The 115,343-nt window shown below is 66.1% G+C and carries 109 protein-coding genes, 2 tRNA genes and 1 other RNA gene (2 of these 112 only partly in view); 44 read left to right on the forward strand and 68 right to left on the reverse strand.

The window, feature by feature from the left end; translation table 11 throughout:
• The 3 genes from WEA80_01280 to WEA80_01290 all read right to left on the reverse strand — a co-directional run.
• Positions 1-211: the beginning of a DUF4198 domain-containing protein gene (locus WEA80_01280; protein MEX1185206.1), read on the reverse strand. 686 nt of this gene lie to the left of the window's left edge; 211 of the gene's 897 nt are visible here — the first part of the coding sequence; the start codon lies at positions 209-211; its stop codon lies beyond the left edge, outside the window.
• 92 nt (positions 212-303) lie between these two features.
• Positions 304-1,911, reverse strand: a complete 1,608-nt coding sequence (locus tag WEA80_01285; protein ID MEX1185207.1) for a hypothetical protein — start codon at positions 1,909-1,911, stop codon at positions 304-306.
• Between the two features lie 4 nt (positions 1,912-1,915).
• Positions 1,916-2,740, reverse strand: coding sequence for a hypothetical protein (locus WEA80_01290; protein MEX1185208.1), 825 nt, complete (start codon positions 2,738-2,740; stop codon positions 1,916-1,918).
• A gap of 218 nt (positions 2,741-2,958) precedes the next feature.
• On the opposite strand from WEA80_01290, the gene WEA80_01295 reads away from it, so the two are divergent.
• A complete protein-coding gene (locus WEA80_01295; GenBank protein ID MEX1185209.1) occupies positions 2,959-3,633 on the forward strand; it encodes a DUF6629 family protein in 675 nt (224 codons plus the stop codon).
• Here WEA80_01295 and WEA80_01300 read toward each other — a convergent pair.
• The 30 genes from WEA80_01300 to WEA80_01445 form a co-directional block, all read right to left on the reverse strand.
• Positions 3,618-4,916: a cyclopropane-fatty-acyl-phospholipid synthase family protein gene (locus tag WEA80_01300; GenBank protein ID MEX1185210.1), complete on the reverse strand. Its 1,299-nt coding sequence runs from the start codon at positions 4,914-4,916 to the stop codon at positions 3,618-3,620. The genes WEA80_01295 and WEA80_01300 overlap by 16 nt on opposite strands.
• Positions 4,917-5,090: 174 nt before the next feature.
• Positions 5,091-6,017: a ribose-phosphate pyrophosphokinase gene (locus WEA80_01305; protein MEX1185211.1), complete on the reverse strand. Its 927-nt coding sequence runs from the start codon at positions 6,015-6,017 to the stop codon at positions 5,091-5,093.
• Entirely contained in the window at positions 6,014-7,543 is a 1,530-nt protein-coding gene (locus WEA80_01310; GenBank protein ID MEX1185212.1) for a thymidine phosphorylase family protein, read from the reverse strand. The genes WEA80_01305 and WEA80_01310 overlap by 4 nt, the downstream gene beginning before the upstream one ends.
• Complete coding sequence (locus tag WEA80_01315; GenBank protein MEX1185213.1) at positions 7,540-8,169, reverse strand: hypothetical protein; 630 nt, start codon at positions 8,167-8,169, stop codon at positions 7,540-7,542. The genes WEA80_01310 and WEA80_01315 overlap by 4 nt, the downstream gene beginning before the upstream one ends.
• A 51-nt stretch (positions 8,170-8,220) precedes the next feature.
• A complete protein-coding gene (locus WEA80_01320) occupies positions 8,221-9,147 on the reverse strand; it encodes a universal stress protein (protein ID MEX1185214.1) in 927 nt (308 codons plus the stop codon).
• A gap of 260 nt (positions 9,148-9,407) precedes the next feature.
• Positions 9,408-9,614, reverse strand: coding sequence for a heavy metal-associated domain-containing protein (locus tag WEA80_01325; GenBank protein MEX1185215.1), 207 nt, complete (start codon positions 9,612-9,614; stop codon positions 9,408-9,410).
• Between the two features lie 129 nt (positions 9,615-9,743).
• The gene (locus WEA80_01330; GenBank protein MEX1185216.1) at positions 9,744-11,105 is read right to left on the reverse strand and encodes a glucoamylase family protein; all 1,362 of its coding nucleotides are present in this window, start codon (positions 11,103-11,105) and stop codon (positions 9,744-9,746) included.
• A 7-nt stretch (positions 11,106-11,112) separates the two neighbouring features.
• Positions 11,113-12,693: a glucose-6-phosphate dehydrogenase gene (zwf, locus tag WEA80_01335; protein MEX1185217.1), complete on the reverse strand. Its 1,581-nt coding sequence runs from the start codon at positions 12,691-12,693 to the stop codon at positions 11,113-11,115.
• A complete protein-coding gene (gene gndA / locus WEA80_01340) occupies positions 12,690-14,165 on the reverse strand; it encodes an NADP-dependent phosphogluconate dehydrogenase (GenBank protein ID MEX1185218.1) in 1,476 nt (491 codons plus the stop codon). Before gndA ends, zwf begins: the two co-directional genes overlap by 4 nt.
• A 192-nt stretch (positions 14,166-14,357) precedes the next feature.
• On the reverse strand, positions 14,358-18,014 hold the full coding sequence (gene nifJ / locus WEA80_01345; protein MEX1185219.1) for a pyruvate:ferredoxin (flavodoxin) oxidoreductase: 3,657 nt from the start codon (positions 18,012-18,014) through the stop codon (positions 14,358-14,360).
• Between the two features lie 13 nt (positions 18,015-18,027).
• A complete protein-coding gene (locus WEA80_01350; protein MEX1185220.1) occupies positions 18,028-19,659 on the reverse strand; it encodes an NAD(P)-binding protein in 1,632 nt (543 codons plus the stop codon).
• A gap of 299 nt (positions 19,660-19,958) precedes the next feature.
• A complete protein-coding gene (locus tag WEA80_01355) occupies positions 19,959-21,050 on the reverse strand; it encodes an ROK family protein (GenBank protein MEX1185221.1) in 1,092 nt (363 codons plus the stop codon).
• A complete protein-coding gene (locus tag WEA80_01360; GenBank protein ID MEX1185222.1) occupies positions 20,977-21,513 on the reverse strand; it encodes a hypothetical protein in 537 nt (178 codons plus the stop codon). Before WEA80_01360 ends, WEA80_01355 begins: the two co-directional genes overlap by 74 nt.
• Before the next feature lie 28 nt (positions 21,514-21,541).
• Positions 21,542-23,929, reverse strand: a complete 2,388-nt coding sequence (locus WEA80_01365; protein ID MEX1185223.1) for a phosphoketolase family protein — start codon at positions 23,927-23,929, stop codon at positions 21,542-21,544.
• Between the two features lie 3 nt (positions 23,930-23,932).
• The gene (locus tag WEA80_01370) at positions 23,933-25,135 is read right to left on the reverse strand and encodes an acetate/propionate family kinase (GenBank protein ID MEX1185224.1); all 1,203 of its coding nucleotides are present in this window, start codon (positions 25,133-25,135) and stop codon (positions 23,933-23,935) included.
• Between the two features lie 225 nt (positions 25,136-25,360).
• The gene (locus WEA80_01375) at positions 25,361-26,677 is read right to left on the reverse strand and encodes an NAD(P)/FAD-dependent oxidoreductase (protein MEX1185225.1); all 1,317 of its coding nucleotides are present in this window, start codon (positions 26,675-26,677) and stop codon (positions 25,361-25,363) included.
• A gap of 106 nt (positions 26,678-26,783) precedes the next feature.
• A complete protein-coding gene (locus tag WEA80_01380; GenBank protein ID MEX1185226.1) occupies positions 26,784-27,383 on the reverse strand; it encodes a Spy/CpxP family protein refolding chaperone in 600 nt (199 codons plus the stop codon).
• A gap of 62 nt (positions 27,384-27,445) precedes the next feature.
• Complete coding sequence (locus tag WEA80_01385) at positions 27,446-27,742, reverse strand: SHOCT domain-containing protein (GenBank protein MEX1185227.1); 297 nt, start codon at positions 27,740-27,742, stop codon at positions 27,446-27,448.
• A gap of 61 nt (positions 27,743-27,803) precedes the next feature.
• On the reverse strand, positions 27,804-28,139 hold the full coding sequence (locus WEA80_01390; protein MEX1185228.1) for a P-II family nitrogen regulator: 336 nt from the start codon (positions 28,137-28,139) through the stop codon (positions 27,804-27,806).
• 154 nt (positions 28,140-28,293) lie between these two features.
• Entirely contained in the window at positions 28,294-29,958 is a 1,665-nt protein-coding gene (gene pgm / locus WEA80_01395) for a phosphoglucomutase (alpha-D-glucose-1,6-bisphosphate-dependent) (protein MEX1185229.1), read from the reverse strand.
• A complete protein-coding gene (locus tag WEA80_01400; protein ID MEX1185230.1) occupies positions 29,955-30,974 on the reverse strand; it encodes a class I fructose-bisphosphate aldolase in 1,020 nt (339 codons plus the stop codon). Before WEA80_01400 ends, pgm begins: the two co-directional genes overlap by 4 nt.
• Positions 30,971-31,639 (reverse strand): HAD family hydrolase, encoded by a 669-nt coding sequence (locus WEA80_01405; protein ID MEX1185231.1) that lies wholly within the window; start codon positions 31,637-31,639, stop codon positions 30,971-30,973. Before WEA80_01405 ends, WEA80_01400 begins: the two co-directional genes overlap by 4 nt.
• Positions 31,640-31,799: 160 nt before the next feature.
• Positions 31,800-34,415 (reverse strand): vitamin K epoxide reductase family protein, encoded by a 2,616-nt coding sequence (locus WEA80_01410; GenBank protein MEX1185232.1) that lies wholly within the window; start codon positions 34,413-34,415, stop codon positions 31,800-31,802.
• Positions 34,412-35,077 carry an isoprenylcysteine carboxylmethyltransferase family protein gene (locus WEA80_01415; GenBank protein MEX1185233.1) on the reverse strand — a complete coding sequence of 222 codons (666 nt, stop codon included), beginning with the start codon at positions 35,075-35,077 and terminating at the stop codon, positions 34,412-34,414. The genes WEA80_01410 and WEA80_01415 overlap by 4 nt, the downstream gene beginning before the upstream one ends.
• Positions 35,074-35,358, reverse strand: coding sequence for a DUF2933 domain-containing protein (locus WEA80_01420; GenBank protein MEX1185234.1), 285 nt, complete (start codon positions 35,356-35,358; stop codon positions 35,074-35,076). Before WEA80_01420 ends, WEA80_01415 begins: the two co-directional genes overlap by 4 nt.
• Before the next feature lie 38 nt (positions 35,359-35,396).
• On the reverse strand, positions 35,397-35,627 hold the full coding sequence (locus WEA80_01425; protein ID MEX1185235.1) for a heavy metal-associated domain-containing protein: 231 nt from the start codon (positions 35,625-35,627) through the stop codon (positions 35,397-35,399).
• A 26-nt stretch (positions 35,628-35,653) separates the two neighbouring features.
• Positions 35,654-36,007, reverse strand: coding sequence for a DUF5676 family membrane protein (locus tag WEA80_01430; GenBank protein ID MEX1185236.1), 354 nt, complete (start codon positions 36,005-36,007; stop codon positions 35,654-35,656).
• Between the two features lie 222 nt (positions 36,008-36,229).
• On the reverse strand, positions 36,230-37,651 hold the full coding sequence (locus WEA80_01435; protein ID MEX1185237.1) for an ATP-binding protein: 1,422 nt from the start codon (positions 37,649-37,651) through the stop codon (positions 36,230-36,232).
• Between the two features lie 20 nt (positions 37,652-37,671).
• Complete coding sequence (locus tag WEA80_01440; GenBank protein ID MEX1185238.1) at positions 37,672-38,346, reverse strand: response regulator transcription factor; 675 nt, start codon at positions 38,344-38,346, stop codon at positions 37,672-37,674.
• 15 nt (positions 38,347-38,361) lie between these two features.
• Positions 38,362-39,657 (reverse strand): universal stress protein, encoded by a 1,296-nt coding sequence (locus WEA80_01445; GenBank protein ID MEX1185239.1) that lies wholly within the window; start codon positions 39,655-39,657, stop codon positions 38,362-38,364.
• A gap of 178 nt (positions 39,658-39,835) precedes the next feature.
• Here WEA80_01445 and WEA80_01450 point away from each other — a divergent pair, with 178 nt between their 5' ends.
• On the forward strand, positions 39,836-42,637 hold the full coding sequence (locus tag WEA80_01450; GenBank protein MEX1185240.1) for a UPF0182 family protein: 2,802 nt from the start codon (positions 39,836-39,838) through the stop codon (positions 42,635-42,637).
• Positions 42,638-42,786: 149 nt separating this feature from the next.
• On the opposite strand, the gene WEA80_01455 is transcribed toward WEA80_01450, so the two are convergent.
• A complete protein-coding gene (locus WEA80_01455; GenBank protein ID MEX1185241.1) occupies positions 42,787-43,569 on the reverse strand; it encodes a Crp/Fnr family transcriptional regulator in 783 nt (260 codons plus the stop codon).
• 369 nt (positions 43,570-43,938) lie between these two features.
• Between WEA80_01455 and WEA80_01460 the strand changes: the two genes are divergently transcribed.
• The 4 genes from WEA80_01460 to WEA80_01475 all read left to right on the forward strand — a co-directional run bounded on the left by WEA80_01460 (position 43,939) and on the right by WEA80_01475 (position 48,405).
• Positions 43,939-44,775 (forward strand): sugar phosphate isomerase/epimerase, encoded by an 837-nt coding sequence (locus WEA80_01460; GenBank protein ID MEX1185242.1) that lies wholly within the window; start codon positions 43,939-43,941, stop codon positions 44,773-44,775.
• Positions 44,776-44,858: 83 nt separating this feature from the next.
• Positions 44,859-46,544 carry a GMC family oxidoreductase gene (locus WEA80_01465; GenBank protein MEX1185243.1) on the forward strand — a complete coding sequence of 562 codons (1,686 nt, stop codon included), beginning with the start codon at positions 44,859-44,861 and terminating at the stop codon, positions 46,542-46,544.
• Positions 46,541-47,164, forward strand: coding sequence for a gluconate 2-dehydrogenase subunit 3 family protein (locus WEA80_01470; protein MEX1185244.1), 624 nt, complete (start codon positions 46,541-46,543; stop codon positions 47,162-47,164). Before WEA80_01465 ends, WEA80_01470 begins: the two co-directional genes overlap by 4 nt.
• On the forward strand, positions 47,161-48,405 hold the full coding sequence (locus WEA80_01475) for a Gfo/Idh/MocA family oxidoreductase (GenBank protein ID MEX1185245.1): 1,245 nt from the start codon (positions 47,161-47,163) through the stop codon (positions 48,403-48,405). The genes WEA80_01470 and WEA80_01475 overlap by 4 nt, the downstream gene beginning before the upstream one ends.
• Before the next feature lie 125 nt (positions 48,406-48,530).
• Here WEA80_01475 and WEA80_01480 read toward each other — a convergent pair whose 3' ends face one another.
• From WEA80_01480 to WEA80_01490, 3 genes are all read right to left on the reverse strand, one after another.
• Positions 48,531-48,974 carry a four helix bundle protein gene (locus tag WEA80_01480; GenBank protein ID MEX1185246.1) on the reverse strand — a complete coding sequence of 148 codons (444 nt, stop codon included), beginning with the start codon at positions 48,972-48,974 and terminating at the stop codon, positions 48,531-48,533.
• Positions 48,975-49,096: 122 nt separating this feature from the next.
• Complete coding sequence (locus WEA80_01485; protein MEX1185247.1) at positions 49,097-50,287, reverse strand: nucleoside permease; 1,191 nt, start codon at positions 50,285-50,287, stop codon at positions 49,097-49,099.
• Positions 50,284-51,015 (reverse strand): DUF1080 domain-containing protein, encoded by a 732-nt coding sequence (locus WEA80_01490; GenBank protein MEX1185248.1) that lies wholly within the window; start codon positions 51,013-51,015, stop codon positions 50,284-50,286. The genes WEA80_01485 and WEA80_01490 overlap by 4 nt, the downstream gene beginning before the upstream one ends.
• A gap of 156 nt (positions 51,016-51,171) precedes the next feature.
• Here WEA80_01490 and WEA80_01495 point away from each other — a divergent pair, with 156 nt between their 5' ends.
• From WEA80_01495 to WEA80_01505, 3 genes are read left to right on the forward strand one after another with little or no spacing between them, the layout of a single operon-like run.
• Positions 51,172-52,131 (forward strand): hypothetical protein, encoded by a 960-nt coding sequence (locus WEA80_01495; GenBank protein MEX1185249.1) that lies wholly within the window; start codon positions 51,172-51,174, stop codon positions 52,129-52,131.
• A gap of 51 nt (positions 52,132-52,182) precedes the next feature.
• Entirely contained in the window at positions 52,183-53,016 is an 834-nt protein-coding gene (locus WEA80_01500; GenBank protein ID MEX1185250.1) for a neutral zinc metallopeptidase, read from the forward strand.
• Positions 53,013-53,375 (forward strand): hypothetical protein, encoded by a 363-nt coding sequence (locus tag WEA80_01505; protein MEX1185251.1) that lies wholly within the window; start codon positions 53,013-53,015, stop codon positions 53,373-53,375. The genes WEA80_01500 and WEA80_01505 overlap by 4 nt, the downstream gene beginning before the upstream one ends.
• A 38-nt stretch (positions 53,376-53,413) precedes the next feature.
• On the opposite strand, the gene WEA80_01510 is transcribed toward WEA80_01505, so the two are convergent.
• The 3 genes from WEA80_01510 to WEA80_01520 are packed head-to-tail and all read right to left on the reverse strand — an operon-like array spanning position 53,414 to position 58,199.
• Complete coding sequence (locus WEA80_01510) at positions 53,414-54,496, reverse strand: 2-oxoacid:ferredoxin oxidoreductase subunit beta (GenBank protein MEX1185252.1); 1,083 nt, start codon at positions 54,494-54,496, stop codon at positions 53,414-53,416.
• Entirely contained in the window at positions 54,493-56,361 is a 1,869-nt protein-coding gene (locus tag WEA80_01515) for a 2-oxoacid:acceptor oxidoreductase subunit alpha (protein ID MEX1185253.1), read from the reverse strand. Before WEA80_01515 ends, WEA80_01510 begins: the two co-directional genes overlap by 4 nt.
• Positions 56,358-58,199, reverse strand: a complete 1,842-nt coding sequence (locus WEA80_01520) for an FAD-dependent oxidoreductase (GenBank protein MEX1185254.1) — start codon at positions 58,197-58,199, stop codon at positions 56,358-56,360. The genes WEA80_01515 and WEA80_01520 overlap by 4 nt, the downstream gene beginning before the upstream one ends.
• A gap of 134 nt (positions 58,200-58,333) precedes the next feature.
• Here WEA80_01520 and WEA80_01525 point away from each other — a divergent pair, with 134 nt between their 5' ends.
• Positions 58,334-58,795 (forward strand): peptidylprolyl isomerase, encoded by a 462-nt coding sequence (locus tag WEA80_01525; protein MEX1185255.1) that lies wholly within the window; start codon positions 58,334-58,336, stop codon positions 58,793-58,795.
• A 126-nt stretch (positions 58,796-58,921) separates the two neighbouring features.
• On the opposite strand, the gene WEA80_01530 is transcribed toward WEA80_01525, so the two are convergent.
• Positions 58,922-59,392 carry a hypothetical protein gene (locus WEA80_01530; GenBank protein ID MEX1185256.1) on the reverse strand — a complete coding sequence of 157 codons (471 nt, stop codon included), beginning with the start codon at positions 59,390-59,392 and terminating at the stop codon, positions 58,922-58,924.
• Positions 59,393-59,674: 282 nt separating this feature from the next.
• On the opposite strand from WEA80_01530, the gene WEA80_01535 reads away from it, so the two are divergent.
• Positions 59,675-60,064 carry a four helix bundle protein gene (locus WEA80_01535; GenBank protein ID MEX1185257.1) on the forward strand — a complete coding sequence of 130 codons (390 nt, stop codon included), beginning with the start codon at positions 59,675-59,677 and terminating at the stop codon, positions 60,062-60,064.
• A 61-nt stretch (positions 60,065-60,125) separates the two neighbouring features.
• On the opposite strand, the gene WEA80_01540 is transcribed toward WEA80_01535, so the two are convergent.
• Positions 60,126-61,853: a L,D-transpeptidase family protein gene (locus WEA80_01540; protein MEX1185258.1), complete on the reverse strand. Its 1,728-nt coding sequence runs from the start codon at positions 61,851-61,853 to the stop codon at positions 60,126-60,128.
• Positions 61,854-61,893: 40 nt separating this feature from the next.
• On the reverse strand, positions 61,894-62,130 hold the full coding sequence (locus WEA80_01545) for a hypothetical protein (protein MEX1185259.1): 237 nt from the start codon (positions 62,128-62,130) through the stop codon (positions 61,894-61,896).
• 175 nt (positions 62,131-62,305) lie between these two features.
• Between WEA80_01545 and WEA80_01550 the strand changes: the two genes are divergently transcribed.
• The 5 genes from WEA80_01550 to WEA80_01570 are packed head-to-tail and all read left to right on the forward strand — an operon-like array spanning position 62,306 to position 66,135.
• Positions 62,306-62,854, forward strand: coding sequence for a hypothetical protein (locus WEA80_01550; protein ID MEX1185260.1), 549 nt, complete (start codon positions 62,306-62,308; stop codon positions 62,852-62,854).
• 8 nt (positions 62,855-62,862) lie between these two features.
• Entirely contained in the window at positions 62,863-63,261 is a 399-nt protein-coding gene (locus tag WEA80_01555) for a response regulator (protein MEX1185261.1), read from the forward strand.
• 28 nt (positions 63,262-63,289) lie between these two features.
• The gene (locus WEA80_01560; protein ID MEX1185262.1) at positions 63,290-63,739 is read left to right on the forward strand and encodes a hypothetical protein; all 450 of its coding nucleotides are present in this window, start codon (positions 63,290-63,292) and stop codon (positions 63,737-63,739) included.
• Positions 63,740-63,741: 2 nt separating this feature from the next.
• A complete protein-coding gene (locus WEA80_01565; GenBank protein ID MEX1185263.1) occupies positions 63,742-65,256 on the forward strand; it encodes a hypothetical protein in 1,515 nt (504 codons plus the stop codon).
• 57 nt (positions 65,257-65,313) lie between these two features.
• Complete coding sequence (locus tag WEA80_01570; protein ID MEX1185264.1) at positions 65,314-66,135, forward strand: methyltransferase domain-containing protein; 822 nt, start codon at positions 65,314-65,316, stop codon at positions 66,133-66,135.
• 54 nt (positions 66,136-66,189) lie between these two features.
• On the opposite strand, the gene WEA80_01575 is transcribed toward WEA80_01570, so the two are convergent.
• The 4 genes from WEA80_01575 to WEA80_01590 form a co-directional block, all read right to left on the reverse strand.
• Positions 66,190-66,263 (reverse strand) — tRNA-Pro (locus WEA80_01575).
• A gap of 241 nt (positions 66,264-66,504) precedes the next feature.
• Positions 66,505-66,981, reverse strand: a complete 477-nt coding sequence (locus WEA80_01580; protein MEX1185265.1) for a hypothetical protein — start codon at positions 66,979-66,981, stop codon at positions 66,505-66,507.
• Positions 66,982-67,003: 22 nt separating this feature from the next.
• Positions 67,004-67,792, reverse strand: a complete 789-nt coding sequence (locus WEA80_01585) for a sulfite exporter TauE/SafE family protein (GenBank protein MEX1185266.1) — start codon at positions 67,790-67,792, stop codon at positions 67,004-67,006.
• 37 nt (positions 67,793-67,829) lie between these two features.
• Positions 67,830-68,339, reverse strand: coding sequence for a ferritin (locus WEA80_01590; GenBank protein ID MEX1185267.1), 510 nt, complete (start codon positions 68,337-68,339; stop codon positions 67,830-67,832).
• 1 nt (position 68,340) lies between these two features.
• Between WEA80_01590 and WEA80_01595 the strand changes: the two genes are divergently transcribed.
• Entirely contained in the window at positions 68,341-69,303 is a 963-nt protein-coding gene (locus WEA80_01595) for a metallophosphoesterase (protein ID MEX1185268.1), read from the forward strand.
• A 90-nt stretch (positions 69,304-69,393) separates the two neighbouring features.
• Here WEA80_01595 and WEA80_01600 read toward each other — a convergent pair whose 3' ends face one another.
• The 4 genes from WEA80_01600 to WEA80_01615 form a co-directional block, all read right to left on the reverse strand.
• Positions 69,394-70,263, reverse strand: a complete 870-nt coding sequence (locus tag WEA80_01600) for a cation diffusion facilitator family transporter (GenBank protein ID MEX1185269.1) — start codon at positions 70,261-70,263, stop codon at positions 69,394-69,396.
• Between the two features lie 25 nt (positions 70,264-70,288).
• Positions 70,289-71,017, reverse strand: coding sequence for a metallophosphoesterase family protein (locus WEA80_01605; GenBank protein ID MEX1185270.1), 729 nt, complete (start codon positions 71,015-71,017; stop codon positions 70,289-70,291).
• A gap of 28 nt (positions 71,018-71,045) precedes the next feature.
• Entirely contained in the window at positions 71,046-71,900 is an 855-nt protein-coding gene (locus WEA80_01610) for an arsenite methyltransferase (protein MEX1185271.1), read from the reverse strand.
• A 73-nt stretch (positions 71,901-71,973) separates the two neighbouring features.
• Positions 71,974-72,318, reverse strand: a complete 345-nt coding sequence (locus tag WEA80_01615) for a metalloregulator ArsR/SmtB family transcription factor (protein MEX1185272.1) — start codon at positions 72,316-72,318, stop codon at positions 71,974-71,976.
• Between the two features lie 173 nt (positions 72,319-72,491).
• Here WEA80_01615 and WEA80_01620 point away from each other — a divergent pair, with 173 nt between their 5' ends.
• Together WEA80_01620 and WEA80_01625 are read left to right on the forward strand one after the other, a co-directional pair.
• Positions 72,492-75,623 carry a SusC/RagA family TonB-linked outer membrane protein gene (locus tag WEA80_01620; protein ID MEX1185273.1) on the forward strand — a complete coding sequence of 1,044 codons (3,132 nt, stop codon included), beginning with the start codon at positions 72,492-72,494 and terminating at the stop codon, positions 75,621-75,623.
• A gap of 13 nt (positions 75,624-75,636) precedes the next feature.
• Positions 75,637-77,214, forward strand: a complete 1,578-nt coding sequence (locus WEA80_01625; GenBank protein ID MEX1185274.1) for a hypothetical protein — start codon at positions 75,637-75,639, stop codon at positions 77,212-77,214.
• Between the two features lie 168 nt (positions 77,215-77,382).
• Here the strand turns inward: WEA80_01625 and WEA80_01630 are convergent, their stop codons facing one another.
• A complete protein-coding gene (locus tag WEA80_01630; protein MEX1185275.1) occupies positions 77,383-80,133 on the reverse strand; it encodes a hypothetical protein in 2,751 nt (916 codons plus the stop codon).
• A 120-nt stretch (positions 80,134-80,253) separates the two neighbouring features.
• On the opposite strand from WEA80_01630, the gene WEA80_01635 reads away from it, so the two are divergent.
• Positions 80,254-80,919, forward strand: a complete 666-nt coding sequence (locus WEA80_01635) for a triacylglycerol lipase (protein ID MEX1185276.1) — start codon at positions 80,254-80,256, stop codon at positions 80,917-80,919.
• Positions 80,920-81,039: 120 nt separating this feature from the next.
• Here WEA80_01635 and WEA80_01640 read toward each other — a convergent pair whose 3' ends face one another.
• On the reverse strand, positions 81,040-81,252 hold the full coding sequence (locus WEA80_01640) for a cold-shock protein (GenBank protein ID MEX1185277.1): 213 nt from the start codon (positions 81,250-81,252) through the stop codon (positions 81,040-81,042).
• A 418-nt stretch (positions 81,253-81,670) separates the two neighbouring features.
• On the opposite strand from WEA80_01640, the gene WEA80_01645 reads away from it, so the two are divergent.
• Entirely contained in the window at positions 81,671-82,768 is a 1,098-nt protein-coding gene (locus tag WEA80_01645) for a site-2 protease family protein (GenBank protein ID MEX1185278.1), read from the forward strand.
• Between the two features lie 19 nt (positions 82,769-82,787).
• Here the strand turns inward: WEA80_01645 and WEA80_01650 are convergent, their stop codons facing one another.
• The 3 genes from WEA80_01650 to WEA80_01660 are packed head-to-tail and all read right to left on the reverse strand — an operon-like array spanning position 82,788 to position 86,539.
• Positions 82,788-84,224 (reverse strand): coniferyl aldehyde dehydrogenase, encoded by a 1,437-nt coding sequence (locus WEA80_01650; GenBank protein MEX1185279.1) that lies wholly within the window; start codon positions 84,222-84,224, stop codon positions 82,788-82,790.
• Complete coding sequence (locus tag WEA80_01655; GenBank protein ID MEX1185280.1) at positions 84,221-85,033, reverse strand: SDR family oxidoreductase; 813 nt, start codon at positions 85,031-85,033, stop codon at positions 84,221-84,223. The genes WEA80_01650 and WEA80_01655 overlap by 4 nt, the downstream gene beginning before the upstream one ends.
• A gap of 42 nt (positions 85,034-85,075) precedes the next feature.
• Positions 85,076-86,539 (reverse strand): MATE family efflux transporter, encoded by a 1,464-nt coding sequence (locus WEA80_01660; GenBank protein ID MEX1185281.1) that lies wholly within the window; start codon positions 86,537-86,539, stop codon positions 85,076-85,078.
• A 95-nt stretch (positions 86,540-86,634) separates the two neighbouring features.
• On the opposite strand from WEA80_01660, the gene egtB reads away from it, so the two are divergent.
• Positions 86,635-87,879 (forward strand): ergothioneine biosynthesis protein EgtB, encoded by a 1,245-nt coding sequence (gene egtB / locus WEA80_01665; protein MEX1185282.1) that lies wholly within the window; start codon positions 86,635-86,637, stop codon positions 87,877-87,879.
• A gap of 12 nt (positions 87,880-87,891) precedes the next feature.
• Positions 87,892-88,701 carry a DUF2231 domain-containing protein gene (locus tag WEA80_01670; GenBank protein MEX1185283.1) on the forward strand — a complete coding sequence of 270 codons (810 nt, stop codon included), beginning with the start codon at positions 87,892-87,894 and terminating at the stop codon, positions 88,699-88,701.
• Between the two features lie 145 nt (positions 88,702-88,846).
• Here the strand turns inward: WEA80_01670 and WEA80_01675 are convergent, their stop codons facing one another.
• The 6 genes from WEA80_01675 to WEA80_01700 form a co-directional block, all read right to left on the reverse strand.
• A complete protein-coding gene (locus tag WEA80_01675) occupies positions 88,847-90,148 on the reverse strand; it encodes a glucoamylase family protein (protein MEX1185284.1) in 1,302 nt (433 codons plus the stop codon).
• Between the two features lie 56 nt (positions 90,149-90,204).
• Positions 90,205-90,672 carry a DUF6789 family protein gene (locus tag WEA80_01680; protein ID MEX1185285.1) on the reverse strand — a complete coding sequence of 156 codons (468 nt, stop codon included), beginning with the start codon at positions 90,670-90,672 and terminating at the stop codon, positions 90,205-90,207.
• Between the two features lie 16 nt (positions 90,673-90,688).
• On the reverse strand, positions 90,689-91,480 hold the full coding sequence (locus WEA80_01685; protein ID MEX1185286.1) for a hypothetical protein: 792 nt from the start codon (positions 91,478-91,480) through the stop codon (positions 90,689-90,691).
• Positions 91,477-92,067, reverse strand: a complete 591-nt coding sequence (locus WEA80_01690) for an RNA polymerase sigma factor (protein MEX1185287.1) — start codon at positions 92,065-92,067, stop codon at positions 91,477-91,479. The genes WEA80_01685 and WEA80_01690 overlap by 4 nt, the downstream gene beginning before the upstream one ends.
• 78 nt (positions 92,068-92,145) lie before the next feature.
• Positions 92,146-93,510: an NAD(P)/FAD-dependent oxidoreductase gene (locus tag WEA80_01695; protein MEX1185288.1), complete on the reverse strand. Its 1,365-nt coding sequence runs from the start codon at positions 93,508-93,510 to the stop codon at positions 92,146-92,148.
• A 12-nt stretch (positions 93,511-93,522) separates the two neighbouring features.
• Complete coding sequence (locus WEA80_01700) at positions 93,523-93,654, reverse strand: hypothetical protein (protein ID MEX1185289.1); 132 nt, start codon at positions 93,652-93,654, stop codon at positions 93,523-93,525.
• Between the two features lie 222 nt (positions 93,655-93,876).
• Between WEA80_01700 and egtD the strand changes: the two genes are divergently transcribed.
• On the forward strand, positions 93,877-94,848 hold the full coding sequence (gene egtD / locus WEA80_01705) for an L-histidine N(alpha)-methyltransferase (protein MEX1185290.1): 972 nt from the start codon (positions 93,877-93,879) through the stop codon (positions 94,846-94,848).
• Between the two features lie 171 nt (positions 94,849-95,019).
• Here egtD and WEA80_01710 read toward each other — a convergent pair whose 3' ends face one another.
• The 4 genes from WEA80_01710 to WEA80_01725 all read right to left on the reverse strand — a co-directional run bounded on the left by WEA80_01710 (position 95,020) and on the right by WEA80_01725 (position 98,402).
• Positions 95,020-95,412 carry a DUF2283 domain-containing protein gene (locus WEA80_01710; protein ID MEX1185291.1) on the reverse strand — a complete coding sequence of 131 codons (393 nt, stop codon included), beginning with the start codon at positions 95,410-95,412 and terminating at the stop codon, positions 95,020-95,022.
• Between the two features lie 142 nt (positions 95,413-95,554).
• A tRNA-Gly gene (locus WEA80_01715) sits at positions 95,555-95,627 on the reverse strand.
• Between the two features lie 58 nt (positions 95,628-95,685).
• Positions 95,686-96,534 carry a YdcF family protein gene (locus tag WEA80_01720; protein ID MEX1185292.1) on the reverse strand — a complete coding sequence of 283 codons (849 nt, stop codon included), beginning with the start codon at positions 96,532-96,534 and terminating at the stop codon, positions 95,686-95,688.
• A gap of 194 nt (positions 96,535-96,728) precedes the next feature.
• The gene (locus WEA80_01725) at positions 96,729-98,402 is read right to left on the reverse strand and encodes a M20/M25/M40 family metallo-hydrolase (GenBank protein MEX1185293.1); all 1,674 of its coding nucleotides are present in this window, start codon (positions 98,400-98,402) and stop codon (positions 96,729-96,731) included.
• 359 nt (positions 98,403-98,761) lie between these two features.
• On the opposite strand from WEA80_01725, the gene WEA80_01730 reads away from it, so the two are divergent.
• From WEA80_01730 to WEA80_01750, 5 genes are all read left to right on the forward strand, one after another.
• Entirely contained in the window at positions 98,762-99,100 is a 339-nt protein-coding gene (locus tag WEA80_01730) for a hypothetical protein (GenBank protein ID MEX1185294.1), read from the forward strand.
• A 25-nt stretch (positions 99,101-99,125) separates the two neighbouring features.
• Complete coding sequence (locus tag WEA80_01735; GenBank protein MEX1185295.1) at positions 99,126-99,290, forward strand: hypothetical protein; 165 nt, start codon at positions 99,126-99,128, stop codon at positions 99,288-99,290.
• 322 nt (positions 99,291-99,612) lie between these two features.
• Complete coding sequence (locus WEA80_01740; protein MEX1185296.1) at positions 99,613-100,380, forward strand: hypothetical protein; 768 nt, start codon at positions 99,613-99,615, stop codon at positions 100,378-100,380.
• Complete coding sequence (locus tag WEA80_01745) at positions 100,381-100,755, forward strand: hypothetical protein (GenBank protein MEX1185297.1); 375 nt, start codon at positions 100,381-100,383, stop codon at positions 100,753-100,755.
• An 87-nt stretch (positions 100,756-100,842) separates the two neighbouring features.
• Entirely contained in the window at positions 100,843-101,178 is a 336-nt protein-coding gene (locus WEA80_01750) for a hypothetical protein (GenBank protein MEX1185298.1), read from the forward strand.
• Between the two features lie 26 nt (positions 101,179-101,204).
• On the opposite strand, the gene WEA80_01755 is transcribed toward WEA80_01750, so the two are convergent.
• Entirely contained in the window at positions 101,205-101,606 is a 402-nt protein-coding gene (locus tag WEA80_01755) for a hypothetical protein (protein MEX1185299.1), read from the reverse strand.
• A gap of 119 nt (positions 101,607-101,725) precedes the next feature.
• Here WEA80_01755 and WEA80_01760 point away from each other — a divergent pair, with 119 nt between their 5' ends.
• Together WEA80_01760 and WEA80_01765 are read left to right on the forward strand one after the other, a co-directional pair.
• The gene (locus tag WEA80_01760) at positions 101,726-102,595 is read left to right on the forward strand and encodes a hypothetical protein (protein MEX1185300.1); all 870 of its coding nucleotides are present in this window, start codon (positions 101,726-101,728) and stop codon (positions 102,593-102,595) included.
• Positions 102,592-102,897 (forward strand): hypothetical protein, encoded by a 306-nt coding sequence (locus WEA80_01765; GenBank protein ID MEX1185301.1) that lies wholly within the window; start codon positions 102,592-102,594, stop codon positions 102,895-102,897. The genes WEA80_01760 and WEA80_01765 overlap by 4 nt, the downstream gene beginning before the upstream one ends.
• Positions 102,898-102,932: 35 nt before the next feature.
• Here WEA80_01765 and WEA80_01770 read toward each other — a convergent pair whose 3' ends face one another.
• Positions 102,933-103,628 carry a DUF559 domain-containing protein gene (locus WEA80_01770; GenBank protein ID MEX1185302.1) on the reverse strand — a complete coding sequence of 232 codons (696 nt, stop codon included), beginning with the start codon at positions 103,626-103,628 and terminating at the stop codon, positions 102,933-102,935.
• Positions 103,629-103,698: 70 nt separating this feature from the next.
• Here WEA80_01770 and WEA80_01775 point away from each other — a divergent pair, with 70 nt between their 5' ends.
• The 13 genes from WEA80_01775 to WEA80_01835 form a co-directional block, all read left to right on the forward strand.
• Entirely contained in the window at positions 103,699-104,532 is an 834-nt protein-coding gene (locus WEA80_01775) for a DNA adenine methylase (protein ID MEX1185303.1), read from the forward strand.
• A gap of 14 nt (positions 104,533-104,546) precedes the next feature.
• The gene (locus WEA80_01780; GenBank protein ID MEX1185304.1) at positions 104,547-104,858 is read left to right on the forward strand and encodes a hypothetical protein; all 312 of its coding nucleotides are present in this window, start codon (positions 104,547-104,549) and stop codon (positions 104,856-104,858) included.
• 54 nt (positions 104,859-104,912) lie between these two features.
• Positions 104,913-105,280, forward strand: a transfer-messenger RNA (tmRNA) gene (ssrA, locus tag WEA80_01785).
• Positions 105,281-105,890: 610 nt separating this feature from the next.
• Positions 105,891-106,352, forward strand: coding sequence for a hypothetical protein (locus WEA80_01790; protein ID MEX1185305.1), 462 nt, complete (start codon positions 105,891-105,893; stop codon positions 106,350-106,352).
• Between the two features lie 2 nt (positions 106,353-106,354).
• The gene (locus tag WEA80_01795) at positions 106,355-107,131 is read left to right on the forward strand and encodes a hypothetical protein (GenBank protein MEX1185306.1); all 777 of its coding nucleotides are present in this window, start codon (positions 106,355-106,357) and stop codon (positions 107,129-107,131) included.
• Positions 107,132-107,328: 197 nt separating this feature from the next.
• Entirely contained in the window at positions 107,329-107,919 is a 591-nt protein-coding gene (locus tag WEA80_01800; GenBank protein ID MEX1185307.1) for a hypothetical protein, read from the forward strand.
• Entirely contained in the window at positions 107,897-109,801 is a 1,905-nt protein-coding gene (locus tag WEA80_01805) for a phage terminase large subunit family protein (protein MEX1185308.1), read from the forward strand. The genes WEA80_01800 and WEA80_01805 overlap by 23 nt, the downstream gene beginning before the upstream one ends.
• Positions 109,802-109,943: 142 nt before the next feature.
• The gene (locus WEA80_01810) at positions 109,944-110,153 is read left to right on the forward strand and encodes a hypothetical protein (protein MEX1185309.1); all 210 of its coding nucleotides are present in this window, start codon (positions 109,944-109,946) and stop codon (positions 110,151-110,153) included.
• Positions 110,150-111,988 (forward strand): phage portal protein, encoded by a 1,839-nt coding sequence (locus WEA80_01815; GenBank protein ID MEX1185310.1) that lies wholly within the window; start codon positions 110,150-110,152, stop codon positions 111,986-111,988. Before WEA80_01810 ends, WEA80_01815 begins: the two co-directional genes overlap by 4 nt.
• 3 nt (positions 111,989-111,991) lie before the next feature.
• Positions 111,992-112,402 (forward strand): hypothetical protein, encoded by a 411-nt coding sequence (locus WEA80_01820; GenBank protein ID MEX1185311.1) that lies wholly within the window; start codon positions 111,992-111,994, stop codon positions 112,400-112,402.
• A 21-nt stretch (positions 112,403-112,423) separates the two neighbouring features.
• A complete protein-coding gene (locus tag WEA80_01825; protein MEX1185312.1) occupies positions 112,424-112,822 on the forward strand; it encodes a hypothetical protein in 399 nt (132 codons plus the stop codon).
• A 21-nt stretch (positions 112,823-112,843) separates the two neighbouring features.
• Positions 112,844-114,724, forward strand: a complete 1,881-nt coding sequence (locus WEA80_01830; protein MEX1185313.1) for a hypothetical protein — start codon at positions 112,844-112,846, stop codon at positions 114,722-114,724.
• A gap of 112 nt (positions 114,725-114,836) precedes the next feature.
• Positions 114,837-115,343: the 5' end (the start) of a S49 family peptidase gene (locus tag WEA80_01835; GenBank protein MEX1185314.1), read on the forward strand. It continues 942 nt past the right edge of the window; only the first 507 of its 1,449 coding nucleotides appear in the window; it begins with the start codon at positions 114,837-114,839; its stop codon lies beyond the right edge, outside the window.

Below are 115,343 nucleotides of genomic sequence, written 5' to 3' on the forward strand. Positions count from 1 at the left end.
CGCTCGTTGGAAAGCGGCTGCTGGTCTGGCCCCGAACCTCTACCATCCCGCCCTGCCTCGCGTGGAACGCGTTGGGGACGAGCCAGAAATCGTGCGCCCACGAAACGGTGCCAACCGTCATCGCCAACGTCAACACCACGAACACCGCGCGCACCGGGTACCACCCGATCTTTGCTGTCGTTCGCGTCAGCCCGCGTGACAATAGTCGCATGGATCAAATCCCTGGATAAAAGGACAAGGCAGCTGGAATTACATGCCCGGGTGGCTTGCAGCGGCACCGGTCATGGTCGAGACGCGCGAGCGCTAGGGTTTCTTGGGCGGCGGCGGCATCGGCATCTTGCTGTGATCCATCCCCTCCATCGGATCGGGCTTCGGCGCCGGACGCGCAGCAGCCGGCCGTGCCGCCGGTTTCCGCGCGGGCGTGCCGGTCCGCCGTGCAGGAGTCGAACGCGCGGGCGTCGCACGCCGGGGTGCTGTCCGCGCGCGCGGAGCGGGGAGTGGCGCTGCCATCAGCGCCTCCAAGTGGGCTCTGTGCTCGGCGGGCATGTCCGCGATCATCTCGCGCATCATCCGGCTCAGCGTAGTGTCCGAGCGAATGTGGCGGCGCATCCCGGTGTCGGCCAGCATGCGCATGTGCAGCGCCATCACGTTTTCCGCGTGCCCGCCGGAATCGTGGCCCATCGCCGCGTGATCCATTCCGGCCATCCCCCCGGCACGGGAGCTATCAACGCCCGTCCGCGAGTGATCCATCCCCGCCATCGACGGAGTGGCGCCGGCGCGAGACGAGTCGTGTGCCATCCCCTGCATTCCGGCCATCCCCGGCATCGCGCCCATGGTGGAGTGATCCATTCCCGCCATCACTGCGCCACGCTCGACGGTCGGCGTGGGAAAGGCGGCGAGAAAGCCCAGGACGGGTCCACCCATGTTCTGGATTCCCATCATTCGCGCCATCGCCAGCCATTCGTCGCGCGTCTGAACGAAAGAGCTGTCGTCGCGATACCGGCGAGCCGCGAGCAGGATTTCGGCCCGCTTCCGCTCCCGAGGGACCGCGGGATTCGCGAGTATGTCGGAAACCACGTCGTGCATCGAGTGAAGGTTGTCGAAAATGATCGCGGCTTCGGGATAGCGAGCTGTGAACAGCGGCGCGACCTCGGGGGTCATCGGCATGACGCGCGGCATCCATGTCGGCGGGTCCTCGATCATTTGCCGGAAGCGCGTCACGGTGGCGAGTACGCCCGTCTGCCGCTCGTCCTTGTTCTTCCCCGCCAGTAGCGGCTCGTATAGTCCTATCTGCAGCCAGTGGTAGGCCCAGATCAATCCGTTGAACTTGGGATAATTCTTTCGGAACGCCGTGGAGTACGGCTGGCCCTCCATTAGCTCCATCGTCTTCGGCATGGAGCTGAAAGCGAGATCGGGGCGGGACTTGTAGTACGCCACCATCTCTGCGACGAGCGCATCCTTTCGCTCGACAGGAATGCGCTCGTCCGCCCAGACGTCATATATCTGGCGGTGAAGCAGGTGCGCCCAATCGAACATCAGCTTGGCCTCTGGCGCCAGCTTCGCGTACTGGATCTCAATGGCCGATTCCTCCAATGGTACGTGCGGAGGATGGACGAGTATTTCCTTGGTGAGGCGATCGTACCATCTCACCTCTAGCTCGCTCACCGGAGCATTGGGCTTGGTCCAAAGCGACTCATATAGTATGGCGTGTCCGAAATCGAATGCGTTGAACAGCTTCGCGCCGGCCGGATAGTTGTGCAGGAACTGCCAGTTGAACTCCCCCGGCAGATAAAACTGCTCGTACGTGCGCGACCACTGTGCCCCGGCGGGAACGCTGAACGCCGCCGCGGCGAGCACTCCGAAAATCGCGGTCCGGAGCCGGAGTGGCGCGGCTCCAAATTGAATACGCATAGTCCTACCTCACCGCGCGACCGATCGGGAACAACGATCTGATCCCGAACGCACGCGCCAATCCGAATGTGATGTGCCAAGCCTGCTCGTCGCCCGTAATCGCCTTTCCGACCCCGCCGTCTATGGAGATCGTCGGTGATACCTGATACCTGACACCGGCGCCAATGCTCCACTCCGTGTCCTCGGCCTCGACGATCGGCTGCCGCGCGACCGTCTCCGCAGTGATCAACAGGGCCTTGAGCGGGAAAGTGCGATCGACGGCGACGCCGGCCATCCAGCGCGACAGGTCCGGCGCGCCGAGCCGAACGGAGCCGGGGGCCGGCTCACTGCCGAAGGTGTATGCTCCGTTCAGGTGGAAGCGAGCCCATGACAGCGAACGCGTCGCAATCCCCTTCACGGTCCCATACGTGTCCTCGTGCGCCAGCGACCCGACGGGGAAAAGGACTTCAGCCGCCACGCCGAGGGCAGGAATGGAAGTTTCCGCATTGAGATTATGCAGCGCGGAAAAGGTAATGCCGCTCAAGCCGGCGTTGCGCGCGCCGCCGCCGGCATCCGCATAGGCGATCGGGAAGCCAAGCTCGACATGAGTACGGGGAAATATCCCGTACGCGATCTCAGGCTCCACCTCCCAGCTGTACAATCCCCCGCGCGCGCGCTCGAGCCGCAGGGGCGCTAACTGCAGTTCAAAGGCGTAGCGCTCCGTCGCATAGGCGTCCTCGACCGTGATCGGACGACCCGCATCGGTGTTGTAATAGTCGGTTTGTGCTGCGGCCGGGACCGCGGCGAGGCAGGACGTCATGGCAATCAGGCAAGAAACGCGGAGACTCATGGCATTTGGAAAGGGTAGACCAGCCCGGTACGCACCTTTTATGCCGGATAAAGCTAACCCTCGCAGTGAGCTATTTGGAACCCCTGAGCCCGCCGGCGACGCTCGCTCTCACAGTCACCACGGTGATACTTTTTCTCCGTGACCAACCCCGCGCACGAGTCTGCCTGCGCTCCGCGGAGCACCGCCGGAGCGAGGCGCCCTCTAGCCGAAAACTCGCCATGTGCTTCTCCGCCACCGCGAGTTTCGTAGCCGGCGCGTCGTTGTCCGCCGTTGGCGTGGTGACCATCGCGAAAGCGGAGCGCCGATCCGAGCTCCCTTTCGCTGCGATCCCCCTGCTGTTCGGAATCCAGCAGCTCGTCGAGGGAGTCATCTGGCTCACCTTTAGGCACGACGCGCCGCTGCTCAAGCAGATGATGACCAATACCTATTCGGTCTTCTCGCACGTGCTATGGCCCATCTACGTCCCGTTCGCGATCGGCTTCCTCGACGCTACGCCGTGGCGCAAGAAGACGCTGCTTGCGTTCCAGGCCGCGGGAATCGTGGTGGGACTCTATCTGCTGTATTCGCTCGCGGCCCGACCGATCGACGCGCAGGTCATCGGCAAGCACATCGTATACGTATCGCCGCACTTCTACCTCCCGGCAGTGATGGTGCTCTACCTCGCGGCAACCTGCGTCAGCTGCTTCTTCTCTAGCCATCGCTTCGTGAACCTCTTCGGAGCCCTCGCGCTGATCTCCTTTATCGCGGCCTACTTCTTTCACGCGAGCGCCCTGGTGTCGATCTGGTGTTTCTTTGCGGCGATCCTGAGCGTGCTCATCTATCTCCACCTGCGGTATCGGCACCTCGGGGGCTTTCCGCCGCCTCACCCGGCGCAACCTCACCCGGGCACATAGAGATCCGCCCGGGTCGGCGGCAGGTTGCAGGAGCCGTCCGGAGTCGCGCGCGAGAACAGGAGCTGCACGACGCCGATGCGCGCTGTCGCGAACGCGCGCGCGGATGCCGCCATGTACAAGCGCCAGATCCGGTATCGCTCCGCTCCGACCAGCGCGACGGCACTCGATGAATGCTCCTCGAGCCGGGCGACCCAGTGGCGCAGCGTGCGCGCGTAATGCTCGCGCAGGCTCTCCACGTCACGCGTCTCGAACCCGGCCGCTTCGGCGGCCGCCACCGCCTGGCTCAACGTAGAGAGGGAGCCGTCGGGGAAGACGTACCGATCCATGAACCTCCCGCCACGCCACGCGAGGTGGGCGACCCGCTTCGCGAGCGTGCGCGGCACGGCGCGTTCGAGCGTGACGATACCGTGGTTCAGGAACAGCCCGCCCGGCCGCGTGAGGCGGCGGGCGGCGGCGAAATATGTCGGGAGCTGCGCTGCGCCGACGTGCTCGAACATGCCCACGCTCACGACTTTGTCATAAGCGGCAGCAAGCGGCAGACTCCGATAGTCAGCCACGTCTACGCGGCAGCGGTTTGACAATCCATCCGCGGTGATACGTTCGCGCGCGAATGCCGCCTGGGCGTGGCTGAGCGTGATCCCGTGAGCCTCGACTCCGTAGTTGCGAACGGCGTGGCGGATCAATCCGCCCCACCCGCAGCCGATGTCGAGGAGCGACTCACCCGGCCGGAGGCGCAGTTTCCGGCAGACGAGGTCGAGCTTGTGCCGTTGCGCGTCATCCAGATCGTCCACACCGTCCGCGAAGTAACCGCAGGAGTAGACGAAATCCGCGTCGAGCCAGAGGGAGTAGAACTCGTTGCCGACATCGTAGTGATGTTCGATCGCGGCTGCGTCGCGCCGCCGAGTGTGACGCCGCCCGAGCAGCGAGCGCCGCTGGCTGGCGCCGGCCGATGTCTCCGCCGCCGCGGCGGGCTTCGCGCGCGGAAGACGGAGCAGGAGCCCTGCGAGCCGCGCGAGTCGTCGCGCGGAGCGGAGCCGCTCCGCGACCGCTCCGGTTAGTACCGCGGCGGCTTCGACGTTCCCCTCGACACTCACGTCGCCGCGAACGAACGCCTCTCCGAGCGCGAGCTCCGAGGGCGGCCAGAACATGCGGCGCAGCGTCGCGGCGTGGTGCAGCACCAGCGTAAACGGCTCGCGCCCGGCTGTCATTCCGTGCTCGGTCTCCCCCGTCCAGTAGCGAACCGCGAACGCGCGGGCGCCTGGCGGGCCAAAAAGCTCTTCCATGACGGCGCGGCTGAGCAACACATGCCGGTCGGTCGAAAAAAGAGGTCGTGCCTGTTCCGTCGCGTCCGCGCGTAAAGCATCTGCGTGTTCGACCAGTGACTGATTGAATGCGCCCGTTCCGTTCATATGCCCTTGCTCCGAGTGTTGGGTCACGCAGACGCGCCCGGGGGCGCCCTATCCGGGTCGCCCGTCGGAGACGGCGTACCGGGCGTCAACCGCGCCCGCAAGCTCCGAGGAAAGATCGATGGCGTTGGATGGGTGCGGGATCGTATTACAGCTGACGATCCGTGCCGCGCCCGCCCGCCGCAGCTCGTCGTAGGCGCCGGCGACGAACACCGGATGAACCGCGACGCACACGGGCGCAGCCACGCCCTCGCGCTGAAGATGGTGCACGGTCTCGATCATCGTTCGCGCCGTCGAGACGATGTCGTCGACGAGGACCGGCGTATGATCGCGCCATCGGCTCAGGTCTGGAACTGTGACCGAGACGTCACGATCGCCGCGCCGAACCTTCTGCAGCACAACCGAGGGCGCGCCTGCCGCCTCGGCTACCGCGGCCACCCACTGCGCGCTCTCCTCATCGGGACCGATCAACAGCGGGCGCTGGACATTGGACCGAATCCACCCGGCTACGTGCGGCGCCGCGCGAACGACTTCGGCGGGAATGCTGTAGATCTCGGACAGCGAGGCCCGCCGGTGAAGATGCGGATCCACGGTGACAAGCCAGTCGACGGCCCGGGATAGCAGCGCGGCGAAGTACGCCGACGTCACTCCTTCCCCGTCGATGAAGCGCCGGTCCTGCCGCATGTAGGCCAGGTACGGCGCGATGAGGCCGACGCTGGCCGCGCCAAGGTCCCGCGCCGTCTCCACCAGAAATAGCAGCGGCAAGACCTTATCGTCGGGGCGATCGAGCGTACAGACGATCGCCACGGCACGGCCGGCGATGGGCGTGTTGATGCGCACGTAACTCTCGCCGTCGGGGAAACGGCGGAAAGCGACAGTCTCGCGCCCAGGCGGATCCGGAACAAAGTGGCCGAGCGCCGCCTCCAGCGCATCACACATTTTCTCGTTGCCCGGAAGCGGGAGCAGCAGAAGCCTCATGTGTCTTGGGCTCCGATGACAAGGATGTCGCTGTTACCGGCCACATAGGCTAGCGCGTATTCGAGCTCGCCCGGCGACTCCGCGTGCAGCGTGAAGAGGGGTTGCCCGGCCGCGACCGAATCACTGAGCCGCACGTGGAGCTCCATGCCGGCCGACTTGGCGGCCGGCGCGCCGGCCAGCTTCGCGGCGAGCGCGAGCCGGCGATTGTCGATCGAGGTGAGGACACCGTCGCGAGCAGCCTCCACCGCATGACGGTACGCGGCGACCGGCGGCTCACGCATTCCACCCTGCGCCTCGCAGATCGCCTCGAATTTCCGTAGCGCGCGCCCGGAATGGAGTAGCTCCCCCGCAATCGGCTCCCCCGCCCCCGGCACCAGGCCGCGGCCGACCTCGATGATGCGGCCGGCGAGCACGAGCGCGCGGTCGCGGAGGTCGGCCGGAGCGGCGGGTTCGCCGCGCAGCACCGTGAGCACGTCCCGGGCTTCGAGCGCGGGGCCGATCCCCCGACCCACCGGCTGCGACCCATCGCCTTCGCACACTTCCACCGTCAACCCGATTTCCCGTCCCACTGCAGTCAGGATCGCGCCGAGCGTCCTGGCTGCGTCGCTGCTTCGCACCTTTGCCGTCGGGCCGACGGGCATGTCGATCACGACGTGCGTCGAGCCGGCCGCCGCCTTCTTCGATAGCACCGACGCGACCAGCTGGCCGTCGCTGTCGAGGTTGAGCGGCCGCTCGATGCGAATGATCGCGTCGTCCGCCGGGCTCAATCGCACCGCGCCACTCCAGACTATGCAGCCGCCCTCCCGCTCGACCACGCGCCGCATTCCCGCAATGTCGAGCGCGACCGGCGCAACGGTCTCCATCGCATCCGCGGTCCCGGCAGGTGACGTAATCGCGCGGGACGACGTCTTGGGCATGACCAGTCCCGCCGCGGTCACGATGGGCACGACGAGCATCGTCGTCCGATTGCCCGGAAGTCCTCCCACGGAGTGCTTGTCCACCACGACCGGATGCGTCCAGGTGAGCCGGTCGCCGACCTCGATCATCGCCCTGGTAAGCGCGACCGTTTCGCCGAAGTCCAACCGGCCGCCGGCGCAGGCAGCGACGAACGCGGTGAGCTCGATGGCCGAGTACCGCCCGGCGACTATGTCGCGTATGATGGGCGCGAAATCACCCGCTGCGAGTCGCTCGCCATACAGCTTTCTGCGCACGAGCGCGAGCGACGTAACCGGCCGCGGGTGGGAAGCGGCGACATTATCCCCCTCCTCGACGCCGAGAATCGCCCACGCGGCGTCGGAGAGGCTCACTTCGTCGGGCGCCAGCAGCGATCCGGTGACAACGTTGAGTGTGGCGATCACCGACCGGCCGCCGAACGAGACCAGCACGCGAGCCTGCGCGGACCATCCCTCGGAGCGGCACACCGGACAGTCCGCGGCCATGTACACGACCGGCTCCTGGTATGTATCGATGCCGAGCCGCCGCAATCGCAGTGAGCTGGCCGTATGCTCCCGCGCCACTGCTGTCACGGCCGGGTACGCGCACCCGGCGCGCCTCGCTCCGCTTTGGCCAGCGTGATCAGGAAGCCGAACGCCGGATCCTTGGAATCGGAGTGGCGGAGCACTTCCCAGTGCTCGTCCAGGTAGGCACGCAGAAATCGCGTGACGTGGCCGAGCGAAATGACGAGATGGCGGCCCGTGTCGGCGCCGTCGATCGTCGAAGCGAATATCGCGGTGCGCACTCGGTGCCCATTGGGCAGCAGCGCGTGTCCATCACGAACGAGCGCTGCGGCGACGCGCGGAGCTATGTCGTGTGGCGAGCATCCGAAGCCGGCCAGGACCGCTCGCAGCACGACCGGATCGTTCGCGGCCCGGTTGAGCTGCGCGCGCCCCTCCTTGACCTCGCCGATGAGCATGTCCGGCAGTTCGGCTTGGACGCCGAGGGCTTCGTCGACCGCGAGATGATCTTCGTCTCCGCCCGGGCGACGCCCCGGAACGAGACGGCCGGCGTTCGGAAAGCGAACCGCGAGGATGTCGAGGTCCGTCGCGGTGCGATATGCGCCGTCCCGCCTCGCCGCGATGACCGGGTATTCCGTCACCGTGAAATATCCATTGACCCGGAGGTACGCCTGCACCAGCGCGATGGCGTTGTCCATCATGCGGCCGTGGTCACAGAACGCTCGCGATGACGCCGGCCGCGCGCTCGATTAGCCTAGCTGGTCAGGGTCGTGCGCGGGGCGGCGAACCAGAACGGGCACGGCGGCACCGCGCACTACCTTGTCGGCGACGCTGCCGAGGAAAAACCGCGATAAGGCGCCGCGCCCGTGTGCGGACAGCGCGATCAAGTCAATGTCCTGCTGCTCCGCATACTCGAGAATGCAAGCTGCCGGCCGCTGATGCACCACTACCCTTGTCTCCACCAGGGCACCGCTCTCGCGCAGCTCTTCGGCCGTCCGGTTCAGGTATGCCAGTTCCTCGGCGACGCGAGGCTCGACATCGGATGCCAGGGTAAAGGGTTCGGAGCCCGGATACGATTGAGCTAGCAGCGGCGGTGGCACCACGACGGTCAGCAGCGTGTACACGGTAACGTCCGGTGTCCCAAGCGACAGTACGATATCCAGCACCTCCTCGGCCATCGCGGAGCCGTCGAGCGGAATCAGAACGCGGCGAAAGAGCGGCTCGAGAAGATCGCCCGGCCATTCCGCCCCGGATCGCACCAGCAGCAGCGGCACCGGCGTGCCGCGCAGGAGTCCGTCCGCAACGCTGCCCAGCCAGGCGCGGCTCAGTCCGCCCCGTCCGTGCGTCATCATCACCACCAGATCGTGGGAGCGCCCGGCGAGATATCGCTGGAGCGTGGGAACTACCGGCCCGTCCAGGAATTCCGCTTTCACCGGTAGCGACGTTTCCCGTGTGAGCTGCTCCGCGAGAGCGCTCAGGTCCGTCCGCATCTCCCGCCGCAGCTCACTGTCAAGCCGCGTTTCGTGCATCGATGCGCTGCCGGAGTACACGACCGGTTCGTGCACGTGCACGAGGTGCACTGCCGCATCGCTGCGGCGAGCCAGCGCGAGCGCGGCTGGCAGCGCACGCCTTCCGAATGCGGAGCCGTCGAGCGGAACAGCGATCGAAGTGTACATGTTAGTGCGGGTGTCCCGTGCGCCCGAAGGGACGCTCGTCCCGCGGTGAGACGTCTCGGTTCTTCTCGTCGTCGCGCCGCGGCCGGCGGCGGCCGCCGTGGCGCCCGTGGCCTCCGTGGCCTCCGTGGCCTCCGTGGCCTCCGTGGCCTCCGTGGCCTCCGTGGCCGAGATGCATTACTACGAACAACACGGCCACGACAAGCCAGAGCCAGTTCTGCGCAAGCCACCTCATGATTTACTCCATTAGTCAGCGGTGCGCCTCACGCCTCCTGCGGCGTATAGCCGGCGAACGCGATCGCAGCGGCGATGACGGCACCGTTGGCGATCGCCGGATCGTACGCAACAGTCGCAGACCCGATGCTGACGTCCGCGCTCAGCACGCCGGGAACGCGGCGGATTGCCTCCCCGACTTCGCGCACGCAGTTGTCGCAGCTCATGCCGCGGATGGGTATGGTAAGCGGATCCATGGCTCCTCCTCGAGGACGATTGGTAACGCCTGTAATGTCGAGCCCGCGCCTGAAGCCAGCCTGAGGGGCAGATGAGCACTGCGCGCCCGCTGACATTCTGAACGCGCCGGCACGGCGGAAGTCAGGACTCTATACCCAACTCCCGGAAAATCCCGCACGCCGCAAGCCGCTGATCAGATACGGGCACCCTCGCATCAACCGCCATAACAAGCCCGTGCGATAATTCTCGATCATCAGAACGATCGGGCCCTGGTTCAGCCCGAAATGCCACGGCGATACCCAGCCGAGCGGAGTGTCTCCTTCTCCGGGGAAGGTCTGGTTGAACGACGCTTTGAAGCCGTATGGATTCGGCTGTGTCAGCTTCGCCTCGTGAATGCAATAGCCGAGCATCGGCAGCGCGATCTCGGGCGCAAACGGCAACGACGCCACCACGGCCCACGGCGCAATGGTCCCGTCGTCCGGTCCGTACGGTACGCCGCGCGCCACGTAATCGAAGAACTCCCGCTCGATGCCATTGACCCTCATGCTGCCTGGACCGGGACCTTCGCTGGCGGTGATACCCCAGCAATCGGCAGCATAGCCCTCGAACTCCAGCGGGTTCTCGATCGCGTACTGTTGCTGCACGTACGTAGCGCGGCGGCTGTTCTCGAAATAGTCAATGCCTTTATCACGCATGAAGGCATCCTGGATGCCGCGAAAGTCGATCCAGACATGCGAGAGCTGGTGGGTGAACAACGACCCGGCGTAGAGATACTCCTGGCCGTAAATCCGTTTCCACTCGTAGGTGGAACACCACGCCGGGTAGCTCGCCTCCGGCAAGGGATGCGTGGGCGAGCCTAGTCCAAGGACATAGAGCAGCAACGCCTCGTCGTAGCCTTCCCATCGATATTCGAGAAAGCCGCTCTCGGGCCTCCAGCCGTGAGTTACGGTCGAGCCTCCATCCAGCGCCCATTGCCAATCCGCGCGGCGATACAGCGCGTCGGCCAGGGAGCGGATCTCCCGCTCGTCGGACGTATCCGCGTCAAAATAAAGTCGCGCCGCCAATGCGCCGGCCAACAGAAACGTGCTGTCCACCGTTGACAGCTCGCATTGCCGGGCGCGCCGGCCGGTATGCATATCGAGAAAGTGGTAATAGAACCCTTTATAGCCGGTGGCATCCAGCTCCGGACCTTGCGAGCTGTTCCAGAAGAAGCGCAGCGTGGTGAGCGTTCGTTCTACTGCCGCGGCACGCGACATGTAACCCCGCTCGACCCCGACGGGATATGCCGCGAGCGCCAGGCCGGTGGCGGCGATGCTCGCGGGCCAGTCCGGCGCTGTCTTGTCGATCACCAGCCCGTTGCTGGCGTTCGCCTCATACAGGAAGTAGTTGAACGATTCGTGCTGGAGCTGGTCCAGATCGGCATCGGTGGTTGGCTTTCGGTGGTTCACATGGCCTTCACCGTGGTCTGCACGCGCCTTGTCGCCAGCGCGGAAAAAGTCGGCAGCGGTCACTTGCGGCTCATTCTTCGGGCGAATGCCAGCGCCGCCCGTCGAGGGCGAGCAGCTTGTCAGCCGCCAGGGGACCCGCGGAGCCAGCCGCGTAATTCGGGAAGTTCGTCGCTCTTTCCGCTTCCCACTTGGCGAGCACCGGCTGCACGATCTCCCACGCGGCTTCGACTTCATCTGCGCGGGCAAAGAACGTTGGATCGCCGCGCAGCGCGTCGAGGAGAAGATGCTCGTAAGCGGACGGCGACTCCGCCGCCTTCGGGTCGCGCGTATAGCAGTAGTCGAGGTCGATGCGCCGGAGCTGCATGTCCTGTCCCGGCAGTTTCCCCTCCACCTGCAGGACAACCCCCTCGTGCGGAGAGATGCTGGCGACGAGCTTGTTCGGGCGCACTCCTGAGCCGCCGGCTCCGCCGGGAAGGAACGGAGTGTGGGGCGCAGGCCTGAACTCAACCACGATCTCGGTCGCGCGCTTCGGCAGGCGTTTACCGGACCGCAGGTAGAAGGGCACTCCCGCCCAGCGCATGTTATCAATGTGGAGCCTGAGCGCAGCGTAGGTCTCCACGTAGGAGGCCGCTGATACTTTCTCCTCCTCGCGATAGGCTGACACCGGCTCGCCTGCGATGAAGCCCGCGCCGTACTGCCCGCGCACGGCGGAGCTGCCGACATCGTCCGGCGGGATTGTCCGGACGGCGCGCAACACTTTCACTTTTTCATCGCGTACGGCGCGCGGGTTCCATTCGGCGGGGGGCTCGATGGCCACGAGGGCGCAGAGTTGCATTAGGTGGTTCTGCACCATGTCGCGCAGAGCGCCGGCCGTTTCGTAGTAACCTCCCCGCCCCTCAACGCCAAGCGTCTCTCCCGCCGTGATCTGAACGTGATCTATGTAATTGCGATTCCAGACGGGCTCGAAGATGGCGTTGGCGAAACGGAGCGCGAAGAGGTTTTGCACGATTTCCTTGCCGAGGTAATGATCGATGCGATAGACATCGTTCTCATCGTAGTTGCGGGCAAGCTCGGCATTGAGCGAACGGGCCGACGCCAGCTCGTGCCCGAATGGTTTTTCGACGACGACGCGAGCCCAGCCTCCGGCGGCGGGCTGGTATGCAGTGCCGGCGAGCTTTGCATCGCTCAGGTGGTTCATGATCGGCGCAAACAGCGCGGGCGGCGTGGCGAGATAGAAGAGCCGCCGCGCCCCCGCCCCCGCTCCCGCTCCGCTGCCATGCTGCTCCAGCCGCCGCGCGAGCTCCATGTAGCCTTGCAAGTCGCCGCGGTCGTACTCGGCAGCGATATAGGACAGTCGGCCGGCAAAATCACTCCACGCCGCCTCGTCCCCTTCCCGCGGCTCGCGCAGCGCAGCCTTTCGCACCAGCGCACGGAACTCGTCGTCCGTCAGCCTGGTGCGCGCATAGCCAATCAGGCGAAACTCGGGGGCTAAGAGACCGCGCCGCGCGAGTCGAAAGATGGCAGGCATCACCATTCGTCGCGTCAGGTCCCCGGAAGCGCCGAAGACGACGATCGTGCAGGACTCGGTTACGCCATTGCCGCGGCCAGGGTCGCCGGTGTCGGGAGTCGCCGGTGGCACCGGGGAGCTCATTCCGGTCGGCCCCGCGCGGACTGCCCGATCAAGCCGGGCCAGTCGGTGTGGACGAACCCGTCCTCCGGCCGATCGACGCGCTGATAAGTGTGCGCGCCGAAGAAGTCGCGCTGAGCCTGGGTCAGGTTTTGCGGCAACCGCGCGGTGCGATAGCCGTCGAAATACGAGAGGGCCGCCGTCATCGCCGGCAAGGGAATGCCTGCCGCGACTCCAGCCGACACTGTGCGCCGCCACCCTGGCTCGGCTTCCGCCAGCCACGGACGGACGTCGGCATCGAGCAGCAGGTTTGGTAGATCTGGCGCTCGCTCGAACGCGTGCATGAGCGTATCGAGCAGCCGCGCGCGGATGATGCACCCGCCTTTCCAGATACGCGCGATCTCCCGCAGGTCCACGCCCCAGCCGTACTCCCCGGATGCCACGCGCAGCAGGCTCATCCCCTGCGCGTACGCGCAGACAGTCGCACCGCGGAGGGCGTCGCGGACGGCGCGGACCATTTCGCGCGAGTCCTCCGTGATGCGGCCCATTGCCGCGCTCGTGAGCAACGTGCTGGCGATCAGGCGTTCGGCCTTCATGCTGGACAGGATGCGCGCATCAATCGCCGCCGCGATTGTGGGAATCGGTACGCCGAGGTCGAGCGCGGACTGCGCGGTCCATTTGCCGGTCCCTTTCTGTCCGGCCTGGTCCAGGATCATCTCGACAAGCGGATTCCCGGTCTCAGGATCGCGAGCAGCGAGCACCTTCGCCGCGACGTCGATGAGATATGACTCGAGCGGTCCGTTGTTCCACTCGGCGAAGATGTCAGCCATTTCATTCGCCGGCAGTGCGACGCCGCGGCGGAGCACGTCGTACGCCTCGGCGATCAGCTGCATGACGCCGTACTCTATGCCGTTGTGGACCATCTTCACGTAGTGGCCGGCGCCGTCCGGTCCGACGTAGGTCACGCTGGGGCCGGAATCCGTCTTCGCGGAAATCGATTCGAGGATCGGCCGCAGGAGGTCATACGCGGCGCGCGCGCCACCCGGCATCAGCGACGGACCGAAGCGCGCCCCCTCCTCGCCGCCGGAAACGCCCATCCCGACGAAACTGACGCCCCGGACGCGCATAGCGGCTTCGCGCCGCTGGGTGTCACGGAAAAACGAGTTGCCGCCGTCGATCACGACATCGCCGGGCGACAGGTACGGGGTCAGTTTGTCGAGCATCTGGTCCACGGGCTCGCCGGCCGTCACCATCAGCAGGATGCGGTGCGGTGGCGCCAGTGCCGCGACAAACTCCCCGAGCGTCCGCGTGCCGACCAGTTGCTTGTTCGCACCGCTCCTCTCGATAAAGCCTTGCACCTTCCCGTCGGTGCGGGTCCAGAGCGCGACCTTGTAGCCGTGATCCTCGATGTTGAGCGCGAGGTTCTCGCCCATGACACCGAGGCCGACGACTCCTATCTCCGCGGACGGCGATGCCACCGCCGTCAACGCTGCCACCCGAAATCCGGTCCGGCCGCGACCTGACGCGTCATTGCCGCACGTCGGATTTCCCTGACTTCGCGGCTCACCTTCGCCGCTTTCATGGCCTGCATCACAATGTCCTCGCGTTGAGGCTGATAATGCTTCGACAAGCTGAACGGCTGCTGAACGGCAACTGAGAACCAGCGCAACCGACCGGGCGCCAGCCGCTCATCTTGCCAACGAGCCGGTGTCCATGGCGGTCCCTGCGACCGGCGCTGCTCGTCCGGCCAACGGCTCGGCACCGCCATGGTCGCAGTTGGGATGGAAGCACTCGCCACCGCGGCTCGCTAATTCCTCGTACTGCCGGTATTTCTCCGCCACGACCTGCTGTGCCTTCGCCAACAGTTCTTCGGCCGCCTTCGGATCGCTGGAGGCGAGCGCGCGATAACGCAGCTCGTTATAGGCGTAGTCCTTGAACGGGATCGTCGGCCGCGGCGAGTCGAGCCGGAACGGTCGCTCGCCGACCGTGCGCATCGCCGGATTGAAACGGAACAGCGGCCAGTAGCCGCTCGCCGTCGCCAGATCCTGCTGCTTCATACCGTAGCGCAGGTCGAAGCCGTGCGCGATGCATTGGCTGTACGCGATGATCAGCGAGGGGCCCGCATAAGCCTCCGCCTCGCGGAAGGCGAGCAGCATCTGCTGCGGGTTGGCACCCATCGCCACTTGCGCGACATACACGTTGCCGTATGCGATGGCCTGCAACGCCAGATCCTTGCGCGCCACGCGTTTGCCAGCAGCGGCGAATTTGGCGACCGCGCCCAGAGGCGTTGCCTTCGAGGCCTGACCGCCGGTGTTGGAGTAGACCTCGGTGTCGAGCACCAGCAGGTTGACGTCGCGGCCGGTCGCCAGCACGTGGTCGAGCCCGCCGTAGCCAATGTCGTAGGCCCACCCGTCGCCACCAACGATCCAGATGCTGCGCCGAACCAGGTGGTCGACCACGGACAGCAGGTCGCGCGCGGTCTCGTCGTCCATCGTCGCGAGCTTCTGCTTCAGCGCGTCGACGCGAGCCCGCTGGGCGCGGAGCTCGGACTCGCGCTCCTGCGGTGCGTCGAGGATGGCACGAGCGAGATCCTCGCCGACACCCGGCGCGAGCCGGCGTACGAGTGCGGTTGCCAGCTCGTGGTGTTTGTCGGCGGCAAGCCGGAAGCCCAGGCCGAACTCCGCATTGTCTTCGAACAGGGAATTCGACCACGCCGGCCCGCGCCCGGCGGCGTCCTTGGTCCAGGGCGTGACCGGAAGGTTGCCGCCGTAGATCGATGAGCAGCCCGTCGCGTTGGCGATTTGCAGCCGATCGCCGAACAACTGCGACAGCAGCTTGAGGTACGGCGTCTCACCACAGCCACCGCAGGCCCCGGAGAACTCGAACAGCGGCTCCAGGAACTGCACGCCGCGCACCGTGGCAAAATCGACACGCGCCCGATCGTTTACCGGCAGCGTCTCGAAGAATTGGATGTTGGCGCGTGCGGATTCGAGAAGCGGCGCCTTCGGCCCGAGGTTGATCGCCTTCACGGCCGGGTCGCGCGGACTGTGCACCGGGCAAACCTCGACGCAGACGCCGCAGCCGGTGCAGTCCTCCACATAGAGCTCGAGCGAGAAGCGCACTCCGGGGTAACCGCGGGCGTTGACCGGCGCCGAGTTGAAGGTCGCCGGCGCGCCACCAAGCGCGTCCGCGTCGTAGTACCTGGCCCGGATGACGCTGTGCGGGCAAGCGAAGCCGCACTGACCGCATTGCACGCAGAGATCCGGGTCCCAGATGGCCACGATGTCGGAGATGTTGCGCTTCTCGAACGCCGCGGTGCCCGACGGCCAGGTGCCATCGACCGGGAACTGGCTGACACGAAGCTCGTCGCCGCGGCCCTGCATCATCCTCGCGGTGACCAGTTGCACGAACTCCGGCGCCTGGACCGGGACGATCGGCGGCCGATCGAACGCACTCGTCGCCACAGCCGGCACTTTCACCTCGAACAGGTTGCCTAACGCGCGATCGACCGCGTCGAAGTTCTGGCGCACCACGTCCGCGCCTTTCCCGCCGTACGTCTTCTCGATCGACGCCTTGATTCGCCGGATCGCCTCGTCGCGGGGCAGCACGCCGGAGATCGCGAAGAAGCACGTCTGCAACACCGTGTTGATCCGCCCGCCCAGGCCGGCGGCCTGCGCGACCTTGGATGCGTCGATCACGAAAAAACGGAGCTTCTTCTCGATGATCCGCGTTTGAAGGGAATGCGGCAGCCGGTCCCACACGGCCTCGTGTCCGTGCGGCGTGTTAAGCAGGAACGTCCCTCCTTCGACCGCGAGACGCAGCACATCGATCCGGTCGAGAAAGCTCGCTTGATGGCAGGCGATGAAATTGGCCGACTCCAGCAGGTAGGGCGCGCGGATTGGCCGCCGCCCGAAGCGCAGATGCGAGATCGTCTGCGCGCCCGACTTGTGCGAGTCGTAGACGAAGTAGCCCTGCGCGTGCATCGCCGGATCCTCGGCGATGATCTTGACGCTGTTCTTGTTCGCGCCAACCGTACCGTCGGCGCCGAGACCGAAGAACAACGCGCGGACGATATCATCGGGCTCGATCGAGAAGTCCGGATCGACCGGCAGACTCGTTTGAGACACGTCGTCATCGATTCCGACGGTGAAACCATGCTTCGGCTGCGCCTTCTGCAGCTCGTCGAACACCGCCTTCGCCTGCGCGGGGTTGAAGTTCTTCGAGCCAAGTCCATACCGACCACCGACAACGCGCGGCATCGTCTCGCGCTGGCCGCCAGCAACGGCCTGGGCCAGCGTCGTTACAACATCGATGTAGAGCGGCTCACCCGGCGCGCCAGGCTCCTTGGCCTGCTCCAGCACCGCGATCGCGCGGCAAGACTCCGGAAGCGCCGCGAGGAAATGCCCGGCCGAAAACGGCCGATAGAGCCGCACCTGCAGCACGCCGACCCGCTCGCCAGCCTGCAGCAGAAACGCCGCGGTCTCGCGGGTAGTCTCCGCCCCCGAGCCCATCAGGACGACCACACGTTCGGCGTCAGCCGGACCTTCGTAGTCGAACAGCTTATACGCGCGGCCGGTGAGCGCGGCGAACCTGTCCATTGCGGCCTGCACGATCGCGGGCACCCGCGCGTAGTACGGGTTCGCCGTCTCACGCGCCTGGAAGAACGTGTCCGCGTTGTGCGCGGTGCCACGTACAACTGGATGCTCCGGCGTCAGCGCGCGCGCCCGGTGCGCGCGGACGAGATCGTCGCGGATCATGGCGCGGATCTGGGCATCGGACAGCACCACGATCTTGTCGAGCTGATGCGACGTGCGAAAACCATCGAAGAAGTGCAGGAACGGGATCCGCGACTCCAGCGTCGCCGCCTGCGCGATCAGCGCCGCATCGTGCGCCTCCTGCACCGTGCCCGACGATAGCAGCGCGAAGCCGGTCGGACGCGCCGCCATCACGTCGGAATGGTCGCCGAAAATCGACAGCGCCTGGGTCGCAAGCGCTCGCGCCGCCACGTGGAACACGGTGGAGGTGAGTTCGCCCGCGATCTTGTACATGTTCGGCAGCATCAACATCAGTCCTTGCGATGCCGTGAACGTCGTCGTCAGCGCGCCCGACTGGAGCGCGCCGTGGACCGTGCCAGCGGCCCCCCCCTCGCTCTGCATCTCCTGGACGACGGGGACATTCCCCCAGATGTTGGTGAGGCCCTGCGTCGACCATTCGTCGGCGAGCTCCGCCATCGTCGAGGAGGGAGTGATCGGGTAGATCGCGCACACCTCATTGACTCGATACGCAACGTGCGCAACCGCGGTGTTGCCGTCGAGAGTGTCGGTCAGCGTCCCATCGATCTGCATCGGTTCTCTCCGCTCAGCCCTGCTCTCGCACCATGTCGATGGCGTGGCAGGGACACGTCTCAAAGCAGATCGCGCATCCCGTACAGCGGTCGTAGATGTAGCGGTACCGCCGCCCGGGCCCGAGCTTCTCGATCGCCTGCTCGGGGCACGCGGCGTAACACTGGTCGCATTCGAAGCAGTTGCCGCACGACAGGCAACGTTGTGCTTCGTACCGCGCTTCATCTTCGTTCAGCCCGGCGAGTACTTCAGCGAAGCTGGTCGTGCGCGCGGCGACCGGCAGCACGGGTTGCGCGGCCTGGTCGGCGTCGCTGTAGATCGGCAGCTGCAGCATCTCGAACGACACGACCGGATGCTTTGGTGGCGACCGGTACGCGCCGCCACGCAGCCAGGCATCGATGTGCCGTGCGGCCTTCTTCCCATGTCCGACCGCGGTCGTTACGGTGCGCTCGCTCGGCACCATGTCGCCGCCGGCGAAGATCCCTGGATGACCGGTCATCATGTTCGGCGCGACCGTGACCGTACCATCAGCTTGGAATTCGATCCCAGGGACAATCCTCAGGAAGGCGCTGTCCGTCTGTTGCCCGAGCGCCAGCACGACGGCGTCCGCCTCCAGCATTTCGAATTGACCCGTCGGTCGCGGCCGGCCGTCGTGATCGAGCTCCATGACCTCGACCGTCAACGTCGACCCCGCGATCTCCCTGATGCTCGTCAGCCACTTGATCTTGATGCCCTCTTCGAGCGCCTCATCGGCCTCGAAGGCGTGCGCTGGCATATGAGCACGGTCGCGGTGATAGATGATCAACGCCTCTTCGGCGCCGAGGCGCTTCGCCGTCCGCGCGGCATCCATCGCCGTGTTGCCGCCACCGTAAATCACGACCCGACGCCCGAGACGCGGTGCTTCGCCCGAGCCGACGCGTCGCAGAAAGCTCACGGCATCGAGCACCCTGGCGGCGTCGCGCGCCGGGATGTCGATGTGCTTCGAGGCGTGTGCTCCGATCGCGGTGAACACCGCGTCGAAGCGCCCGCCTTCCTTCTCGGCGAGGAGGTCGTCGACCCGGTGGTTCAGCACGAGCGTGACACCCATCGCCTCAATCCGCCGCACCTCCCTCATGAGTTCCTCGCGCGGCAGTCGATAGGCGGGGATGCCGAAGTGCATCATCCCGCCTGGCAGCGGGCCGGCATCGCGGATCTCGACGGCGTGGCCCAGCCGCGCGAGGTGGTAGGCGGCCGACAGACCGCTCGGTCCCGCGCCAACGATGAGCACCCGCTTGCCGCTCGGTGGAGCATCGATCGGCAGCGGCCACCCCTCGTGCGTCGCCAAGTCGCCGAGGAAGCGTTCGACTGCGTGGATGGAGACTGCGCTGTCGACCCACTGCCGATTGCAGCTCGTTTCGCACGGATGATAACAGACCCGCCCGTGCACAGCTGGCAGCGGGTTGTCTCTGACCAGAGTGAGCCAAGCCTCGCGGTAGCGGCCAGCCTGCGCGAGCGCGAGCCAAGCCTGAATGTCCTCGCCGGCCGGACAAGCGTTGTTGCAGGGCGGCAGGAGATCGACGTACACCGGACGTCGCGTGCGCACCGGTCCGGTGCCCGGCTGGGCGACCATGTCGATGATGGGAGTGAAGTCCGACTGCCCAGTGGTCATGGCGGCGCAGTTCGGATCGCTAGCATGCGAGCGCCAATGCCACGACCGCTGCGCCCCAGAACGTCTCACGCATCTGTTGCCTCCCAAGTCAGCGCCAGGCACGCACGCCGACGACGAGTGTCCCTGATGTTGTGCGCGGAAGCTGAGGGACAGGTGAGGGGGCGGTGAGCATCGCGGTTCGCGGAGCCCGGAGCCCCGCCGTGAGCGACCTTCCGTTCTTTCGGCCGACGCTCGGATACGAGCCGAGGACTGGTGCCGCGCTCGCTCAACTCGTAAGGCGGAAGCCGGGCACGGACATCCTAGTCGGAGCCAGGCGTTCGGCGGGCCCACTCGGCCGCGCCGATGCCTCCGGCGTCGCGGTCCAGAGCTGCCTTGACCACGCGGACCGCAGCGCCAGGCCAGGCGAGCGCGCGCTGGGCGATGCCCGCGCGCATGGCCGCGATGAGTTGCGGGAATCCTTCGATTACCCCTCCTCCGAGGATCAGCGCGCAGGGATTGAACGCGTTCACGATCGAGGCAGCGCCGATGCCGAGCGCTTCCCCGGCTTCGCCGGCGATCTGCTGGGCCAGCGGGTCGCCTCGGCGGGCGGCCTCTGCCACGGTTTCCGCGGTGATGCGCTCCAAATCGCCCCCGGCCAGTGCTTGGAGTGTGGCACCCGCCACCCCGTCCGCGGTGGCTGCCTCACGGGCCCGCGCCGCGATAGCCCAGCCGCCGGCGAACGCCTCGAGGCAGCCGCGGTTACCGCAGCGGCAAAGGGGCCCGTCTCTGTCGATCGTCACGTGGCCCAGTTCGCCGGCAGACCCCGTGCAGCCCTGGAGCAACTCGCCGCGGGCGACGACGCCCCCGCCAACGCCGGTGCCGATGAAGAGACAGACGAGGTCACCGACGCCGCGCCCGGCGCCGAACCGGTGCTCTCCGTACGCGGCGGCTTGCACATCGTTTAGTACTGAGACCGGCAGCGCCAGCCGCACACCGAGGAGGCTGGCAAGCGGGATGTCACGCCACCCCAGGTTGGGCGCATAGCGCACCGCGCCGGTTGTCCCGTCGACCTGCCCGGCGACGCCGACGCCCACCGCCACGACGGATCCCTCCAGGTCGGGGAGACAGGCGTCGCGGATGCAGGCGACGATGTCGCCGATCACCGCGTCCGCTCCACGCGAGGCGTCCGTGGGACGCCGGTGCCGCCGTACTACGCCACCCGCGCCATCGACGACTACAGCCTGGATCTTGGTGCCCCCGAGATCCACGCCGACCGCCAGCGTACCATCTGCTGTCATCACGTCACCGAAAAACGGCGTTCGATGTGGCGGATCACGGTCATGCCTGCCGCTCCGCATCGGGCTGGAAGACGAACTCGACCGGGATGCTCGCCAGCCGTTCGAGCATGGCATGATCCAGATGACTCTCCCAGTGCTCCCAGAGCAGGATTTCCACCGGACGCCACATTACCACCCAACCGAGAATCAGCAGACCCTCACCGAGCCCTTGAACGAGTGTCGACGCCTCGACGGCGCTCAGCAGACTGCGCAGCCAGAAGCTGCCGGCGAGTACGCCCAGGGCAACCGCGAGTGCAAGGCCGCCAATCCGCATCCGCCGTCGAAAGTTGCGCTCGCCCTGCGCGTGGGTCCGGCGAAAGTGTTGGTGAATGGCGTCGGCCGCCTCGGCCGTGTGAGCTCGCAGCGACTGGGGAAGGTGAACGAGCAGGCTCAGCGGCTCTGTCGCCCGGTGCTTCCCGGCACAGGCGAGGATATAGCCCTCGGCGTTGCGATCCAGCACTCTCTCCCGCAATGGCGCGGGATCCAGCACGTCCAGCAATTGCGTGAGACTGCGGATGCGGATCTCGATCGTGGCCATGGGTATCGCGCTCGTGATGATTGTCAGGTCAGAGCGAGCGTGTGTCAGGACCGCGCTCACTCCACTGCCAATCACGGATCTCCGGCATGTCCTCACCGTATTGCCGGATGTAGCGGTTGTGCTCGATGAGCGTGTCTCGGATGATCTCCGTGAGATATGCGGCGCGGGGCGCCAGACCTGGGACCCGACGCACGGCATCATTGACCAGATGAAAGCGATCCAGGTCGTTCCGCACCGCCATGTCGAACGGGGTCGTGGTGGTCCCTTCCTCCTTGTAGCCGCGGACGTGAAGGTTCGGGTGGTTGGTCCGGCGGTAGGTCAGCCGGTGGATGAGCCAGGGGTAGCCGTGAAAGGCGAAGATGATGGGCCTGTCGGTCGTGAAGAGCGCGTCGAAGTCGCCATGCGAGAGGCCGTGGGGATGCTCCTCCGCCGGCTGGAGCCGCATGAGATCGACCACGTTGATCACCCGGACCTTCAGCTCGGGGGCATGCTGGCGCAGGAGGCTGACGGCCGCCAGCGTCTCCAGGGTCGGCACGTCGCCGGCACAGGCCATGACGAGATCCGGCTCGGCACCGCCATCGCTACTCGCCCACTCCCAGACCCCTATGCCGGCCTCGGAGTGCTTCGCCGCCGCATCCATATCGAGGTACTGGAGCGCCGGCTGCTTGCCAGCCACCACGACGTTGACGTAGTTGCGGCTCCGGAGGCAGTGGTCGGCGACGCAGAGCAGCGTGTTGGCGTCGGGCGGCAGGTACACACGGATCACGTCCGCCTTCTTGTTGACGACCTGATCGATAAAGCCCGGGTCCTGATGCGAGAACCCGTTCTGGTCTTGCCGCCAAACGTGGGACGTCAACAGATAGGTCAAGGACGCGATGGGCCGCCGCCAGGGGATCTGCCGCGTCACCTTCAGCCACTTCGCGTGCTGGTTGAACATCGAGTCCACGATGTGGACGAACGCCTCGTAGCAGGAGAACAAGCCGTGTCGGCCGGTGAGGAGGTACCCTTCCAGCCATCCCTGGCAGGTGTGCTCGCTCAGGATCTCCATCACCCGCCCGTCGGGGCTTAGCTGCTCATCGTCCGGGCTCCGGTCGGCCATCCAGGTCCTGTCGGTCACCTCGAACAGTGCGCCCAGCCGGTTGGACGCGGTCTCGTCCGGGCCGAACACCCGGAAGTTGCGCTGGTCCATATTCCGCTGCATCACGTCCCGCAGGAAACGGCCGAGGACCCGGGTGGCCTCGGCCAGCACGGTCCCGGGGCTGGGGACAGCGACCGCATGGACCCGGAAGTCGGGCATCTCGAGGTCCTGGAGCAGCAGCCCGCCGTTGGCGTGCGGATTGGCCCCCATCCGCCGGTCGCCCGTGGGTGCCAGGCCGGCCAACTCGGGAATGAGGGTCCCGGCCTCGTCGAAGAGCTCCTCGGGCCGGTAGCTCTTCATCCACGCCTCCAGCTGGCGCACGTGTTCCGGCCTGGAGGCCATCTCGGCGAGTGGCACCTGGTGCGAGCGCCAGGATCCCTCGGTCTTCTTCCCGTCTACTGTCGCTGGACCGGTCCACCCCTTGGGGGTGCGCAGGATGATCATTGGCCAGCGAGGACGCTCGGCCCGACCGTTCGTCCGCGCGCTCGCCTGGATCGCGCGGATCTCAGCGACGACGGTGTCGAGCGTCGCGGCCATCGCCTGATGCGCTGCCTCGGGTTCTGAGCCTTCGACCAGGTAAGGACGATACCCGTAGCCGAGGAACAGGCTTTTCAGCTCGTCATCGCCGATCCGGGCGAGCACCGTGGGGCTGGCGATCTTGTACCCATTGAGGTGCAGGATCGGCAGCACCGCTCCGTCGGTGACGGGATTGAGGAACTTGTTCGAGTGCCACGCGGCCGCCAGGGGGGCAGTCTCGGCCTCCCCGTCGCCAACGACGCACGCCACGATCAGGCCAGGGTTGTCGAAGGCCGCCCCGAATGCATGAGCCAGCGAGTAACCGAGCTCGCCACCTTCATTGATTGAGCCCGGCGTCTCCGGGGAAGCATGGCTCGGAATTCCTCCTGGGAAGGAGAACTGCTTGAACAGCCGCTGCATTCCCGCGGCGTCCCGCGACACTTCGGGATACAGCTCGCTGTAGGTGCCCTCCAGATAGGTGTTCGCCACTACGGCAGGTCCGCCGTGTCCGGGGCCCGCAATGTAGATCATGTCGAGGTCGTGGCGCTTGATGGCGCGATTGAGGTGCGCGTAGATGAAGTTCAGCCCCGGGGTCGTCCCCCAGTGGCCGAGCAGGCGCGACTTGATGTGATCCAGCGTCAGCGGCTCGCGGAGCAGCGGGTTGGCCAGCAGGTAAATCTGGCCGACCGACAGGTAGTTGGCGGCGCGCCAGTACGCGTCGATCGTGCGGAGCAGTTCCGGAGTGAGCGGGTTGGTTTGCATTGTCTACACGTCCCTTAATGAGGCGAGATTGAGGACTTGGCTTGCCGACCTGGCGATCATGAGCTCCTCGTCGGTGCGGATGACCCGCACGTTGACCCGACCGCCGTCGCGTGAAATCAACGGCGCATTCCTGGCATTGCGCTTCGAGTCTAGCACGATGCCGAGAAACTCGAGTCCGTCGCAGATCCGCTTCCGGATCACCGGTGCGTTTTCGCCGATGCCTCCGGCGAAAACGACCGTGTCCACTCCTCCGAGCGTAGCAGCGAAGGCGCCGATCCACTTTCTGACCTGATAACAGAACAGCGCCACGGCCTCAGCCGCCCGCGCGTCCGCGGCCTCCCGGGCCAGCAAGTCTCGCAGGTCGGCACTGATCGCCGATACGCCGAGCAGACCGGATTCCTGGTTTACCATCTGCTGAAAGCGCGCCGCCGTCATGCGTTCCGTGCGCGCGAGGTAGTAGATCAGGCCGGGATCCAGATCTCCGGAGCGAGTGCTCATCACCAATCCCGCTGTGGGTGTGAAGCCCATGCTGGTATCGATACTCTTGCCGTGCCGCACGGCGGCCAGGCTGGCGCCATTGCCGAGATGCGCGAGGATCACGCGGCCCTTCGTGGCTGCGGAATCGAGGCGACCGAGTTCCTCCATCAAGTAGGCGTAGGACAGGCCATGGAAGCCGTAGCGCTCGACGCCCTTCGCAGCATAGCGCCGCGGGATCGGCAGGAGCCTGGCAACCCGCGGCATTGTGCGGTGAAACGCTGTGTCAAAGCACACCACCTGTGGCAGCGTTGGATACCGCTTGCGGAGCGCCTCGATCAGGCCAATCTCGCGCGGCAGGTGATCGGGGGCGTACGGCGTGATGCGGTGCAGTTCCGCGAGCAGCTTCGGCGTGACCCGCTCCGGGTCCGAATGCTTCATGCCGTGCACTACTCGGTGTCCCGCAGCTTTGACCGACGCGAACACCGGGTGCGCCTCGAGCCAGTCCAGCAGAAAACCGACCGCCGTGCGGTGATCGGCAGCGGCAAGACGACGGGGAACCTGCGGTGTTCCGGCCGGATCGTTGACCATCAAATTCGTGCCGCTCACGCCGATGCGATCGATCTTCCCATCGAGCCGCCGCCCCGGGGTGTCGGCTACCTCGTACACCGCGAATCGGATGCTCGACGAGCCGGCGTTCAGCGTGAGGACACAGGGCAAGCCGGATTTCATGCGCCAACTCCCGGGAGAAAACCACCCGTCCGTGGTTGCTGCTGGGAAAGGGTGTTCACGCTTTCGCGGAACTCCTCCTCGGAGAGCGCGGGGATGAGCTTACGTCGCGTCAGGTCGCCCGTCGCGCCGAACCACCACGTCCGCATGAGGCTCCGGTATTCCGTCTCCTGCTCGAGCTGCTGCGTGTCGGCCGCCTTCTCGCCATCCGGTCCTGCTCCTGCACGATCATCGTTCAGCTAGACTTCTCGGGACTGGATTCAACGAGCGCATCGGACGCACGTCGCGCTCTCCGCTCGTGGCCGCGCTGGCGGAGCCGGACCCGCAGGATGCACAATCTGCCGCAGTACTGTGCGACGGGACGTGGGCAGTTACCGGCTCCGGGCGACACGCCAGCGTCACTGGGGTGCGGACCGATCCGGCCGCTTCAGCGCAAGGGCCGCGGACGCGGCGCAGCTCGCGCCACCAGCTCCTCCAGAGCCGCGGATCATGCTCGTTGCCGCCATACACTATGGCAGCGAGCAGCGCGTGAAGGATCGCGTGGCGCCGAGCCGCTTCGATCAACCGGACGGGAAGGTCCCAGGCGTAAAGTACGCGCCGCATCCTGCGCGCGATGCGAAACTCCGGCTCAAGCGCGGCGAAGGCGAGACGTGGATAGTTGGAGAACGAGCCATCCTGCGCGTAAGCCTCCGCCAACATCTGTCCCGAACGCAGCGCGTTACGAATGCCCTCACCCGTGACCGGGTCCGCGAAGCCTGCCGCGTCGCCCAGCAGCGCGAAATCCGAACCACCGATTTCCGGATATGATGCTCTCATGGCGTGGAATGCCGTGCCGATCACTGCACCCGCCCGCACCGCCGGTACGCACTCGCAGCGGCCCCAGGTATTCCAGTAGCTCTCGAGATCCGCATCGAGCCGCGAGCGTGACCACTCGCCCGGTTCCAGGCCCAGGCCGATCGAGCGGTGATCGGGCCGCGGGAAGTTCCACGCGTAGCCCGGGATGGCCCGGAAAAACCGCATCACGATCGCATCCGGCGTCATTCCCGGACCGTGCGCGAAAATGACGCGTGTCGGAGAGAGCTCGACGCGCAGGCCCGGGGCGACCGCCTTCCGCACCGTGCTCGCGGCACCATCCGCCCCGATCACCCGCCGCACCCGCCGGGCGCTACCGCTCGCGAGTTGCAGCGTCCAGCCGCCGCCGGCGCGCTCCACTCGCTTCACAGCGGTCTGCTCGAACGAGGCGCCTGCCCGCACTGCGCGCTCCAGCTGCCAGCGCGAAAGTGTGAGCCGCGCGGTGACGTACAGGGGATCGTCGAGCGCCACGTCCAGGAAGACATCGGCAGATGCTTCGAGGCGGACACGGTCGATGCGCCTGGCAAGCGGCTGGATACTGACCAGCTGGGGGAAGTCGTGGAAAGCGGATGCTGTGAGCCCGCCGCCGCACGGCTTCTCCCATGGCGCCCTCGGGTCGAGGAGCAGTACATCGGCGCCCTCGCGCGCAAGCAACTCTGCGGCGCGTGCACCTGCAGGCCCGGCTCCCACCACACCGATCTCCGCGTCGTATTTCAGTCGCTCCTCCCGTTTACTCTACCACACCGGCGCGAATGACCGACCGCGCCGGACCTTGTGTCCGGAGCGCTGGCTGGGTCGTTCAGCGATTGTTCTGCGGACGCATGCCCCCTGACTGCATCCCGCGGCCTTGCTGCATCATCATGCCACCCGATCCTCCGCCCATCATGCGGCGCATCATTGTCATGGTGCGCGTGAGCCTGGCACGCTGATCCGTCGTCAGAACCGCGCGCGCTTCAACGCCGGCCCGGGCTGCCGCTACGTGCATGAGGACCATGTGGTTCGCGGCCTCCCTCACTGCCGACTCGTATGCGCTTAGATCTGGCGAATCGCCCTGGAGCGCTTGCAGTGCCCTCTGGTGTGCGGTCATTGCCTGCTGCATGTGCGGGTGGATTGCTTCGGTGGACTGCGTCCGCATTGCTTCGAGGCGTGCAATCTGCTCGGCCGTGAGCGCCAACTCATTAGAGGCGCGCAGGATCACCGCAGGCGAGGGCGCTCCGCTCATCATGGTCATGCCCATCTCCATCTCGCCGGCCCCCATCATCCCCATCATCATGCCGTGACCCATCATGCCGGTCGAGTCCTGCGCCTGCTGATCGTGCTGGTGGCCTGCCTGCGCCTCGACAGCCTGCGTGGATACCAGAAGCGCAAGTCCCAGCGTTGTCATCGCTCTGCTGATCATCGTATCCCTCCTATTGTTGTGAACCATCTCTTCGCCGCCCCTTCAAGAAGCGCGCGACTGCTTCATTCCGCTGTTTCGACGGGTGCGTCTTCCGCGAGCACACGCAGTCTGGCAGCGTATTCTTCCTCGCTGATTTCGCCTTTCGCAAATCGGTGGCGCAGCACCTCCTCGGCGGACAGCCGGCGCACAGCGTCACGCTGCGCCTCAACACGGTCGGAATGCATGCGCCAGATCGCCCAGAGCAGTACCACAGCCGTTGCGATCCAAATGCCCCACCACACCCAGTGCATTCCGAAGAACATCCCCTGACGATGCCATGAGCCCTGTGTCGCAACAACCTGCTGGAGCGTGATCATCATCGTGCCCTCCTGATCATCGTCATCGTGCCACCTCGTGCCACCTCGTGCCACCTCGTGCCACCTATAGCAGAGCTACGAGGTCCTCTTCCCCCGTGCGGATCTTCACGACGCGCTCGACGTCGGAGATGATGATGACGCCATCACCGCGCTGGCCGGTATTGGCTTTCTCGCGGACGGCCGCGATCTGCCCTGCTATATCCTCCGATCGGCAGACCACCTCGATTTTGGCTTTCCTGGTGTAGGGCCCACCATCCGCGAGCTGATAGTTCTCGGCATCGACCCCACTGCCGATCGAGTGCACGTGCGTTACGAAGAGGCGGGGCGCTCCCAACGCACGTAACGCGGTGACGACCGCATCGACGCGTTCCTCGCGGCAAATGATTCTGAGCAGCTTCATTCAGCTCTCCTTTCTCCTGTTTGCGGTGTCCTTCGAGCATGCTGTCTCTGTCGTCGATAGCCGCACACGTTGGTTAGCGAATGATATGGGGCTCAAGTGAAGCGGACCTGAATCTCACGTGAAGGTTCCTTCTTGCAACGCATGCCGACGCGCTTCAGCGTGAAGCTTCCGTCGCGAAGGCTTGCTGGATGATGGCATGGGCTTCTTCCTGAATTCGGTGCAGGTGCGTGCGGTCTCTGAAGCTTTCCGCATAGAGCTTGAGTACCGGTTCGGTCCCGGACGGCCGCGCGGCAAACCAGCCGTGATCGGTGACGACCTTGACGCCGCCGATCGGCCGGTGGTCTCCGGGCGCAGTAGTGAGCACCTCCCGGATCGTGTCTCCCGCGAGCGCGGTGCCCCGGATGTCGCCCGGCTGCATCCGCGCCAGCGCGGCCTTTTGTTCAGTCGTAGCCGGGAAGTCCACACGCGCGTAGAACGGCTCGCCCAGCATGCTCACCAGGGCACCGTACTGCTCGGCCGGATCTCGCCCAGTCCGAACCATCATCTCCATGGCGAGGAGTCCCATGATGAGGCCGTCCTTGTCGGTGGTCCACACGGCGCCGTCGCGGCGGAGGAACGACGCGCCGGCACTCTCCTCCCCCGCCACGGCGAGGGAGCCGTCGAGCAAGCCATCGACGAAGTACTTGAACCCCACCGGCACCTCAAGCAGCTGCCGGCCGAGGCGCGCGGCCACGCGGTCGATGAGGCTGCTCGTCACCACGGTCTTGCCCACCGCCGCGGTGTTCTTCCAGTCCGGCCGGTGTCGGAAGAGGTACCCGACCGACGCCGCCAGGTAGTGGTTGGGGTCGAGGAGGCCACCCCCGCGAGTCACGATCCCGAAGCGGTCCGCGTCCGGGTCGTTGGCGACCGCGAGGTCGTACCGCTCGCGGAGCTCGATTAGCCTCGCCATGGCATAAGGCGACGACGGGTCCATGCGGATCGCGCCGTCCCGGTCGACGGTCATGAAACGGAACCTTGAATCCACCGCGCGGTTCACGATGCTCAGCTGCAGGCCGTATTGCTGGCCGACCGCGTCCCAGTACCGCAGGCTCGCGCCCCCTAGTGGATCGATCCCGACGTTGAGTCTCGAACCCTGGAGTACATCCATGTCGATCACGCGCGGGAGATCGCCGACGTAGGAATTCAGGTAGTCAACGCGGTGGACGGTCGCCGCCCCTCGCGCCCGCTCCCAAGGGATCCGGGCCACGTCCCGCACCCCGTCCTCGAGGAGTCCGTTGGCTTTGTCCTGGATCCAGTCGGCGACGGGAGTATCGGCCGGACCGCCGGTGGGTGGGTTGTACTTGATGCCGCCGTATTCAGGCGGGTTGTGGGACGGGCTGATCACGATGCCGTCGGCTCGTCCCTGAGTGCGGCCACGGTTATGCGCGAGGATCGCATGCGAGATCACCGGCGTTGGTGTGACGTCGTCCTGGACGTCCACCATCGTCTCGACTCCATTGGCCGCGAGCACTTCGAGCGCGCTCACCCGGGCGGGGTCCGACAGGGCGTGCGTGTCCCAGCCCAGGAAAAGCGGGCCCTCGATCCCGTGCGTGCGGCGGTAGAGACAAATCGCTTGGGTGATCGCCAGTACGTGCGCCTCGTTGAAGCCGACCTGGAGCGACGAGCCTCGGTGCCCGGAGGTGCCGAATGCCACACGCTGCGCTGCCTCGGCGGGATCCGGGCGCTCCGCGTAATACGCCGTCACGAGCTTCGGGACGTTCACCAGGAGCGAGTCCGGAGCCGGCTTACCCGCGAGCGGATGGATCTCCCCCGCACTCATGCGCCGACCGACTCGTGGTCGGGTGTGTAGAGTCCCATGCGCGCCGCGGCGTTGCAGCGGGCGCGATGGGAGAACGCCCGTTGACCCGCAGGGACGTTGCTGAGTTCCCCCCGCCAAGCTTCCATCGCCGGCGACTGCAGCGCCCGCGCAAACGAAAAGCTGAGCGGCCATGGATGGGCCACTGGCATCGCGTTCATGGCATTCAGGTGCGCGGTAGCGGCCAACGGCTCCTGCCCGCCGGAGAGGAAGACCACGCCCGGCACCGCCGCGGGTACTGCCCGGCGCAGGCACCGCACCGTTGCGTCCGCGACTTCTCGAATACTGGACTGCTGCGTGGAGCTTGCTCCCGGCAGCACCATGTTGGGCTTGAGCAGGATCTGCTCGAGGATGACTCTGTGGGCTCGGAGCGCGATGAAGACGCGATCGAGCGTCTCCTCCGTTACCTCGAAGCCGCGCTCGAGGGAATGCGCCCCGTCCATGAGAACCTCTGGCTCCACGATCGGGACCAGTCCCGCCTCCTGGCACAGCGCCGCGTAACGCGCGAGTGCATGGGCGTTGGCGTCGAGGCAGTAGGTGCTTGGTATTCCATCGCCGATTGCGATCACGGCGCGCCACTTGGCGAAGCGGGCGCCCAGCATCCGGTACTCCGCCAGCCGCTCACGCAGGCCATCCAGGCCTTCGGTGACCCGCTCGCCCGGCGCTCCCGCCAACGGCTTGGCGCCCCGGTCGACCTTGATGCCGGGGACGATTCCGCCATCGACCAGGATCTCCACGAACCGCTTTCCATTGTCGGCGACTTGCCGCAGGGTCTCGTCGAACAGGATCACGCCGCTGATGTACTCCTGCAGGTTTGGCGTCGTGAACAACATCTGCCGGTAGCGGCGCCGGTTCTCCTCGCTGGGGTCGATCCCCAGGGCCTCGAATCGCCGGGAGATCGTCCCGTGGCTCTCGTCGGCAGCCAGGATCCCCTTGCCGGGCGCCATGAGCAACGCGATGGTGCTCTCCAGGTCTCTCATGGTCGTTCAGCTGACCGGTCGAGCAGCGCCGCCAGATCGTAATCAAGCAGATCACCTATGCCGCTGATGGCGAGGTCGGCCGGCGGATTGCCGGCCAGAATCTCGGGATCGTGGGCGTAATGGCCCTGTTGGGGGAAGACGGTGGTGACGCGCGAGCCCCAGATCCGCTTCACGGCGGCCAGAATCCGGAGCTTGTCGTCGATCAGGACGTAGTGGGCTGCCGGGTAGAGGCGCTCGACGCACTCCAACTCCCGCTCCTTGTGGATATGGACCAGCACCCGATTCTCGACCGCCCGGCGGATGCCGGAGCGTTCAATCTTGCGGGGCTGGAAGACCACGTCGCCGTCGGAGAAGACCACAGTAGGCCCGAGGCGGCCGAATCGGGCGAGCACGTCGAGCGCGCCCGGGTACAGCCGCTCCGCGAAGGGATAGTCGAGGAGGTACGAGGACGCCAGGAGCAGGTGGGGGTCGTGCAGGCGCTCGAGACGGTACCGCTGGAGGGCGCCCAGGTAGTCGGCGTAACCGAGCTCGCTGCGGAGCTCCTCGAAGATAGCCCAGTACCGCTCTCCGGCGTCGGGGCCGTACTCTCCGACGAGGTGGGCCCGGTAGCCCTCCACGACCGCGTCGTTGTCGAGGAGCGTGTTGTCCACGTCGAAGAGGAACACGACGTCTTCTCGCCCTTGCCGCCGAGGCCGATCACCCCGAACTGTGCCGTGTGAGGCGTTGCGTTCGTGGCTTTCATGCTCTGCCCGTTCTTCTGGTGCTGCACGGCGGTCGCCGGCTATCGCATCCACTCGACATCTCCGGGCAGCGTGAGCACGGGCTTCACCGGATGTACCGCCGCCAGCTGCCGTAGCGCTCGCCCACCGGGCCGCGCGGCAGGCTGAGCAGGATCACCAGCGTCCCCGCGGCCAGATCGCTCCACCTTGACGCGCTCGTCGCTTCACTCAGGATCCACGGGGCCGCGATCACCCAGGCCCCGAAGACGACGTTGACGAAGCGAGTCGCGCGGCCCACGTCGGCCAGCGCGATCACTGCAACGGTCGCGATCAGGGCGCCGAAAAGGTGTTGGCTGTGCGCAGCCGTGCCCGTGCTTCCAAGTATCGATGGCGTGAACATGAGCCATACGCCCAAGCCCGCGCTCACGAGCAGGTTCCAGGGCAGTGCCACTCCCCAGACCATGGCCCTGGTGCTCACCACGTCGGGATGAACGGGACCTGTTTCCGGTGTCTCGCGCAGCGTACCGCCCAGCCAGAATACGCGCCAGAACGGCTGGCCCTCACGCCGTGCCTGCACGAGGAACTGACCCATGGCCACGACCTCGTCGAGGGTCAGCGCGATCATGGTCACCATGGCGACAGCGGCGATGAGACATGGCGTGCACCAGGCCCCCACCGCCAGCGGCTGCAGAATAATGAGCACGATACTGACAACGCCGAGCGGGACTACCAGAATCCCGAAGAAAGTCACCATCCACGGCATCGTCCTCCACCGCCGCTTATCGCCCATGAATCCCATGAGGAACTCGACCATGTACGCGACGGCGCCGAGCCCGGCGTCGGGAATGGGGAAGGCGCGGGAGACGTCCGACGTCAGCACGCGCTCTGTACCGAGGCCGAAGAACGGGTCGGTGAGCGTCGCTATGTGCTCGAGTTGGAACGACGCCATCTGCCGCGAGAGGAAGAACCCGAGGAGGGCAAGCGCGATGATCGGTGCCCGCTGCGGCCAGCTCGACGGGTTGTAGGACCAGCCTGACGGCACGTCCGGGCCCGGCTCCATACTCATCCCCGGTGCCATCGGCATTCCCGGCGCCAGGATGGCGAACACGACGACCAGCGCGCCGGCGAGCGTGTCGTTGGCGTAGCCGGCGGCCGTGGGCGCCCAGAAGACGAGCGGAGCGAAGAGCAGCCACAGGCCGACGAGCGAATTCGCCCACGGCGCCCAGAGCCGCCAGAACGGGCGGTGCGACAGCGACAGCGCGGCGAACAGGATGACGAGCGCCCCGCTCGCGACATCGCTCACCTGGAGCGGGCGGCTCAGGCCGAGCGCGAACGCGCTGGTGATGAGCCACAAGCCCAGCGACATGTTCGCGAAATGCGGCCAGACCGGCGCACTCACGTGCGCCATCGTCATCGCCGCGCCACCAGGAGCTGCCGTCGCTGCCGCGTGCGGTTGCATCGCGGCGCGAGGCGGCGTCGCAGTCGCATGGTGATGGTGCGACGGCGCGTGGCCAGCGTGATCCGGTGCCGCAGAGTTTGCGACGCTCGCCGCGATGGGTGACGCGAGGCCGCGCCCGACCGATGATGCCTCCGCCGGCGGTTCTTGCGCTGCCGCCGCCTGTGTCCTGACCTTACCGGCCCGCTTCTCGAGCTTCCCCGGAAGCTTGAGGTCGTTCTCGCCGTACCAGCCGGGCGGGTCCGCCTTGAGCGCCTCGATCATCTTCGGCAGCGTCTGGCGCAGCGAGCGCTTCGGCTCCCAGCCGAGTGTGGTTCGCGCGCGCGTGATGTCGAGCGCGTAATGATCGTTCGCGCGGTCGATCATCCACGGCTTGACGAATCCCTCCTGTCCGGGCACATGGCCCAGCACCCACGCGCCCGCTTTCGCGAGGGGCGCCATCACGCTGGGGAGGGCGACGGTTTCCTTGCTCGATCCGCGGATGAGGCGCGCGATGCTGTGCTGCAGCTCATCGTAGCTGAGCGCTTCCGGCTCCCCGAGCAGGAGCGCCAGCTCCGGCGGCAGTGCGGCTCGGCGGTCCACAACCCGCTCGATCGCGTCCACAAGGTCGTCCATGTGCATGAACGCCTGCCCGTGCGCGGTCGAACCGGAATAGAACCGGCCGGTGAGGTCGCGTTCGTGGATGCGCTGAATTTGGTGGGCCAGCGGGATCGAGTTGCAGCGATCGTCGTATACGCCCGAGATCCGCAGGAGAACCGCCGGGATTTCGCCGCGCTCGTCGCGAATGAGTTGTTCGGTGCGGACTTTCGACTCCGGGTATGCCCAGGTGGGCTCGACCGGCCAGTCTTCGGTGATGAACTCGCCGGGCTCCGCCGGCTTGTGTACGAGCATGGTGCTGGAAAACACGAACTGCTCGACGTGAAAGTCGAGCTCGCGAAGTCCGCGTACCAGGCGGCCCGTGCCGCGTACCGTGATCTCGTCGTACTTCGTGCTTGGCTCGCCGAAGAAGTCGTAGTAGGCGGCGAGATGGATGACCGATGCGACGTGTGTCCCGTGATGGTCCCGGATGACGCGGAGTCCATCGCGCACGCTCTCGTCTGAGGTGATGTCGACAGGGACGGCCACGCACCCCGGCGGTGGAGGCGAGGACGCCTTGCGGTCGAACCCAATGACATCCTGGAAGCGCCCCACGAACCGCCGCATCACGGCGGTGCCGATCGCTCCGTTGGAGCCGGTGACGATGATGATCCCGCTGTCTGAGCTCATGAGACTTCCCGCTGTCGCGGAAAGAACAGGCTGGCCGGGCGTGGAAAGTACCGCGGCGTCCGCGCGGCGTAGCGGTCCCAGTGTTCGCCGAAAGTGCGGCGCGCCTCCGCCTCTTCCCGCAGCGCCAGGCGCACGTACATCGCCACGAGTATGGGGAACATCACAAGCGTCACCAGAGTGGGCCACTGCAGCAGAAACCCGAACATGATCACCACGAAGGCCGCATACTGCGGGTGCCGCACGCGGGCGTATGGGCCGTCGGTCGCGAGCTGGCCGGCGCGCTGTGCCTTATACAGCACCCGCCATGCGGCAGCGAGCAGGAGGAAGCCCGCCGCGATCAGCAAGTTGCTGAGCACGTGCAGGGGATTCAAGTGCGCGCCGCCGGGCAGGCCGAAGATCGTGCTCCACAGATGGCCGGCGTCGTGGGACATCAGGTCCAGCCCGGGATATCGGCGGCCGAGCCAGCCCGACAGCAGGTAGATGGTCAAGGGAAAGCCGTACATCTCGGCGAATAGCGCTACGATGAACGCCGAGAAGGCACTGAAGGAACGCCAGTCACGCTTCGTCTTTGGCTTGGTGAAGCTGAAGGCGAAGATCAGGAAGATCGCCGAGTTGAGCACGACCAGCGTCCAAAGTCCGTAGGCGGGCATATCGGCGCTCATGGCTCGCTCCTCGAATCATCACGCGTTGCGCGAAACGAATGCTGGTGGTCGCCATTCCTGACGCCGGAAGGCGGACTGCGATTGTCGTTTTCCTGTTGACTGCCGTGAGCTCCGTGACCGCCGTGCCCGAACATGTGCAGAAAGGGACAAGCGAGCAGAAAGAGAAACGGCAGCCAGCCGAACAAGTGAGCCCGGTGCTCCGTGAACAGGAAGAACGCGGCGATCAGGCTGAGACCGATGAACGCCAGCCAGCTTCTGGATCCGGTGTCGGTGCCATGCATTGAAAGCCTCTTTGGTAAAGGTGGCCTGGCGCCGCTGGTTAACGGCCCGGAGACAGCACCGCCCGAAGGCCGAGCGATTCCAGTGCGCGGACGAGGTCGGCTTCCTTGCACCGCTCGGCGTCATACTCGACGTATGCCGCCTCCGTGGCCGGATTGGCGTACGCCCGAAGCACTCCCGGCACGTTACGAAGGACCTTTTCGACCGTCTGCGTCGAGCCTGCAACGCGGCCGGCGTCCTCAAGCATGACGGTCGTGGCCTTGCGCGTCATGATGCCGCTCCTCGATTCGGCTTCGCTCAAGCAAAGCCGCGCGCTGATCGCTCCGCGCCTTCGGCCCCGGCCCCGGCGAGTCGATTGTAGAGTGCGGCGGCTCCGAAAAACGTTATCCCGGTGATAAGGGCCCAACCGACCACACTAATGATGAAGCTCCCCCACGTGAGCGTGGGCACGAGACTGCCTAAGTCGGAATGGAACAGATAACCGAACAGCGTCATGGTTCCGCCTGGCGCGATGGCGATAGCAGCGGCGCAGACGGCGGACAGCACCGCAGCCGCGGTGCCCGCCGCGAGCCCGAAAGCGCGCGCATCGAGCGGGGAGGCATCGGATCGCATGAAGACACTCCTTGTGAAGAAGTAGCGGCGGCGAATCACCGCCTCGCGCTAACCATGCATGCCCCTGCTGATGCCAACCTGAGGGCCGCGTGAAGCGACCGGGCCGCGCTTTGTTACGCTTTCACCGGCTCCCGCGGAGCCGCGGGAGCGCCGCGGGTGCGTTCGACTGCAACCACCGCGATTCCGAACGCCGGCTGAATCCCGCGTGAGATCGTGCGCGGCAGGTTCGACGCGGATGGTTGCGGGCGGTACCCGGCAGGGCTATGCGAGCTGCAGAAAAGCGGTCGCCGTGGTGCCCCGACCTACAGTACTCTCGATCTCGACCGAGCCGCCGTGCTGGGCGGCGATCCAACTTGCAATCGGAAGCCCGAGGCCCGTGCCGCCCGGGTCGCCGGAACGGGCCGCGTCCGCCCGATAGAAGCGCTCGAAGACGTGGGGTAACGCGTCGGGCGGAATCCCGGCCCCCGTATCCTCCACGACGAACACGGCCACGCCCTCCTCGCGACGCAGGCTCAGCCGTACGCGGCCACCCGGCGGCGTGTATTTGATGGAATTATCTACAAGAATCAGAAAGAGCTGCTTCAGACGGTCCCGGTCGCCTTCGATCGTTGACGGTTCGAGCTGGCGAATTTCCAGGAGCTGCCCGTGTGCAAGGAAGCGCGCCTCACCGATGACCTCCATGACCAGCCGGTCGAGCTCGACCGGCTCGCGCCGGAGCGGCACGCCTGCGTCAGCCCGCGCAAGCGCCAGCAGGTCGGCCACCAGACGCGCCATTCGGCCGGCCTCCAGGGCAGCCTCACGGGTAGCCCACTCCCGCTCCTCAGCCGGCATGTCCCTTCGGTCGCGCAGCAGCTCCAAATTCGCCTGGATCGCGGTCAGCGGCGCGCGCAGCTCGTGCGACGCGTCGGATACAAAGCGCTGCTGCATTCTATACGCCTGATCGAGACTTCCCAGCATCTCGTTGAATGTCGCCGCAAGCCGCCCAAGCTCGTCCCCGGCGGGCTTGACCGCCTCAGCCGGTACCCGCCGCGAAAACTCGCGTGAGCGTGCTATGGCGGCTGCGGTTTCCGTCAGCAAGCCGACAGGGCGCAACGCATGCGCCGCGAGAAGCCAGCCGAGGAAAAAGGCCAGCGCGGTCCCGACGCCGGCCATCAGCAACATGATCTGCCCGAACCGTCCGACCGCGCTGTCGATCATGCCGAGCCGCGCGACCGCGACGAGGTATTCGGACTCGCCCGGGAGCGCCAGGGCGTACAGTCGCCACCTTACGTTGCCCGGAACCAACCCGAACGCGCCAGAGGGCCTGCGGTCTCTATGTAATGGAGGCGCCAACCGCGCGATGGCCGCGTACGGCGGGGGCGCGGTGGCGGCGAGCAGGTCTCGAAGATCCACCGCGGGAGCCAGGGCTCCGCTCTCGGTTTGCAGGCGCACCACGCCGTCCCGGCCGTAGATTCGCATGGCCGAGCCCAGGAGCTGTGACGCATGCAGGACCTCACCGCGCGCGGCGGCTGTCGAGGTGAGGGCCAGTTCCTCGGCTACATGCTGCGCGGAACCGGCGAGCGACCCATCCATCTCGTCATAGTGCGCCCGGCTGTGCACCGCATAGCTGTAGGCACACACCAGGAGGATGAGCAGGCCGGTGAGCCCGCCGTACCAGACCGCCAGCCGGAGCCGCAGCGACATCCTCGGCCTTGGCTCGCGGCCTACGGCTCGCGCAAGGCGTAACCGGTGCCGCGGAAGGTGTGGATCAGCCTGTGTTCACCAGCCGTCTCGAGTTTCCTGCGAAGCTGCTTGACGTAGACCTCGAGCACGTTGGAGCTGCCCTCGACGTCGTACCCCCACACACGGTCCATGAGAAAATGCTTGGGAAGCACGCGACGCGGATGCAGCAGAAACTGCCGCAGGACCTCGTACTCGGTGGACGTGAGATCAATGTCGCGGTTGCCGCGATGCGCCCGACGCGTGCCCGTGTCGAGCGACAAGTCCGCAAAGCGAAGAACCTCGGGGTGGTCAATCTCGCCGCGCCGGAGAAGCGCTTTTACGTGCGCGGCAAGCACGGCGAAGGTGAACGGCTTTACGATATAGTCGTCCGCGCCGCTTTCGAGCCCCTTCACCTGATCCGTCGGCGCATCGCGCGCCGTCAGCATGAGCACCGGCAGCTTCTCGTCCGCACTGCGCAGTCTCTTGAGCACCTCAAATCCATCGATGCCGGGCATCATGACATCGAGGATCACCAGATCGGGCGCGCGGTCGCGCGCGATGGTAAGGCCCTTTGCGCCCGCTTCCGCGGTGTCGACCGTGTACCCCTCATATGCGAGCCCGCGCTTCAGCACGCTCGTAACGGTGGGATCGTCGTCTATGACCAGAACGCGTTGCATGGTGGCTGGCCCCGGTCAGCTCAAGAAGGTGATGAGCATCTGGCCGGCCCTGTCGGTGACGCGCAGTACCTGGTCGAGCCCGTCGGTCCCCCGAAGTGCGTCCACGTTCTCTGGCTCCCCGATAGTGTGAGTGAGGTGCCGTCCGTCATTGCCGTCCGCTCCGCCAAGAAAAACCTGCAGCCGGCCGTCCCGTGGATCGTAGTCGAGCCCCTGCAGCGTATAGTCAACCGCCAGGGCCTGCGCTCCTATCTCCGGGTTGTCGATCTCTACAAGAACGCGCCTTCCAGCGTTGCGCGCGCTGAGCTCGCGAACGCGCTCCGCCATGGCCTCCCGTGAAAAGCCGGCGGAAGATCGAGTGTCCCGGAAATCTGCGCCCGGCGACGGCGGAACTACAAGAACCGGGCACTCGGCTCCACGCAGCACGCGGGTTGCCATGGTGCCGGCGACCAACCGCTTGAACAGGCCCCGCGGGTGGCTTCCGACCACCAGAAGATCGGCGTGGACGTCGCCCGCGACAGCGACGAGCTCGGAGGCCGGTTTCCCCGTGCGTTCGACTGGGATGATCCGCCTGTCGGGGCCCCCGGCCAGAATCTTCCCGAGCTGCGCGAACGTATCGCGCACGGCAGCGAAATACTCTACACGATCCTCGGCGCACTCAAACTCTGCGTCCGGCTCCGTCACGTGCACGAGATACACCGTGGTCACAGTTGGAAAGATCGCGAGCGCTTCGCGCGCGGCGGAAGCGCTCCACGGTAAGAGGTCCACGCCGATAACCGCGGTTCGTGGCATGCCGTCCATGGCGCGCGGCACTACCAGAATCGGAGTGTCGCCGAGACGAACGACGTCAAAAACGGTGTCGCCGCCGAACCATCGGTCCGCCGCAGTATGACGGTGCATTCCCATGACTAGGAGGCGTGCCTGCCGCTGTCGAGCGAGCCGCGCAATGATCGGGGCGCGGTCGCCCAGCTTGACGTCGATGGTCCAGTCGTCCGTGCCGCCGGCAATCCGGCTCTGGTTCCGCACCGCGGCAAGCCTTCCTTCAATACGCGCGGCATCCCAGCGAGGACGAATCGGGCGGACGTTGGCCGCCGGAACATACGCGGAGATCGGCTCCATGACGGAGATCACCTGGGCAGGCGCGTCCACCGCCCGAGCCACAACGGCTGCGGCGGAAAGCGCGTGAGTCGAGGCAGGAGTGCCGTCGGAAGCGACCAGGATCGGTCCCGCGTGGACATCGGGCGCCGTGGACGACCCGCGCCGGGCGCGCTCGGTGAAGGAGTTTGTCGCTTGGGGCGAAATGGTCGCGGGCATACCGGCCTCCAGAGCTCTCGGGTGATCCTCGAGGTCCGAAGAGAAGATATGATTGTCGGGCCACCAGCGATGTCGGCGTATCGCTGCATTTGGTCCCGCCATTCCCTTACGCGAGCGCGGGGAGAATCCCCTACTCCGCGGTGTCCGCGACCCCGCCTGCGTGATTAGTTTCTTTACCATGACCACCCCCCCGCACGAGCCCCCGATCGACCTCGGCTCCTTCCGCCAGCTCCCCGCGCGTCCGAGGCGGAGATTCGCAAAGTGGATCGTTCTGTTCATCGTGCTCTTCTTCGGGCTCATCCCGTGGCTCGTAGGCGCGATCACTGATTGGCTCTGGTTCAGGGAGATCGGGTACGCGACGGTCTTCTGGACCGACCTCAACGCCCGCGCGGCGCTCTTCGGAATCGGCGGGCTGCTCACGTTCGCGTTCCTGTACGGCAATCTGCGCCTGGCTCAGCGTGGTCCCGTCACGCAGCCGATCCTCCTCGCCAACCCGACCGGGCCGCCGGTGGATCTCGTAGCGATCATCGGGAAGCTGGCGCTCCCGCTCGCCGCGGTGCTCGCCTTTCTGTTCGGCATCTCGCTCTCAGCCCTCTGGCTCACCGTGCTGCAGGGGATGAACGGCGTCGCCGTGGGAGCCGCGGACCCGATCTTCGGCCGCGACGTCGGCTACTACCTGTTCACCCTGCCGCTCGCGGCCGCGGCGCTCAACGTGCTGGTGTCGCTGACCGTGCTCTCGCTGCTGGTGACGACCGCGATGTACTGGGTCCGCGGCGATCTCATTCTGCCTCCCCGGCGCACTTCAGTGGAGCGCAACGCCGCGTTTCACCTGGGCGGATTGCTGGCTTTTCTGTTCCTGCTGATCGCGATTCGCCTCTGGGCGGTCCGCGTACCGGGACTGCTGTACTCGACGACCGGGCCGCTGTTCGGCGCGAGCTACACGGACACGCACGCGACCCGGCCCGCGCTCAACGTCTCCGCCGCGGTCGCGCTGCTGTCGGCCGCGCTCGTCCTCTGGGGAGTCGTGCGGGGCAAGCTCGTCTGGTTCGGCACCCTCGCGATCGCGCTGTACCTGGCGGTCGCCATCGTGGGGCGCGGGATCTTCCCGTTCGCGATGCAGAAGCTGCTGGTGGCGCCGAATGAGCTCAATCGCGAGACCGCGTACCTCGGGCATCACATCAAGGCCACGCGCGAGGCGTGGGGACTCGACAAGGTGGTAACGCGCGACCTGAGCGGGGAGGATCGGCTGAGCATGGCGGACATCACCGCCAATCCCGGGACGATCGAGAACGTGCGGCTCTGGGAGCGCGACCTGCTCAGCCAGACGTTCGGGTCGCTGCAGGAGATCCGGACGTACTACGACTTCATAAACGTGGACGACGACCGGTACATGATCGACGGCCGCTACCGCCAGGTCCACCTGTCGGCGAGAGAGCTCAACACGCGCTCGCTGCCGACGAAGACCTTCATCAACGAGCGGCTGACGTTCACGCACGGGATGGGCCTCACGATGGCTCCGGTGAACCAGGTCACGCAGGAAGGGCTCCCGGTGCTCTTCATCAAGGACCTGCCGCCCGTCTCCGTCATCTCGCTCAAAGTGACCCGTCCGCAGATCTACTTCGGGGAGCTGACCGACAGCTACGTCTTCGTCAACACGGGCCAGCCGGAGTTCGACTACCCCTCCGGCGAGGACAACATCTTCACCAGCTACAAGGGGACCGGCGGCGTCCCGATTTCGTCCTTCGCGAAGAAGCTCCTGTTCGCGTGGCACTTCCAGTCGCTCAAGCTGCTGCTGTCGAACGACGTCACGCCGCAGAGCCGCGTCATGTACAACCGCGACATTCCGAGCCGGGTGCGCAAGGCGCTGCCGTTTCTCTCGTTCGACGGAGATCCGTATCTGGTCCTGAACGACGCCGGCGAGCTGAAGTGGTTCGTGGACGCCTACACGACGAGCAGCAACTACCCGTACTCGCAGCCGCGGGCCGACGGCGTGAACTACATGCGCAACAGCGTCAAGGTCGTGATCGACGCGTTCGACGGGAAAGTCACCGCGTACGTGGTCGATCCGGCGGACCCGCTGATCCGGACGTATGGCCGCATCTTCGGCGGGATCTTCCAGCCGCTGTCGGCGATGCCCGACGACCTGCGGCGGCACATCCGCTACCCGACGGACCTCTTCGACGCGCAGACGGCGATGTACACGACCTATCACATGATGGACGCGCACACGTTCTACCACCGCGAGGACCAATGGCAGATGCCGCGCGTCGTGACGGCGGAGCGCGCGAACCCGTTCATGCGGCACGTGATCATGCGGCTGCCCGAGGAGCAGGCCGCCGAGTACATCTACATGAGCCCGTTCACGCCCCGCGGCAAGGACAACCTCGCGTCGTGGATGGTCGCGCGGAACGACGGCGAGCGGTACGGCGAGCTGCTGGTGTACCGGTTCCCGAAGCAGTCGCTGGTGTTCGGGCCGCGCCAGATCATGAACCGCATCAATCAGGACACCGAGATCTCACGGCAAGTGACGCTGTGGGATCAGAGCGGCTCGGAAGTCATCAAGGGAGAGCTGCTCGTCATCCCGATCGAGGAGTCGCTCATCTACGTGCAGCCGCTGTACACGCGCGCCCGCGGCGGCACGATCCCGGAGATGAAGCGCGTGATCGTCGCGTACCAGAACCACGTGGTGATGGAGGAGACTCTGGACCAGGGGCTCGCGCGCCTGTTCGGCGCGGAGGGTGACGCGCGCGCCGCGAGAGCGGACCGAGAAGTCTCCGGCGCGGACGCGCCCATATCCGGAGCTCCGCCCGCTCCGACTCCGACGGCCCCCGCTCCCGTTTCAGGCGCGGCTGCTACGCTGACGCAGCGGGCGCAACAGCACTACGATCGGGCGCTCGCCGCGCAGCGCAATGGGGACTGGGCTACGTACGGGGAGGAGATTCGCCGCCTCGGCGAGGTTCTGCGTCAGATGAGGCAATGAGAACAACTGCCACTTAGAACTGCCAAGCTGCGAGCTTTCAGCTGGAAGCTTCCAGCTGCGAGCGAAGACTAGACTGCTCGTAGCTGGCAGCTACCAGCTGGCCGCTCGCCGCTTATCCGTTCTATGTGGCAGTTTGCTGTCTGCCGGATCTACGCCACTCGCAGCGGTTGTCCTTCCAGGGCAAGCGCCGGTGGGATCATGAAATCGCCGAGCAGCTCCTCGTAATCCTCGCGGATTCGTCCGTAGCACTCACACGCGATCTGCTCGAGCCCGGAGCGGTCGGTGATCGTGATGCGGCCCCGCCGGTACTTGATCAGACCCGCGTCCTGGAGCGACTGAGCCGCCACCGTGACCCCGGGACGCCTCACGCCGAGCATGATTGCGAGAAACTCCTGGGTGAGCGGCAGCTCCTGCGCGTCCATGTGATCGTGCGTCGTCAGCAGCCACTTCGCGCAGCGTTGCTCCAGGGAATGCAGCCGGTTGCAGGCTACCTGCTGCCCCGCCTGATTCAGCACCGCGAGCGTATAGCGGTGAAGGACGTCTCTGAGCGTCGGGGCGTGCCGGATGACCGCCTTGAAGGCGTCCGCCGGGATGCGCTTCGCCTCGCCGGCCACCTGCACCAGGATCCGCAGGGGCTGAGTCTTACGCCCGTGAAAGAGGGCCAGACCCGCGACTCCCTCGCGCCCGATCACGCCTACCTCGATGCTGGTCTTCCCGTCGTTCATGTCGTTGACGATGGACAGCATTCCGCTCTGCGGGAACCACGCGTATCGCATCGCCTCGCCCGGCTCGACGAGATCCTGCCGCAGGCGGAGCGGAACGGTTGTCGCGTGCTCCATTACCTTCGCGTAATCTTCCGGCGACAGCGCGCGCAGCAGCGAGTTTCTCTCGAGCGGGGCCTCGGAATGATCCAACTTCGGACGGGTCTCCATCGTCAACTCCTGCGCGCCGGTACAGAGCGCTTGGGGAACCACCCAGGAGGACGGCAAAGGTGACCAGTGGTACCTTGTCCGATGTCGATTCTGAATGCTCGGCCGGGGAGCCCGACGTGGGCACGGTCCGATACATGACAGTGTAGCGGTTTTACAGTCGAAATGCGACCGTAATCGGGTGGAACCTTTCCCGCATCCGCGCACGGTGACCGTAGAGGCCATCCCGGCGAGGAATCCATCGGTTTCGTACGATGAGATTGTACCAATGTTACCACGCGCCTCGGAAGTGAAAAACCGCCTCGTCGCACTCCTCGCGGCTGCGCATGCCGCTCGCCGGGTTCCCGGCTGTCGTGGAAGGGCGGACGTGTGATGGGCGGGGCGATCGGCCGGCGGGCATTCGTCAACGCGCTGCTTTCGGCCGGCGCCGCCATCGCCTTGCGGCCGGCGGCGGTCGAAGCCGCGCCGAAGAGAGCGCGATTCGGCTTCCAGCTTTACACCGCGCGGCGGGAGCTGGCACGGGACTTTTCGGGCACGCTCGCCCGCATCGCCGCGATCGGATACGACGAGGTGGAATTTGCCGGGTACCACGGCAACTCCCCCGCCGCTGCGCGCTCGGCGCTGCGAGCCGCGGGGCTGGCGGCGCCGTCCTCGCACATCGGGATGCCGGAGCTCGAGGGCGATTGGGCTCGAACGGTCGCGAATGCGGCCGCGATGGGGCACGATTATTTGATCTTCGCCTGGGTGCCGGACGCGCACCGCACGCCCGACGGCTACAAGCGACTCGCCGACCGCTTCAACCGCGCGGGTGAGGCGGCGCTGGCCTCTGGCGTCCGCTTCGGCTACCACAATTACACCTACGATTTCACGAGAGCGGGCGACGGCTTTCTCTATGACGTGCTACTGTCCGAGACCGACCCACGGTATGTGACGATGCAGCTGGATGTGTACTGGCTGGTCGATGCGGGCCAGGATCCGCTGGCGTATCTCGCTCGGCATCCCGCGCGATACAGCTCGCTACACCTGAAGGACCGGACCGCCAGCGGGCGCATGGCGGACGTGGGAGGCGGCACGATAGACTGGTCGCGCATCATCCCCGCCGCGCGGTCCGCCGGCGCCCGCCACTTCTTCGTCGAGCACGACGACCCCGCCGACGCGTTTGTCAGCGCGCGAACGAGCCTGAGCCACCTCCGCTCGCTCGGGATCTGACGGCGCCGCGAGCGGCGGTTCTAGTCATCCCGCGGAGCCGTTCGTAGTTTCTGACGGGGACAACCCGAACCCGAGCCGCAGAGATGACTCAGAACACGATGTATGACGTGGTGATCGTCGGGTCCGGCGCGGGCGGAGGGATGGCGGCCTACGCGTTGACGAAAGCCGGCGCCAACGTGCTGTTGCTCGAGGCCGGAGGCCCGTGGTACGCCTCGAAAGACTCGCCGATGCTCGTGCCGAATTACGCTTCGCCCCGCCGCGGCGCGGCCACCCGGCTCCGCCCCTTCGGCGAGTTCGACGCCTGCGACGGCGGCTGGGAGATCGAGGGTGAGCCGTACACCACCGCGCCCGGCTCGCGCTTCCTCTGGTGGCGCGCGCGCATGCTCGGCGGCCGCACCAACCACTGGGGCCGCATCTCCCTCCGCTTCGGCCCCGACGATTTCAGGCGCAAGACCCTCGACGGGCTCGGCGACGACTGGCCCATCTCGTACGACGACGTCGCCCCGTACTTCGACGAAGTGGACAAAATCGTCGGCATCTACGGCAGCCGCGAAGGAATCCCCAACGAGCCCGACGGGATCTTTCACCCGCCGCCGGCGCCGCGCTGCTACGAGTTGCTCGTCAAGAAATCGTGCGACAACCTCAACATCACCTGCATCCCCGCGCGCCGCTCCGTCATCACGCAGCCGCTCAACGGGCGGCCCGCATGTCATTACTGCGGCCAGTGCAGCCGCGGCTGCACGACAAGATCGAACTTCTCCAGCCCCGACGTCTTCATCGCTCCGGCGCTGGCCACGGGCAAGCTCACGTTGCTCACCAACGCCATGGTGCGCGAGGTGACGACCGCGCCGAACGGCCTCGCGACCGGGGTGTCGTACGTCAACAAGCTCACCGGCGAGGAGCTGCAGGCGCGCGGCCGCGTCGTCGTGCTCGCCGCGAGCGCGCTCGAGTCGGCGCGGATCCTCCTGAACTCGAAGTCGCCGCTGTTCCCGCAGGGCCTGGCCAACGGCAGCGGCACCCTCGGCAAGTACATCACGGACACCACCGGCAGCGACGTGGCCGGCTACATACCGGCGATGGAGAATCACGTCACGCACAACGAGGACGGCGCCGGCGGGATGCACGTGTACATGCCGTGGTGGCTGGACAACAGCAAGCTCGATTTCGCCCGCGGCTACCACATCGAGGTGTGGGGCGGGGTCCGCGCGCCGGGCGCGGGCTTCATGGGCGGCATCCACCGCTATCCGGGCGGCGGCGGCTACGGCAAGCAGCTCAAGGACGACTACCGCAAGTATTACGGCGCGACGATCGGCTTCTCCGGCCGCGGCGAGATGATTCCGAACGACGACTCCTACTGCGAGATCGACCCGAACGTCGTGGACCGCTTCGGGATTCCGGTGCTGCGCTTCCACTGGAAGTGGAGCGAGCACGAGATCAACCAGGTGCGGCACATGCAGGAGACGTTCCGCGCCCTCGTGGCCGACATGGGCGGGCAAGTCTTCTCCCCGATGCCCACGAAGGAGCAGGACTACAACATCGCGACCGGCGGGCAGATCATCCACGAGCTCGGCGGGACGCGCATGGGACACGACCCGAGGACGTCAGTGCTCAACTCGAACTGCCAGGCGCACGACTGCAGGAACCTCTTCGTCGCCGACGGCGGTCCGTTCGTGTCGCAGGCGGACAAGAACCCGACGTGGACAATCATGGCGCTGGCATGGCGCACGTCGGACTACATCCGCGACCAGATCAAGGCGAAGGCGCTATGACCGACGTGACCCGCCGCGACGCGGTCAAGGCGATGGCCGCGCTCCCCTTCGCTCTCGCGTGGGACCTCACGCCGCCGCAGCTCGAGCGCGCGGGGCGCGCGTTCGCGACCGATGCACAGAATTACGCTCCCACGTTCTTCACCAGCAGTGAATGGGAGACCGTGCGGATGCTGGTGGACTACATCATCCCGCGCGACGAGCGGTCGGGCAGCGCGACCGAGGCGAAAGTCCCGGAGTACATGGACTTTCTGTTCTCCGACAAGGACGCGTCCGAATCGAGCAAAGTCGCCATGCGCGGCGGGCTCGGCTGGCTCGACTTCGAGTGCCGCGAGCGGTTCGGCGCGACCTTCGCGCGCTGCACCGACGAGCAGCGGCGCGCCGTGCTCGACGACGTCGCCTGGCCCGCGCGCGCGAAGCCGGAGCACAGCCACGGCGTCTCGTTCTTCACCCGCTTCCGCGATCTCACCGCCGGCGGATTCTTCTCCAGCGCGATGGGCTGGCAGGACGTGCGCTACGCGGGCAACGTGTTCAACCCGAACTGGCAGGGGTGCTCCGCCGAGGCGATGGCGAAGCTCGGCGTGTCGCAGGATCTCATGAACACGCGCATCCCGGTTCAGTGAGCGGTGGGCGGCTCGGCATAGGGCTGGTCGGGAGCGGCTTCAACGCCCGCTTCCACATCCAGGCGTTCGCGGCCGTGCGCGACGCCGACGTGGTCGGGGTGTGGAGCCCGAACAGGAAGAACGCGGCCGCCACGGCGGCGTACGCCCGCGCGCTGGAGGTGGGCGACACGAAGCCGTTCCGGTCGATCCGTGAGATGGTCGCCGACCCGGCGGTGGACGCGATCTGGCTGTGCGGCCCCAACCACGCGCGCATCGCCAACGTCGAGGAGATCGTCTCGACGATCGAGCGCGGAGAGGGCGAGCTGCGCGGGCTCGCCTGCGAGAAGCCGCTGGCGCGCAACGTCGCCGAGGCGAAGAAGGTCGCCCGGCTCGCCGCGAGCGTCGGCCTGAATACGGGCTACCTGGAGAACCAGTTGTTCGCGCCGGACATCACGCGCGGGCGCGATCTGATCTGGGCGCGCGGCGCCGCCCTCACCGGCCGCCCGTACCTCGCGCGTGCCGCGGAGGAGCACAGCGGTCCGCACATGCCCTGGTTCTGGCAGGGGACGCTGCAGGGCGGCGGAGTGCTGAACGACATGATGTGCCACTCGGTCGAGGTCGTGCGCCATCTGCTGACCGAGCCCGGCGCGCCTCGCTCGTCCATTCGGCCGGTACGCGTCACGGGTCATGTCGCTTCACTCAAGTGGACGCGGCCGCAGTACGCCAGGCGTCTGCGGGCCACGATGGGCAAGGACGTAGACTACCGCCGCCGACCCGCAGAGGATTTCGCGCGGGCGACGATCGAATACGAGGCATCCACCGGCGAAACTCTCATCGGCGAAGTCACGACGTCCTGGAGCTTCGTCGGCGCGGGGCTGCGCCTGTCGGCGGAGCTGCTCGGTCCCGAGTACTCGATGTCGTGGAACACGCTCGACAGCTGGCTCAAGCTGTTCTTCAGCCGCGAAGTGCGCGGAAAGGCGGGTGAAGATCTGGTGGAAAAGCAGAACGCCGAGATGGGATTGATGCCCGTCGTCGCCGACGAAGCTGCGGCGTACGGCTACGCCGCGGAGAACAGGCATTTCGTGCGGACGTTTCTGCGGGGGGAGAAGCCGATGCTGACGTTCGAGGACGGGGTTGAAGTCATGCAGATTTTGATGACAGCGTACATGAGTGCGGCGAAAGGAAGGACGTTGGAGTTTCCGCCGAAGGGGCTGGATTCTTTCGTGCCCGAAGTCGCTCGCGGCAAGTGGAGACCGCGGTGAACTGCGCTGCGTGCTAACTGCGCTGCGTGCTGCGTGCTACCGGCGCTACATGCTGCGTGCTGCGTGCTGCGGCCTGCGCCCTCGCTGCGGCGTGGGTCCTCGCAGGCTCCGTGCGCGATCCATGTTCACTGTTCCTCACCACCGTTTGGATCCGGGCGAATGTCGCGGTCGCGCTCCTTGGGAATGGCCTTGAGAAGGATCTGGCAGATGCGTGTCAGTAGAGAAGTGCGCTTCTCATAGTCAGCTCGCTCGAGGACGTGCCTGGCAGCGTGGTACCAAAACCGACATTCCCGGGCGGAGCTGAGCGCGTACTCGAAGAACCGCACTCGATCTTTTCCGGAGCTGCGACTGTATCCGTCGCAGATGTTCGCCCCGATCGAGCTCGCTGACCGGTACAGCTGCGACGCTATGAATGCTGTCGTCGGATGCGTCCTGACCGTCGCGGCATCTGCCCACGCAAAATCCAGTACTTCAAGCGCCAATCTGTACGCCGCCATCCGCCTGATCGGATCGCCAGCGTGCACCGGACCCGGCTCCCCTTCCCTGAATTCGGCAGGCTCGCTCTCCACCCCGAATCCTGTATGGAGAGGCCCGAATTCCCCGAATCGTTTTGCCAGTGGTGCAACACAATCATTTCCGGTGCAACGGACCCTGCGAGGGCGCAGGCCGCAGCACGCAGCACGCAGCGTAGTTAAGCCGCTTGCTGGGTCTGAGCCGGACGGAACAGCAGTGCGAAAACGACGAGGATTACCGCGGCACCAACAGCGGGTACCATCCAAATCGCATTCCAGTCATGCCCTCCCGGCACCGCGTACCGCTCCACAATCCGCCCCGATGCCCACGCCCCGATGAAGTTTCCAACCCCCATCGTCACGAATGCGATGAACCCCTGCGCGGCCGCCCGTATCCGCACCCCCGCCTGCTGATCCACGTAGATCTGCCCCGTCACGAAAAAGAAATCGTAGCACACGCCGTGCAGCAGGATGCCGAGATACAGCATCCACACGTTCGCGCCCAGCCCGCCGTTGGCGAACAGGAAATACCGCGCCGCCCACGCGGCCATCCCGATCAGCATGATCTTCTTCACGCCCAGCCGCACCAGGAACCACGGCAGCAGGATCATGAACGCGATCTCCGACATCTGGCCGAGCGTCATCTTGCTCGCCGGCTCCGGCAGGCCGATCTCGTTCAGGAACAGGTTCGTGAACGCGTAGTAGAACTGCAGCGGGATGCACAGCAGGAACGACCCCACCACGAACACGGCGAACGATCGGTCGCGCATCAGCGACAGCGCATCCAGCCCCAGCACGTCCCGCACCGACAAGGGGCGGCCCGCAGAGCTCGGCGGCGTGTGTGGCAATAGAAGAGCGAAAGCCGCGAGTACCAGCGACGCGCCGGCCGCGATCCGCATCGGCACCGCGGTCGCCTCCAGTCCGAGCTGGCCGACGAGAATTCCCGCGACGATCCACCCGATCGTCCCCAGCACGCGGATCCGCGGAAATTCTTTCGCCGAGCTCGCCACGTTCGCGAACGAGATGGCGTTGGACAGCGCGAGCGTCGGCATGTAAAACAGCGCGTACAGGATCAATACGGGATAGAACGTTCCGAAGTCGCCGATCGTCGATGCGTACCACAGCAGCACCGCCCCGCCGACGTGCAGCGCGACCAGCATCTTCTCGGTCGCGAAGAACCGGTCGGCGACCATTCCCACGAAAAACGGCGAGACCATCGCCGCGATCGCCAGACTGCCGTACGCGAGGCCGATCTGCGTGCCGTCGAAGGCGAGCGTGGTCCCGAGATACGTGCCCAGCGTGACGAACCATGCCCCCCAGATGAAGTACTGCAGGAACATCATGATCGACAGCCGCGCGCGCACGCTCACGGCAGCACCCTTATGCGGATGTTGCGGAACTCGACCCGATCACCGTGGTCCTGCAACCCGATGTGCCCCCGCGGCGCCCTTCCGTACAGCGGCATCGACGCGAACTTGCTCGCCCGCACCCGCGCCTCCCACTCGGGGGAGCCGAGCTCGTATTCCACCACCTTCACGCCGTTGAGCCAGTGCTCCACGTGGCTTCCGTTCACGAGCAGCCGCACGGCATTCCATTCGCCGGCCGGGCGCGACACGCCGCGCCTGGCCGGATACAGCGCGAAGTTCGATCCGGCCGAGGTCAGCTCCGACTTCCCGTCCGCGTGGCGCTCGTCGTCCAGCACCTGCATCTCGCTCGCGCTCTGCCAGATGTAGTTCCCTTCCTCGGTCGCCCGGTAGAAGATCCCGCTGTTGCCGCCGGGAGCGACTTTCCACTCGAGCCGCAGGTCGAAGGTGCGGAACTGCTCCCGGGTGATGATGTCGCCGGCGCCCGCGGTCACGAGCGTGAGCGATCCGTCGACCACCCGCCAGCCGTCGGGCAGCCCCGGCTTGCGGTACCCGCGCCATGCGGCGAGATCGCTCCCGTCGAAGAGACTCCGCCAGCCCGCGGCGCGCTCGGCGGCAGTCAAGACGGTCCCGGCATCATCGCCGGAAGAAGCGGGGGCCGTCGTGCAGGCTGAGAGGACGGCACCGGCAGCTCCCAGAAGGATCACGGCCGACTGCATAATTTTGCGATTCATGGTTATCGGGTAGGAGGCGCGGCCAAGTTACGACTCCGAAGGGAGCGACGTAAGCAGGCGGCAGTGGGACCAGCCGAAGGCTGCTACGTACTCCTACGTATGTTGGACCCGCCCCGGGCGGGACGAGCTTCACTTCGTCCCACACTGGAGCGCCCGATGAGAAACGCGCACGTCCTCGCAACGGACGTACTTGTTCGGCCACGCCACCGCCCGGCCGCAGGTATCGGAGACTCGCTGGCCGGCGGAGTGTTCGCCGCCGCGACGTTTCTCGCGCCAGGGCTGGCGAGTCTCGACGGGATGCTGCGCTCGAAGCGGACGGCCCGTGCACGCGCCGCTCTCTCCCGCGCGCACGCCGGCCGGACCACCGGCTCCGCCGAGCTGGAGGCGATCTGGTTCGCGCGAATCGCGCGCGAGGGACTGCGGCTGCTGCTCGTTCTGGGATTTGCCGACGCCGTGCTCCGCCGCGTCGAGGTCAGCGGAATATCCCGCGCGTCGGAGCGGAGCTGTGTATACGCCATTTACCACACGCCCTGGGGCCGCGTGCTCGCGCTCTGGATGGAGCGACAGTCCTCTGGCGTGCTGCTCTCGGCGCCGCGCTGGCTGAAGCGCGCGGGAAGAGCGCACGTGCCCTGCACGTGGCGCGGGCTCCGCGAGCTGGTGGATCGAATCAGCCACGGCGGCTTGGCGGCTGTCACGACGGACCATTTTGGCCCGGCAGGGGCTCACACTACTCCCGCGATTCTCCTCGGGCGCGCGGTCCACGTGTGGACGGGAGCCGCGCGGATCGCCGCCGCCGCGGGCGTGCCGATCGTCCCCGTGCTCACCCGATATCGCGCGGGCAGGATCCAGATCACCTTCGATGCGGCCATCGCCGTCGATGAGGTCGGCGCCGCGGCCGCCACCAGACGCGTGATCGCCGCATTCGACGCCGAGCTGCGCAGGGATCCTTCAGGGTGGGAACACGCGCACCGGTTTCTGTCGATGTCGCCGGCGCGAGTACCGACGGATCGCGTCGCGGAACGGCCTGCCGCTCCGGAGCATACCCCGGATGAAGCAGCGATTCCAGCAAGGTACGGACCCTTCTCCGCCCGACCCTGCCGCCCTTTCACGTCCTAGTACGGCTGTTGCTGTTAGCGGGTACACCACTTCGGACTCGACGGAGGCTGCGTGCGGCTGGGAAGACGGAGCACCAACATCGAAGACAGGCGGGGAATGCGGATGGGCCCGGCGGTGGGCGGGATCGGGGGGATCGCAGTCCTGCTCATCGCGCTCTTCCTCGGCGTGGACCCTGGAGCGCTGCTGAACTCCGCGCCCGAAGCGGGTCCCTTATCGCCGGCCGACTCGGCGGCGCTGGCGAACGATCCCAATCGGGACCGCGTGGCCGCCGTTCTGGGCGACACCGAGGACACCTGGAACGCGATCTTCCAGGCCAACGGCCGGGATTACGAGGAGCCCAAGGTCGTGATCTACTCGGGCATGACTCAGTCGGCCTGCGGGATGGGGCAGGCCGCGATGGGCCCGTTTTATTGCCAGCTCGATCGCGACATCTACATCGACCTGAGCTTCTTCGAGGATCTGCGTACGCGGTTCGGCGCGGACGGGGATTTCGCGCAGGCGTACGTGATCGCGCACGAGGTCGGCCATCACGTGCAGAACCAGCTCGGCATCTCGGAGCGCACGGCCGCCCAGCGGCAGCGCAGCGGCGAGGCGGAATCGAACCTGTTGTCCGTGATGCAGGAGCTGCAGGCCGATTGCTTCGCGGGGATCTGGGCCAATCACGCCAATCGCTCGCGGCAGATACTGGAAGCGGGAGACATCGAGGAAGGGTTGAACGCCGCCGCCGCGATCGGCGACGACCGCATTCAGCGGCAGACGCAGGGGACGGTCGTGCCGGAGAGCTTCACTCACGGCAGCTCCGTGCAGCGCGTCCGCTGGTTCAGGCGCGGGATCGAGAGCGGCGACGTCGAGGCCTGCGACACCTTCAACGCGCGGGCGTTGTGACATACTCGGCGCGGAACCTGGCGCGAACCGGGGTCTGCTTCTCGCTGGTGGCGGCGGCTGCATGCGCGCCTCGCGTCGCCCGGGAGACAATACCACCGGGAACCGCCGCGACGCTTCGCGTGGAGAATCAGGCCTTCATGGACGTGAACGTGTACGTGCTGCGGTCCGGACAGAGAACGCGCCTGGGGACTGTCACCGCTCTCACCACGCGCACGTTCGTGCTGCCGAGAACCATGGTCGGCACCGCGGTCTCCGTGCGTTTTCTGGCTGATTTCATCGGGAGCAACCGCGCGCCGGTTAGCGAGGAAGTGGTCGTATGGGAGGGTGACGAGATCGAGCTCAGAGTCCCTCCGGGATGAGCTTCTGCAGCTCGCGGCTTGGCTTATCTATGCGGCAGTCAAACGAAACCCCGCTGAATCTCCTCCAGCGCCTTTGCGCCGGGACACAGCTCCTCGAACGGTATCTCCGACAGCGGACGCTCGACCGTCTGCATGGTCGCATGCATGTCGGCTGACGCGGGATCGACGTACAGCAGTCCGGTGACCACCTCGCCCGAATGCTCGCGCTCGCGCAGGTACGAGTACACTGAGTCCCGGTCGGTCGGATCGTAGTTCTCCGGGATCTTGCGGAAGCGCACCGTGCTCCCGTCGTGCAGCGTCACCGTGTTCACCGAGCCCGGCTCGTACGACGTCGTGATCTCGCGCTGAATCGGGACGAAATCGGTCGCGACCGGCGCCGGCACGAAGTCCGCTTCCAACAGCGGCAGGGCGTGCTCGCGCGTGTACATGTAGCTCTTCGTCGATCCTTCGTGATCGTTGAACGCGACGCACGGCGAGATGACGTCCACCAGCGCGAAACCGCGGTGCTGGATCCCCGCCTTCAGGATCGGCACGAGCTGCGCCTTGTCGCCCGAGAAGCTGCGCGCCACGAATGTGGCGCCGAGCGTGAGCGCGAGAAACACCGGATCGATCGGCGGGCTCACGTTCTCGACCCCGCGCTTCGACTTGGTGCCCACATCGGCTGACGCGGAGAACTGTCCCTTGGTCAGCCCGTACACGCCGTTGTTCTCGATGACGTACAGCATGTCCACGTTGCGGCGGATCGCGTGGCACAGCTGCCCCAGTCCGATCGACAGCGAGTCGCCGTCTCCCGACACTCCGATGCAGATGAGCTCGCGATTGCCGGCGTTAGCGCCGGTGGCGATCGCGGGCATGCGGCCGTGCACCGAGTTGAACCCGTGTGCCTGGCCCATAAAATAAGTCGGCGTCTTGGACGAGCAGCCGATCCCGCTCATCTTCGCCACCCGGTGCGGGTCGATGCTCAGATCGAACGCCGCCTGGATGATCGCGGCGGTGATCGAGTCGTGACCGCACCCGGCGCAGAGCGTGGACATCGCGCCCTCGTAATCGCGGGTGGTGAGCCCGAGCCGGTTCTTCGGCAGCGACGGGTGGCGGACCTTGGGCTTGGTGATGTACGTCATTCCGTCACCGGCGTGTCGCCGGCCGCCTGTGGCAGCCTGGCCTCATGCTCCGGCTCCGCCGCGCCGCGCAACGCGGCCACGATGTGCTCGACGACGTCGCCCGCGCTCAACGGCAATCCGCCAAAGGTCCCCACGTGCTCCAGCTTGTCGCGGCAGAAGCCGGTCTCGATGCTCAGCAGCGAAGCGAGCTGCCCGTCGCGGTTCTGCTCGACCACGAATATCCGGCGGTGCTCACGCAGAAATGCGCCGACCTCCGGCACGAACGGGAACCCCCGGAGGCGCATGTAGTCGACGGGGATCCCCCGCTCTCCGAGCAGCGCGACGGCTTCGACGATCGCGCGGTGGCATCCGCCGAGCGACACGATCCCCGCGATCGCGCCCGGTGTCGTGCTGACCTCCGGTGCGGGAAGGCTGAGAGCCGCGGTCTCCAGCTTCTTCGTGAGCCGGTGCATCACGTCCGAGTACTCGGCCGCGTCTTCGGTATAGTCACCGTTCCGGTTGTGGCCCGAGCCGCGCGTGAAGAACGCGCCCTTGGGGTGCACGCCCGGTAGCGTGCGGGCCGCGACGCCGTCGCCGTCGACGTCCACGTACCGGTGAAACTGCGTGATGTGCTCGAGCTCCTCCGCGCGGAGGACCTTCCCTCGATCCGGCCGGTACGCGTCGTCCCACTGCAGCCGCGGCACCATCCAGTCGTTCATTCCGATGTCGAGATCCGAGAGCACGAACACGGGGGTCTGGAACCGCTCGGCGATATCGAAGGCGAGCACGGCGAAGTGGAAGCACTCACCGGGGTCGGCCGGGAAGAGCAGGATGTGCTTGGTGTCGCCGTGCGACGCGTAGGCGCACAGGAGCAGATCGCCCTGCTGCGTGCGCGTCGGCATTCCGGTGGACGGTCCCGTCCGCTGGATGTCGAAGAACACCGCCGGGACTTCGGCGTAGTACGCGAGCCCGATGAACTCGCTCATCAGCGAGATGCCCGGGCCGCTGGTGGCGGTGAACGCGCGCGCACCGACCCAGTTGGCTCCGATGACCATTCCCGCGGCGGCGAGCTCGTCTTCCGCCTGGATGATCGCGACACGCGCGCGGCCCGTCTCCGGATCGCGCCGCAGCTTCAGCACGAACGCCTGGAACGCGTCGAGCAGCGACGTCGAAGGCGTGATCGGATACCAGGCGGCTACCGTGGCGCCGGCGTAGATGCAGCCGAGCGCGGCGGCGGTATTCCCGTCGATGAGGATCGAGTCGCGCGTCGCGTCCATCTTCTCGAGGCGCATCGGCAGCGGACAGTCGAAGCTCTCGCGCGCCCGGTCGTACCCGAGCCGCAGCGCGAGAAAATTGGAGTCGAGCAGCGCTTTCTTTTTCGAGAACGTCTGGGAGAGCAGCTCCTCGATGACGGCCATGTCGATGCCGAGCAGAGCCGCGAGCGCGCCGGCGTACGCGATGTTCTTCATGAGGATCCGCTCGCGCGCTCCGGCGAAATTCTCGTTGCACAGCCGCGCCAGCGGCACGCCGAGCATGTTCACGTCGTCGCGCATGAGCGCGTCCGGCCGCGGCCAGGTGGAGTCGTGCATCAGCCAGCCGCCCGGGCGCACTTCGGCGATGTCGCGGGCATACGTCGCCGGATTCATCGCGATCATCAGGTCGAACTCCGGCGTGCGCGCGGTGTGGCCCGCGCCGTTCACCCGGATCTCGTACCACGTGGGCAGCCCCTGAATGTTCGACGGAAAGATGTTCTTCCCCGACGCGGGCACGCCCATGCGGAAGATCGTCTTCCGGATGAGATCGTTCGCGCTCGACGATCCCGTCCCGTTGACGGTCGCGATCTTGAAAGCGAAGTCGTTCACCTGCTGCCGCGCCAGCGTGGTCATGCGCCTCCGACGGCGGCGAGCACCGGCAGCGGCCCGCGCGGCGGATGCGCGCCGCCGGCCGGCAGACCGGCGTACGGGATCAGCAGATCAAACTTCCGCATGTCCCACGCCGCCGTCGGGCAGCGCTCGGCGCACAGGCCGCAGTGAATGCAGATGTCCTCGTCCTTCAGCATCAGCCGCTTGGTCTGCGGCAGCGGCCCAGACGCGAACAACGGCTGCGACGGATTGAGCGCGGGGGCCGTGAGCCGCTGCAGGATCTCGCTCTCGTCGGAGCTGCCGTTCGCCGCGATGGTGAGACAGCTCACCGGGCATACATCAACGCACGCGTCGCATTCGATGCACAGGCTGTCGGTGAAGTGCGTCTCGACGTCGCAGTTGAGGCAGCGCTCCGATTCGCGCAGCGTCTGCTCCAGATCGAACCCGACTTCGACCTCCTCCTCCAGATTCCGCAATCGCTCGGCGAGCGCGACGTGCCGCATCCGCGCGCGCTGCGCCTCGTCGTAGTCGTTGCTGTAGCTCCACTCGTGCATGCCCATCTTCTGGCTGACGAGGTTCATCCCCCACGGCAGCCGGTCCGTGAGCGACCCGCCCAGGCAGTGCTGGTGGATGGAGATCGCCGCCTCGTGTCCGTGCGCCACGGCCCAGATGATGTTCTCCGGTCCCCACGCCGCGTCGCCGCCGACGAAGACGCCCGGGCGCGTCGTCTGGAACGTCTTCTTGTCCACGAGCGGCGCGCCCCACTCATCCACCTCGATCCCGATGTCGTGCTCGAGCCACGGGAAGGCCGCTTCCTGGCCGATCGCGAGGATCACCGCGTCGCACGGGATCACGACCGTGCTCAGCGTCCTGCTCACCGCGCGGCCTTTCTCGTCCTCGCCCCATTCGACGACGTCGAACTCCATCCCGGCGAGCACGCCGTTCTCGACGATGAACCGCTTGGGCGCGTGATTCTCCACGATCTCAACGCCTTCTTCCAGCGCGTCGTTCAGCTCCCACGGCGAGGCCTTGAAGTGCTTGCGCGAGCGGCGCGCCATGACCTTCACGTCGGTTCCGCCGAGCCGCTTGGCGGAGCGGCAGCAGTCCATCGCCGTGTTGCCGACGCCGATGACGAGCACCCGCGGCTCGATGGACTTGATGTGGCCGAACGCGATCGACTGCAGCCAGTCGATGCCGATGTGGATCCTGTCGGTGTCGCGCCTGCCCGGCAGCTCCAGCTCCTTGCCCCGCGGCGCGCCGGTGCCGATGAACACCGCGTCCCATCCTTCTTCGAGCACGGCCTTGAGGCTCGTGACCGGGTGATTCGTGCGGAGGTCCACGCCCATGTCGAGGATGATGCCGATCTCTTCGTCGAGTACGCGCGGCGGCAGGCGGAACCGCGGGATGTTGTTCCACATCAGCCCGCCGGCACGGTCGTACTTCTCGTACATGGTCACGTGGTAGCCGAGCGGCAGTAGATCGTTGGCGACCGTCAGCGACGCCGGTCCCGCCCCAATGCACAGAACTCTCTTGCCGTTCTTCTCTGCCGGGATGACCGGCAGGTTCGCGCGCATCTCGTCGTCGTCGCGGTAGTCCGACGCGACGCGCTTGAGGCGGCAGATCGCGACCGGCTCGCCGTCTATGCGCGTACGGCGGCACGCGGGCTCGCACGGACGGTCGCAGGTGCGGCCCAGTATTCCCGGAAAGACGTTGGACTGCCGGTTGAGCAGATAGGCTTCCGTGTAGCGCCCCTGCGCCACCATGCGGATGTACTCCGGCACGTTGGTGTGCGCAGGGCACGCCCATTGGCAATCCACGACCCGGTGATAGTACGCCGGATCGGAAACGTCGGTCGGTCGCATCTTTCTCCGAGAAACCCGGGATTCAGCCCCCGACTTGAATAGTACAGGTCGTGCAACCGGTCGTCACCAGCGGGTTTTACGGGTAGCGATTACCCCTGTTATCCTACGATTACCACATTCGTCCGGAGATTCCCGTGAACCGCACCGCCCAATTCGACACCAATCTCGGCACCTTCAAGGTCGAGCTCTTCGAGGACCGCGCCCCGAAGACGACCCAGAACTTCATTGATCTCGCCGAAAAGGGGTTCTACAACGGCGTGATCTTCCACCGCGTCATCAAGGGCTTCATGATCCAGGGGGGCGATCCCAAGGGGACCGGGACCGGCGGGCCGGGCTACACTATTCCCGACGAGTTCCACGCCGAGCTGAAGCACGACGATCCGGGCGTGCTCTCGATGGCGAACGCGGGGCCGAACTCGGGCGGATCGCAGTTCTTCATCACGCTGGCTGCGACACCCTGGCTAGACGGCAAGCACGCGGTGTTCGGCAAGGTCGTGGAGGGGATGGACGTGATCGAGGCGATCGGCACGACACCCACGGCGGCCGGGGATCGGCCGAAGACCAACGTCGTTATGGAGAAGGTTACGGTCAGCTAACTGCCAAATAGAACTGCCAAGCGGCGCGCGGCCAGCTAGGAGCCGCCAGCTACGAGCGGCTTTGTCTTCGCTCGCAGCTGGAAGCTTCCAGCTGGCCGCTCGCAGCTTGGCTGTTCTAGGTGGTAGTTACTCCGACCAGTCCGACTTGGACGTCCGCTCGAACCCGGAACGCACGTACGGTCGCATCGAGTCGAAGTCGCGGTCACGATCCTTCCAGCCCTTGCGCAGATCGGTCTCGACCTCGTCGTAGCTGCGGCCGCGGTAGCTCGGGTTGCGCCCGGCCACGTGCCCCAGGCCGTAGCCCGTGCGCGCGGTGTTCCAGTCGGCGTCGCTCAGGCTATTCTCGTCGAAGTGCGAGCGATAGTACGGCTCGTGATCGCCGAAGTCCTCGGCCGCGCGTCCCACCTTCTCGCCGGCCCACCAGCCGCCCAGCGCACCGGCGACACCGCCGATGATCGTTCCGATCGGGCCCGCGACCGAGCCGATTCCGGCCCCTGCAAGCGCTCCGCCGATTCCGCCTACGCCTTCACCGGCCTGCTCCCCGATGCCGGGGTTCTTGTCGCGCGCGTCATTTGAGATGTCTGTGCGGTCTGCCACGATAGCCTCCGTGTTTTGTGAATGAGAATTACTGCTGATCTCATTTGCATAGACCGTTCCGGCGTGCGGTGATTCGCACGATTGGTTGAACTGCCAAATAGAACTGCCAGGCTGCGAGCTGCCAGCGGGTAGCTGCCAGCTTCGAGCTTTAGAACTGCCACATAGAAATGCCAAGCGGCGAGCTGCCAGCGGGAAGCTGCCAGCTTCGAGCCAGGCTGGAAACGATTATGGGGCTCGAGAATTGATCGGGCAGTCGGCGCGTAGCGCGGCGAAGCTCCGACGATGGCGGATTACCGGAAGCTCAAAGTCTGGCAGAAGGCGCACTCGCTTTCGCTCCACGCGCATCGGGCAGCTACGCGCATTCGCGGCCAACACTATGCCGCGTTGCGAAGCCAGATCATCCGCTCGGCGAGCTCAATGCCGACGAACATCGTCGAGGGCCGCGAGCAGAAGACGGATCCCGCTTTCGCCCGATACCTTCGGTTTTCGATCTCATCGGTTTCGGAGCTGGAATACCATCTCTTGGAGGCGAAAGACATCGAGGTCATCAGCGCCAGCGAGCACCACTCGCTATCGAGCGAGGTCGTGGAGGTCCGGATGATGTTGCACGGGCTCATTCGCCGCCTGGAAGGTGGCGAGGAAGATGACGCGCCAAAACCTGAGTCGCCCTAAGCTCGCAGCTGGCAGCTACCCGCTGGCCGCTCGCAGCTTGGCAGTTCTCTGTGGCAGTCAACTACCGATCGGCTATCCGCCTGAGCGCCTGAACCGCGGCCACCGCCTGCGGCGTCGGCATCGCCGCCGGGCCGACGACGTCCATCAACCGGTCGTCGCGCGCGTACAGGTCATTGCCGAAATACAATTGCCCACCGCGCATGTACGTCGTGATGTATGCGATGTAGACCGGGATCTTCCGCGGCAGCTTTACCGTGCGGTCGTCTGGCCCGCGGTTCATCGCTTCATCTATCCTGTCCTGCTCCCAGCCGAGGACGAAGTTGGCCAGCCGGTTCGGCCGCTCGACCCGGATGCAGCCGTGGCTGAAGGCGCGCACGTCTTCCTTGAACAGCTCGCGGTTCGGCGTATCGTGCAGATAAATGGCGAAATCGTTCGGGAACATGAACTTGATCTGGCCGAGCGCGTTGTCGTCGCCCGGGCGCTGCCGGACGCGCGTCTCCCCGCCCGCGGTGTACACCTCCATGTTGTTGGCCGCGAGGTAGCCGGGCCCCTTCGGGAAGATTTCCTTCTCCGCGATGTTGGGCGGCACCAGCCAGTACGGCCGGAATACCACGTACTCCATCGAGTCGGAGAACACCGGCGTCGCGCGGTCCTCATACTCCTGCCCGACGATGACCTTCATCTCGAGCACGATCTTGCCGCCGTCGTACGCCTCCAGGCGGAACGCGGGAACGTTGACGAAGATGTAGCGCGAGCCCAATGAGCGCGGCAGCCAGCGATACCGCTCCATGTTCGCCGCGATCTGCGCGAGCCGGTACTGCGCCGGCTTGTTGAGCGCTTCGAGCGTCTCGCCGCCGAGCACGCTGTCCACGACGATCGTGCTCCGGGCCTGGAACTGCGCCACGGCAGCCGCGAGCGCGCGGTCGTACGTCGCGGCGGGCGCAGCTACCGGGCGGCTGCCGGTGTCGCCGGGAGCAGCCGCGGCGATCTCGAATCCCTGGGCCGTGAGCCGCGCGCGCAGCGCGGTCGCAACGGCGGGGCTGATCCGTTCGCCCGGCTTCACCGATTCGGTGAGCGGCACGCGCGGCCATCCGCCGGCCAGCACGAGCTTGCGGTACCTGTCGAGCTCGACGCGAAGTCCCTGGTAGTCCGTGTCCTGCGGCCGCATCGTCGCGAGCGACCGGTCGAGCGCGTCGATTCGCAGGCCGCGCGCGAGCGCGCTGTCCACGTTCTCTTCCCGCGGATCCACGAACCAGCTCTTTGAGACCGTCTTCGGGTTGATCTGGCCGGTGAGCAGGTCCTCGCCGAGGGCGGCGTACGACGCCGTGAGCATCACGTCGGCTTCGGCGAGCTGCTCGGCCGTCGGATTCCGGTTGCCCTTCACGGCCGCGAGCGCGGCGGCGAGGCGCGGGATCGGGTAATCGTCGATCCGCATCGCGTCGGAGTGGACGGCCAGAATCGCGTCGGTCAGCGCGCGCGTGCGCGCGTCGTGCAGCCCTTTCGGCGTCAGCCAGAGCGGCTTGGTGCCGTAGGCCTTGTACAGCGCCTTGGTGTGGGACCACTGCTCGCGGTCGATAGTGCGCGGCGCGGTCTCGGCGAGCTTCGTCTCCATCGCGGCCACGATCGCCGTGGCGGGGACTTCATTGACGGACTTGAGCTGCTCCGGAGCCCAGGCCCTGGCTGTCTCGGCCTCGGTGTCGGCTTCGCCGCGAGAGCAGGCCGCAACGGCGAGGAGCGCCGCGAGCGCGAGGAGTCGTATCGTGCGGGCATCTGATTGAGTTGAAGTCATGCCGTCTCCATAGGCGAAATGCGGGCCAGCGCGGTACTGCCTACGAGCGTGATTTTCCGCTGTTGCGGCCGCCCTTGCGCATCGGCTCGTGGTTTTCCGGCTTGCCGTGGCCGCCACCGCCCGGCTTCTCGCCGCCACCATGGATCTTGTTGACCGTTGCCCAGGCGCGGCGCTCGGCCTCGTCAGGGGGCACGCCACGGTCCTCGTAGCCCTCCTCAATGTGCTCGGCCTTCCGTTTCTGCTTATCGGTGTACTTGGATTTGTCTCCCTGCGGCATCGCTCCTCCAGTAGAGTTCCGTCCGGAAAGGTTGCAGATGTCATACCGCTTGCGCGGGAAGAGGCCGGAGTCCGCGCCACCTTGTTTGAATCCCGGTAGCTCCGCTAATTAGGGCATGATGCTGAATTTGAGGAGTCGAGCGCGGACTTTGCTTGTGGCCGGACGGACATGTCTCGTGCTCTTGACGGCCGGCGCCTGCGGTGGCGACGGTCCGACTGAGCCGGTGGAGGCTGGCGGCTCGATGAGCTTCAGCTATTCCGGGGCTGAATCCGGCTCCTTCTCCGTGACCGGACCTACGAAGCCGTACCAGGACGGGGTCGTTGCTCAGAGATTGCCGGATCCGCTTAATGTCGTGCGCGTCGTCGGGATCCGGATGCGAAGCGCGACGAACGCCGACTTTCTCGAGCTGCTCCTGCCGAACGTTACGACGCCTCGAACGATTGCGCTGGGCGGGGAGTGCGGCTCCACGATAACCGACTGTCCGATCGCCGCCTTCGGGAGAGACGTGTCAGTCGCCCTTGGTATGCCGGATCCTGGATCGGCTGAAGGATTTTTCGTATTCAACAGCGGCACCGTAATCGTGACTTTGGTGACCTCCAGTCGAATCGCCGGCACGTTCGAGGGCACTGCCGCGAGTCTCACGCTCGGGGGTGTACCGCGCGAAGTGACGATCACGGACGGAAAATTCGACATGCAGCTCGTGCCTTTCGGGGAGGTCCCCTGACGGCCGCGGTGGATGATGAGGCGAAATCGCCCAAACCGCTCGAGGGCGCGCGCGTGTTGATAGTGGAAGACAACGCGCCGATGCGCACGGCCATGGTCCGTTTTCTCGAGAGCGCCGGCTGTGAGGTGCTCGAGGCAGGAACGCCGAGCGAAGCGTTGACCAAGGCACGCGAAGACATGGGTCGCATCGACGTCGCTCTGGTAGACCTCATTCTTCCCGAGATGAGCGGCCCGGAGTGCAGCGACCTCCTGAGGGAAGACCGCCCCGACCTCGCAATCGCCTACATGTCGGGATACGCCGAAAGGGTGAGCGAAGGGTTTCCTGAAGACGATACCCCGGTTCTGCTGACGAAACCTTTCGCGCGCGAGGAGCTCGTCGGGACGATCCGGAGTCTGCTGAGTCGCTGACAGAAAAGCCGAAGCACGTTACGCGCCAATGAAAAAGAGCGCCTTGGTCGTGCTCTTCCTTGCAATCGCAGCGATCGGAGCGGCCTTCGCCGCGGCGATCGTCACGGAACGCGTGCCGTCGTGGAGCGCGTGGGTCATGGCCGTCGCGACGTCCTTCGCCATGGTCGCCACGATGGCGCTCGGCGCAGCCCGGACGGGGCAGCCGCTCGGCGGACTCCGCCGCCTCCTCATCCCGTTCGGAGCCGTCCTGCTGATCATGCTCGGCGCTTTTGCGGCGGCGCTGCTTCTCCCGGCCGCCGCGGAGCCGCTACTGCTGGGGCTGCCCCGGCGCGCCGCGATCGTGCTGTACGGCGTGGGCGTACTGCCGGTGCTCATTCTTCCAATCGTGTACGCGCTCACGTTCGACGAGCTGACGCTCACTGAAGAAGACATCGAGCGCGTGCGCAAAGCGGCGAGCCGAGCGGAGACGGAGAAGTGAGAGTGCTCGCATTGCTGCAGACCGCCGCGCTGCCCGAGGTCAGGCAGCCCGTGATCGTTGCGGTCGCGATCGTGTACTTCAGCGTGGTCGCCGCGATCGGCGTGTGGTCCGCGCGCCGCACGCGTACCGCGAAGGACTTCTTCGTCGCGGGGCGCAGGATCGGGCCCGTTCCGCTCGCGCTCGCCGCGATGGCCGCGACCGTGTCCGGGTTCGCGTTCATCGGCGGACCGGGATTCGTGTACGGCTCGGGTGTCGGCGCGCTGTACCTGGTGCTGTCCGCGTCCATCACGACATCCATGGGCGCTTGGGTGCTGGCGAAGCGGTTGCGGATGCTTGGCGAGGTTCGCGGACTGATCACCATCCCCGATGCCATCGGCGCGCGCTACCGCTCGCCGTCGGCGCAGGGGCTGGCGGGCATCGCGATCATCATCGCGGTCGTCGGGTACATGGCGACCAACATCCTCGCGCTGGGGCTCGTGATAGATGCGGTGTTCAGCGTCGGCCTCACCACGGGGATCTGGCTCGGCATGGCGATCACGCTGGCGTATTCGGTCGCCGGCGGGATTCTCGCCGGCGTGTACACCGACGTGTTTCAGGGAACGCTGATGGCGCTCGCGTCGGTGCTCGTGTTTCTCTTCGCGCTCCAGGCCGGCGGCGCGGGCGACGGGCTCGCGGGGATCGCCCGCACCGTGACCGCGGCGGATCCGGAGTTCTTCGGGCCGTGGGGGAAGCTCACCCCGGTGGCGGCGCTGTCGCTGTTCTTCGTGTTCGGGCTCGGCTCGCTCGCGCAGCCGCACGTGGTGCACAAGTTCTACATGCTGCGTGACGCGCGGCAGCTAAAGTGGTATCCGCTGCTGATGTCCGTGGCGCTGATCATGACGCTGCTGCTGTATTTCGCCGTGGGTGTCGCGATGAAGTCGCTGGTCGTCCAGGGGCAGATTCCGCCGCTCGCGAGAGCGGACGACGCCACTCCTCTGTTTCTGATCCAGTTCACGCCGGTGCTGCTCGCCGCGCTCGTGTTCTCGGGCGTGGCCGCCGCGATCATGAGCACCGTCAATTCGTTCATGAGCATCGGAGCCGCTGCCGTCACGCACGACATTCCGAAAGCGATCGGGCGGAGCGTCTCGAACGAGCTGCTGTGGGGGCGCGTGTTCACCGTGGTAATCGCAGTTCTCGCCGCGGCGTTGGCGCAGCTGTCGGGGACCCTCGTCGCGTTTCTCGGAATCTTCGGCTGGGGGCTGTTCGCGTCCACACTCGTGCCGTCGCTCGCGATCGGCCTCAACTGGCCGGGCGCGACGCGCGAAGGCGCCATCGCGTCCATCGCGACGGGGCTCACGATCACGCTCGTGTTCGAGACGCTCGCATACTTCAAGGCGTACTCGTTCCCCGCCGGAGTCAGCGTGTCGGGGCTCGCGCTGGTGCTCTCGTTCCTCGTGTTCTTCAGCGTGTCATGGCTCACGCGTGGAGGAGCGGGCGCAGCGATCGATCCGGACGTGCGGATGGTGATGGACCTTTGATGAAGCGAGCACGATCCGGATAGCGGGCGATCGGGCTTTGATCTATCCTCCCCCGCCATGACCGTTGAAAAAGACTACGTCCTCGGCACGCACGACGAGGAGATCGAGCGGCTCGGACTCCAGCACCGGGTGTGGCGGCCGAAGGCGACCGACGCATGGCAGCGCGCCGGCTTCACCGTTGGCCAGACGCTGCTGGACGTCGGGTGCGGACCCGGGTACGCAACCCTCGATCTCGCGGAGATCGTCGGACCGGCCGGCCGGGTGGTCGGCGTGGATCGCTCGCGCCGTTTTCTGAGCTATCTCGAGAGCCAGCGAGAGCTGCGCGGCATCGGCCACGTCGAGACCGTGGAGATGGACCTGGACGATGCGCGGCTGGCCGAGCGGCTGCCGGCGGGTATTGACGGCGCCTGGTGCCGATGGGTGTACGCCTTCGTGCAGGATCCGAAAGCGCTGCTGGCGCGCGTCGCGGGCGCGCTGCGGCCCGGCGGCGTCATGGTCATCCACGAGTACTTCGACTACTCGACGTGGCGCCTCATCCCCCCTTCGCCCGCGCAGGAGCTGTTCGTTGGGAAGGTCATGGAGACGTGGCGCGCGACGGGAGGCGAGGTCGAGATTGGAACGTCCATCCCGGGCTGGCTCGGCGAGCTGGATTTCTCGATCGAGAGCGTGCAGCCGCTGATCGAGATAGTGGGCCCGCGCGATTACTTCTGGGAATGGCCGAAGGCTTTCATGGACGTGGGAGTCGAGCGGATGCGCGAGCTAGGCTCGCTAACACCGCAGGAAGCCGATGGCGTGCGCCGAGCGTTGGCCGACGCGGAGCGCGACCCTCGATCGCTGATGGTAACGCCGGGCGTGATCGAGATAATCGCGCGGCGATGAAAAAAAAGAGCCCGACGGCCGATGCGCGGCCGCCGGGCTTTCCTTTCGATCAAATCGGGACGGCGGGATTTGAACCCGCGGCCCCCTGAACCCCATTCAGGTGCGCTACCGGGCTGCGCCACGTCCCGTCCGCCGCTTACGCGGACAGACCCTAAACATACACCGACACGGTCCTCCGCTCAATCATGCGATCGCGGACTGAGGACCCTTGCGGCCTCAGGACTAATTACAATCACGGATCGGCGATTAAGTGAGGATTGCGGACCGAGGCATTCGGCAGGTCTCCCGACTGTTCCGCTCATCCTTAGTCCTCGGTCCTCGATTAATCGTGGATCCGCGATGGCCGTTAGTCCTGAGGCCGCAAAGTCATCAGTCCGAAGTCGTGTCGATCGAGTCCACCAGTTGCGTTATGTACGTCTCGAAATCGTCGTGCATGATTTTCGACGACGGGCTCCGGACCATCTTGCGGAACGACTCCTCCCGGGCGAGCTGCCCCATGCGCCTCCTCCAGGAATTGAAGTACTCGTCGGAGAGCTGCTCCTGGTGATGCGCGTACCAGGCGATCTCGAACAGCGACAGCTGCATCAGATTGAGAAAATATTCCCGGATCTCGCGCTCCGAATGCAGATGCTCGACGTCGTGGGCGTGCACCGCCGCGAGCGACGGATCCTGCACCCTCAGATAGCGAAGGTTGTACTGCAGCTCGACGAGCTTGGAGAAGTTGGCCACGAGCTGCGCCTTGCGCGTGCTGCGGAACTGAACGGCGGCGTAAATGAGACCGCCGGCGATCGCCAGGGAAGACAGCGCTTGCAGCGTGATCTGGAGCAGCAGGATGTTCTGGGGCATCGGGCGGAGAGATCGAGTCAGGTCAGACGGAGCCGCTCACTGGACCTACCAAGAGCGTGCGATACAGCACGTACAGCGCGACGGCGATGAGGAGATACGCGAACAGCTGCTTGAGCTTCGCTTGCGGCACGCGGCGCGACCAGAAGGAGCCCGCGACCGTCCCGACCGCGGCGAGTGCGGTGAACGTGCCCACCAGCGGCCAGTCGATCTCCGTGTGCCCCAGATATCCGGCGAAGCCGCTGAGCGCGTTCAGCGCGATGATCACGAGCGACGTGCCCACGGCGACGCGCATCGGCAGGCCGGCGATCAGCACCAGCGCCGGGACGATTATGAATCCGCCGCCGACCCCGATGATCGCGGTGAGCACGCCCACCCCGAGACCCTGAAGCACCAGCAGCAGCGCGGCGCGCGCGTCGACATGCGGCACGGCCGCGGTCGCGCTCTCGGCCGGACCGCGCCGGGCGTTGCGGATCATGAGCGTGGCGGAAATCAGCAGCACGACGGCGAACCCGATGAGCTGCGCCCTGCCCGGGATGTACAGCGCGAGCCGGGCGCCGAAGTAAGCGCCGACCATTGCCGCGGGACCGAAGATCGCCGCGACCCGGAACGATACGAACTTCCCGCGGAGGTGCGACAGCACGGCGACGAGCGCGGTCGCGCCGACGACGCCGAGGCTCATCGCAATCGCCGGCTTCGCCCCGACGCCCAGCACATACACGAAAATCGGGACCGTCAGCACCGAGCCGCCGGCGCCGAGCAGTCCCAGAGAAATTCCGACTACGACCGCGAGTACGCCCGCGAGTATCGTCACGCGGGCAACCGACCGGCGTTCCGGCGCGTTGCCAGGCTCAGGCTCCCGCTGGCACCGCTCCGCCGTGAAGCTTCCGCGCCAGGTGGCTCTCGACGAACATCAGCCCCTGCTCGCCGGCGCGCCGGATCATCCGCAACAGCTCGTCCATGCTGGACACTTCCTCGAGCTGCTCGTTGACGAACCACTCGAGAAAGTTGCGCGTCAGGTGCTCGTTCTGCTTGATGGCGAGATCCATCAGGTCGTTGATCTGCTTCGTGACCTTCAGCTCCCAGTCCAGGGCGAGCTGCACCACTTCCTCCGCCGACTTGAAGCCGGCCCTCGGCGCCGGGACCGATGGGATCTTCAGCGGCGCGTCGGCATCCACGATATACTGGACGATCTTCATCGCGTGCGCGCGCTCTTCGTCGGCCTGGAGCTGGAAATGGTGCGCCAGCTCCGGCAGCCCTTCCTGTTTGAAGTAGGCAGAGATGGCTACGTACTGCAAGGATGCGCCGAACTCGTGCCCCACCTGTGCATTCAGCGCGTCCGCTGTTTCTTTGCTGATCATCATGGCTCGATGGGTTGAGGTTAGTACGCTGCCAAAGTTAGCTGGTTCGGCCCGCTTTTGGGCGATCCGCGCGGTCGCCTGCGCGGCCGCGCTGTCGCCCGCCGTCGGCTGCACGGACCGCTCCGGTCTCGCGGTCGCGGAAGGGGCCAATCCGACGCCGCCCCTGACCCCGCTCATCGGCGCGGCCGTGCTTGTCGGAGCCGGCGACATAGCCGGGTGCAGGTCGAGCGGCGACGAGGCCACCGCCGCGCTGCTGGACAGCATCCCGGGCACGGTATTCACGGCGGGCGACAATGTGTACCCCAACGGCAGAATGGAGGAATACCGGCGGTGCTATGAGCCGTCGTGGGGCCGCCACCGCGGCCGGACGTACCCAGCGCCCGGCAACCACGACTGGCGCACCCGGAACGGCGCGCCGTACTTCGAGTATTTCGGGGCGCGGGCCGGCCCCCCGGGACTGGGCTACTACAGCTTTCGGATCGACGAGTGGTTGATACTGATTCTCAACAGCAACATCGACCTCGGCCCGCGCTCGCCGCAGCGGGCCTGGCTGGACGCGCAGCTCGCGGCCGACACCAACCGGTGCGAGATCGTGATCACCCACCATCCGCGGTTCAGCTCAGGCACCCATGGGACGTCGTGGCGAATGGCAGCCGCGTGGGACGTGCTGTACAAGCACGGGGTCGAGCTGGCCATCGGCGGCCACGATCACAGCTACGAGCGCTTCGCGCCGATGACTCCCGCGGGCGCGCGCGACGACGCGCGGGGAGTCCGCCAGTTCGTCGTGGGCACGGGTGGCTACAAGCCGTCCACCCGGCGAAGAACGCCGACACGCAACAGCCAGATCCGCAGCTCCGCGAGCGGAGTGCTCAAGCTCTCGCTCGGCGAAGGCGTTTACCAATGGGAGTTCGTGCCCGTGGCGGGACAGAACTTCAGGGATTGGGGCGAGGGACGGTGCAGATAGTGGCAGCTAGCAGCTAGCAGCTAGCAGCGAGCAGCGAGCAGCGAGCAGCGAGCAGCGAGAAGCGAGCAGCGAGAAGAAACACCAGGACGATTATTCGTACGGCTCGAGATGCACGAGCACCGAGTCCACGCGCGGCACGGCGGCGCGGATCGCGCTCTTCACCATCCCGCCGACGATGTGCGCGTCACGAATCGACAGCGACGGCTCGGTTTGGACGTGCAGCGTTACGCGGTAGGTCATTCCCGTTCTGCTCACCGCGAGCTTCTCCGTGGCGAGCACGCCGGGAACGCCCTCCGCCGCGCGACGGACCGGCTCGACGATGTCGGCACCGGGCATGCGGTCCATGAGATCGCGCATCGCCGAGCGCAACATGACCACGCCGTTGTACGCGATGATGCCAGTGGCGAGCAGCGCGGCCCAGTCGTCGGCCGACTCCCAGCCCTCGCCGCCCCAGACGGCAACAGTAATTCCGACGAACGCGGCCGCCGAGGTGATCGTATCGCTCAGATGGTGCGACGCGTCGGCCTCCACCGCCCTGCTGCCGATGTCCACTCCCACCGCGCGCACGCGGCGCGCGAGCACGAGCTTCGTCACGATTACGGCCACGAGAACCGCCAGCGTCCACGGCGCGGGAGTGTTGTGCGGCGCGCGTATCTCGCTCACCGCCTGGTACGCGATGCCGATGGCGGCGCCGAGCAGCATGAGCGAGACCACCGCCGCCGCGAGCGCTTCGGCCTTGCCGTAGCCGAACGGATAATCGTCGTCCGGCTCCCGGCCGGAGACGTGCAGCCCGCCCCACACGACGAGCGACGAGAAGATGTCCGCCGTGGATTCGACCGCGTCGGCGATCAGGGCGTACGTATTTCCGACGACACCCGCGACCAGCTTGGTCACCGCCAGCACGGCGTTCACCAGCACGCCGAACTGCGCCGACCTGATGCCCCTGCTCACCTGCGTCATGGGCACTGCGCGTTTCGCCCGGGGATCAGCCCGATCGCAGCAGGTCCGCGAACTCCCGCGGGAGGCCGGCGTCCGTGATTGCCCGTGCCGCGCGCTCGATGTCGTATTCCACGCGTATAAACTCCACCACGGGAGCGGGCCCCGCGAGGTCCACCGTGACGTAGCACGCGCGAGGATCCCCGTCCTTGGGCCGCCCGACACTCCCCGCATTCACGAAGTGGATGCCGTCCACCACCCGATGCCACAGCTTGTGCGTGTGGCCGAACGCGAGCACGTCGCCCGCCTTCAATCCCGCGAGCGCCGCCATCTTGCGGCAGAAATCGTCGGGGCGGTCTTCCATCCAGTACACCGTGTTGAGCACCGGCGTGCCGTGCACGAGCGTCAGCGTGGCGCCGCTCGCGTGCCCACCGGAAGGTCGAACGTCGAGGCGGAACGGCAGCTCGGCGAGCAGACGCTTCGTCTCCGGCCGAACGTTCGCCTTGGTCCACTCGAACGAGACGTGCGACAGCCGCTCCTGCTCCGCGTCCTCGTACTTGCAGCCGCAGTGTTTGTAATCGGTCGCGACGGTGGAGTCATAGTTGCCGGCCACGCCCTGAATCCCGCGCTCGCCCAGCAGCGCGACGACCTCGTTGGGCCACGGCGCGTAGCCGACCAGATCGCCGAGGTGGTAGGTGGCTGTGACAGGCCGTGCCCCGTCGATGTGACGGAGCACGGCCTCCAACGCCGGAAGGTTGGCGTGGATGTCCGAGATCAGCGCGTAGCGAGACGTCTTCCTATTCCCGCTACTTGCTCAGCGGCTTCGTCGCCCGCACGAATGCGCTGAGAAACTTCCCGTCGATCTCGCGCGCGACCGCTTCGGCGTTGCTCACCGAGTTCGCCAGGAACGCGGCGGCGTCCTCCGCCTTGTAGATCCGCGTCGGCTCGATGTCGATCTGCTCGAAGCCCGCGGCGCTCAGCAGCGCCTGGTACTCGCTCTCCTCGAGCGCGCCCGCCACGCAGCCGATCCACAGCTCCATGCTCCGCTTCACTTCCGCGGGCACCGGGCCGCGCACTACTACGTCGGACACGGCGAACCGCCCGCCGGGCTTGAGCACCCTGAACGCCTCGCGCAGGACGCGCGCCTTGTCGGCCGAGAGGTTGATCACGCAGTTCGAGATGATGACGTCCACGGACGCATCGGGCAGCGGGATGTTCTCGATCTCGCCCTTGAGGAACTCGACGTTCCCGGCGCCGGCGCGGCGCTTGTTCTCGTTGGCGAGCGCCAGCATCTCGTCGGTCATGTCGAGGCCGTACACCTTGCCCGTCGGGCCCACGCGCCTGGCCGACAGCAGCACGTCGATCCCGCCGCCGGAGCCGAGGTCGAGCACGGTCTCGCCTTCGTTCAGCTGAGCGAGCGCGGTCGGGTTGCCGCAGCCGAGCGACGCCAGCAGCGCCTCGGCGGGCACGCCGGCCTGCTCGCCCTCGTCGTACAGGTTGGAGGTGATGGGGTCGTACGACTCCGTGCTGGAGCCGCAGCACGCGCTCGAGCAGCAGCCGGCGTCGTCGCTGGCGGTGCCCTCGGCGACGGCCTTGGCTACACTGCCGTACTTGTCCTTTACTTCCTGCTTCAGGTCTGCAGGCATGGTAGCGTTCGTCATTCGAATCTCCGAAAGAAATATGTGACTAGTGACTAGTGACTGGTGACTAGGAACTGCAAACTGCCCCTCGCTGCTAGCTGCTAGCTGCTAGCCTGCCAGCTGTCGTACAGCATTCCACCTTTAACCGGCGCCTCGGCTTGAGCGCGGCCAGGAACTGGCCCGCTTCCTCGATGGCGTCGGGGTTGAGGGAGTAGTGGACCCACCGGCCGTCACGCCGGTCGCTGATCAGCCCCGCGTCCTTCAGCACGCGGAGGTGGAACGAGAGGCGCGGCTGCGCCGCGTCCAGCGCGTCGGCCAGCTCGCAAACGCACCGATCGCCCCGCGTAAGGCGCATCACGATGCCCAGCCTGGTGGAGTCCGACAGCGCGTGAAACCACTGCGCTGCCCGATCGGTGTTGCCTGCGGTCGCGGTTGCCATGGACCAATGATATATCAAGTTTTGTTGATATGTCAAGAGCGCCGTCGGACCGTGTCCAGAGACCGGGAAGGCGCAGAAGCGGCAGGGCCCCGGTCGCGCCCGAAGAACTCTCTTGACGGAACGCGAAGCGGGCACTCAATGTTTGCTTCCCACTTTCGGCTAACGGAGCCCCCATGCCGCACGCCCGATTCGCCGGCGCCATTCCACCACTCGTAGTGGCGTGCGCCATTTTCCTGGCAGCCCTCGCGCCACAGGCAGTTGCGCAGACCGGAGCCGGCCGGGTAGCCGGGACCGTCAGCGACTCCGGCACCGGCGCGCCCGTGCCGGAAGTGATGGTGACTCTGCCTGGAACGCGCTTCGGCGCGCGCACGGACAACGCGGGCCGCTACGCGATCAACGGGGTCCCCGCGGGTACCTATAGCGTCGAGGCCCGGCGGCTGGGTTACCGGCCGGTCACCATACCGAACGTCGCGGTCGGCGACGCCGGCACGGTAACCGTGGACTTTCGGCTGCCTGCGCTGGCGCTGAGCCTCCAGGCGGTGGTCACCACGGGTCTGGTCGATCCCACCGCGGGCACGCGCGTGCCGTTTACCGTCGGACGGCTCGACATCGAGGACGCGCCCGTCCCGGCCACCAACGCGGTAGAAGCGCTGCAGGGCAAGATCGCCGGCGTCACGGTGGTGCCGCTCGGACAGCCGGGCAGCGGCACCCAGATCGTGCTTCGCTCGCCGACGAGCATCAACAAGTCGAACTCTCCGCTCATCGTCGTGGACGGCGTGATCCAGAGCCAGTCGTTCGGCGCGGCCACGGCGGACCTCGAGGCGATGGACATCGAGAGCATCGAGGTCGTCAAGGGCGCCGCGGCCGCCTCGCTGTACGGATCGCGCGCGGCCGCCGGCGTGCTGCAGATCAGGACGCGCCGCGGATCGGGACTGGGGGACGGGACGACACGCATCAGCCTGCGCACGGAGTTCGGCGTCAATCAGCTCGGCGGGAAGATCGACTGGGCACGATACCACTATTACATGGTGAACGCGGACGGGAGATACATCAATTCCGCGGGCACCGTGGTAGAGCGCAGCCAGCGGGTAGCCGACTCGGCGTTCCGCCGCTTCCAGGACAAGCGCTACGCCGACCCCATATTCGACCAGGTCGAGCGCTTCTTCGATCCGGGAACCTTCTCCAAGAACTCGATCAACTTCGCGCAGAATGCCGGTCGCACGAACTGGTTCCTGTCGCTGGTCAATTCCAAGGAGGACGGCGTCGTTCTGAACAGCGGAGCGTTCAACCAGAACGACGTCCGGCTGAACCTCGACCATCGGCTGCGGGACAATCTCAGACTGTCCTTCAGCGGTTATCACAGCCGGACGGCGCGCCAGGAGCTGTACGGCGACACGTTCTTCGACTTGATCAACCAGGCGCCGGACGTAGACCTGCGCACGCCGGACCCGGACGGTACTCCGTTCCTGTACCAGGGCGACCCGGACGGCCGTGAAGAGAACCCGCTGTACGTGCTCGCGACGGAAGAGAACCGGCGGAAGCGCGCCCGGACGCAGGGAAGTATCGATGCGCGGTACGCGCCTTCGCGGTGGCTGAACTTCGACGGAAACGTGAGCTACGACCGCTCGGACCGCCGCGTCAACTTCTTCCTCGATCAGGGATTGAAGACGGAGGGCTTTGGCACCGGCGGCCCGGGCGAGATCGCTCAGATCACCGGCACTACGGACGCGATCAACGCCGCGGCCAGCGCGAACCTTCTCGGTAGCCTCGGACGGCTCACGCTGCGCTCGACGGTGCGAGCGCTGCTCGAGCGGGAAACCAATCAGGTGACGGAGGCGGAGGGCACGAACCTGTCCGTCCCGGGGGTGCGAAGCCTCAGCAACGCGACCCAGCGGTTCGTCGAGTCCACCATCGAGGAGATCCGGTCCAACGGCTTCGTCCTGAGCGCGGGCGGCGACTATGCGGGCCGCTACATCCTCGACGGTCTCGTCCGGCGCGACGGCAGCTCCCTGTTCGGGCCCGAGGAGCACTGGAACACCTACTATCGTGTCAGCGGTGCGTACAGAATCGCTGAGGAGCGGTGGTGGCCGCTGCCGCTGTTCTCGGAGTTCAAGCTCCGCGCGTCGCGCGGCACCGCGGGCGGTCGCCCCGATTTCGAGGACCAGTTCGAGACTTTCGGTTTCCTGGAAGGCGGCGGGCTGGTCAAGCAGACGCTCGGCAACAAGTTCCTGAAGCCGGAACACGCCACCGAGACCGAGGTGGGGATAGACGCGATCATCCGCGACCGCTACTCGGTGCAGCTGTCGTACGCGAAATCGAGGGTCGTCGATCAGCTGATCCTCATCCCGCTGGCCGGCTTCTTCGGCTACGAATCGCAGTGGCAGAACGCCGGGACCGTGGAAGGAAACACGGTCGAGGGGACCATCGAAGCGCAGCTCATCCGCAGGCCTACGTTCACATGGCGGATGGGCTTCGTCGCCGACCGGTCGCGCAACCGCATCACCGAGTTCGACCGCTCCTGCTTCCAGACGCAGACGATCGCGTTCCGGTGCGCGGGTGAGACGCTCGGCGCGATGTACGGCTTCCGCTTCATCAAGAACGCGAGCGAGCTTGCTCCCGACGCGCAGTCTCGCGCGGGCGAGTTCGCGGTGAACGATGAAGGGCTGCTCGTCTGGGTTGGACCGTCGAACAGCTTCACGGACGGCGAGGCGAAGCGGCTGTGGGGCACGACGACGACGATCGGCACCACCAACTACGGCTGGGGGATGCCCATCACGCTGCGCGATTCCACCGGCAGCGCGGCCGTCGTGAAGATCGGCGACGGCAACCCGGATTTCCACTTTGGAATCTCCAACAACCTCAGCTGGCGCAACGTGGAGCTGTACACGCTGCTGGATGCCAACGTCGGCGGCCAGATCTACAATCAGACCAATCAGCGCATGTACCAGTGGGCGCGCAGCGGGGACGTGGACCAGGCCGGCAAGGCGCAGGAGCTCAAGAAGCCGATCGAATACTACGTCAACCTGTATGCGGCCAACGATCCCACGGATTACTTCGTCGAGGACGCCGGCTTCGTGAAGCTGCGGGAGCTTTCCCTGAGATACCGGTTCGGTGCCAGAGCCATCGGGCTGCTGTCACGGCTCGGCGCTTCCGGCGCTTCCTTCTCGATCGTCGGGCGCAACCTGATGACGTGGACGGATTACAAGGGCTACGACCCGGATGTAGGCAGCGCGCTCACGCGCCTGGACAGCTTCGACTATCCGCGCTACCGGACGTTCACCGGCAGCTTCGAAATCATCTTCTGACGCGGGAATTATGATGCGCAAATTGATTCCAGCTCTCGCGTTGCTGTTGTCGGCGTGCCAGGAGCTTACCGTCACCAACCAGAACGAGCCGGACCGCGAGCGCGCGACGCAGCAGCCGCTCGCTACGGAGGCGTTCGTCGCCAGCGCGTTCCGGTCGTGGTGGAACGTCGGCGGGCACGATGATTATCCGTCATGGGCCCTGTCCACGATCGCGCACGAAGTTACGTCCGGCTTCGCCGACTTCGGGCAGCTCGAGCTCTCCGCCGAGCCGCGCTCGGCGTGGAACAACAGCCCGGTGAATGCGCGCAACGAAGTGACCGAGGATCCGTGGTACGATCTCTACGCCACGAACTCGACCGTGAACGACGCGCTCATCGCGATCGACGCAGGGCTCGTCATCGTGGACGCGCCGCGAACGGCCCGCACCCGCGCGGTGGCCAAGCTGCTGCAGGGCATCTCCCACGGTTATCTCGGCTTGTATTTCGATCAAGCCTTCGTCGTGGACGAGACGGTCTCCCTGGACACCATGCTCAACGCGGCTTTCGTGCCTTACCCCCAGGTGATCGAGGCAGCCGTCGCGCAAATCGACGCGGCCATAACGGTGGCGGGAGCCAACAACTTCACCTTGCCCGTGGACTCATGGTTGTTTGCCGACATGAGCCGCGATCAGTTCGTCCGGCTCGCGAATTCCTTCGCGGCCCGCCTGCTGGCGTATTCCGCGCGCTCGCGCGCGGAGCGCGCCGCGGTCGACTGGACCGAGGTCATCCGGCGGATCGACGCGGGAGTGACCGCGGATTTTGCGCCGGTCGGGCAGCCGGACATCCTCTGGCACGACTGGCAGCGGCTCGTCGCGCGGGTGAGAACGGCGTCACGGCCAAGCGATTTCGGGCGTCCGAGTTATTGGCTCCTCGGTCCGGCGGATTCCGCCAACGGATTCGTGAACTGGGTAGCTACACCGGTACAGAATCGCGTGGCGTTCCAGATCCGCACGCAGGATCGCCGGATACAGGGCACGACCGGTCCCGCGAGCCCGGGCAAGTACGTCGGCTACAACCTCAACAACATCTTCGCCGCCAGCCGCGGGACGTACAGGTTCTCGTGGTACTATTTCCACCGGTTCGGTACGGGCGAGACGTGGCGGAGCGGACCGATGCCGGCATTGACCGTCGCCGAGATGGATCTGCTGAAAGCCGAGGCACTGATTCGCCTGGGCCGGGCCGCCGAAGCGATCCCGCTGATCAACAAGACTCGCGTGGCGAACGGGCAGCTTCTGCCCGTGACGATCGACGGGCCGCCGGACCTTCCCGGCTGCGTGCCGCGAAAGCTGAATGGCGCATGCGGCAGCCTGTGGGACGCGCTGCGCTACGAGAAAGGCATCGAAGGACTGGGTGTGAGCGGCGTGATCAGGTACTTCGACGCCCGCGGGTGGCAGACTCTGGCGACGAACAGCATCATCCACCTCCCCGTTCCGGGACGTGAGCTCGCGGTGCTGCAGCGCCCGCTGTACACGTTCGGCGGCCCCGGGGGCGAGGGGAGCGCGCCGGCGCCTGATCCGGAGCGGTGCCCCGTCGCGTTGCCGCGGTGCCCATAGTCCGTGAAAGACAACTGCCACATAGAACTGCCAAGCTGCGAGCCACCAGCTAGAAGCCGCCAGCTACCAGCTGCCTACGATTCTGACCCGTCAACATCGTTTGCAGCCCGTAGCTGGCGGCGTCTTTCGCTGGCAGCTCGCAGCTTGGCTATTCTCAGTGGCAGTTAATTACCGCGTGATCGGATCCGGCCTGATCGTCAGCACCGTTTCCGAGACGCTGCCGTCGACGGTGAGTCGCAGCAGGTAAGTCCCCGGCCCGACCGGCGGCGCGCGGCGCTGCGGCGGGCGGCCGGGCCCCCCTTCCCCGGTCACGGGCGCGGCGACGGTGGTGTCCCGCGGCGGAGGAGGATCTTCGAGGCGCAGATCCCACTCGTACCGCCGGATGCCGGGCTCGGGTGGGAGTGTAATCGTGCGCTTCGTCTGACCGCCGGGCTCGCTGATCTCCAGAACGGCCGGTGACGCGGGAGTCGACCTCAGCCAATAGCTGATCACCGCGACGTCGCGCGACGGGACGCGCGGGAGATTGCCCGCCGCCTGAAAAGTCGCGGGGTTCTCTCCACCGAACCAGAAGTGGCCGCGCTGGCCGCCGCGGCTGCGGTTCTCCCAGAGAGTCACGGTCCGCTGCTCGAAAAGATGTCCGGGCTTGGCGCGCACCTCGTCGGTGAGCTGCCGGAGCGGCGTGATGTCGTCGAGGATCCAGATGCTCCGCCCGTGCGTGCCGGCGATGAGATCGTGGTCCCGCGGATGAATGACGAGATCCTGGATCGCCACGGTCGGAAGATTGTTCGAGATTCTCGTCCAGCTCCGCCCCGCGTCCAGCGACGCCCAGACGGCGAACTCGGTCCCCGCGAAGAGCAGACTCGGATTGCGCAGATCCTCGCGCACGAGGTGCACCACTTCTCCCGCCGGCAACGTGACGCCGATGTTAGTCCAGGTACGCCCGTAGTCCGTGGTCCGGAAGATCCACGGCGTGAAGATGTCGCTCCGGTGGCCGTCGAACGTCACGTACGCCGTGCCCGCGTCGAAGTGCGACGCTTCCACGCGCCCGACCCAGATGCCATCGGGCACTCCGCGGATATTGCGGCGCAGGTTGCTCCAGCTGCGTCCGCCATCGCGGGTGAGCTGCACGTTGCCGTCGTCTGTGCCGATCCAGATCACTCCCGGTATCACTGCTGACTCGGAGATGGAAGTCAGCGTGCCGTGCGTCTCCGCGCCGGTATTGTCGGGCGTGATGCCACCCGACCGGCGCGCGGTCTTCACCGGATCATTCGTCGAGAGATCGAGGCTGATTACCGTCCAACTTTCTCCGCCGTCAGTCGTACGAAAGAGGTGATTGCCGCCGAGGTAGAGCACGCGGGAATCGTGCGGCGACATCACCAGCGGCGCGGACCAGTTGAATCGCACCGCGCGGTCGCCGGTATCGCTCGCTGGAATTGCGTTCCAGTTGGTGGTGTTCGCGCTCGACGGACGGTGGCTGCTGATTCGATACGTGAGAGCGTCGTACCGGCGGAAGCCGCCGTTTTCCGTCGAGCTGTACACCTTCCGCCAGTCGTCCGGATCTATCTGCACGTCCTGGCCGTCGCCCCAATGCAGCTTCCACGTATCGTCGTTGAGAATGCCGCGCACGTCGCGGCTGAAGCTCGGCCCTGCCCAGGAGCCGTTGTCCTGGTGTCCGCCGTACACGAAGTACGGGTCGCGCATATCGACGCCGAGGCGGTAGTACTGCCCGATGGCGAGGTTGTCGTAGAACAGAAACTTTTTGCCGCCGTCGAACGTGAGCGCGGCACCCTTGTCCATGCCGATGTAGTAGCGGTCGCCGTCGGTAGGATCGAGCCAGAGCGCGTGGAAGTCGCCGTGGATCTCCTGGTCCTCGCTCCCGTTCGTCAAAGTCTTCCCCGAATCGGTCGACACCATGAAGCGGGTGGTGAGGACGTACACTTTTGCGTCGTCCACCGGATTGATCCGGATCTGGCTGTAGTAGAAGGGGCGGTTGTTGTACAGGTTCACGTACCGCCAGCTCTCCCCTCCGTTCTCGGAGCGGTAGATCCCCGACCCCGGAACGCCGAGATCGCTCGACTGCGCGGCTTCGACGATCGCCATGACGACGTCGGGCCGGCCGCGCGCGACAGCGAGACCGATCCGGCCGGTCTCGCCCGCGGGAAGTCCCGCCGTGAGCTTGCGCCAGCTGCGGCCGCCGTCGGTGGACTTGAAGATGCCGCCGTTCGGGCCGCCGCTGTGAAACGTCCACGGCCGCCGGATGCGGTGGTAAAACGCGGTGTACAGCACGTCGGCGTTCCGCGGATCGGCGACGAGGTCGGTGCAGCCGGTGCGCCCGTCGTCGGGGAGTCCGCCCGCGAGCTTCGTCCAGCTGCGCCCGCCGTCGGTGGTCTTGAACAGGCCGCGGGTTCCCGAGTAGCCCCAGAGATGCCCGATGGCGCAGGCGTACACGACGTCGGGATTCGCCGGGTGCGTGATCACCCTCGCGATCTGATGCGTGGTCTCGAGCCCCACGTTGGTGAACGATTTTCCGCCGTCGGTGGATTTGTAGATTCCGTCGCCCCACGCGACACTGTTGCGGTTGTTCGCCTCGCCCGTCCCCACCCAGATGATGTCGGGGTTCGGCTGGAACACGGCGATGTCGCCGATGGACGCGGACCGGTACCTGTCGAAGATCGGCTCCCAGGTGATGCCGGCGTTCACCGACTTGAAGACGCCGCCGGAAGCGGTCGCGAGAAAGACGTGCTTGAAATCGCGATCGACCGCGTCGAAATCAACCACGCGGCCTCCCATGCTGGCCGGGCCGATGTTGCGCCAGCGCAGGCCGGCAAGCGACACCGTATCGGCGCGCTGCGCCTGCGCGACCGGCGTCGCGGCGGAAATGAGCGCCAGAGAAACAATGAGCAGGCGGCGACAGACCATGTGCGCTCCGGATCGGGATGGTACGGACACCACATTGACCGACTCCAATGTCGACCCATTCGGGCGCGATTTCAATCGTGCCGACCCTCCCGCGGCATAGCTCGTGCTCGTCGCCTTGCCGTGCGCAAGCCAGTGCTGCTCATACTGTCCGCCGTGCTCGCCTGCGGAGGGGATGGGCCCACCGTGCCGGTCAGCAGGACAGCGCGCCAGCCGATCGTGTTGGTGCACGGGCTCGGCGGGTCCGCAGCCGACTGGAGCCCTGTGCTCGCCCGCCTCAGAGCCGATGGGTGGATCGATCGCGAGCTGGCCGCGGCAACCTACAGCTCCTCCATCTCCAACACGTCGATCGCGGCGCAGCTTGCCAGCAGGATCGATTCGGTCCTGGCCGCGACGGGGTGGGACAAGGTCGACCTGGTGACGTACTCGATGGGCAGCCTGTCGTCGCGGTACTACCTCAAGAGCCTCGGCGGCGTGGCCAACGTGGATGCGTGGGTCTCGATAGCCGGGCCGAATCACGGCACGCAGACCGCTACCCAGTGCGTCCAGGTGCCGGCGTGCGCCGAGGCCGTGCCGGAATCGGCGTTCCTGACCGCCCTCAACGCGGGCGACGAGACTCCCGGGGACGTGCGCTATGCCACGTGGTGGTCGCCGTGTGACGGAACGATCATCCCGCCGGAGAGCACGATCCTGAGCGAGGCCTTGAACACAGAGACTGCGTGCCTATCGCACGCCGCGATGTTCACCGAGCCCATATACCAGCAGGTGAAAGCATTCATAGCTCCCTGACCCTCGCGCACCACCGGAGCTCCCGCCCAAAGAAAAAGGCCGGCTCGATTTCTCGAGCCGGCCTTCCTTTCAACCCTCGGCAGAACCGGCGGTTAGGCCGGTCAGCGAGTCAGCCTGGCTTTAGCGGCCGAGCTTCGCGACGTTCTCCGCGGCGGGACCCTTCTGGCCCTGCACGACGTCGAACTCAACGCGCTCGCCTTCGGCCAACGACTTGAAGCCGTTGCCCTGAATGGCCGAGTGATGAACGAAGCAGTCCTTGGAACCGTCTTCGGGCGTGATGAAACCAAAGCCCTTGTCGTCGTTGAACCACTTCACTGTGCCGGTCGTACGCATTCGATACTCCTCTGTTGTTTTTGTTGCTGTCGGAGTCCGGTTTGCCGTACGTGCCGACTTCAACGTGTCGTGATCCTGACCCTCACGGTGGGCTTCCGCCGACTCCACCGGCACACGCCGGCTTCGAACGACTAGCGGAATGAAAAAAGGGACTGCGCGAGAAACCCGGCAGGCCCTAGTCTCGATAATGTCCGCGTTCCTTTTTATTCGGTTACGCGTGTCGCCTGAATAAACATAGTCGATCCGGGGGCAGGACACAACTGGCCGGCGAGTAGTGAACATATGAGGGCTTACCGGGTGGACTCGAGGATCTCGTCCGCCGCTCGCCACCCGGACGCGACCGCGCCCCTGCCGCCTCGTCCGGCATGTCTCATGCGCTTCCGGGGTACCGAATCCCACCGGAATGCAGGAGCTACACATGCGATGGTCGTGGAAGATCGGCAGGATCGCCGGCATCCAGCTCGATGTTCACGCGACCTTTTTCGTCCTGCTCGCGTGGATAGCTCTTGCGAGCTATCGGGTATCCGGCACGCTCTCCGCGGCCGCCCAAGCAGTCGCGTTCATCGTCGCGATCTTCCTGTCCGTCGTGTTGCACGAACTGGGGCATGCGCTGATGGCCCGGCGATACGGCGTCAAGACGCGTGGCATCACGCTCCTTCCAATCGGTGGAGTCGCGCGGCTCGAGCGGATACCGGACCGTCCCGCCCAGGAGCTCGCGATCGCGCTGGCTGGACCGGCCGTTACGGTAGCGCTCGTCATCCTGCTGTATGCGGTGCTCCGCCTCATGGGTACCGCAACGGACCCGCGGGCCGTGGTGCCCGGCACTGAGCTTCCGTTTCTCGCGCGGCTGATGTGGGTCAACGTGATTCTCGCCGCCTTCAATCTGCTGCCGGCGTTTCCGATGGACGGTGGCCGGGTCCTGCGCGCCGCCCTTGCCATGCGCACCGACCACGCGCGCGCCACCGAAGTCGCCGCTCGCGTGGGGAAAATGTTCGCGCTGTTATTCGGCATTCTGGGCCTGTTCGTCCTGGGAAATCCCTTCCTGGTCATCATCGCGCTTTTCGTGTGGATCGGCGCCGCCGGTGAGGCCATGGCCGCACAGATCAAGGCGGTGGTAGCCGATGTCCCGGTCGCAAGCGTAATGGCCACGGACATCCGCGAGCTGTCTCCCGGAGACCGGCTCTCGGCAGCGATCGAACAGGTACAGGCTGGCTTTCAAGACGACTTTCCGGTGACCGACGATCACACCATCGCCGGAATCCTCACGCGCGAAGCGCTGCTGAAGGCGCTCGCCGACGGCAAAGGAGATCTCACTGTCGGCGACGTGATGCAGCGGACCTTCGTGACGGCGGAAGCGGATGAGCCGCTGGAGCGGGCGATGACGCGACTCCAGGGCTGCCATTGCCGGACTCTCCCCGTCGTCCGTGACCAATCCCTGGTCGGGCTGCTCACGATGGAGAAGATCGGAGAGTTCGTGGCGATCGAGGCCGCTTCCCGAAAGGCGTCAGCGCGGTAAGCGCGCCGCGAGGCACCCATCATCGGGACCGCAGTGCCAGCCGGAGCAGCGCATCGATGAGCCTGCGCTTACGCGGTCCGTACGGCGCGTGAAATAGCGCCGTCGCCGCCCGGCGCCGCTGCACCATCACCCCGCGCTTCTTCGAGAAGGTCTGAAAGCCGTCGAAACCGTGATACTGGCCCATCCCGCTCGCGCCCACCCCGCCGAACGGCAGGTTGTGCTGCCCCAGATGGTACACGCAGTCGTTTATGGTCACGCCGCCGGAGAGCGTCCGGGACAACACCTCGTCCACCCGGCGCGAGTCCTCGTCGAAATAGTACAGCGCAAGCGGTCGCGGGCGCGCGTTCACGTAAGCGAGCGCGTCATCCAGCGTCCGATACGTGAGCACGGGCAGGACGGGTCCGAAGATCTCCTCCTGCATCACGGTCATCGCTTCGGTCGGTCGAAAGATCAGTGTGGGCGGAAGAAATCTATCGTCCGGTTTGTACCGCTCACCCGTTGCGCCGGTCTCCACGACGCGCGCCCCCTTCGCGATCGCATCCGCCACCAGCGCGCGCAGACGCTCATAATGCCGCGGGGTCGCGATGCGCGTATAGTCGGGGTTGTCGGGTAGCCGCGGATACAGTTTTCCGACGACGCGCGCCACTTCCACTTCGAACTCCGCTTCGCGTCCCTCGGGAATCAGCACGTAATCCGGCGCCACGCACGTCTGCCCCGCGCTGAACAGCTTGCCTACGATGATGCGCTCCACCGCCAGCGCGAACGGATAGCTCTCGTGCACGATCGCCGGCGACTTGCCGCCGAGCTCGAGTGTCACCGGGGTGAGATTCTCCGCCGCGGCCCGCAGGACCCGCCGGCCGACTCCCGTCGAGCCCGTGAAAATCAGGTGATCGAGCGGGAGCGAAGCGAAAGCGGTTCCGACTTCCGGCCCGCCGGTGACGCACGCGACGTAGTCCAGAGCGAAGGATTCGGCGATGATCGACGCGATGACGCCTGCCGAGCTGGGCGTGATCTCCGACGGCTTGAGCAGCACGTGATTTCCCGCGGCGATCGCGTCCACGACGGGACCGAGCGTGAGCAGGAGCTGATAGTTCCACGCGCCGATCACGCCGACGACGCCCAGCGGCTGGTGCTGGTAGTACGCGCGCGCGGGGAGCAGAAACCACGAGCCGCGGACGCGGCGGCGGCGCATCCACCCGCGCAGATGCCGCCGCGCGTGCCGGATCTGATCGTACAGCGGGAACAGCTCGAGCAGCAGCGTCTCCTCGCTCGACCGGCCACCGAAGTCGTCGTGCACCGCGCGGACGAGCTCCGCCTGCCGCGCGCGCAATCCGTCGCGGAGCGCAGCGAGCGCGTCCATGCGTCGCTGGTACGGCGGCGCCCCGCGCGCGAAGGCCGCGCGCTGCGCGTCGAGCAGCGCGCGCAACCCATCCGGAGAGACGTGAGCGGCCGTCACCGCGACCGCCCCGTGAACGTCTTCATCGAGCGGTACACTCCGATCCAGTCGCCTCCGATGGTATCGAACCAGCGGGCGGGGAGCAGTCCGCGGAGCAGCGGAGTCACCCGCATCCACCGCGGCAGGTACACGAGGATCCGGTCGCGGCGGATCGCGGCCACAATCGCGCGAGCAACGTGCTCAGGATCAAGCAACGGGATGAACGGCGAATGCACTCCGGCGAACAATCCGGTATCCGTGTAATACGGCAGCACCGTGGTCACCCGCACGCCGCTGCGCGACCGCTCCAGCTCGAGCCGGAGCGAGTCGGACCAGCCGATGAGCGCCCATTTGCTGGCGCAGTAGACCGACATGCCGGGATTGGATACCATCCCCGCGGCGGAGGAGACGTTCACGATGTGCCCGCTACCGCGCTCCAGCATGCCGGTCAGCACCTCGCGGGCGAGGTGCATCGGCGCCAGCGCGTTGACGGCCATGCTCCGCCGGATCTCCTCGTGCGAGTGGTCGGCGAACTGCTTGCCGACGACGATGCCAGCGTTGTTGATCAGCAGGTCCACTTCGATGCCGACGCCCCGCATCTGCCGCAGAGTCCGCTGTACTTCCGCCAGGTCGGTGACGTCCACGCGAAAGCCGGTCACGCGCCGGCCGGTGCCCGCCAGCTCGCCGACCGCCCGTTGCATTGCGTCCTCCTGCACGTCCCAGATGACCAGGTGCGAAGCTCCTTCCTCCAGGAGCCGTTTTCCCGTCAGGTACCCGATCCCTGACGCGCCGCCCGTGATCAGCGCCGTGCTGCCGGCGATCCTGGTCATCGTAGTCCTCCGAGTTGCGGCCGGGGTTCGACCGGCGATCCGTCAGCGAGCTCTTCTGTCGTCGATGTCCACCGTAATGTGGCGCCATTTCCCCTGATTGAACCGAATTACGCTCAGGGCACAGCGCGTGGCGTGCCCGATGAGGATCGCGATCCAGATGTGCAGCGGCTGAAGCGTGCCGGCTCGATCGATCGTGTAGCAGATGCCGAGTGGAACGATCACCTGTGACACTACCGAGATGTACAGCGGGCTCTTCGTGTCACCCGTCCCCTGCAAGCCGCCGGTGTAGGTCAGCGCGATCGCGATGAAGATTCCCGACAGGCTCAGGACGCGCAGCAGCTGAACTCCCAGCTCGACCACCGTCGGCTCGTTCATCCCGAACACCGCCAGCAGCTGCCGCGGGAAAAAGAGAAAGAACACTCCGATCAGCGCGGCCCCGGTGGCGCCGATCTTCGCCGCGACGTGGACCGCCTCGTCGGCCCTGTCGGGATGCCCCGCGCCCAGGTTCTGCCCCGCGACCGCCGCGGCCGCACCCATGAGGCCCACCGACGTCCACGTGATGAGCGAGAACAGCTGCGAGTACGACACCGCGAACGCCGCCTGCGCCGCCGCGCTCTGCGCGAGCGAGCCGATGAACGCGAGCATGAACAGTCCGCCGACGTTCATCGCGATCCCCTGGATTCCCGTCGGCAGGCCGAAGCGGAACAGCGCCTTGATGATCCCCCAGTCCGGCCCGTACGAGCCGCGTTTCGGGAAAGACACGACCCACCCGCCCCGCTTGAGCTGCACGAGCGCGTAGCCGACGACGATCGCCGACGCGATGACGGTGCCCATCGCCGCGCCGGCAGTACCGTACGCGGGGATCGGCCCCAGTCCGCGGATCAACACGACGTTCAGCGCGATGTTGAGCGCGGTGAGCGCGATGCCGAGAATCATGGGAGTGCGCGCGTCGCCGGCTGACCGAAGCGCGCCGCTCAGCATGAAGAAGAGCAGCATTCCGCTGCTGAAGAGGAACATGATCCGCAGGTACGGCAGCGCTTCCGCCTTCACCGCGGGCTCCGCGTTCACGAAGTCGAGCAGCCACGGCGCCGCGAAGTATCCGACCACGGCCATCGCAGCCGACATCGCGATCGCGGTGATGAACGCCTGGTACACCGTGCGGTCCACCTTGTCCTCGTCGCCGGCGCCGGCGAACCGCGCGACCAGCACGCTCATGCCGGTGAACAGTGACGTGATGAAGATGATCACGATGATCATGATCTGCCCCGCGACGCCGATCCCCGCGTTGGCGGCGAAGCCCACGTAGTGGCCGACCATGATGTGGTCCACGATGCCCTGGGCGCCGCCGACGATGTTGGTGAGCATCGTGGGCCACGCGATCTTCCACACCGCGCTGTTGAGCGGACCCGCGATGATCGAGCGGTCGTACCGCCCGACCGCCGCCGCGGGCGGAATGGGAGTCGCCACCGGCGTGTGTTCGCCGGCGGACGCCGTGGTGTCCGTCAATGTGCGGGCCGCAATGTGCGCGAAAGTTGCACCGCGCCCCAGGCACGCGAAAGCTCCGCCCTTGAATCGGAGCCGCACTTCCGAGACCTTGCAGCATGACCCTGTCCGAGAGATACGGCGCCGTCCGCGCGCAGACGGAAGCGCTGTGCGAGCCGCTCGAGACCGAAGATTACGTCGTGAGCTCGATGGTGGACGTCAGCCCGACCAAGTGGCACCTCGCGCACACGAGCTGGTTCTTCGAGACGTTCGTCCTCCGGGAGCACTGGCAGTCGTACGCGCCGCGCGACGAGAGGTACGCGTATCTGTTCAACTCGTACTACGTCCAGGCCGGCGAGCGCCACTGCCGCGCGCAGCGCGGGCTGGTCACGCGCCCCACGGTCGCCGAGGTGTACGCCTACCGCGCGCACGTTGACGAAGCGATGGCCGCGCTGCTCGCCGTGATCGACGGGGATCCCGCGCACCCCGCGCTGCCGGTCATCGAGCTCGGGCTCAACCACGAGCAGCAGCATCAGGAGCTGCTGCTCACCGACATCAAGCACGTCTTCTGGACGAATCCCCTGCGGCCCGCGTATCTGCCGCGCGTGCTGGAGCCGCCCGGCGACGCGCCGCCGCTGGCCTGGATCGACATCGCCGAAGGCGTTTATCGCATCGGACACGAGCCGGATGCCGGCTTCGCGTTCGACAACGAGGGACCGGCGCATCGCGTGTTCGCCGAGGCGTTCGCGCTTGGGTCCCGGCTCGTGACGAACGCCGAGTTCTTGAAGTTCGTCGAGGACGGCGGCTACACGACCGCGCCGCTCTGGCTGTCGAACGGCTGGGCGACCGTACAGCAGCGCGGGTGGACGGCGCCCATCTATTGGGAGCACACCACCGACGGCTGGATGGAGTTCACGCTCGCGGGCACGCGCCCGCTCGATCCCGCGGAGCCCGTATGCGCGATCAGCTACTACGAAGCGGACGCGTTCGCGCGATGGGCGGGACACAGGCTCCCGACCGAGATGGAGTGGGAGGTCGCCGCCGCCGCGGCGCCGGTCGAAGGGCGGTTCGTGGAAGGGGGGCTATTCCACCCCGGGCCCGCGAGTGCTTCGGCGAGCGGCGCCCAGCAACTGTATGGCGACGCATGGCAATGGACGCAGAGCCCGTACGTCGGCTATCCGGGATACACGCCCGCCGCGGGCGCGATCGGCGAGTACAACGGCAAGTGGATGAGCGACCAGTGGGTGCTGCGGGGCGCGTCCTGCGCGACGCCGCGGTCGCACGCGCGCCGCACGTACCGGAACTTCTTTCCGTCGGATGCCCGCTGGCAGTTCGCGGGGATCCGCCTCGCCAGGAACGCCTAACCCAAAAAACCCATGCGCAGCAAGGCGAGCTTTCGCGGCCATCCGTCGCATCCCGCGCTGATCCCCTTTCCCATCGCGTTTCTGATCGGCGCGCTTCTGTTCGATCTCACCGGGGTGTGGCTGGGCCGCCCGCCGCTGTGGACGACCGGCGCGCACCTGCTCGTAGCCGGCGTCATCACCGGACTGGTCGCCGCGATTCCGGGAATCATCGACTACAGGTTCACCGTTCCCCCAAAGAGCAGCGGGAAAAAGCGCGCCACGAAGCACGCGCTGTTGAACGTCACCGCCCTCGTGCTCTTCGCCGGCGCGAGATGGCTGCGCGGCGACGCGGACGTTCGGCCCGACACCTTCATCCTCGGCGTGGAAGCAGTCGGCGCTCTCGCTCTGCTCGCAGGGGGCTGGATGGGCGGGACGCTCGTCATGCGGAATCAAATCGGCGTCGATCACAGATACGCGGGCGCCGGAAAGTGGCGGGAGGAGCGCGGCACGCCGGGACCCGGCGGCGCTTCGTTCAGGGTAAGCGGTGGTCTGGAGCTCGATCAGATGAAGCTGGTGCACGTGGCCGGAAAGCGCGTCGTCGTGGGACGGACCGCGGACGGATACGTCGCCTTCGACGACCGTTGTACCCATCGCGGCGCGTCGCTGGCGGATGGCGTGATGATCTGCGGGACCGTGCAGTGTCCCTGGCACGGCTCCCAATTCGATCTCGCGAACGGCGAGGTGAAGGCGGGGCCCGCGCGCAATCCGATCCACGTGTATCGCGTCGAGCGAGCCGGCGACGAGCTTGATATCTTCGGCGTAGCCGACTCGAGCGCGAGCTAGCCGCGCGCCCGGACATCAGCAGCGGCTCACCTATGTATCAGTTGCCTGATCGCTGAGAGCTGATCTGCTCAACGCTCACGGCCCGGATTCCGTCGGTCGAATTCCAGGAGCCTGCCTCACCGCCCCGGACGTCGGAAAAAATCGATCAGTCCGCGACTGCGCTTCCATCTCCCCCGTCGGCCGAAGGACGCTCGCCATCCAGCCATCCCCCGGCGAACTCCGCGCGCCGCAGACCGTCCACGACGTACGGGCATTCGCGCATGAGCCTCCATAGCAGCCCCGACCGGTAATTCTCGATCATCAGCACGAGCGGCCCCTGGTCGATCGCGTAATGTCCCTGCGATATCCAGCCGCCGTCGTCCGCCGGAAAGGTGGGATTGAAGCTGCATTTGTAGCCGAACTTCCCCGTCAGCTCCGGGTAAGCCGCGCTCATGTGCTCGAGCGCCGGGACTACGATCTCCGGGGCGAAGGGGAGCGACGCCGCCACCGCCCAGGGGGACAGAGTGCCGTCGTCCGGACCGAACGGCACTCCGCGCCCGACGTAGCCGTAGAAGCGTCTGCTGACTCCGCGAATCTTGCGTACCGCCGGGCCCGGGCCGTCGCCGGCGGTTATCCCCCACGCGTCCGCGCCGTAGCCGGCGAATCGCCTCGGATTCCTGATCGCATACTCGCGCTGGACGTAGGTCGCGCGCCGGCTGTTCTCGAAGTAGTCGATGCCCTTCCCGCGCATGTACTCGTCGCGGATCCCCCGGAAGTCGATCCAGATGTGGCTCAACTGGTGCATGAACAGCGGGCCGCCGAACAGAAACTCGTGGCCGTACAGCTTCTTCCACTTGTACGTCGAGCTCCACTGTGCATACGAATCCGCGGGGATGGGATGGGTCGGAGAGCCAAGCGCCAGCACGTACAGGAACAGGGCCTCGTTATACCCGCCCCATCCGTACCGGAGAAAGCCGCGCTCCGGCTTCCAGCCGTGCGAGATGAGACCGTTGTCCGCCAGCATCCAGCTCCAGTCCACGCGCAGGTAGAGCTCTTCCGCAAGGTCGCGGATCTCCTGCTCCTCCGGCCCGTCGAAAAAACCGCGCGCGACCAGCGCGCCGACGACCAGGATTCCGGTATCCACACTCGACAGCTCCGACCACCACACCCGCCGGCCGCTCACCGCGTCGAGAAAGTGGTAGAAGAATCCGCGGTGGCCGGTCTCGTCGCTCCCGCCGTTCTGCGGCGCTGCGCGGAGGAACCGCAGGGTATTGCGCACCCGCGCGGCGGCGACTTCGCGCGGCACATACTCCCGGTACGCGGCCACCGTGTAGCAGGCGAGCGCGTACCCGGACCCGGCGATGCTCGCGGGCGCGTTCTCGCGCGTGTTGTCCTTCACGAGCCCGCGCTCGTGGTTCATGTACCGCTCGAAGTAATCGAACGTGCGCTGCTGCAGGTCCGCGAGCATCGCGGGGCCGGAGTCGGCTATCGCGCTAATGTCTCGCGACGGAGCGTCCTCCCACTCTAAGCAGCTCCCGGCGGCCGCCGGTACGGCGCCATCGACGCGTATACGAACCCCAGGATCAGTCCGTACACCAGGTGACCCATCAGACTCCCCAGCGCAACCGGCCGCATGGGCGGCATCTGCAGCGGCGCGAACGGATCCATTCCGAGAGCGACAGGCATCAGAATGAGGCCGCCGAGCACCCACCAGACTACTCCCCACGCCGCGCCGAACACGAGGCCGGATCGCCGATCAACCATACGCTGGCCGAGAATCAAGCCGAACAGCGCGCCGATTACCGCGCTGTTGAAGAGATGGTATAGCCACCCGACTACAATGCTCTCGGACTTCACCACCGCCGCGACCATGGCCATCATCGGCATGCTGCCGCCGTCGGGCGTGGGCGCGGACATCATCTGCATCATCATGCCGAAGATCAGCCCGCCCGCCAGTCCGGCCGCCGCTCCCGCCAGCACTCGTGATCGCATCTTGCGTCCCCCGATGTCAGGTTGAGGATGAGGTTTCGCGGGCGCGATGTCGAGCCGCAGTCCGCGACCGCGCCTGGCGGATACACTCCTGCGCAAGCTGTCGCACCCGCTCGGAGGGGAGCGCACCGACGAAGGCGTGCACCAGGCCGCGGTCCCTCCAGTGGGCGATCGAGTACCCCTTGATTCCCGCCAGACGCACGGCATCGTCCGCCCTGACTCCAGGGGGCGCCGCGAGAATGAAGTATGAGACCCGCCGTCCGTCGATCTCGTACTCGACCACGGCGCCCCTTCCCTGCGGCGTGATGCAGATGCGGGCGCCGACGACCCGCCCGCCAGACAGCACGGGCACCATCACGGCGTGAGCGACGCGCGCGGCGAGCCACGCTTCGACCTCGCTCGCATCGCTCGACTCGAGGCGATCATCGGCGCCGGTGATGGCGTGATCCGCCACAATGCTCGCAATCATGTTATCGGGGCCTCGGCGCGACGTAAGGCCGTACCCGAATAGGAGTCCTACGCTGGAAGCGACGATTACCGCGGCCGCGACGTAGGGAACGCGACGGGACGCCGGCACTCCGGTGCGCGCAGCGGCGACGGCTCCGAACAGCTTGTCCCGGAACTCCACGGGCGGCGCGACGGACAGCGTCTCCTTGAGCAGCGTCGCGGTCGCTTCGCACTCTCGGATGAACATCCGGCATCGCGGACATGTCTCGGCATGGCGCTCGGCCGCCAGGCGCCGTTCGTCGACCCGGCGGACCGCCGAGCGGTCCAGCAGCAGCAGCCGCGCGGCGCCGCATTCGCTACTCATACACTTCTCCTGATGTGACGCTGGGTGGTTTGCGCCGTGAGCGTGGACCGGAGCGCGGCGCGGGCGCGAAACAGACGCGAGGCAACGGTGCCCTCCGGTATCTCCAGCATGGCCGCCGCTTCCCGGTGCGAGAAATCCTCGAGGTCCGTCAGCAGCAGAACCTCGCGCAGCTCCGGATCCAGCCCGTCGATCGCGGTGCGTACCGCGGCTCGCGTCGCGTCACGGTCCAGGCGCTCATCCGGCAGCTCGGACTGGCTCCATCCGGCCAAAGCCGCCTCGAACTGCCGGTCGTCGAAGTCCGACTCCAGCGTCTCGCGCCGGCGCCGCTCGGAGCGGACACGGTTGAGATTAGTCCGGACGAGCGTGGTGAAGAGCCAGGATCGACCCGCGCGCGGATCACGCAGATTGTGGCGCTTCGCGAACGCCCGCAGGACGGAGTCCTGCACCAGGTCCTCCGCTTCCTCCGTCCGGCCGCCGCAAAGCCTCAGCGCCGTGCGGTACAGAGAGTCCAGATTTGCGGCCAGGAGCTCCTCGAAAGCCTTCGGCTCCGGTGTGCCGCCCCGCGCAACGCGAAAGGCCGTGATCATGCGGCGGTCGCTGCGACCGGAAACGGCTCGTGATCTCCCATGTCCATAAGACACCGGGGGCAGGTGAATCCTTCTTCGCTACACCATGTACGCGATGTCGGACGCGCTCGTCGGGTACCCGTAGATAGCATGCCGGAGCTGGTCCGCGGTCAGGCCGGTCCTGATTGCCAGAGCGAACAGGTTGATCATCTCCTCGGCGTTGTGGCCCAGCAGATGCGCCCCCAGCAGCTTCCCGCCACTGCTTTCGGAAATTGTCTTGAACGCGCCCACGCCCGCCCGAACGCGCCGGCTGGAATACCACTCGCTGGTGTCTCCTTCCTTGACAACGACCTCACCGTGCCGCGCGCGCGCGTCGCTCTCCGTCAAGCCGACGCCGGCGAGGGGAGGAACGGTGAAGACGACGCTCGCGGTTCCGGAGTAGTCGGGCGTTCTCGAGTTGCCGCGGAGCAGGTTCGCGGCCACGATGTGCGCTTCGTGCCCCGCGACCGGCGTGAGCGGCAGCGACCCCGGGGACAACGCGACGTCGCCCGCGGCGTAAACGCGCGGGTTCGAGACGCTTTGCAGGAACTCGTTGACGCGGATGGCGCCGTGCTCGTCGGCGGTAACGTCGGCGGCGGCGAGGCCAAGGGTGTCGGTGGCGGGAGACCGCCCGCCGGAATGCACTGCCGCGTCCACGTCTACACTGTCTGCTCCCGCCGGCGTGGTGAAATGAAGGCGCAGCTCCGCGCCGCGCTGCTCGATCGCGCCGACGTCGGCGTCCAGACGCACGTCGACCCCCAGGGCGCGCGTGTGCTGGACGAGCAGCCGCACGTGCTCCGGCTCGAAGCGCGAGAGCGGCTGACCTCGTCCGAGCAGGGTGACCGCGGCACCCGCGCGCCGGGCGATGTGCGCGAACTCGAATCCGATGTAGCCGGCTCCGACCAGCGCGAGCCGCGGCGGCAGTGATTCCAGCTCGAGGAACTGCGTGCTGTCGCGCAGCAGATCTTCCCCGGCAATGCCGAGTCGCTTCGGCTTCGCGCCGCTGGCGATCACGAACCGGTCGGCCTGGAGCGGCTCATCGCCTACGAGGAGTACGTCCTGCGACAGGAACCGCGCGGTCCCCTGGTAGGTGGCGATGCCGGCTCGAGCAAACGATTCCCGACGCTGCTCCGGGACGTCAGCGACGAAAGTCCGCTTGAACCGCATCAGCGCGGCCCAGTCGATCGACGCCTCTCCGGCCAGTCCCGTGCCGCTCATGCGGCGGTGCCAGTCGAGAAGATCAGCGGCGCCGACCAGCACCTTCTTGGGATCGCATCCGCGGAGCGCGCACGTTCCCCCATACGGCTGGTCGTCGACGATCGCGACCGACCAGCCCGCGGCGGCGCATTTCCGCGCCGGGGCGGAGCCACCGGCGCCGGTGCCGATGACGACGAGATCAAACCTCTTCGGTGAAGCCGGCGTCATGGCGCGGCGCCCCTACGGGCGGGAGCCCGCGTCGCCGCCCTTGCTTCCATTGTCTTCTTCGAGCTCCAGCCCGAGCCCCTGCGCGACTCTGTTGACGAAGTTGAAATACGCGGTGACCGCATTAATGATCTTGATCCATGACACGAAAATTCCCCCGGCAGGATTGTCCGTCGATTCCAAGTTCCGAATTGGCGCTTCCCAAAACGGCACTCGCGCGCGTGATCAGGGAAGAGGCGTCGGCGAGCAACCAGTAGTGTTCGCCCGCTCCCGCGGCTTCATGCTGCAGCACATGCGGTCCTCATTATTGTAAGACACCGCGCGCCGCGAAATCTTCAGAAGGGGCGGCCGCGTATCATATTGCTTCCCATGGAGAACGTGTCCGGCCCTGTGCGCGCGGCGTCCGCCGCATCCCGCGACCGCATGGTGAGCGACGTCCGGCGCGGGCTGCTGTCCGACCAGAAATGGCTCCCGCCGACGTACTTCTACGACGCGAGAGGCTCGGCGCTGTTCGAGCGAATCACGCGGACGCCGGAGTACTATCTGACGCGGGCGGAGCACGCGCTGCTCGAGCGCGAGGCCGATTCGATCGCGCTCGCCGCCCGTCCCCGCTCGCTCGCGGAGCTTGGCGCCGGCAACGCCGAGAAATCGCGAATCCTGATCCGCGCGTTGCGCGCGAGAGGATTGTGCGAGGTGTACGTGCCGGTAGACGTCGACCGGGCGACACTGGCGGAAACGGCGGCGAGCCTGCGCGAGGAGTTCCCGGAGCTGAACGTGATTCCGGTCGTGGCGGACATGCGCCGTGAGCTCCGAATCCCACCTGCCGCGCCGCGCCCGCTGCTGTGCGCGTTTCTCGGCAGCACGCTGGGAAACTTCTCGGCGGCCGAGTCGCAGTTGCTGCTGTCCCGCCTGCGGGGAGAGATCGGCAAGGACGGCTGGCTGCTTCTGGGCGCCGACCTCGTGAAGGACGCAGCGACGATCGAGCGCGCGTACAACGACTCCGAGGGCCTCACGGCGCAATTCAATCTGAACGTGCTGTCGGTGTTGAATCGCGAGCTCGGCGCCGACTTCGATCTGGCGGCGTTCGAGCATCGCGCGATCTACGAGCCCCGCTTGCGCCGCATCGAGATGCACCTCGTGTCGCGCGCGAAGCAGCGGGTGACGATCCCGCTCGTCGGCGCGATCGAGCTGGCCGAGGGCGAAAGCATCCGCACTGAAATCAGCTGCAAGTACGACCGCGAATCGCTCGAGGAAATTCTACGCGAGAGCGGCTTCGCGCTGGAGCGGTGGATGACGGACGACAGTCGCAGGTTCGCGCTCGTGCTCGCGCGCCAGGAATGAGCTCCGCCTAGGCCGGTGGCTTCGAGCGCTCCAGCGCCGCGTCCCATTTCCCCAGCCGCGCGACGGTTCCGTACGCGCTCTGCAGAAACGACATCAGCGAGGCGGGAAGCGGATTCCGCGGACGCACCTTCCTTCGGCCCGGACTTGGGCTTGGGTGCCCGACTTGCGCGGCTAGCCGCCCGCGATTGCGTACTCGTTCTTCGGGGCATGACGGGACTCCAGGTATTCTTCGATCGCGTCCTCGCCCACGAGCCAATCGCAGCCCTTCTTGGTAGCGCGCATCCTGCCGTTTCGAATTTGGGCGCGTAGAGTGATCGCGGACAATCCGGTCTCCCGTTCCGCCTCCGCTAGCGTCATAAGGCGCGGCCGTCTCGCGGCCTTGTCTGCGACATTGGCCAACACCTTCTCGCTTGCCCGCAGGATCTCGACCCCCACGATCTCGCCATCCTTGTCGTAGTCCGCGAACACTCCCGGGGAGAGCTTCTTGGTTTTCGCGCTAGCTCGTCGCTTTCCGACATAGACGTACAGCGCATCCGCCTCCTGGTCGTACTCGACAGCAGCCATACCCGATACCTCACTCGTCAACCCACATAACCGTAATTGCGAAAGCCCCGTCACCCTCTTTTCGATACACGACACAAAAACGCCAGCGCATCGTTGCGCGTGGCGTTTTCCAATCTTCTTCAAATTCAACGACATAGCTCAGAGCGGGCGACCGGACTCGAACCGGCGACGTCCAGCTTGGGAAGCTGGCATTCTACCAACTGAATTACGCCCGCGTGAGTTGAAAGCTAAGAGCGCTGTTGGCTGTTGGCTATTGGCTGTTGGCGAACGGCATCACGGAAGCCAGCCTTTGAGGCGGTAGTTGACCGTTCCCGCTATCTCATAGATCCAAAGCTGGAAGGCCTCGATGCGGTCGCCGGGCGTCGCCAGCGTCCTGAACGAAAGCTCGCGCGACTCCGCCGGCACGCACGTCACGCGGAGCCCGGCCTTCTCGAAAGTCCCGCACGCTCGACGAGAGTGCGACGGGGAGGTGACCACGGCGACGCGAGCCCACCGTTGCTGCCGCGCGAGGTCGCGCACCCGCAGCGCTTCGTCGCGCGTGCTGAACACGTCGCCGACGATGAACAGGCGCAACCCCTGTCCCATCAGCTCCATGAGCCGCTTCTGATCGGTGTCGGAGCTGACCTCGAGATTCGCCGGGTGGCGCACGCGAGTCGTCACGAGCGACGGTGTACCGGTCGATCTCGCGAGACGTATGCCGGACAGCAATCGCTCGACGCCGCTGTAGCGAACCAGGCCGTCGGTGGTCACGCCGCCCGACAACACCACTACCGCGTCGAGCGTGAGTGGCGGCGACGGCATCGGGTCCGACCGTATCAGCGCCCGTGCCGGCTGCACAATGATCGGCGTGAATGCGACCACCGCGAACAATGCCGCCAACGCTCCGCCCGCCAACCATAGGATCACGCGGTAGCGACTGACGCCGAGCAATCCGCCGAGCAGCGCCACGGGCGCCAGGCCGCTCGCGTTTGACAAGTGCAGAGTCTCGTTAAGCCCTAGCGTCGTGACGGCCAGCCAGACGAGCGCGCCGAGCACGGCGCCACTGGTGAATTCCCTTACGAGCACGGGTTTCGCCCGGCGCGCGGCGGCGGTACGAGGAGTCGAAGAGTCGGATGGCGACACGTCGACAAAATAGCCGCCGCCCACCCGTGCCGCCGCCGGGCGTTAACTGCCACATAGAACTGCCAAGCTGCGAGCGGCCAGCGAAAACGCTGTCAGCAACGCGCTGCCTACGATTCTGACCGTCAACATCGTCGGCAGCTCCCAGCTGGCGGCTTCTAGCTGGTAGCGCGCAGCTTGGCAGTTCTATTTGGCAGTTACTGCCTGCACGCCGCGTTGGGATCGGGAGCAGGCTTGTCGAGCACGAACGGCCGGTCCCGGTTCGCGATGTTCTCGCCGAGCACCTTCATGAAATTCGACACCTTGGACAGCTTGTCGAAGTCGATGTACTGCGCCTCGTCCGTCGCCATGTGGTAATCCACGTGCGAGCCGGTGTGGAAGAACGCCACCGGAATTCCGAACCGCGCGTACATGTAGTGGTCGCTGCGGCAGTAGAACTGCTCGGGATGTCCCGGCGCGTCGAAGGAACGGTCGAGCTGCCAGTTGAACTCGGGCCGCGCGGCGAAGGCGTTCACGGTCGCGTCGAGCTCGGACGACCTGCGGCCGGAGCCGAGCACCTGCAGATAGTTCGGGCCGCCGTCTTCGGCGTCGGCCGCGGTGCCGCGCCCGATCATGTCCACCACGATCGCCGTGATGATCGAATCGCGCGGCACGGTGGAGTTCTTCGTGAACCAATCGGCGCCGATCAGTCCCATCTCTTCGGCCATGTGCCAGACGAAGATGAGCGAGCGCTTCGGCTTGACGGGCTGCGCGGCGAACGCTTCGGCGATCTCGAGCAGTCCCACCGAGCCCGACGCGTCATCGTCGGCGCCGTTGTAGATGGAATCGAGCCGCATCGGGCGGATCGCTCTGAGGCTGTCGAGAATGACGCGCATGCGCTGCATGCCTTCGGGGCTGACGCGCGCAGTGGCCGGGCCCGCGCCGCCCCGGCGGAACACCATGTTGTACGCGCGGAGTGAATCGTGATCGACCGCATTGCCGACGCCGACGTGATCGCTGTGCGCGCCGAACGCGACGTACTGGCCGGCCAGCGCGGGGTCGTTGCCGCGGATCTTCGCGACGACGTTGTACGTGGGAATCGGGAGAGGGATCTGGCCGAACGCGGGCTGGCCGGAGACGGCCCGGCCGACGTGACCCGGCGTCAGGCTCGCGGGATCGCCGCCGAGCAGCTTCCGCGCGGCTTCCGCGGACACGTACATGTACAGCGGCGCTTGAGGTGCCGAGCCCGCCGGCTGGGCGAGTCCGGTCTGACCTTCGCGCAACGCAGCGATCGTATTCGCTCGCAGCCCTTCGAGTCCCCCGACCGCGATTGCCGCCGCGTTGAAGAATCGGGCGGTCACCGCGCCGCGGTTCGGAGGTCCGGCGAGGCTGGGAAATCCGGGCGCCGGCATGATGACGACTACCTTCCCTGCCGCCCGCTCGCGCGAGATGAGCGACGCAGTGTCACCCCAATTGCCGCCGTAGATCGCCGTCGATCCGTCGAGCGATCGCGGCGTCGTGCCAGCGTCGCGCGGCAGGTATTCCGCCCAGAGAGTGAGCGGCTGTCCGTCGACTTTGATCTGGCGCGCTTCATCGTAGCCGCGCTGTGTGAGCGGAACGAGCTGGTAGTAGCTGCCGCCGTCGCCCGCGGGCTCGAGTCCCATTCGTGCCGCTTCGGCCGCGAGGTAGCGGGCCGTCTTGAGTCCGCCTTCGGTGGCGGCTTCCCGGCCCATCATCGAATCGTGCGCGAAGGCGTACATGCGCATCGAGAGATCGGCGGGAGTGATCGCGGCGGACGTACCGCCGGAGCCTGTGATGACGTCGCCGGTCTGCGGGAGGGGCGCGCATGCGAGCATGGCGACCGCGAGGGACAAGCCGCGAACTGCCTTCATCAGGTGGCTCCGTGCGCAGGTGGGACTTCGATCGAACGATTGTACTGCAGAGAGCCACAGGTCGGGATTGAACCGACGACCGCCCGGAGTGAACAGCCCCCCAAACTGACAAAGTACGGCGCTCTTTCTATAGTAGGCTACTCGGGCGACTTGTCCCAGTCCAGCCCCGAACACCGCGCGAAATGGGTGCGCGAAACACCCTCGAATCACCCTCTGTCCATCGCACTCAATAAAGCCCCGGAAAAGGGCCGTTTGGGTGCCAGGATCGAACCGAGTGATTTTGCCCTGGCGCATCGCCAGGACCTCCTCTCCGTGCTCGAGGCGATGGTCCTCGCCGCCGCGATCGGGGAGGTCCGCGTATGGCGGTGACCGCGCTGTGCGAGTTCTGGATGGCGATGGTGTACAGCTGCGACCATTGCGGGCTCAGGGTGCCGTTCCTGCTCGAAGATGGCTGCGAGGGGCCGCGCGACGGCGGCACCAAAATGGTGCCATGGCCTGAGCACTTCGCTCCGACCGGCGGCAGGAAGCCAGGCGATCTCTATCCTTGGCCGGTGACGGCAAGCGGCCGGCTCGTGCTGCCCGTCCCGTTCATCGCTGCTGCTTGCCCGCGCTGCCAGGATAAAGCCGACGGGGAGTCACGCGCACTTTCTCTACCCTGCCGATCCCGATGTCGCCCGACGCCTGCGGCGAGCCGGTGATACCGTCCGGGCTGGTGATCCCGCAATGACCGGAAAGCCAATGCTGTGGATCCCGGCTAACTGCGAGCTCGGGGACGGCCGGCCGATCGCCGGCGAGATCGCCGACATCAAGCTCTGCCTGCGATGCATCCTCGTCGCGCTCCGGATGGGCGAGCTCGAGCGTGAACGCCTGGCGAGGACCGCGGCATGAACGGGAGCCCCCGATTCATCACCAAGCCAGGATGCACGTGTGTCTGCGTGCACTGCGGGGCCGCACTCCAGCTCACGTGCCCGAAGGGACATCCCGCGGAGTACGTGATCGGCGAAGAGCCAACGCCGCACGCGGGTCACCTGCTTCAAAACGGCCCCCCGCCGGAGCGGAGAAAGAGCAAGAAGGTGAGGTGGGAGGCCCGGCCGGCGACCGGCATCTGCATCACGTGCAAAGCTGAGTTCACGCACGAGCGTCGGGCGGGTCGGCGCTCGGTGGAGTGCCCGGGATGTAGATCACAGAAGGTGGCGGCATGACCCCGCCGATGCCTGACACCGAGCGAGTGACACCCACCGAAGCCCCCGAGCGTATCTGGCTCCAGCCCACGACCGTCCCTTACGATCGGGGCGGCGAGTGGACGTGGTGCTGGCACGAAATCGGAGAGGGCGACATACCCGACGTTGAGTACGTCCGCGCCGACCGCGCACCAGTAGGCGCTACCCGAGAGGAGCCGTGCCACAACTGCACACCAGAAGAACGGGAGCACGGTAACTGCCCCTGCGTACAGCGCGAGGTCGGGAAGTGGCTGGAATCCCTCACATCTGCTACTGGTGGAGAGATAGACCATGAGCGCGACCGCGAGGTTGCGATTAAGTGGGCGCGGTATGTGGTCGAGCAGCATCCGCTGGCGCTTAATTCAAACAGCACGGCGCAGTCTATTGCTCGCGTCGTACTCGCCGCTCTACGTTCCTCACCCCCGCCAGCGAGCGGTAAGGCCAGCAATCCGTGGCGCAAGCTGGCTGCAGAGGCGTGTCGGTTTCTCAACCGCGAGCAGATTGAACAAGCGTCGAAGGCGGCGGGATGGTCAAGCACCTTCTGCGCTGGCGAACCGATGGGCATACCTACCGCTCCGAGCGGATGGAAACCTGCCGCATCCCTCGCAGCCCCGATACCCGTACTGACAGCGGAACAGGCAAAAATGTGCTACGAGGCCGTGGCGCGGTGGTTCAGGGACGGCCCCGATAGGGACGTAATACTCGCCAAGCTTCGCGCCCTCGCCTCTCCCGCCCTGACCACAGAGGAGCAGCCATAAATGGAAACCTACGAAACAGGCCGGCCGTGGGTGACATACACATATCCGTACTCCGACCGAAACTGGCGGCTTTGGTTGCTTGGTCGCACGGCTGTTGACGTGGAGTGTCTAATCTGCGGTGAGCGGGAGCGGCTGTCGCTCAAGATTCCGCGCTTCGGCCCCATTGTGGATAGAGGGCCGCATCCGTTGCGGACGCACTTTCTCGCAGCGCACAGACACCGGCTGCAAGCGACCGCGCCGGAAACGTGGAAGCTGCCACTCCGAAACATCGCCGCGCTCGGACGTGGTGACCTGCAAGGGCTGATGACTGACGTAGCAAATCGCGCCCGCTCTCTCGCCACCAACGAAATCACGGTGGAGGCATCCGATGTCTGACCGTATGATGGCAGGTAGTCCCGCCGGATGTGGCTGCGTTTTGCTCATCTGCCTTATAGTCGCCGCTGTCATGTGGTTGGGGGCTTTATGAGCGGCACCAGCGACCTTCCGTTGTTCGCCGACGCCCGGCCCCCTGCTCCATTTCAATCGTCCTCCAAGACGTCGCGCGTCGCCGGCGTCACGCGAACGCGCGCGGCGGTGGCCAGCAAGCGCGAGCGCGTCCTCCTGGTGATCACCGCGGCCGGCGAGAAAGGCGCGACCTGCTCGGCGATCTCCGAGCAGCTCGGGATCCCCGACCACTGGATCACCAGCTCGATCGCGCGGTTGTTCGAGCTCGGGTCGATCGCCGACTCCGGACTCGAGCGCGAGAACCCGCGATCGGGCAAGGCGCAGCGCGTCCTCGTTGCGCAGAGAGCTAGATGAGCGCCCGCCCCCAGGAGGTCGGTCGTTTACAGGTGCGGCGGCTTCAGACCGCGGCCTTCCCACCAAAATTGCAGCATCCGCATTGTGTCAGTGTGGCCGATCCAGGCCTTCTCCTGAAGATGGAAGATCCAAGCCACATAGCGGTCGATCGTCGGCACTTCCGACAGCGCGACGCTGTAGGAATTCTCGTAATCCGGGCACCGAGAACAGATCGCGCGAAAGCCGATGTTCGCCGGCGTCCCGAGGTACATGATCGCCGCTCCGATTGCTTCGGCGTTGTCGCTTTCCGAGGGAGGAGCGTCGGCAGTGGCATCGATTGGGTACGAGCCGACTTTGCCGAGCTTTGGGTTGGCGTTGAACACCTCGAGAGACCCGGCATTCTCGGGTATCGGCCTCTCGCAAACGTCGCAGATCCATTGGTTGGCCATCCAGTCAATCTAGGGGAAGATTCGCGCGACAAAGCTCCTGGGGATGGTGCCGCCGCTGGAAACGGCGCGGGCGCAGATGTCTCGGGCTCATTCACACCTGCACCCCAGGAGCCGGGCGCGTGAAAGAGCTCCACCCGTACCTCAGCGATCCGGAGCGCGCGAGCGCGTTCGAATACCTCAGCCAGCAGGGCGCCGGCACGACGCGCCGATGGGCTGAGCAGCTCGGCTGGAAACGCGGGAAGCTCAATCGATTCCTCGACTCTGTACGGCGATACCGACTCGCCGAGATCGAGACCACGCCGCACGGAAGCAGGTTCCGACCCTGCACCGGCGTTGCTGAATCGATCGAGCCGAAACGCGACCAAGATGCGGACAAGGTGCGGCCAGGGCGCGACCAAGGTGCGACCACACTAGGTAGTACTGGTCTTTCTGGGTTCACTGGGCCTAGCGCGCGCGAGAGGGAAACTGGGGAAAACTCGGTGGACGCGGCCGGCGACACAGTGCCTTGGAGCTCGATCGCGGTCCGCATGATCCCGGCGATGAACCAGGAGTTCATGCGGATGTTCAGCGATTACCGGCCGATCAATCCGGACAACCGCGGATCCCACCGCGCCGGCCACGAACTCGAGCGCGCCGGCGTCGAAGCTGAGTGGTGCGAGCAGCGACTCCGGCAGATGTGCCGCATGTTCAACCCATCGAAGCACGGTGGCGGCGAACCGCCTCGGTCACTGCGCTATTACGCCGCGTCGCTTATTCGGGACTGGAGCCAGTACTCCCTGCCGCTCGCCCGGGTCGAGCCAGCATCGCCGCGAGCAGCTGCGCCCGAGCGTGTAGACACGACCGCGGCCGCACAGGAGCTGCCGGATCCGGCGCCGGCGGCAGATCCCACGCGGTGGCGTCTCGAGATCGCGGCCGACCGGACGCGACTCTCGCGAATCGCACCGGAGGACGTCGGCCGCGCGCTCCGCGCCACGGGATCCGGCACGTGAGCGCGCAGGCGCTCGAGAAGTACACCGAGGACGTCGTCAACGAGGCGCTGTCCCAGCGGAGGCTGCACTCGACGTCGCTCCCGCACATCGCGGCCGCAGTGAACACGGCGCCGTCGAAGGTCCACCTCGACAGCACCCTCGCGCTCGTCGAGGAGCTGCGCGCGATCGTGGTGGCCGAGGGGCCGGTGCCACAGTACAGCTCGCGCCGGCTGAACCGCATCCGCATCGACTGGCCTGAGCTCTGGGAAGTACTCCGCCGGTTCACTCCACCAACTGCGGAGGCGGCAGGTATCGATGGCTAACCAAGTGCGCCAACTGCCTCATAACCGGCAATCCGTCACTCTCCGACGCCCTTCATTCCCTGCGTTTCTCGGACAAGCGCGTCGAGCTGAATGGCGATCGATAGCGGATCCGCATTTATCTCGGCGCCGGAAAACCGCATCACCTCAAACCCCTGTAAACGAAGGTCACGGTCGCGCTGGCGATCGCTGGTGAAGTTCCCCCTATGCCACTGGTACCCGTCGAATTCCACAACCAACGGCCTATGATGGCGCCCCCATCTCCAGAACACGGAGTCGACCCGGGCATTCAGTGATGGGATACCAGCTTGCGGGGTGATATGCAGCCCGTGCTCGAGACTGTCGTCTTCACCAGGGAATTCCAACTCCCGATACTCGGCCGTGCGCTGATAAAAATCAGGATACGGCTCGGTGACCGATACGAGATACCGCCGAACCTGCGCCAACAAAAGAAACGAAAGCAGAGCTTTCTTCTCTATTGGGGACTCGGCGAAAGCCACGGCATTGGCGAACGCATACTCCCAGCTGCCCGTCTCGTTCCTTACGTCGGTGTATCGCGGCGCCGTCTCCTCGAAATCGACGTCAGGTCTCGACCACAGGTGAGGCGATCTCAAGTCGGCAAAGGCGAGTCCGTACATGACTCCGCGGAACATCTCATCTGACGACAAAGCCGCGTTCAGCAGCAGTCCAAAGTCATCCTTGCCGACAACCTCGCGCGATCGTTTCGGGCTCATGGCGCTCTCCTCTGATGTTCGATGCAATCTACTTGTTGCGTTTTCGGGCTTTGTTCGGTACGCTGGATTAATGACCGCAATCCAGACTCGACCCGATCTCGAGACTCCTCTTCGCCGCGACGTCGTCCCTCTCGCCGGCGCAGCGCCCTACATAGGTGGCAAGCGCAACCTAGCCTCGCGCGTGACGGCCCGGATCGATCAGATACCGCACAGCTGCTACGCCGAGCCCTTCGTCGGGATGGGCGGCGTCTTCTTTCGCCGGCGCACGGCGCCGAAGAAGGAAGTGATCAACGACGTGAGCCGCGACGTCTCGACCTTCTTCCGAGTACTGCAGCGCCACTTCGTTGCGCTCGTCGAGATGATGCGATGGACGCTCACATCGCGCGCGGAGTTCGAGCGCCTCGTAGCCACCAACCCTGCCACGCTCACCGACCTCGAGCGAGCTGCACGCTTCTATTATCTGCAGCGCACCGCGTTCGGTGGAAAGGTCGCCGGGCGGAACTACGGCGTGTCCATGGACCGGCCCGCCGCGTTCGACATCACGCGCCTCGTGCCGGACCTGCAGGAGTTGCACGAGCGGCTCGCCGGCGTCGACATCGAGAACCTCCCCTACCAGGACTTCATCGCGAGGTACGATCGACCGACGACCCTGTTCTACCTGGACCCGCCCTACTATGGATGCGAGCGCGACTACGGCGCCGGAGTGTTCGACCGTGAAGACTTCACCCGGATGGCCGAGCAGCTCGCGAAGATTCAGGGCCGTTTCGTGCTATCAATCAACGACGTCGCCGCGGTCCGGGAGGTCTTCGCCGCGTTCAAGCAGGAGAGTTTGGCCACGACGTACTCCCTTCCCGGCGGGAACAAGTCAAAGAAGGTCAGCGAGCTGCTGATCACGAACGTCTGAGCGTGGAGGTACGAGTGACGAACGGCCCAAAGATTCAACCGGCGCTCTCGGCACAGCAATGGAGCGAGTACCGCGAGCGGCGTCTCACGATGGATCCCGGGCTGGACGACATCATCGCGCACCCGGATCCGGAATTTCCTGCGCGCGCGATCGCGATCGCGAATGATCAGTTGCACGAAGCCGATCCGCGGAAGATCACGATGCAGCGAGTGAACCGGATCCGCGAAGCCGCGGTGCTGCTCGAGCAGCAAGAAGGTCCGTCGCCAGCGTGGGAGCTCCACCGGATCGCCGACGTCCTCGCCTCGTATCTCCCGCGCGGGGAATGATGCGGTGGTAGCACTTTCGCGAGCGATTCACATATACTCGCCCCATCTGACATCGGGGGCGTAAGGCATTCGACGGGATTGCTGCAGCGAAGGGTGCGAGCGGAGGGCGCGGGCCTTACAGCGCAAACGCGTAACTGCGAAAGATTCCAATGTTCTCGAGTTCCGCCCGAAGGCGGAGCGCCAGTCGTTGAGACCGGCGCTGATGGCTGCGTAAGCAGCCTCGCTCGCACGGCCGCTCGGCGCCGTGATAACCAAAGCCGAGCTGCAGTCGGACGTCGCCGGCGACGCTAAGCCGGATGGTGGAGGGTGATCGCGGGCAACCACGGTCGCCCCTGCTCAGCCAGGAGCATAAACCGGCACGCTCGTATCACCGTTCGTGAAAGTCGTCTCGGACCCGGGTTCGATTCCCGGCGCCTCCACTAGCTCCGATGTGCATGTAGGACATACGGTTGTGGCGTTTTTCCACAGAAACGGTATACTGGTCCACATTGCCGACGACTGCGACCGAGCCGTACATCCTCCTGCCTGGCGAAGAGATGAGATGCCCAGCCGGGCATCGCGTCGATAAGCACGTCTGGGTAGGCAGCGCGACCCCGAACCTCGTCCAGCGCTGTCTGTTCAAACAGCCGGGCGCCGCGCTCGTCCACGGAAAGCCCCCTGCCCCGTGCAGCCTTTGCTGGTGGTGGGTGCTCATGCCGGGTGGGCTCTATATCTGCGTGCCGATGACGAGCAGCGACGCGCACAAGCTTGAGGTCGGCGGTTACGACCTGGTAAAGATTCTCGAGCTCGTCGGCCTGCGAGCTCCGTGGCAACTCACCAAAGCTGCGTGACGACCGGAGGGGATTTGTTCGGCTAAGGAAAAACCGTTCACGGCGGCCGAACAGAATCGCTGTCGTGAACAAAAGCAGAGGTCGTATACTGTAGAAGTCGACAAATAGATCGCAGCTGGCCTACAACGCCGGCTCTCACGCCCAATCCAGGGCGCGGGAGCCGGCGTTTTGTCTTTCACCCATTAACCCATTGGGGGAAGTCGTGAATCAAATCGCCGCATTGCTCCGCCGGATCTGGCAGACGATCGTCCGCTGGTTCACGGAGACTTGCATCATCGCCGACCCCGTCGAGAAGGCGAAGCGCGACGCGCAGCGCCGCAAAGAAAAAGAGCTCGCGAAGATCCAGGCGAAGCTCGACTCGGGCCGGTACGAAGCTGTTGCGCGCTGGCGGAAGGTGAAGCGGGCGAGGAAGTACCTGCCGTGGTTCTGGCGCCGATCCGGCCACGTCCTCCGGGCGATCAATCCGCGTCGGCGCCGCGCGAAGAGGATCCTCGCCGAGCACGGCGTGAACTACAACAGCGGCCGCCAGCGTCGGCGCTTTCGTAAGACGTACAACCGCGCCTACCGCGCCCACCAAGTAGAAGTAACTGCAGCTGCGAACGCGGCGACGGCCCCGGTCGTCACGCTGCCAGGCGCTGCTGTACCCGAGCTCGCTGCGGCGTAACTGTGATCAGCATCACGCTGCCGAACGTCGAGCAGCTCCTCGAGCGGGTGAATGAGATCGAGAAGAAGCGGATCCCGTTCGCCATCTCGAGGGCGCTCAACCTCACGGCCATGGGATTCCGCGGCGCAATGCGGACCGGGATCTCGCGCCGTTTTGTCGTGCGTGTGCCTCGGTTCATCCTCGGCAGCGACAAAGGGATGCGCAGTGGACTGGTGCACGTGGCCAGGGGCGAGGACTCGAGCTACAAGCGGGGGCAGTACAGCGCGACTGTGGCCGTCGGCGGAAGCGAGCCAAGCTCCAAGTCATTCGGCAGCCGCTTCATCCTCAACAAGTTCCAGGACGGTGGCGAGCGCACGGGCACAGCTGAGTCCCCGATCGCCATTCCCACGAAGTCACTGCGCCCGAGCTTCAGCGATCGCGTCCCACGCGCGATGTACCCGAAGAACCTCGGCCACGTGGCGAGCTCACTGCCCACAGCATCAGGTCATAACGAGCGGAGCAAGAAGCGCCCAGCCAAGCGCGCACGCGGGACGTTCGTCATCGGGCAGGTGGGAGAGAAGCAGTGGGGCATCTACCAGCGCGTGGGCCCAGGCAAAAACGACATCAGGAAGATCTGGAGCTTCCGCACGCGGATCCCGATTCCCCGCCGCCTGCAGTTCTACGAGACTGCGCAGGCGTACGTGCCGAACTCCTGGAAGAAGCACATGCGGAAAGCGCTCGGTGAGGCGCTCGATCGCAGTGGCGGGGCCGCGCGCGCGGACTCGCTGCTCGACGGGTGATGAGCACGTAAAAATGCTAACTGCACAACAGAATGTGATGTGCGCCATGGTGGCAGGTCCCAGGACTTTTTGGGTCCTCCCGGCGTCTCGCGTCTACGGGTGCCGGAGACCCCGACCTCTCGCTAGCGAAACGTTTGTAGAAATCACATTTCCGTTTCCGGTCTGACAAAGTGGCGGCTGCCAAACAATCCGCTACTGTGAAGCCCGGCGAAACCGGTGGGAAGGCCGCGAAAAAAGCGCGCGCGGCCGCGCCGCCGGCGTCGAGAAAAGTCTCGCAGCAGGAGCTCTCGCCGATCCTCAACGTCACGTCGCGCGAGATCCGGAATCTGTACGAGCGCGGACTGCCGTTCACGATCGGCGCGAAGAACCGGCGCGAGCACGACGTCGCCGAGTGCGTCGCCTGGTATCTCAAGTTCAAGCTCGAGGAAAAAAAGGACGACCCGGGCAAGTCGGCGACCGCCGGGCTCCGGCTTCGCGCGCTCGAGATCGAGGTGCACCAGGCAGAGATCGCGCTCGCCGAGGCACGGAAGAATCTCGTGTCGGTGGAGTACTTGGAGAACCAGGTAGCGCGCATCAATGAAGCGGTCCGCTCGCGGATCCTAAATCTGCCCGGCCGTGCCGGTCCGATCCTCGTCGGGTGCAAGACCATCGCCGAAGTGCAGATCCGGATGCAGGGCCTGATCGACGAGCTGCTCACGAGCCTGACCGAGATCGGCGACGACGAGGAGCTCGACGTCGACGACGAGGACGAAGAGGAGGGGGCCGTTGCCGGATCCGGCGCCGCTTAGGACCCACTCGTCGGCAAGGCAGAATTGGAGGTCGCGCCGGCGATCGCTATTCGCCGCGATCTTCGCCCCGCCGCCCCGGCTCACCGTAAGCGAGTGGGCCGACCAGTACCGGTACCTGTCACAGGAATCGAGCGCATCGCCCGGAAGATGGAGCACCGATATGGTGCCATACCTCCGGGAGCCGATGGATGCGTTCGGCGATCCGACGGTGGAAGACATCGTGGTGATGAAAGCCGCGCAGCTCGGAGCGACCGAAGCCCTGGTCAACAATGCGATCGGTTACTTCATAGATCTCGATCCGTCGCCCATCCTGGTCGTGCAGCCGAGTGACGGCGAGGCGCAGAAGTACTCCAAGGAGAAGCTCGCGCCAATGCTCCGCGATTCGCCCTCGCTCGCGAAGAAGGTGCACGAGTCGAAGTCGCGGGACAGCGACAGCACCATTCTCTCAAAAGCGTTTCGCGGTGGCCATCTCGGAATCACCGGCGCCCAATCGCCGCTCGGGCTTAGGTCCCGCACCCGGCGCGTCGCCCTCTTCGACGAGGTCGACGGCTACCCGGCATCGGCCGGCGCCGAGGGCGATCCGATCATGCTCGGCGAGAAGCGCACGGTCACCTTCTGGAACCGGAAGAAGGTCAAGCTCTCGACGCCCACGATCAAGGGGATCTCCCGGATCGAGAAGGCGTACGCCGACAGTGACCAGCGGAAGTTCTTCGTCGCGTGCCCGCACTGCGGCCGCGAACAGGTCCTGGTCTGGGGCGGGAAGGATCTCGATCACGGCATCAAGTGGGACTCCGGGAAGCCGGAGACCGCGCACTACATCTGCGAGTCGTGTCTCGGCCGGATCGACGAGAGCGAGAAGGCACGCATGGTCCGCGTGGGCCGATGGATCGCGCAGAACCCGGGCCACAAGACGCGCGGCTACCACATAAACGCGCTCATCTCGCTCTTCGATGGCGCGCGTTGGTCAGAGCTCGCCAAGGAATTCCTCGCGGTGAAGCACGACCCGCTGCGCCTCCGGGTGTTCGTAAACACGGTCCTCGCCGAGACGTGGGAGGACGCCGGCCAGGAAGTCGAGGCGCACGTGCTATTCGAGCGAATGCACTCGTACGCTGCGCAGGTTCCGGCCGGCGTCGGGCTGCTCTGCCGCGGCGTCGACGTCCAGGGCGATCGCCTCGAGGTGGCGGTGTGGGGGTTCGGAGCCGGCGAAGAAGCCTGGCCGATCGAAACGGAGATCATCCCAGGCGATCCGTCTATCCCCCTCACGAATCCCAACTCACCCTGGCGCATCCTCGACGAGCATATCCTGCGCACCTACACCCACGCATCCGGCGCAGAGCTCCGGGCGAAGATCACGCTCGTCGACTCGGGCGGACACCACACCAATGAGGTGTACGAGTACGCGCGCAAGCGGCGCGGAAACAACGTATACGCGGGCAAAGGCTCCTCGATCGCTGGGCATCCGATCGTGAAGGCCGTACACCACAAGCACGCCAAGCTGACGCTCATCCACGTTGGATCCTTCGCCGCCAAGGAAGTCTTCCTCTCCCGCATGGCAAAGATCATCGAGGAAGGCCCGGGCTACGTTCACATCCCGGACTGGATGGATCAGGAGCACCTCGAGCAGCTCACTGCGGAAAAGCTCTTCACGAAGCTGATCGGCGGCGTGCCGAAACGGGTCTGGTTGAAAAAGCGCGATCGCAACGAGCAGCTCGATCTTTTTGTCCTGGCGTATGCGGCGCTTCACCAGCTCGGGCCCGCGGTCAGAAAGCAGCTGGGCGCCCTCGCTGCCGCGTACAAAGGGCCGGATCCGGCAGCGGCGTCGCCGGCGGCCGCAGCGCCGAAGGGTCTACAGCGAAGGATCCTGTCTCGCGGCGTTGAATAATTCTCCCTTGCGTTCTGGAGATAGGTCGTCGTAAACTGAGTTTCTAAAGGACAATTCGAGCACCAAAGCGCTGCGCCTTACAAACGCGGCCGCGACTCCCTCACCGGAGCTGCGGCCGTTTTTTCGTTTCCGGAGACCCTGCTTGGCGATAGAGACCTACACGGTACAGCTCGAGCGAGTCCAGGCCGCGATCGCCGCGATCGAGGGCGGCGCGCAGTCCTATTCCGTCGCCGGGCGATCGTTCACCAAGGCTGATCTCAAAACGTTGTACGAGCGCGAGACCTGGCTGCGCGGGCAGGTAGCGAAAGAAGCGCGCGGCGGGATCCGGATCAGCCGGGCGGTGCCGCTGTGAGCAACGTCGTGCCGTCCGTCCCGATGACGCGATTCGAGCGTGCCGTTGCCGCCGTGTCGCCCGGATATGCCCTCAAGCGCTACGGCCAGCGTGTGCAGCTCGCAGCTGCATCCCGCTTCTTCACCGGCACCGGCGGATACAACGCCGCCCGTCACGATCGCCCGGCCACGAAGGAATGGCGGCCACCCCACGGCGACGCTGACCAGGCCGGAAGCCCGGACCTTCCGGAGCTCCGCGCGCGGAGTCACGATCTCTCGCGCAACGAGCCGCTGGCCGTCGGCGCTCTCTCGACTCACACGACGAGCGTCGTCGGCGTGGGCTTGGTCCCGCATCCGCGCCTCGATCGCGAGCTGCTCAAGCTCGAGGACAAGGATGCGGAACGACTCGAGCGCCAGATCGAGCGGATCTGGTGGGCGTGGGCAGGGACCAGAAGCTGTGACCTCTCGCGTCGCGACAGTTTCGCCGGCCTCACGTACCTGGTGCTCAGGTCCTGGCTCGTCGGCGGCGACGTCTTCGCCATCCGCCGGTTCAAGGAGCGCAACGGGGATTTTCTCGCTCTCAAGCTGCAGCTGGTCGAAGCCGAGCGGGTGTGCAATCCGCACTTCGCGACGAACACCGATCGCCTGATCGACGGCGTCGAGATCGATGAAGACGGCGCGGCGATCGCATACCACATCGCGGACACGCACCCGGCGACGCCGTTTAGCATGCTCGGCCCGGCCGAATGGAAAAAGGTCGAGGCCTTCGGGAAGATCAGCGGGGCCCCGCAGGTTCTGCAGGTATATCGTCGCTCACGCCCCGGGCAGACGCGAGGGATCCCGCTTTTCGCGCCGATCATCGAGTCACTGAAGCAGCTTGGCCGGTACTCCGAGGCCGAGCTCATGGCGGCCGTGATCAACGCGTTCTTCACGGTGTTCATCAAAACCGCAGCCGGCGAAGGCGCCGACATGCTGCAAGACATGGCGAATCCCGCAACGGTCACGACGCCGGCGGCTGGCGCTGTCGGTGACGTCCGGCTCGGCGCCGGGGCAATCGTGGGACTGCAGCAGGGTGAATCAATCGAGGTGGCGGACCCCAAGCGGCCCAACCCCGCTTTTGAGCAGTTCCAGCGCGCGTTCTACAGCCAGATCGGCGTCGCCGTCGAGCTGCCGCACGAGCTCCTGATCAAGCATTTCACGTCGAGCTACTCGGCGTCGCGCGCGGCGTTGCTCGAGGCGTGGCGCGGGTTCCACACTCGGCGCGATTGGCTGGTCGAGCTGTTCTGCCAGCCCGTGTACGGCTGGGTACTCGAGGAAGCTGCGGCCCGCGGGATGATAAACCTTCCCGGGTTCTTCGATGATCCGCTCATGCGTTCGGCGTGGACCGAAGCGCAGTGGACCGGCCCGACGCAGGGACAGATCGATCCGCTGAACGAAATGCAGGCTGCGGAGAAACGGCTTGATATGCGAGTCGACTCCCGCCAGAGCATCTGCACCGAGCTCAAGGGCACGGACTGGGATCAGACCCACAAACAGCTCGCGAGAGAGCGCAGGATGCTCGTCGACGCGGGGCTCGACACCGCCGACGTCGCCGAACGCACGGCCGCAGCGCCGCCAGCCGAAGGCCCGCCGCGCGCGCCGGGCACCGCCTCGGTCGTACAGCCAGGCGCGAGTGGTACAGGTCGGGCGCAAGGGATACAGTCGGTGCCTGTTGTAAGCGTGGATGTAAAACAGCCGGACATCAACGTCACGATGACGATTCCACCGCCGCCACCGGCGAAGGCAACGACGCGGAAACTCACGCTGCAGCGCGACAAGAAAGGCACGCTGGTCGGCGGAACCCTCAGTGAGGAATAGCAAATGTCCGTAGTGATAACCGACGCGCTGGCGCGCGCGATACTGGACTCCGGCTACGACGCCGCGTTCGACGCCGGCGTGCTCGAGATTCGAACCGGCGCCCCTCCGGGCCCGGGACAGACGCCGGGTGGCACACTGCTCTGGTCCGAAACGTTGCCGGCCGACGCGTTCGCCGCGGCATCCGGCAGGTCCAAGGCAAAGAACGGGACGTGGGAAGCGGCTGCGGTCGCCGCTGGCACCGCAGGCCACTATCGGCTTAAAGCAACCGGAGACACCGAAGCTGCGACGCAGAACGAGAAGCGGCAGGAAGGCACGATCACGGCCACGGGCGGCAGTGGTGACATGACGATCGACAACACGAACATCGCCGTGGACCAGTCGGTGACGGTCACTTCTTTCTCGGTCGCTCTCTAATCCTAACAGGAGAATAGGACAATGGCAGACCTCGCAAACAGTCTCGAAGACCTAGTTGCAACGTGGGCGTTCCGCTCCGGCGCGGGCGCTCCGACGCGACCCGCGGCACAGTTCATCGCGCTCTACACCGCCGTAACGGACGCCGAGGCGGGCACGGGTACGGAAGTTACGGGCGGAGCATACGCACGGGCAGCCGTCACGTTCGGCGCTCCGTCCGACGGGGCGATGGCCAACGACGCGGAAATCAACATGACGGCCTCCGGCGCTAACTGGGGCACGGTGACGCACTTCTGCATCCGTGACGCCTCGACGGCAGGCAACGCGCTCTCCATCGTCAAAGCTCTGGCCGCGTCGAAGGTTATCAACGACGGCGACACGCTGCAGTTCGCGGCTGGCGCGATCACGGTCGCCATCGCGTAACAGGGCTGACGGCCTAGCCATATGGCTATTCAGTTTGTAGGTGGTGCTACCGCCGGTAAGGTTGGCTCGACCTCCGGCACCAGCACCATTGCGCTCGATAGCGGACTGACTGGCGGGATCGCCTCGGCGGTTGCCGAGGGCGATCTCGTCATTGCCGCGTTTGCTACCGGCTCGGCGGCTGATAGAACGCTGTCGATCACGGACGGCACCGACGAATACACACTGATCGGCTCCGAGCAGTACGCGAACAAGACTGAAGACACGAACCTCCGCTGCGCTTACAAGTTCATGGGCGCGACCCCGGACACGACTACGACGTTCGGGCCTACGGGGAACAACGCCGACGCGGGCGCGATGTTGGTTTACGTCTTCCGTGGCGTGAACTCCGAGTTCGGCTGGCCGTTTGACGGGAACGAAGTACAGGCGACGGTGGGGTCGTTCGGTTCGACGCGTGTCATACCACCGGACATTACGCCTTCCACGGCCGGGGCTTATCCGGTTGTGATCGGCGCGGGAGCGCACGCTGGCGGCGAGCACACGTTCACGTCCAGCGACTTGACCGCTTTTCGGACCCAAGCTGGCTCCAATGATACCAACGACATAACCATCGGCGTCGGGCATCAGGACAACTGGACCAGCGGCGCGACCGACTACGCCACGTGGGATCACACGGTAGCGGACAGCCTCAACTATTCCTGGGCCGCTACGACGATTGCGCTTCGGCCACAGGGCGGCGCAACGATCCACAGCGGAGCGGGCTCGATATTGTCCTCTGCCGTTTGTGCGGTAACGGCCACGGCCCGCAGGATTGCCAGCGGTGCGATTGCGTCGGGCGCTGTTGTGGTGGCGGCTGCGGGGCTTTTACTAAGCGGCGCTGGCGCCGTCTCCTCGTCCGCTACCGTCCAAGCGGAGGCGTCGCGGGTGCAGTCGGCGTCCGCTGTAGTTGCTTCGAGCGCGACGGTTGGTGCCACGGCACAGGGAATACTTTCGGGGTCGGGCTCGGTCAGTTCATCTGCAACGACCAACGCCACCGCACAGGGGATACTTTCGGCGTCCGGCTCGGTCGCATCTTCGGCCACGATAGCGGCTGATGGTGTTCGGATACAGCAAGCGTCGGCTGCTGTTACGTCATCGGCTGCGGTTGGAGCATCTGCGGCTGGTATTTTTGTGGGCGAGGCAGATGTAGCGTCATCCGCTGTCGTCGCGGCGGATGGTGAGCTTGTCGCACCCGGCGGGACGACACATAACGGCGCTGGCGCAGTCGCGTCATCGGCTACAGTCGAAGCTACGGCGTCACTGCTACAGCAAGCATCTGGCTCTGTTTCGTCCTCCGCTACCGCCACGGCCAACGGCGAGCGGATTCAACCCGCATCCGCCACGGTCGCATCGAGCGCGTCGGTTGGTGCGACGGGCACCGCCCTTCGTCTGGCAACGGCAGATGTAGCGTCCACCGCTGTCGTAACGGCGAGCGGCGAGCTTGTAGCGCCCGGCGGTACGACGCATGACGGCTCCGGCAGCGTCTTGTCGTCTGCGGCGGTTGGAGCCAGCCCGGCGCTAATCGCCACGGGACAAGCCAGCGTCACGTCCTCTGCTACAGTTGCGAGCACGACGAGCAGCGGTGAGGAACCCCCAGCGCCGCCGCCAGCTTTGGGTAGCGGATGGTCGATGTCTGGAGGTGGCGGCGCATGGTCCGGATACAGGCCTCTCCACCCGGCACCACGTCTTCCATGGCTGGCCGCGCACGCTGAGGCGACATTCGCGCTCGAAGGCTTCGCCGAGGCGACCGTAGCAGTCGAGGCTTCCGCTAGGGCCCGATTCCGACTGACCGGGCGTGCTCGCGCGCGCGTCGGCCCTCACCCAGACGAAGAAGCCGTTGCGCTCCTCATCCTGGAGTTCGCGTGACAGCGATCGCTCCTAGTCCGCGCACACGGCCGAGCGATACCGACATCCCCGACGATCCCAAGCGTCTCGAGGACCGTCCACGTGCGCCCGGCACACCATCGAGGGAAGACTGATGGCCCCCCGCAAGAAGCCAGCGAAGCGCGCGCTCGCCGCGATGTTCGCCGATCGCTGGGCGATCCGCCCGGAGTCGCTCCGGCAGATGATCCAGATCGCTTCCCGCGAGAACCTCTCCCGCGAAGCCATCGAGGCCGAGCTCGGGCGCCCGCTCGACAATACGTACACCGTGACGGTGCGGGACGGCATCGCGCGGATCCCGGTCGCCGGCCCCCTCTTTCGCTACGCCAATCTCTTCACCGAGTGCAGCGGAGCGACGTCGTACGAGGAGATGGCGCGGGAGTTCGCCACCGCGCTCAACGATTCGCAGGTCAAGGCGATCGTGCTGGACATCGACAGCCCGGGCGGCGAGATAAACGGCTGCGCGGAGATGGCTGAGCTCGTGTTCAAAGCACGCGGCACGAAGCCGATCGTTGCGCACATCTCCGGCGACGGCTGCTCTGCTGCCTACTGGCTGGCGACGGCCGCGGATTCCGTTATCGCCGGCGACACCGCGGTCGTCGGC

It is taken from the genome of Gemmatimonadaceae bacterium, assembly GCA_040882285.1.
Taxonomy (GTDB): domain Bacteria; phylum Gemmatimonadota; class Gemmatimonadetes; order Gemmatimonadales; family Gemmatimonadaceae; genus JACDCY01.

Coding starts and splice junctions, on each gene's coding strand:
- WEA80_01515 (MEX1185253.1), bottom strand. CDS start 56,361: ATGACCACGCTGGCGCGGCAGCAGGTGAACGACTTCGCTTTCAAGATC.
- WEA80_01610 (MEX1185271.1), bottom strand. CDS start 71,900: ATGACGAACGCTACCATGCCTGCAGACCTGAAGCAGGAAGTAAAGGAC.
- WEA80_01825 (MEX1185312.1), top strand. CDS start 112,424: ATGGCAGACCTCGCAAACAGTCTCGAAGACCTAGTTGCAACGTGGGCG.
- WEA80_01680 (MEX1185285.1), bottom strand. CDS start 90,672: ATGCGATCACGAGTGCTGGCGGGAGCGGCGGCCGGACTGGCGGGCGGG.
- WEA80_01775 (MEX1185303.1), top strand. CDS start 103,699: ATGACCGCAATCCAGACTCGACCCGATCTCGAGACTCCTCTTCGCCGC.
- WEA80_01580 (MEX1185265.1), bottom strand. CDS start 66,981: ATGCCCCAGAACATCCTGCTGCTCCAGATCACGCTGCAAGCGCTGTCT.
- WEA80_01685 (MEX1185286.1), bottom strand. CDS start 91,480: ATGAGTAGCGAATGCGGCGCCGCGCGGCTGCTGCTGCTGGACCGCTCG.
- WEA80_01350 (MEX1185220.1), bottom strand. CDS start 19,659: ATGACCACTGGGCAGTCGGACTTCACTCCCATCATCGACATGGTCGCC.
- WEA80_01495 (MEX1185249.1), top strand. CDS start 51,172: ATGAGAAACGCGCACGTCCTCGCAACGGACGTACTTGTTCGGCCACGC.
- WEA80_01735 (MEX1185295.1), top strand. CDS start 99,126: ATGACCGGAAAGCCAATGCTGTGGATCCCGGCTAACTGCGAGCTCGGG.
- WEA80_01295 (MEX1185209.1), top strand. CDS start 2,959: ATGTGCTTCTCCGCCACCGCGAGTTTCGTAGCCGGCGCGTCGTTGTCC.
- WEA80_01325 (MEX1185215.1), bottom strand. CDS start 9,614: ATGGATCCGCTTACCATACCCATCCGCGGCATGAGCTGCGACAACTGC.
- WEA80_01540 (MEX1185258.1), bottom strand. CDS start 61,853: ATGACTTCAACTCAATCAGATGCCCGCACGATACGACTCCTCGCGCTC.
- WEA80_01425 (MEX1185235.1), bottom strand. CDS start 35,627: ATGACGCGCAAGGCCACGACCGTCATGCTTGAGGACGCCGGCCGCGTT.
- WEA80_01820 (MEX1185311.1), top strand. CDS start 111,992: ATGTCCGTAGTGATAACCGACGCGCTGGCGCGCGCGATACTGGACTCC.
- WEA80_01725 (MEX1185293.1), bottom strand. CDS start 98,402: ATGAAGGCAGTTCGCGGCTTGTCCCTCGCGGTCGCCATGCTCGCATGC.
- WEA80_01625 (MEX1185274.1), top strand. CDS start 75,637: ATGCGCAAATTGATTCCAGCTCTCGCGTTGCTGTTGTCGGCGTGCCAG.
- zwf (MEX1185217.1), bottom strand. CDS start 12,693: ATGAGCTCCCCGGTGCCACCGGCGACTCCCGACACCGGCGACCCTGGC.
- WEA80_01535 (MEX1185257.1), top strand. CDS start 59,675: ATGGCGGATTACCGGAAGCTCAAAGTCTGGCAGAAGGCGCACTCGCTT.
- WEA80_01520 (MEX1185254.1), bottom strand. CDS start 58,199: ATGCGACCGACCGACGTTTCCGATCCGGCGTACTATCACCGGGTCGTG.
- WEA80_01620 (MEX1185273.1), top strand. CDS start 72,492: ATGCCGCACGCCCGATTCGCCGGCGCCATTCCACCACTCGTAGTGGCG.
- nifJ (MEX1185219.1), bottom strand. CDS start 18,014: ATGCAGATCGATGGGACGCTGACCGACACTCTCGACGGCAACACCGCG.
- WEA80_01400 (MEX1185230.1), bottom strand. CDS start 30,974: ATGAGAGACCTGGAGAGCACCATCGCGTTGCTCATGGCGCCCGGCAAG.
- WEA80_01695 (MEX1185288.1), bottom strand. CDS start 93,510: ATGACGCCGGCTTCACCGAAGAGGTTTGATCTCGTCGTCATCGGCACC.
- pgm (MEX1185229.1), bottom strand. CDS start 29,958: ATGAGTGCGGGGGAGATCCATCCGCTCGCGGGTAAGCCGGCTCCGGAC.
- WEA80_01305 (MEX1185211.1), bottom strand. CDS start 6,017: ATGAGGCTTCTGCTGCTCCCGCTTCCGGGCAACGAGAAAATGTGTGAT.
- egtB (MEX1185282.1), top strand. CDS start 86,635: ATGACCCTGTCCGAGAGATACGGCGCCGTCCGCGCGCAGACGGAAGCG.
- WEA80_01600 (MEX1185269.1), bottom strand. CDS start 70,263: ATGACGCAGGTGAGCAGGGGCATCAGGTCGGCGCAGTTCGGCGTGCTG.
- WEA80_01750 (MEX1185298.1), top strand. CDS start 100,843: ATGAGCGGCACCAGCGACCTTCCGTTGTTCGCCGACGCCCGGCCCCCT.
- WEA80_01290 (MEX1185208.1), bottom strand. CDS start 2,740: ATGAGTCTCCGCGTTTCTTGCCTGATTGCCATGACGTCCTGCCTCGCC.
- WEA80_01740 (MEX1185296.1), top strand. CDS start 99,613: ATGCCTGACACCGAGCGAGTGACACCCACCGAAGCCCCCGAGCGTATC.
- WEA80_01285 (MEX1185207.1), bottom strand. CDS start 1,911: ATGCGTATTCAATTTGGAGCCGCGCCACTCCGGCTCCGGACCGCGATT.
- WEA80_01360 (MEX1185222.1), bottom strand. CDS start 21,513: ATGGCCACGATCGAGATCCGCATCCGCAGTCTCACGCAATTGCTGGAC.
- WEA80_01710 (MEX1185291.1), bottom strand. CDS start 95,412: ATGGCTGCTGTCGAGTACGACCAGGAGGCGGATGCGCTGTACGTCTAT.
- WEA80_01755 (MEX1185299.1), bottom strand. CDS start 101,606: ATGGCCAACCAATGGATCTGCGACGTTTGCGAGAGGCCGATACCCGAG.
- WEA80_01440 (MEX1185238.1), bottom strand. CDS start 38,346: ATGCAACGCGTTCTGGTCATAGACGACGATCCCACCGTTACGAGCGTG.
- WEA80_01390 (MEX1185228.1), bottom strand. CDS start 28,139: ATGAAGCTGCTCAGAATCATTTGCCGCGAGGAACGCGTCGATGCGGTC.
- WEA80_01730 (MEX1185294.1), top strand. CDS start 98,762: ATGGCGGTGACCGCGCTGTGCGAGTTCTGGATGGCGATGGTGTACAGC.
- WEA80_01615 (MEX1185272.1), bottom strand. CDS start 72,318: ATGGCAACCGCGACCGCAGGCAACACCGATCGGGCAGCGCAGTGGTTT.
- WEA80_01630 (MEX1185275.1), bottom strand. CDS start 80,133: ATGGTCTGTCGCCGCCTGCTCATTGTTTCTCTGGCGCTCATTTCCGCC.
- WEA80_01640 (MEX1185277.1), bottom strand. CDS start 81,252: ATGCGTACGACCGGCACAGTGAAGTGGTTCAACGACGACAAGGGCTTT.
- WEA80_01455 (MEX1185241.1), bottom strand. CDS start 43,569: ATGGAGACCCGTCCGAAGTTGGATCATTCCGAGGCCCCGCTCGAGAGA.
- WEA80_01450 (MEX1185240.1), top strand. CDS start 39,836: ATGACCACCCCCCCGCACGAGCCCCCGATCGACCTCGGCTCCTTCCGC.
- WEA80_01545 (MEX1185259.1), bottom strand. CDS start 62,130: ATGCCGCAGGGAGACAAATCCAAGTACACCGATAAGCAGAAACGGAAG.
- WEA80_01590 (MEX1185267.1), bottom strand. CDS start 68,339: ATGATCAGCAAAGAAACAGCGGACGCGCTGAATGCACAGGTGGGGCAC.
- WEA80_01490 (MEX1185248.1), bottom strand. CDS start 51,015: ATGAATCGCAAAATTATGCAGTCGGCCGTGATCCTTCTGGGAGCTGCC.
- WEA80_01465 (MEX1185243.1), top strand. CDS start 44,859: ATGACTCAGAACACGATGTATGACGTGGTGATCGTCGGGTCCGGCGCG.
- WEA80_01380 (MEX1185226.1), bottom strand. CDS start 27,383: ATGATCAGCAGAGCGATGACAACGCTGGGACTTGCGCTTCTGGTATCC.
- WEA80_01510 (MEX1185252.1), bottom strand. CDS start 54,496: ATGACGTACATCACCAAGCCCAAGGTCCGCCACCCGTCGCTGCCGAAG.
- egtD (MEX1185290.1), top strand. CDS start 93,877: ATGGAGAACGTGTCCGGCCCTGTGCGCGCGGCGTCCGCCGCATCCCGC.
- WEA80_01645 (MEX1185278.1), top strand. CDS start 81,671: ATGCGATGGTCGTGGAAGATCGGCAGGATCGCCGGCATCCAGCTCGAT.
- WEA80_01370 (MEX1185224.1), bottom strand. CDS start 25,135: ATGAAATCCGGCTTGCCCTGTGTCCTCACGCTGAACGCCGGCTCGTCG.
- WEA80_01655 (MEX1185280.1), bottom strand. CDS start 85,033: ATGACCAGGATCGCCGGCAGCACGGCGCTGATCACGGGCGGCGCGTCA.
- WEA80_01670 (MEX1185283.1), top strand. CDS start 87,892: ATGCGCAGCAAGGCGAGCTTTCGCGGCCATCCGTCGCATCCCGCGCTG.
- WEA80_01445 (MEX1185239.1), bottom strand. CDS start 39,657: ATGCCCGCGACCATTTCGCCCCAAGCGACAAACTCCTTCACCGAGCGC.
- WEA80_01320 (MEX1185214.1), bottom strand. CDS start 9,147: ATGTACACTTCGATCGCTGTTCCGCTCGACGGCTCCGCATTCGGAAGG.
- WEA80_01355 (MEX1185221.1), bottom strand. CDS start 21,050: ATGCCATGCTCGAACGGCTGGCGAGCATCCCGGTCGAGTTCGTCTTCC.
- WEA80_01830 (MEX1185313.1), top strand. CDS start 112,844: ATGGCTATTCAGTTTGTAGGTGGTGCTACCGCCGGTAAGGTTGGCTCG.
- WEA80_01570 (MEX1185264.1), top strand. CDS start 65,314: ATGACCGTTGAAAAAGACTACGTCCTCGGCACGCACGACGAGGAGATC.
- WEA80_01435 (MEX1185237.1), bottom strand. CDS start 37,651: ATGTCGCTGCGGCTCCGGCTGGCGGTCTGGTACGGCGGGCTCACCGGC.
- WEA80_01595 (MEX1185268.1), top strand. CDS start 68,341: ATGGCTCGATGGGTTGAGGTTAGTACGCTGCCAAAGTTAGCTGGTTCG.
- WEA80_01470 (MEX1185244.1), top strand. CDS start 46,541: ATGACCGACGTGACCCGCCGCGACGCGGTCAAGGCGATGGCCGCGCTC.
- WEA80_01300 (MEX1185210.1), bottom strand. CDS start 4,916: ATGGAAGAGCTTTTTGGCCCGCCAGGCGCCCGCGCGTTCGCGGTTCGC.
- WEA80_01770 (MEX1185302.1), bottom strand. CDS start 103,628: ATGAGCCCGAAACGATCGCGCGAGGTTGTCGGCAAGGATGACTTTGGA.
- WEA80_01365 (MEX1185223.1), bottom strand. CDS start 23,929: ATGCAAACCAACCCGCTCACTCCGGAACTGCTCCGCACGATCGACGCG.
- WEA80_01745 (MEX1185297.1), top strand. CDS start 100,381: ATGGAAACCTACGAAACAGGCCGGCCGTGGGTGACATACACATATCCG.
- WEA80_01560 (MEX1185262.1), top strand. CDS start 63,290: ATGAAAAAGAGCGCCTTGGTCGTGCTCTTCCTTGCAATCGCAGCGATC.
- WEA80_01315 (MEX1185213.1), bottom strand. CDS start 8,169: ATGGACAACGCCATCGCGCTGGTGCAGGCGTACCTCCGGGTCAATGGA.
- WEA80_01690 (MEX1185287.1), bottom strand. CDS start 92,067: ATGATCACGGCCTTTCGCGTTGCGCGGGGCGGCACACCGGAGCCGAAG.
- WEA80_01410 (MEX1185232.1), bottom strand. CDS start 34,415: ATGAGCTCAGACAGCGGGATCATCATCGTCACCGGCTCCAACGGAGCG.
- WEA80_01420 (MEX1185234.1), bottom strand. CDS start 35,358: ATGCATGGCACCGACACCGGATCCAGAAGCTGGCTGGCGTTCATCGGT.
- WEA80_01385 (MEX1185227.1), bottom strand. CDS start 27,742: ATGATGATCACGCTCCAGCAGGTTGTTGCGACACAGGGCTCATGGCAT.
- WEA80_01460 (MEX1185242.1), top strand. CDS start 43,939: ATGGGCGGGGCGATCGGCCGGCGGGCATTCGTCAACGCGCTGCTTTCG.
- WEA80_01415 (MEX1185233.1), bottom strand. CDS start 35,077: ATGAGCGCCGATATGCCCGCCTACGGACTTTGGACGCTGGTCGTGCTC.
- WEA80_01675 (MEX1185284.1), bottom strand. CDS start 90,148: ATGCTCGCGGACCTGCAGCAGCGCACGTTCGATTACTTCGAGCGGTAC.